The organism is Pedobacter sp. MC2016-05, assembly GCF_026239735.1.
Taxonomy (GTDB): domain Bacteria; phylum Bacteroidota; class Bacteroidia; order Sphingobacteriales; family Sphingobacteriaceae; genus Pedobacter.
In genome coordinates, this window is record NZ_JAPIVT010000010.1 from 1 (window position 1) to 115,343 (window position 115,343).

At 38.3% G+C, this 115,343-nt stretch carries 90 protein-coding genes, 2 tRNA genes and 1 pseudogene (1 of these 93 running past the window's edge); 45 read left to right on the plus strand and 48 right to left on the minus strand.

Annotated elements, in window-relative coordinates:
* Nucleotides 1-41: 41 nt before the first annotated feature.
* Complete coding sequence (locus tag OQZ33_RS13800; protein ID WP_265799607.1) at nucleotides 42-908, minus strand: aldose 1-epimerase family protein; 867 nt, start codon at nucleotides 906-908, stop codon at nucleotides 42-44.
* Nucleotides 909-1,062: 154 nt separating this feature from the next.
* On the opposite strand from OQZ33_RS13800, the gene OQZ33_RS13805 reads away from it, so the two are divergent.
* A complete protein-coding gene (locus tag OQZ33_RS13805; protein WP_056849347.1) occupies nucleotides 1,063-1,386 on the plus strand; it encodes a hypothetical protein in 324 nt (107 codons plus the stop codon).
* An 84-nt stretch (nucleotides 1,387-1,470) separates the two neighbouring features.
* Here the strand turns inward: OQZ33_RS13805 and pepT are convergent, their stop codons facing one another.
* Nucleotides 1,471-2,724 (minus strand): peptidase T, encoded by a 1,254-nt coding sequence (gene pepT / locus OQZ33_RS13810; RefSeq protein ID WP_265799608.1) that lies wholly within the window; start codon nucleotides 2,722-2,724, stop codon nucleotides 1,471-1,473.
* Between the two features lie 59 nt (nucleotides 2,725-2,783).
* On the opposite strand from pepT, the gene OQZ33_RS13815 reads away from it, so the two are divergent.
* Genes OQZ33_RS13815 through OQZ33_RS13825 form a run of 3 tightly spaced genes read left to right on the plus strand, consistent with a single transcriptional unit; the run spans nucleotide 2,784 to nucleotide 5,908 of the window.
* Nucleotides 2,784-3,533, plus strand: a complete 750-nt coding sequence (locus tag OQZ33_RS13815; protein WP_265799609.1) for an outer membrane beta-barrel protein — start codon at nucleotides 2,784-2,786, stop codon at nucleotides 3,531-3,533.
* A gap of 10 nt (nucleotides 3,534-3,543) precedes the next feature.
* Entirely contained in the window at nucleotides 3,544-5,283 is a 1,740-nt protein-coding gene (locus OQZ33_RS13820) for a M14 family metallopeptidase (protein ID WP_265799610.1), read from the plus strand.
* 4 nt (nucleotides 5,284-5,287) lie between these two features.
* Nucleotides 5,288-5,908, plus strand: a complete 621-nt coding sequence (locus tag OQZ33_RS13825) for a rhomboid family intramembrane serine protease (protein ID WP_056849351.1) — start codon at nucleotides 5,288-5,290, stop codon at nucleotides 5,906-5,908.
* Here the strand turns inward: OQZ33_RS13825 and OQZ33_RS13830 are convergent, their stop codons facing one another.
* Nucleotides 5,909-6,874 carry a hypothetical protein gene (locus OQZ33_RS13830; RefSeq protein ID WP_265799611.1) on the minus strand — a complete coding sequence of 322 codons (966 nt, stop codon included), beginning with the start codon at nucleotides 6,872-6,874 and terminating at the stop codon, nucleotides 5,909-5,911.
* Between the two features lie 361 nt (nucleotides 6,875-7,235).
* On the minus strand, nucleotides 7,236-8,372 hold the full coding sequence (locus OQZ33_RS13835) for a hypothetical protein (protein ID WP_265799612.1): 1,137 nt from the start codon (nucleotides 8,370-8,372) through the stop codon (nucleotides 7,236-7,238).
* Between the two features lie 80 nt (nucleotides 8,373-8,452).
* Between OQZ33_RS13835 and OQZ33_RS13840 the strand changes: the two genes are divergently transcribed.
* Entirely contained in the window at nucleotides 8,453-9,484 is a 1,032-nt protein-coding gene (locus OQZ33_RS13840; RefSeq protein ID WP_265799613.1) for a dipeptide epimerase, read from the plus strand.
* Here OQZ33_RS13840 and OQZ33_RS13845 read toward each other — a convergent pair.
* Nucleotides 9,462-9,659 carry a DUF6358 family protein gene (locus OQZ33_RS13845; RefSeq protein ID WP_056849219.1) on the minus strand — a complete coding sequence of 66 codons (198 nt, stop codon included), beginning with the start codon at nucleotides 9,657-9,659 and terminating at the stop codon, nucleotides 9,462-9,464. The two genes, OQZ33_RS13840 and OQZ33_RS13845, sit on opposite strands and share 23 nt — an antisense overlap.
* A 125-nt stretch (nucleotides 9,660-9,784) precedes the next feature.
* Complete coding sequence (locus OQZ33_RS13850) at nucleotides 9,785-10,102, minus strand: rhodanese-like domain-containing protein (RefSeq protein ID WP_056848082.1); 318 nt, start codon at nucleotides 10,100-10,102, stop codon at nucleotides 9,785-9,787.
* 125 nt (nucleotides 10,103-10,227) lie between these two features.
* Here OQZ33_RS13850 and OQZ33_RS13855 point away from each other — a divergent pair, with 125 nt between their 5' ends.
* The 3 genes from OQZ33_RS13855 (at nucleotide 10,228) to OQZ33_RS13865 (ending at nucleotide 14,639) form a co-directional block, all read left to right on the plus strand.
* On the plus strand, nucleotides 10,228-11,352 hold the full coding sequence (locus OQZ33_RS13855; protein WP_265799614.1) for a DUF4407 domain-containing protein: 1,125 nt from the start codon (nucleotides 10,228-10,230) through the stop codon (nucleotides 11,350-11,352).
* A gap of 136 nt (nucleotides 11,353-11,488) precedes the next feature.
* Complete coding sequence (locus tag OQZ33_RS13860) at nucleotides 11,489-13,327, plus strand: M61 family metallopeptidase (RefSeq protein WP_265799615.1); 1,839 nt, start codon at nucleotides 11,489-11,491, stop codon at nucleotides 13,325-13,327.
* 4 nt (nucleotides 13,328-13,331) lie between these two features.
* Nucleotides 13,332-14,639, plus strand: a complete 1,308-nt coding sequence (locus OQZ33_RS13865; protein ID WP_265799616.1) for a M20/M25/M40 family metallo-hydrolase — start codon at nucleotides 13,332-13,334, stop codon at nucleotides 14,637-14,639.
* Nucleotides 14,640-14,758: 119 nt separating this feature from the next.
* On the opposite strand, the gene OQZ33_RS13870 is transcribed toward OQZ33_RS13865, so the two are convergent.
* The 6 genes from OQZ33_RS13870 to OQZ33_RS13895 form a co-directional block, all read right to left on the minus strand.
* A complete protein-coding gene (locus tag OQZ33_RS13870) occupies nucleotides 14,759-15,253 on the minus strand; it encodes a GNAT family N-acetyltransferase (RefSeq protein ID WP_265799617.1) in 495 nt (164 codons plus the stop codon).
* Nucleotides 15,250-15,810, minus strand: coding sequence for a thiamine pyrophosphokinase (locus OQZ33_RS13875; protein WP_265799618.1), 561 nt, complete (start codon nucleotides 15,808-15,810; stop codon nucleotides 15,250-15,252). The genes OQZ33_RS13870 and OQZ33_RS13875 overlap by 4 nt, the downstream gene beginning before the upstream one ends.
* 80 nt (nucleotides 15,811-15,890) lie before the next feature.
* Nucleotides 15,891-17,177, minus strand: coding sequence for a hypothetical protein (locus tag OQZ33_RS13880; RefSeq protein ID WP_265799619.1), 1,287 nt, complete (start codon nucleotides 17,175-17,177; stop codon nucleotides 15,891-15,893).
* Nucleotides 17,178-17,250: 73 nt separating this feature from the next.
* Nucleotides 17,251-17,883 carry a thiamine phosphate synthase gene (locus OQZ33_RS13885; protein WP_265799620.1) on the minus strand — a complete coding sequence of 211 codons (633 nt, stop codon included), beginning with the start codon at nucleotides 17,881-17,883 and terminating at the stop codon, nucleotides 17,251-17,253.
* An 85-nt stretch (nucleotides 17,884-17,968) separates the two neighbouring features.
* Nucleotides 17,969-20,341 carry a TonB-dependent receptor gene (locus tag OQZ33_RS13890; RefSeq protein WP_265799621.1) on the minus strand — a complete coding sequence of 791 codons (2,373 nt, stop codon included), beginning with the start codon at nucleotides 20,339-20,341 and terminating at the stop codon, nucleotides 17,969-17,971.
* A 574-nt stretch (nucleotides 20,342-20,915) separates the two neighbouring features.
* Nucleotides 20,916-21,446, minus strand: a complete 531-nt coding sequence (locus tag OQZ33_RS13895; RefSeq protein WP_265799622.1) for an ATP-binding protein — start codon at nucleotides 21,444-21,446, stop codon at nucleotides 20,916-20,918.
* Nucleotides 21,447-21,913: 467 nt separating this feature from the next.
* Here OQZ33_RS13895 and OQZ33_RS13900 point away from each other — a divergent pair, with 467 nt between their 5' ends.
* Together OQZ33_RS13900 and carB are read left to right on the plus strand one after the other, a co-directional pair.
* Nucleotides 21,914-22,231 carry a carboxypeptidase regulatory-like domain-containing protein gene (locus OQZ33_RS13900; protein ID WP_265799623.1) on the plus strand — a complete coding sequence of 106 codons (318 nt, stop codon included), beginning with the start codon at nucleotides 21,914-21,916 and terminating at the stop codon, nucleotides 22,229-22,231.
* Between the two features lie 215 nt (nucleotides 22,232-22,446).
* Nucleotides 22,447-25,284 carry a carbamoyl-phosphate synthase large subunit gene (gene carB / locus OQZ33_RS13905; RefSeq protein ID WP_265799624.1) on the plus strand — a complete coding sequence of 946 codons (2,838 nt, stop codon included), beginning with the start codon at nucleotides 22,447-22,449 and terminating at the stop codon, nucleotides 25,282-25,284.
* 59 nt (nucleotides 25,285-25,343) lie between these two features.
* Here the strand turns inward: carB and OQZ33_RS13910 are convergent, their stop codons facing one another.
* On the minus strand, nucleotides 25,344-27,581 hold the full coding sequence (locus tag OQZ33_RS13910) for a S41 family peptidase (protein WP_265799625.1): 2,238 nt from the start codon (nucleotides 27,579-27,581) through the stop codon (nucleotides 25,344-25,346).
* 217 nt (nucleotides 27,582-27,798) lie between these two features.
* Between OQZ33_RS13910 and OQZ33_RS13915 the strand changes: the two genes are divergently transcribed.
* The 4 genes from OQZ33_RS13915 (at nucleotide 27,799) to OQZ33_RS13930 (ending at nucleotide 31,515) form a co-directional block, all read left to right on the plus strand.
* Nucleotides 27,799-28,356: an RNA polymerase sigma factor gene (locus tag OQZ33_RS13915; RefSeq protein ID WP_265799626.1), complete on the plus strand. Its 558-nt coding sequence runs from the start codon at nucleotides 27,799-27,801 to the stop codon at nucleotides 28,354-28,356.
* Nucleotides 28,349-28,894 (plus strand): hypothetical protein, encoded by a 546-nt coding sequence (locus OQZ33_RS13920; RefSeq protein ID WP_265799627.1) that lies wholly within the window; start codon nucleotides 28,349-28,351, stop codon nucleotides 28,892-28,894. The genes OQZ33_RS13915 and OQZ33_RS13920 overlap by 8 nt, the downstream gene beginning before the upstream one ends.
* Nucleotides 28,895-29,048: 154 nt before the next feature.
* Nucleotides 29,049-30,335, plus strand: coding sequence for a hypothetical protein (locus OQZ33_RS13925; protein WP_265799628.1), 1,287 nt, complete (start codon nucleotides 29,049-29,051; stop codon nucleotides 30,333-30,335).
* Between the two features lie 574 nt (nucleotides 30,336-30,909).
* Nucleotides 30,910-31,515 (plus strand): Pr6Pr family membrane protein, encoded by a 606-nt coding sequence (locus OQZ33_RS13930; protein WP_265799629.1) that lies wholly within the window; start codon nucleotides 30,910-30,912, stop codon nucleotides 31,513-31,515.
* Here the strand turns inward: OQZ33_RS13930 and OQZ33_RS13935 are convergent.
* On the minus strand, nucleotides 31,512-32,402 hold the full coding sequence (locus OQZ33_RS13935) for a bestrophin family protein (protein WP_265799630.1): 891 nt from the start codon (nucleotides 32,400-32,402) through the stop codon (nucleotides 31,512-31,514). The genes OQZ33_RS13930 and OQZ33_RS13935 overlap by 4 nt on opposite strands.
* 138 nt (nucleotides 32,403-32,540) lie before the next feature.
* Here OQZ33_RS13935 and OQZ33_RS13940 point away from each other — a divergent pair, with 138 nt between their 5' ends.
* Nucleotides 32,541-34,064: an MFS transporter gene (locus tag OQZ33_RS13940; protein WP_265799631.1), complete on the plus strand. Its 1,524-nt coding sequence runs from the start codon at nucleotides 32,541-32,543 to the stop codon at nucleotides 34,062-34,064.
* A 10-nt stretch (nucleotides 34,065-34,074) separates the two neighbouring features.
* Nucleotides 34,075-34,326 (plus strand): DUF6814 family protein, encoded by a 252-nt coding sequence (locus OQZ33_RS13945; RefSeq protein WP_265799632.1) that lies wholly within the window; start codon nucleotides 34,075-34,077, stop codon nucleotides 34,324-34,326.
* 114 nt (nucleotides 34,327-34,440) lie between these two features.
* Here OQZ33_RS13945 and OQZ33_RS13950 read toward each other — a convergent pair whose 3' ends face one another.
* Entirely contained in the window at nucleotides 34,441-35,625 is a 1,185-nt protein-coding gene (locus OQZ33_RS13950; protein WP_265799633.1) for a class I SAM-dependent rRNA methyltransferase, read from the minus strand.
* 139 nt (nucleotides 35,626-35,764) lie between these two features.
* Nucleotides 35,765-36,799: a LacI family DNA-binding transcriptional regulator gene (locus tag OQZ33_RS13955; RefSeq protein WP_265799634.1), complete on the minus strand. Its 1,035-nt coding sequence runs from the start codon at nucleotides 36,797-36,799 to the stop codon at nucleotides 35,765-35,767.
* 266 nt (nucleotides 36,800-37,065) lie between these two features.
* On the opposite strand from OQZ33_RS13955, the gene OQZ33_RS13960 reads away from it, so the two are divergent.
* The 5 genes from OQZ33_RS13960 (at nucleotide 37,066) to OQZ33_RS13980 (ending at nucleotide 45,470) form a co-directional block, all read left to right on the plus strand.
* Nucleotides 37,066-40,254, plus strand: coding sequence for a SusC/RagA family TonB-linked outer membrane protein (locus OQZ33_RS13960; protein ID WP_265799635.1), 3,189 nt, complete (start codon nucleotides 37,066-37,068; stop codon nucleotides 40,252-40,254).
* Between the two features lie 11 nt (nucleotides 40,255-40,265).
* Entirely contained in the window at nucleotides 40,266-42,062 is a 1,797-nt protein-coding gene (locus tag OQZ33_RS13965) for a RagB/SusD family nutrient uptake outer membrane protein (protein WP_265799636.1), read from the plus strand.
* Nucleotides 42,063-42,073: 11 nt separating this feature from the next.
* The gene (locus tag OQZ33_RS13970) at nucleotides 42,074-43,627 is read left to right on the plus strand and encodes a DUF4957 domain-containing protein (protein WP_265799637.1); all 1,554 of its coding nucleotides are present in this window, start codon (nucleotides 42,074-42,076) and stop codon (nucleotides 43,625-43,627) included.
* 77 nt (nucleotides 43,628-43,704) lie between these two features.
* Nucleotides 43,705-44,727: a pectinesterase family protein gene (locus tag OQZ33_RS13975; protein ID WP_265799638.1), complete on the plus strand. Its 1,023-nt coding sequence runs from the start codon at nucleotides 43,705-43,707 to the stop codon at nucleotides 44,725-44,727.
* On the plus strand, nucleotides 44,727-45,470 hold the full coding sequence (locus OQZ33_RS13980; protein ID WP_265799639.1) for a rhamnogalacturonan acetylesterase: 744 nt from the start codon (nucleotides 44,727-44,729) through the stop codon (nucleotides 45,468-45,470). The genes OQZ33_RS13975 and OQZ33_RS13980 overlap by 1 nt, the downstream gene beginning before the upstream one ends.
* A 215-nt stretch (nucleotides 45,471-45,685) precedes the next feature.
* Here the strand turns inward: OQZ33_RS13980 and OQZ33_RS13985 are convergent, their stop codons facing one another.
* From OQZ33_RS13985 to OQZ33_RS14035, 11 genes are all read right to left on the minus strand, one after another.
* Nucleotides 45,686-47,311 carry an NADP-dependent glyceraldehyde-3-phosphate dehydrogenase gene (locus OQZ33_RS13985; protein ID WP_265799640.1) on the minus strand — a complete coding sequence of 542 codons (1,626 nt, stop codon included), beginning with the start codon at nucleotides 47,309-47,311 and terminating at the stop codon, nucleotides 45,686-45,688.
* 117 nt (nucleotides 47,312-47,428) lie between these two features.
* A complete protein-coding gene (locus OQZ33_RS13990) occupies nucleotides 47,429-48,868 on the minus strand; it encodes an MFS transporter (RefSeq protein ID WP_265799641.1) in 1,440 nt (479 codons plus the stop codon).
* A 21-nt stretch (nucleotides 48,869-48,889) separates the two neighbouring features.
* Nucleotides 48,890-49,552 carry a bifunctional 4-hydroxy-2-oxoglutarate aldolase/2-dehydro-3-deoxy-phosphogluconate aldolase gene (locus tag OQZ33_RS13995; RefSeq protein ID WP_265799642.1) on the minus strand — a complete coding sequence of 221 codons (663 nt, stop codon included), beginning with the start codon at nucleotides 49,550-49,552 and terminating at the stop codon, nucleotides 48,890-48,892.
* Nucleotides 49,545-50,600 carry a sugar kinase gene (locus OQZ33_RS14000; protein WP_265799643.1) on the minus strand — a complete coding sequence of 352 codons (1,056 nt, stop codon included), beginning with the start codon at nucleotides 50,598-50,600 and terminating at the stop codon, nucleotides 49,545-49,547. The genes OQZ33_RS13995 and OQZ33_RS14000 overlap by 8 nt, the downstream gene beginning before the upstream one ends.
* Nucleotides 50,601-50,684: 84 nt before the next feature.
* On the minus strand, nucleotides 50,685-52,085 hold the full coding sequence (gene uxaC / locus OQZ33_RS14005) for a glucuronate isomerase (protein WP_265799644.1): 1,401 nt from the start codon (nucleotides 52,083-52,085) through the stop codon (nucleotides 50,685-50,687).
* Nucleotides 52,086-52,316: 231 nt separating this feature from the next.
* Complete coding sequence (locus tag OQZ33_RS14010; protein WP_265799645.1) at nucleotides 52,317-53,963, minus strand: UxaA family hydrolase; 1,647 nt, start codon at nucleotides 53,961-53,963, stop codon at nucleotides 52,317-52,319.
* A gap of 16 nt (nucleotides 53,964-53,979) precedes the next feature.
* A complete protein-coding gene (locus tag OQZ33_RS14015; protein WP_265799646.1) occupies nucleotides 53,980-55,476 on the minus strand; it encodes a tagaturonate reductase in 1,497 nt (498 codons plus the stop codon).
* Between the two features lie 51 nt (nucleotides 55,477-55,527).
* Entirely contained in the window at nucleotides 55,528-56,544 is a 1,017-nt protein-coding gene (pelA, locus tag OQZ33_RS14020; RefSeq protein ID WP_265799647.1) for a pectate lyase, read from the minus strand.
* A gap of 106 nt (nucleotides 56,545-56,650) precedes the next feature.
* Nucleotides 56,651-58,582, minus strand: coding sequence for a glycoside hydrolase family 88 protein (locus tag OQZ33_RS14025; RefSeq protein WP_265799648.1), 1,932 nt, complete (start codon nucleotides 58,580-58,582; stop codon nucleotides 56,651-56,653).
* A 5-nt stretch (nucleotides 58,583-58,587) separates the two neighbouring features.
* Nucleotides 58,588-60,261 carry a glycoside hydrolase family 28 protein gene (locus OQZ33_RS14030; RefSeq protein ID WP_265799649.1) on the minus strand — a complete coding sequence of 558 codons (1,674 nt, stop codon included), beginning with the start codon at nucleotides 60,259-60,261 and terminating at the stop codon, nucleotides 58,588-58,590.
* A 159-nt stretch (nucleotides 60,262-60,420) separates the two neighbouring features.
* The gene (locus OQZ33_RS14035; protein WP_265799650.1) at nucleotides 60,421-61,377 is read right to left on the minus strand and encodes a pectinesterase family protein; all 957 of its coding nucleotides are present in this window, start codon (nucleotides 61,375-61,377) and stop codon (nucleotides 60,421-60,423) included.
* A 286-nt stretch (nucleotides 61,378-61,663) separates the two neighbouring features.
* On the opposite strand from OQZ33_RS14035, the gene OQZ33_RS14040 reads away from it, so the two are divergent.
* Both OQZ33_RS14040 and OQZ33_RS14045 read left to right on the plus strand, forming a co-directional pair.
* Nucleotides 61,664-63,295, plus strand: coding sequence for a glycoside hydrolase 43 family protein (locus OQZ33_RS14040; protein ID WP_265799651.1), 1,632 nt, complete (start codon nucleotides 61,664-61,666; stop codon nucleotides 63,293-63,295).
* A 221-nt stretch (nucleotides 63,296-63,516) separates the two neighbouring features.
* Nucleotides 63,517-64,305, plus strand: a complete 789-nt coding sequence (locus OQZ33_RS14045) for a rhamnogalacturonan acetylesterase (protein WP_265799652.1) — start codon at nucleotides 63,517-63,519, stop codon at nucleotides 64,303-64,305.
* Between the two features lie 38 nt (nucleotides 64,306-64,343).
* On the opposite strand, the gene OQZ33_RS14050 is transcribed toward OQZ33_RS14045, so the two are convergent.
* From OQZ33_RS14050 to OQZ33_RS14070, 5 genes are all read right to left on the minus strand, one after another.
* Nucleotides 64,344-64,778, minus strand: a complete 435-nt coding sequence (locus OQZ33_RS14050) for a carboxymuconolactone decarboxylase family protein (protein WP_265799653.1) — start codon at nucleotides 64,776-64,778, stop codon at nucleotides 64,344-64,346.
* Between the two features lie 91 nt (nucleotides 64,779-64,869).
* Nucleotides 64,870-65,439: a Crp/Fnr family transcriptional regulator gene (locus OQZ33_RS14055; protein WP_265799654.1), complete on the minus strand. Its 570-nt coding sequence runs from the start codon at nucleotides 65,437-65,439 to the stop codon at nucleotides 64,870-64,872.
* Nucleotides 65,440-65,488: 49 nt separating this feature from the next.
* Nucleotides 65,489-66,271 (minus strand): GLPGLI family protein, encoded by a 783-nt coding sequence (locus OQZ33_RS14060; RefSeq protein WP_265799655.1) that lies wholly within the window; start codon nucleotides 66,269-66,271, stop codon nucleotides 65,489-65,491.
* Between the two features lie 5 nt (nucleotides 66,272-66,276).
* Nucleotides 66,277-69,072, minus strand: a complete 2,796-nt coding sequence (locus OQZ33_RS14065) for an outer membrane beta-barrel family protein (RefSeq protein WP_265799656.1) — start codon at nucleotides 69,070-69,072, stop codon at nucleotides 66,277-66,279.
* Nucleotides 69,073-69,568: 496 nt separating this feature from the next.
* Nucleotides 69,569-71,110: an aldehyde dehydrogenase family protein gene (locus OQZ33_RS14070; protein ID WP_265799657.1), complete on the minus strand. Its 1,542-nt coding sequence runs from the start codon at nucleotides 71,108-71,110 to the stop codon at nucleotides 69,569-69,571.
* 122 nt (nucleotides 71,111-71,232) lie between these two features.
* On the opposite strand from OQZ33_RS14070, the gene OQZ33_RS14075 reads away from it, so the two are divergent.
* Nucleotides 71,233-73,743, plus strand: a complete 2,511-nt coding sequence (locus tag OQZ33_RS14075; RefSeq protein ID WP_265799658.1) for a M1 family metallopeptidase — start codon at nucleotides 71,233-71,235, stop codon at nucleotides 73,741-73,743.
* 66 nt (nucleotides 73,744-73,809) lie between these two features.
* On the opposite strand, the gene OQZ33_RS14080 is transcribed toward OQZ33_RS14075, so the two are convergent.
* A complete protein-coding gene (locus OQZ33_RS14080; protein WP_265799659.1) occupies nucleotides 73,810-74,265 on the minus strand; it encodes a nuclear transport factor 2 family protein in 456 nt (151 codons plus the stop codon).
* A gap of 250 nt (nucleotides 74,266-74,515) precedes the next feature.
* On the opposite strand from OQZ33_RS14080, the gene OQZ33_RS14085 reads away from it, so the two are divergent.
* The 7 genes from OQZ33_RS14085 to OQZ33_RS14115 all read left to right on the plus strand — a co-directional run bounded on the left by OQZ33_RS14085 (nucleotide 74,516) and on the right by OQZ33_RS14115 (nucleotide 80,571).
* On the plus strand, nucleotides 74,516-75,919 hold the full coding sequence (locus OQZ33_RS14085) for a tetratricopeptide repeat protein (protein WP_265799660.1): 1,404 nt from the start codon (nucleotides 74,516-74,518) through the stop codon (nucleotides 75,917-75,919).
* Nucleotides 75,920-75,979: 60 nt separating this feature from the next.
* A complete protein-coding gene (locus tag OQZ33_RS14090; protein ID WP_265799661.1) occupies nucleotides 75,980-76,747 on the plus strand; it encodes a phosphosulfolactate synthase in 768 nt (255 codons plus the stop codon).
* An 84-nt stretch (nucleotides 76,748-76,831) separates the two neighbouring features.
* A complete protein-coding gene (locus tag OQZ33_RS14095; RefSeq protein WP_265799662.1) occupies nucleotides 76,832-77,575 on the plus strand; it encodes a shikimate dehydrogenase family protein in 744 nt (247 codons plus the stop codon).
* A 61-nt stretch (nucleotides 77,576-77,636) separates the two neighbouring features.
* On the plus strand, nucleotides 77,637-78,224 hold the full coding sequence (locus OQZ33_RS14100) for a gliding motility lipoprotein GldD (RefSeq protein WP_265799663.1): 588 nt from the start codon (nucleotides 77,637-77,639) through the stop codon (nucleotides 78,222-78,224).
* Nucleotides 78,225-78,252: 28 nt separating this feature from the next.
* Nucleotides 78,253-78,891, plus strand: a complete 639-nt coding sequence (locus OQZ33_RS14105; RefSeq protein ID WP_265799664.1) for an MBL fold metallo-hydrolase — start codon at nucleotides 78,253-78,255, stop codon at nucleotides 78,889-78,891.
* A 68-nt stretch (nucleotides 78,892-78,959) separates the two neighbouring features.
* Complete coding sequence (locus OQZ33_RS14110) at nucleotides 78,960-80,186, plus strand: ABC transporter permease (protein ID WP_265799665.1); 1,227 nt, start codon at nucleotides 78,960-78,962, stop codon at nucleotides 80,184-80,186.
* Between the two features lies 1 nt (nucleotide 80,187).
* Complete coding sequence (locus OQZ33_RS14115; protein WP_265799666.1) at nucleotides 80,188-80,571, plus strand: hypothetical protein; 384 nt, start codon at nucleotides 80,188-80,190, stop codon at nucleotides 80,569-80,571.
* A 549-nt stretch (nucleotides 80,572-81,120) separates the two neighbouring features.
* Here OQZ33_RS14115 and OQZ33_RS14120 read toward each other — a convergent pair.
* From OQZ33_RS14120 to OQZ33_RS14130, 3 genes are all read right to left on the minus strand, one after another.
* On the minus strand, nucleotides 81,121-82,788 hold the full coding sequence (locus OQZ33_RS14120; protein WP_265799667.1) for a sodium/sugar symporter: 1,668 nt from the start codon (nucleotides 82,786-82,788) through the stop codon (nucleotides 81,121-81,123).
* 114 nt (nucleotides 82,789-82,902) lie between these two features.
* Nucleotides 82,903-84,234 carry a xylose isomerase gene (xylA, locus tag OQZ33_RS14125; protein ID WP_265799668.1) on the minus strand — a complete coding sequence of 444 codons (1,332 nt, stop codon included), beginning with the start codon at nucleotides 84,232-84,234 and terminating at the stop codon, nucleotides 82,903-82,905.
* Between the two features lie 20 nt (nucleotides 84,235-84,254).
* Entirely contained in the window at nucleotides 84,255-85,733 is a 1,479-nt protein-coding gene (locus OQZ33_RS14130) for a xylulokinase (protein ID WP_265799669.1), read from the minus strand.
* Nucleotides 85,734-85,969: 236 nt separating this feature from the next.
* On the opposite strand from OQZ33_RS14130, the gene OQZ33_RS14135 reads away from it, so the two are divergent.
* The 5 genes from OQZ33_RS14135 (at nucleotide 85,970) to OQZ33_RS14155 (ending at nucleotide 88,507) form a co-directional block, all read left to right on the plus strand.
* Nucleotides 85,970-86,305: a tRNA-binding protein gene (locus OQZ33_RS14135; RefSeq protein WP_265799670.1), complete on the plus strand. Its 336-nt coding sequence runs from the start codon at nucleotides 85,970-85,972 to the stop codon at nucleotides 86,303-86,305.
* 161 nt (nucleotides 86,306-86,466) lie between these two features.
* On the plus strand, nucleotides 86,467-86,934 hold the full coding sequence (locus tag OQZ33_RS14140; RefSeq protein ID WP_265799671.1) for a nucleoside deaminase: 468 nt from the start codon (nucleotides 86,467-86,469) through the stop codon (nucleotides 86,932-86,934).
* A gap of 182 nt (nucleotides 86,935-87,116) precedes the next feature.
* Nucleotides 87,117-87,725: a superoxide dismutase gene (locus OQZ33_RS14145; protein ID WP_265799672.1), complete on the plus strand. Its 609-nt coding sequence runs from the start codon at nucleotides 87,117-87,119 to the stop codon at nucleotides 87,723-87,725.
* Between the two features lie 96 nt (nucleotides 87,726-87,821).
* Nucleotides 87,822-88,280, plus strand: a complete 459-nt coding sequence (locus tag OQZ33_RS14150) for a hypothetical protein (RefSeq protein ID WP_265799673.1) — start codon at nucleotides 87,822-87,824, stop codon at nucleotides 88,278-88,280.
* Between the two features lie 8 nt (nucleotides 88,281-88,288).
* Nucleotides 88,289-88,507, plus strand: coding sequence for a hypothetical protein (locus OQZ33_RS14155; RefSeq protein ID WP_265799674.1), 219 nt, complete (start codon nucleotides 88,289-88,291; stop codon nucleotides 88,505-88,507).
* Between the two features lie 15 nt (nucleotides 88,508-88,522).
* Here the strand turns inward: OQZ33_RS14155 and OQZ33_RS14160 are convergent, their stop codons facing one another.
* Nucleotides 88,523-88,768, minus strand: coding sequence for a hypothetical protein (locus tag OQZ33_RS14160; protein WP_265799675.1), 246 nt, complete (start codon nucleotides 88,766-88,768; stop codon nucleotides 88,523-88,525).
* A 503-nt stretch (nucleotides 88,769-89,271) separates the two neighbouring features.
* On the opposite strand from OQZ33_RS14160, the gene rplM reads away from it, so the two are divergent.
* From rplM to frr, 8 genes and pseudogenes are all read left to right on the plus strand, one after another.
* Nucleotides 89,272-89,715 (plus strand): 50S ribosomal protein L13, encoded by a 444-nt coding sequence (gene rplM, locus OQZ33_RS14165; RefSeq protein ID WP_010602007.1) that lies wholly within the window; start codon nucleotides 89,272-89,274, stop codon nucleotides 89,713-89,715.
* 3 nt (nucleotides 89,716-89,718) lie between these two features.
* Complete coding sequence (gene rpsI, locus OQZ33_RS14170) at nucleotides 89,719-90,105, plus strand: 30S ribosomal protein S9 (protein ID WP_055913282.1); 387 nt, start codon at nucleotides 89,719-89,721, stop codon at nucleotides 90,103-90,105.
* Nucleotides 90,106-90,123: 18 nt separating this feature from the next.
* Nucleotides 90,124-90,984, plus strand: coding sequence for a 30S ribosomal protein S2 (gene rpsB, locus OQZ33_RS14175; protein WP_056848141.1), 861 nt, complete (start codon nucleotides 90,124-90,126; stop codon nucleotides 90,982-90,984).
* Nucleotides 90,985-91,080: 96 nt separating this feature from the next.
* On the plus strand, nucleotides 91,081-91,926 hold the full coding sequence (gene tsf / locus OQZ33_RS14180; protein ID WP_265799676.1) for a translation elongation factor Ts: 846 nt from the start codon (nucleotides 91,081-91,083) through the stop codon (nucleotides 91,924-91,926).
* A 393-nt stretch (nucleotides 91,927-92,319) separates the two neighbouring features.
* Nucleotides 92,320-93,174 (plus strand): annotated as a pseudogene (locus tag OQZ33_RS24505) (IS982 family transposase).
* A 49-nt stretch (nucleotides 93,175-93,223) separates the two neighbouring features.
* Nucleotides 93,224-94,315, plus strand: coding sequence for an N-acetylglucosamine-6-phosphate deacetylase (nagA, locus tag OQZ33_RS14185; RefSeq protein WP_265799677.1), 1,092 nt, complete (start codon nucleotides 93,224-93,226; stop codon nucleotides 94,313-94,315).
* A gap of 64 nt (nucleotides 94,316-94,379) precedes the next feature.
* Complete coding sequence (gene pyrH / locus OQZ33_RS14190; RefSeq protein ID WP_265799678.1) at nucleotides 94,380-95,084, plus strand: UMP kinase; 705 nt, start codon at nucleotides 94,380-94,382, stop codon at nucleotides 95,082-95,084.
* Between the two features lie 36 nt (nucleotides 95,085-95,120).
* Complete coding sequence (gene frr / locus OQZ33_RS14195) at nucleotides 95,121-95,684, plus strand: ribosome recycling factor (protein WP_265799679.1); 564 nt, start codon at nucleotides 95,121-95,123, stop codon at nucleotides 95,682-95,684.
* A 39-nt stretch (nucleotides 95,685-95,723) separates the two neighbouring features.
* Here frr and OQZ33_RS14200 read toward each other — a convergent pair whose 3' ends face one another.
* The 3 genes from OQZ33_RS14200 to OQZ33_RS14210 form a co-directional block, all read right to left on the minus strand.
* On the minus strand, nucleotides 95,724-96,764 hold the full coding sequence (locus OQZ33_RS14200; RefSeq protein WP_265799680.1) for a LacI family DNA-binding transcriptional regulator: 1,041 nt from the start codon (nucleotides 96,762-96,764) through the stop codon (nucleotides 95,724-95,726).
* Between the two features lie 173 nt (nucleotides 96,765-96,937).
* Nucleotides 96,938-97,081: transfer RNA gene (locus OQZ33_RS14205), tRNA-Asp, on the minus strand.
* Between the two features lie 69 nt (nucleotides 97,082-97,150).
* Nucleotides 97,151-97,258, minus strand: a tRNA-Asp gene (locus OQZ33_RS14210).
* A gap of 156 nt (nucleotides 97,259-97,414) precedes the next feature.
* On the opposite strand from OQZ33_RS14210, the gene OQZ33_RS14215 reads away from it, so the two are divergent.
* Complete coding sequence (locus OQZ33_RS14215) at nucleotides 97,415-97,891, plus strand: Lrp/AsnC ligand binding domain-containing protein (protein WP_056848148.1); 477 nt, start codon at nucleotides 97,415-97,417, stop codon at nucleotides 97,889-97,891.
* 252 nt (nucleotides 97,892-98,143) lie between these two features.
* On the opposite strand, the gene feoB is transcribed toward OQZ33_RS14215, so the two are convergent.
* The 8 genes from feoB to sprA form a co-directional block, all read right to left on the minus strand.
* Nucleotides 98,144-100,252, minus strand: a complete 2,109-nt coding sequence (gene feoB, locus OQZ33_RS14220) for a ferrous iron transport protein B (RefSeq protein WP_265799681.1) — start codon at nucleotides 100,250-100,252, stop codon at nucleotides 98,144-98,146.
* A 10-nt stretch (nucleotides 100,253-100,262) separates the two neighbouring features.
* On the minus strand, nucleotides 100,263-100,478 hold the full coding sequence (locus OQZ33_RS14225; RefSeq protein WP_010600239.1) for a FeoA family protein: 216 nt from the start codon (nucleotides 100,476-100,478) through the stop codon (nucleotides 100,263-100,265).
* Nucleotides 100,479-100,651: 173 nt separating this feature from the next.
* Complete coding sequence (locus tag OQZ33_RS14230) at nucleotides 100,652-103,420, minus strand: outer membrane beta-barrel family protein (RefSeq protein ID WP_265799682.1); 2,769 nt, start codon at nucleotides 103,418-103,420, stop codon at nucleotides 100,652-100,654.
* Nucleotides 103,421-103,579: 159 nt separating this feature from the next.
* A complete protein-coding gene (locus OQZ33_RS14235) occupies nucleotides 103,580-106,396 on the minus strand; it encodes an outer membrane beta-barrel protein (RefSeq protein WP_265799683.1) in 2,817 nt (938 codons plus the stop codon).
* Between the two features lie 252 nt (nucleotides 106,397-106,648).
* A complete protein-coding gene (locus OQZ33_RS14240) occupies nucleotides 106,649-107,047 on the minus strand; it encodes a VanZ family protein (protein WP_265799684.1) in 399 nt (132 codons plus the stop codon).
* Nucleotides 107,048-107,058: 11 nt separating this feature from the next.
* Entirely contained in the window at nucleotides 107,059-107,439 is a 381-nt protein-coding gene (gene gcvH / locus OQZ33_RS14245; protein WP_265799685.1) for a glycine cleavage system protein GcvH, read from the minus strand.
* A gap of 326 nt (nucleotides 107,440-107,765) precedes the next feature.
* Nucleotides 107,766-107,996: a helix-turn-helix transcriptional regulator gene (locus OQZ33_RS14250; RefSeq protein WP_265799686.1), complete on the minus strand. Its 231-nt coding sequence runs from the start codon at nucleotides 107,994-107,996 to the stop codon at nucleotides 107,766-107,768.
* Between the two features lie 244 nt (nucleotides 107,997-108,240).
* A protein-coding gene (gene sprA / locus OQZ33_RS14255; protein ID WP_265799687.1) for a cell surface protein SprA crosses the window boundary here: on the minus strand, nucleotides 108,241-115,343 show its 3' portion. Its footprint extends 94 nt past the window's final position; the window shows 7,103 of its 7,197 coding nt (coding positions 95-7,197); the start codon falls outside the window, past its right edge; the stop codon is at nucleotides 108,241-108,243.

The window sequence follows — 115,343 nt, forward strand, 5'->3', positions numbered from 1 at the left end:
GTGTCTCCACCAACCAAATAAAAAAGATCTAATTCATCCAACTAAAAGCACTCCACCTCCCAAAAACGTGTCCAGTTTTTATGAGGTGCTAAAGAGATAATACCTTCCTTTTGTTGCAATTCCTGATTATGATTTACGCCATCGGCTACGCCGCACCAAGGCTCCAAACACACAAATGGAGCATCTGGCGCCGCCCAAATGCCGAAAAATGGAAAGCCTTCGAAATGGAAATGCAGTCCGTAATCATTTTTATTGTTCAGCAAACTAATACAGCTGCTTTGCATCGTTTTAAAAACCAATGCATCATTATAAAACAGCTCGTGTTTTAAATTTAATTTATGCCCGTTAAGTTCAATTGACTCAGTTTCATTGGCAACCAAACCATCTTCCAGTTTGCAGTAAGTTAACTTCTCATCTGTGTTAAAAGCCAAATAGTAATCTTCGTAGCTGGTGTTTGGCGTGTTAGGAACCGCAAATGCAGGGTGCGCACCAATAGAAAATAACATTTCATTGGTACCTGTATTGGTTACTTCGTAAGTTAAATTCAGCTTTCTGTCTATCAATTTATAAATCAGTTTAAGCTCAAAATAAAAAGGATAAACCGTAAGTGTTTCATCGCTTTGCGATAAGGTAAAAACAACTTCAGTATTGCTTATCTTTTCAGCGGCGAAAACATGATCGCGGGCAAAACCATGGCGTGGCAACTTGTATTCAGCGCCATCATATTTGAAATGTTCATCTTTAAGCGACCCAACAATTGGGAATAACACCGGACTATGTTTTGCCCAATATTTTGGGTCGGCGCTCCACAAATATTCTATTTTAGTTTCCTTGCTATAAAGAACTTGAAGTTCTGCACCTTTTGCTGCAATACTTATTTTTAGGTAGTTGTTTTCGAGGGTTATCATTACATTTTAAAAGTAATAAATATGTGCTGCTTTGGAAACTATTTTGTTAAATTTGATCTGAACTCTCCATGTCTGCCATTAAGCCCTTGATTATTTGGTTTTGCACTAGTTGTTTGCAATTTAATTTAGGGAGGCACTTTTAAAACAATAAAATATGCCTGTTGATCTCTCTAAACTATCGAATTCAAAAGTTAAAGCTGCAATAAATGCCTTGCAAAAAGGTGATGAGAAAACCTGGTTCTCTTTGTTTGCTGATGATGTTAAATTTTATGACGACGGCAACCAGCTTCAGTTTAATAATTTCTTTAAAAAAGCTTTAGGGCATGAACGCTTTACCAGCATTGATCAAGTGGAAAATAATGGTTTAGATGTTTATGGCAATTTCCACTCCGACCAATGGGGCGACTTTAAAACTTTCTTTAAATTCCAGATCGGCAAAGGCGGGAAGATTAACCGGTTGGATATTGGCCAAAGTTAATTTGGGAATAGTGAGTCTAAAGTCTTTAGTCCAAAGTCGGCAGCTTTAAGGCTATGACTCATGACTCCGAACTCCCAACTACCTTCACCCTTTCTCTTCCCAGATTACAGCAATATTAATAATAGTTTGTACTGCTTTCTCCATATCCTGAACGCTTACCCATTCTTGCTTGCTGTGAAAAGCATGTTCTCCTGCAAAAATATTCGGACAAGGTAAGCCCATGTATGATAAGCGTGAGCCATCGGTGCCTCCACGAATGCTTTGTTGCTTGGCTACTACACCTGCCCTTTCAATGGCTTCTATTCCATATTCCACAATTTTTGGATGCTTATCCAGCACTTGTTTCATGTTTCTGTACTGCGGCTTTATCTCCAAATTGTAAGTAGAATCTGGGTAGTTTTTTAGAGCACTTTTTATCGTTTCGCCCAAAAATACACCATGTTCCGCTAGCTTCTCATCCGTAAAATCTCTGATGATAAAATGCGCTTCAGCTTGCTCAACCTTGCCGCTGATACTCACTGGGTGAATGAATCCTTCTTTTTGATGAGTTGCTTCTGGGGTGAGCGTATCTTTTGGTAAAGAAGCAATGATATCAGCAATAATTTTGATGGCACTTTCCATTTTACCTTTGGCAAAACCGGGGTGTGTACTCAGGCCACTAACGGTTAATGTTGCGCCATCGGCAGAAAATGTTTCATCCTCAATTGATCCTAAAGTTTCGCCATCAATGGTGTAACCAAAGTCAGCACCTAATTTTTCGAGATTTGCCTTATCCACGCCTCTTCCGATTTCTTCATCAGGGGTAAAAAGAATTTTGATCTTACCGTGTTTAACATCCGGGTTGTTCATTAAAAAAGCAGCTGCTTCCATAATTTCCGCCAATCCAGCCTTGTTATCCGCACCTAATAAAGTAGTGCCACTTGCAGTAATGATATCGTTTCCAATTTGCTGTTTTAAATCGCGATGTTCTGCCAGTTTTATTACGATATTATTGTCGTCGGGCAATATCAAATCTTGTCCTTGATAATTGTCATGAATAATCGGTTTAACGTTTTCTCCGCTGCAGTCTGGCGAGGTATCCATGTGGGAACAGAAGAAAATTACCGGAAGATTTTTCTCGCTCGTAGCAGGAATAGTTCCATAAACGTAGCCATTCTCATCCATTTCAGCATCAGAAATGCCTATTTCCAAAAGTTCCTGAACCAGTACTTTTCCTAAATTCTTTTGTTTCTCTGTTGATGGACAAGTGGCAGAATTTGGTTCAGATTGTGTATCTATTTTGGCATATGTGATAAATCTATGCGCTAATGAATTGTTAAAGTTGATGTAATTGCTCATAATTCAAAGGTAAAAGTTATAGATATTGGATAAACATATTATTTTTGTAAAAAAACAATATGACTTATCGCCTCCCGAAAACAAGTGGGCTAACTGTTTTATTCTCTTTATCATTTATGTTGTCGTTTGCGCAATCAAACTACTTTAAATGGTCGTGGGGTTTAGGCGGCGGTGCCAATTACTCAAAAACCGACGTAGTGGAAGGGAATTGGGGATATACCGCAAAAGGCGAAATCAGTTATCATTTTACGCCTTTTATTACCGGTGGCTTAGAGGCACAATACGGCATGGTGCAAGGTGGTGATATTGTTACTGACCCACATAATCGACAATTTATTAACAACTACACTAGTATCACCGCAAACTTAAAACTGCATTTGGGTGAATTTATCCCTTACGAGCGTAAGCCTTTTTTAGAAGCCATTAAGGGGATATATGCTGGGATTGGTATAGGTGCGATAAATAACAACATTACTGATATTGTACGTTACAAACCTAGCTGCTCTGCTTTTGATCCTGGTTATGGCCCTTTTCCTGGTGAAGATAAGGGCGTTAATTTAATTGTTCCAATTAACTTAGGATTTAACTACTACCTCAACGATGGTTACGGTTATGTTCCCTATGTAATCAACTTCAACGCACAAAGCAATTTCACTTTTGGCGAAGGTTTAGATGGCTATAACGATCCCTCAACAAAATTTAAAAACTACGATCCTGATACATTTAACCTTTATAGTGTAGGGGGAAAATATTTCTTCGGAAATATAAAGCGTATCGTAAGTTCTTCTAAACACTATTCATTCTCTTAAATCAGTTTGCATGAGAAATTTGTTTGTCATCTGTTTTTTAATCTTATCTTTTGAAACAATGGCACAAAAAACACCTTTCGAAAACAGTGGTAAAAAAGAAACCACCACTTACGATGCAGCAATTGCTTACTACGAAAACATCGCGAAGAACTATCCTCAGGCGAAGCTTTTAACATATGGAAGCACCGATTTTGGCAAGCCACTTCATTTGCTGGTTTTATCAAAAGATAAAGTTTTTGATCCTATTGAAATAAAGAAAGGCAATAAGGCTGTTTTGCTGATCAATAATGGGATTCATCCGGGAGAACCTGAAGGTATCGATGCTTCCATGATGCTGGCAAGAGATTTGTTGAAAGAAGACAGGCTTCCAAAAGATGTGGTGATTTGCATTATCCCTATTTATAATATTGATGGAAGTTTTAACCGCAGTTCTACCTCAAGAGCAAACCAAAACGGCCCTTTGGCCTATGGCTTTCGCGGAAACAGCAAAAACTTAGATCTGAACCGCGATTTCATCAAAACCGATTCTAAAAATTCGGCAGCTTTTCAGCTAATTTTTAACACCTGGCTACCCGAAATATTTGTAGATACCCATACCAGTAACGGTGCCGATTACCAGTACGTGATGACGCTCATTCCGACGCAAAAAGACAAGTTAAACGCTCTTTTATCAGGATACTTAACTAAAACTTTGGTGCCCGATTTGTATTCGGCGATGGAGAAGAAAGGTTACCCGATGATTCCATATGTAAACTCCTTTGGTGAAGTGCCGGAAACGGGAATTGCTGGATTTATCGAATCTCCCCGCTACTCTACAGGTTATACTACCTTGCACAATACCATCGGCTTTATGCCAGAAACGCATATGCTTAAAGCGTATAACTTGCGGGTTGATGCAACCTATAAACTGCTTCAAACCTATGTTGATATCGTTCAGCGTGATGCAAAGGTTATTAAAGAAAATAAACGCAAAGCGGATGAGCTCGTAGCGAAACAAACCGAATTTCCACTGGCTTGGAAATTAAATAAATCTGTTTCTAATGATTTGCCCTTTAAAGGTTTTGAGGCCGGTAAAAAGCCGAGTGAAGTAAGTGGTTTTGATCGATTATATTATGATCGGAATAAGCCGTTTACCAAAACTATTAAAGAGTGGAATAATTATGAACCGGCTATTACGGTGCAAAAACCAGTGGCTTATATCATTCCGAAAGCATGGGATAGGGTGATCGCATTGCTTAAACTTAATAAAGTGAAGGTTGAAGAGCTCAAAACAGACACCAAAATTTCCGTAGAAAGCTATTACATCACAGATTTTAAAACGGCTACTCGTCCGTATGAAGGGCACTATTTACATTCTGCTGTAACGGTTAATCCAGTTAAAAATACTTTGCAATACTGCGCTGGCGATTTTGTGGTGTACGCCAATCAGAAAACGAACCGGTTTATTGTAGAAACCCTGGAGCCACAAGCCACCGACTCTTATTTCAGCTGGAATTTTTTCGATTCCATTTTAGATATGAAGGAACATTTTTCGGCTTATGTTTTTGAAGATACAGCTGCGGATTTGCTAAAAAACAACCCAGAGTTGAAAAATAAATTAGAGGCTAAAAAGGCATCAGATGCAGACTTTGCCAAGAACGCGGCAGCGCAACTTGATTTTGTGTATAAAAATTCTGATTATTACGAGAAAACACATAACAGATACCCGGTGGCTCGTTTGGAAACAGATGTAAAGCTCAACTTAAAATAAATAAATGGAATACCTCAGCATTGCTCCTGTAGCATCAATCATATTTGTTTTTACAATTGTTACCAGCTTGTATGCCTTTTACGATCAAAGCATATACGGTAAGTTTATGTTACATCCTTACAGTGTATCGAAAGGGAAAAATGTTTATACGCTAATAACCAGTGGGTTAATTCATGCCGATTGGATGCACTTGTTTTTTAACATGTTTACATTCTATGCTTTTGCATTTACCTTAGAGCAAATGATGGGCAGCTGGCAATTTGGCTTAATGTATTTTTTAGCCTTGATATTGAGTGATCTGCCAACTGTATTTAGACATAAAAATGATTTTCACTACAATAGTTTAGGAGCCTCTGGTGCAATTAGCGGCGTATTATTTAGTTTCATCCTTTTTAACCCTATGGCAGGAATTGGGATTTTATTTTTGCCTTTTTCTATTCCAGCAGTAATTTTCGGGGGAATTTATTTAGCCTATTGTGCTTACGCCTCAAAAAATTCGAGAGACAATATTAATCACGATGCCCACTTTTTTGGTGCACTAACCGGATTGATTTTCACCATTATTTTTGTTCCGGGCATCCTCCAAAACTTTTTCGCAATAATAGGCGCAAAGTTAGGAATGTAATTATCCTGCAGCAGGTAAACAGGGTTTTTCGAAAAAGCTCATCGGATGGTCAGGGTCTTTAATGATCTCGAACTTTACATATCCCCAGGGTTTCCAGAAATTTTCCAGCACCTGAGCATAAATTTTGTGCTGCCAAACATCAAACAAAGGCTTGGTCATATTTCCGCGAAGCGGCATGGCTTCGATGTAGGTTGTGCCCTCAACAGGCATAAATGTGTATTCTGGCAAGCGGTTAAATAAATAAGCGGAGTAGTAAAAACGAGCGGTAAGTTCTTCAAATTGCTGTGCGGTGAGTGCTTTGCCCTTCACCTCATTTATAATTTCCCGGTGATAACGCTTATTGGTTCCATTATCCTGCAGGCAAGCAATAATGCCAAAATCTTTCATCTTTAGCGAAAAGGTAAGCGTATTAATTTCATCCCTGAAACTAAATGGAGTTTGCTCATCCTCCAGCTTTACTACCGTGATCGACCATGGAGTGAAATCTTCAAACTCGATGCTGGTGTACATATTCTGCATCATAAAGTTGAGGTTGGCGAACTTCATCATCAGCGATTGAGACATGTTCAGGCCATCTGCCGTTATTTCCTTGCGCAAAGCAGAATGCATTTCGATATAGACGAAGCCATATAAAAACTTCCCAACCCAATTAAATAGCTCAAGCTCTGGCAAAGCTGAAACAGCACTATAACCTGTTTCAAAGGCTTGTTTTATTTTTTCTTCCAGTGGATTTAAAAATTGCTCATTTACTTCGCTATTAACAGGAATCACGAGGGTATTGTAAGAACGTATGCTTTCATCCAGGAACTGAATTTGCTCCTCGCCAGTTAATCCTGCCTGCTCCAACAACCATTTTGGAATCAGCGGAACCTGGATTAGGGGAGAGTTAAAAGTGTTGCCGCTCAGGAAACATTTTTTGTATAAGAAATCGAAACTTTGGAAAGGATTGTATAGGCCGGTATTCATCACTGCAATATTAGTTATTATATCGTTATTGCTTGTCAGTGATATTTTATTTTAACCCTGGGATTACAACATGATGGTTTTTAAGGCCGTTGTTCCTTGGACGGCAGCAGGGCAAGTTGTCTTCTCGAACGACATCCTTCCTGTCGGAGAAATTTCATTTCGATAACTTCTTCCAAAAAGATCTCTCTTGCACCCATGAAAAATGGGTTTCGTTCGAGATGACGGTTGCTCGACAGGTCGTCTTCTCGAACGACATCCTTCCTGTCGGAGAGATCTCATTCAGTACTTGTGTCAAAAAGATCTCTCCTCAACCCAAGAAAAATGGGTTTCGTTCGAGATTACGAATGTTCTCGTTTGCTTTTTAATAACTATTATAAAATCCGCTTAAATTATCAATTAGCTGGCTGTAAATTGGCTTTGTGAACTCCAGAAACATCGTGCTTGGCGGTGGCGGAAGAACCTCTCTTTTTCTCGTTATGGCTAGCTGATTTTTGTTCAGCGCCCTGTCGTCTCCTTTGTAACTTCCCCAACTGTCTCGCCAAACGAAAGTGCCGGGAAACTTCTGCTGACGAACAATTTTTTTGCTTTGCCAATCCATAATTGTCATGTCTAGCAATCCTGATGAAGAAATATTCTTTTCAAAAATACTCAGTGTAGCACTCACCGTTCCGTAAATAGGTTTACGTTCGCGGGTTTCGCCGATTACCACACTATCGCGTTTAAGCTTTTCTACTCTTTCTTTCACATAAGTCTGGCCGACTACGAAATCATCAAAATTTAAACTTAAAACCTGGTCGGGTATAATTTTTTGAGTAGTCGCCTGTTCTTCGCCATAAAATATCACAAACTTATTCCGCGAATAGTTGGCAATAAATTCATCAATTTGCTGCTGAAAATAATCAGCACTCAACTTATACGGCCCTCCGTTTAAAATAATAGGTTGAACAACTACACGGGTTACGGCGGCCCAATAGGCATCATCCATTTTGGTTTTTACATCCTTATAATTCGGCTGTAGATTTTGCACTTTTTCAAATTCGTAATATGCCTTTTTTGCAGCTAAGCGGTTATGCTCATTTAAATAACCGATCCCCGAGTTGTACCTCGCAACTGCAGCATTGTATTTGCTTTCTGCAACTTCACTGATATATTTTGATGGTGTTGGAACAACCGCCAAACAAGCCGGACAACTGTTAATCTCATCTGCCAGCTGATTTATTTTCTGATAACCGTACATTACAGATTCCCATCTAAACAAATCATTCGACATTTTTGCCTCGTTAATTCTGCGTAAATGATCTTGCAGGGCTAAATCATAAGCGGTTTTTAAAACCTGCATGGCCTCGCTGTTTTTGGGCGAATTTTGCAATCTGCTTACCGCCTTTTCAACTGATGCATCGTAATCGCCTTTTTGTAAGGCATTTTTTCCTGTGGTACATCCTCCTAAAATTATTAGGGATAAATAAATAAAATACCGTAATCTTGAAATGTTTTTCATGGCAGGAGTGGTTTGCGTTAATAAACAAATATACTTTTGTAAAGCGATATCCGCCCTATTTACTTATTAGACGATAGACAATGAAGATTAGTTGCAAGCAATTCGAATTAGAATTAAAATACCCGTTTTCGATCTCCAAATTTACCCGCACAAGCACACCGTTAATGCTTTTAAAAATCCAGTACCAAGATGTGGTGGGTTATGGAGAAGCTTCAATGGTGCCATACATGGGAGAAAGTTTTGAAACTGCAGCTGCTTTTTTAAAAGAGGTAGATTTGAGCAAATTCGCCTACCCTTTTAATTTCGAAGAGATTATTAGTTACCTCGATCGTATTGCTCCTGGTCAGCCGGCGATAAAAGCAGCGATAGACATTGCTTTAAATGATATCAATGGAAAAATTTTAAACAAACCTTGCTACGAAATTTACGGTGCCGACCCAGCAAAAATGCCGGTAACTTCTTACACTATCGGGATAGACACCCCAGAAGTGATCCGCGAAAAACTGAAAGATGCGGAGAATTTCAAGGTGATAAAAGTTAAACTGGGCAGAGATAACGACCGGGAGATTATTGAAACCATCCGTAGTTTGACAAATGTGCCACTATACGTGGATGCTAACCAAGGTTGGAGTGATCGCATCAAGGCCATCGATTTAATTTATTGGCTGCATAACCAGGGAGTGGTTTTAATCGAACAGCCTATGGATAAAAACGATTTGGAGGGTAATGCATGGCTAACGGAACGTAGTCCGGTTCCTTTGCTGGCCGATGAGGCTGTGCAGCGTTTAGCCGATATGGATCAGCTGAAAGGTGCTTACCATGGCATTAATGTAAAATTGATGAAAAGTTGTGGAATGTATGAAGGGCATCAAATGATTTTGAAGGCACAATCTTTCGGGATGAAAGTATTGATTGGTTGTATGAGCGAAACGAGTTGTGCAACCCTTGCTGCAGCGGCTTTGGCGCCTTTATGTAATTGGGCAGATTTAGATGGCCCCTGGTTAACTAAAAATAATCCTTTTACAAATCCGCCTTTTGAAAACGGGAAGTACAGCTTGAGAAACTTACCTGGGCTTGGACTGGAAGGTGTTACTTCTGATCTTTTTCTTTAAAGTTCTTCCGCAGATCTTTCACGAGCTGATATTTAAAATAGGCGAGGCAAGCCGCAACACCAACTAAAAAACCACCTGGCAAAGGTTTATGGTTATTGTAACACCAAACTATTCCAAAAATAGAAAGGATGATGGCCAGATTGTAGAAAATATTTAAAGCAAATTTTTTACCCATAGTGGAAATGATTGAATGAGTGAATTTTGAATGTAAGAAGTCGTCATTGCGAAGCCAGGTTTGAGCGAGCTGAAGCAATCTGATTTTAAGAGAGTTGCGTCGTACCCCGCAATGACGAATGATTCTTAGTAAACTGGCATATTCGGATCATAAGCCTCTTGCCAAGCTAAAATCCCACCTTTTAAATTGTATAGGTTTTCGTAACCATATTGCGCTTCAAGTTGCATCACTGCTGCGGCACTTCTTTTTCCGCTGCGGCACTGAATAATTACAGGCTTATCTTTTTCAACTTTATCAGCCTCAATTAAAATCCCGCCTAAAGGAATGTTCTCGCCGTTAAGGTTAGAAACTTCGTATTCGAATGTTTCGCGAACATCAATCAATTGAAAATCTTCTTTATTATCGATTTTTTCTTTTAATTCTTGTACTGATATTTCTTTCATCTTGAAAATTATTTATGCAAATATAGGAAAATCGATTTGAGTAGAATGAACAAAGTGGCGTCATATATTTTCTCAAAAATCTGTAACATATCAAACCCTTAGGCGTTTAATTATAAAGTTTACAAATGGACAAACTGAACCGTTTCTTTTGGTTTTGCTCTGGCGCTCATATTCCTACGCTGGAAAAGTATCCTACAGAACAAAATAAATATACTGGCATTGGTGCCACCATTTTCTTTACAGGTTTATTTGCCGCTTTATCTGGTGGTTATGCCATGTATTTCGTTTTTAAAGGCGATGATTTAGCGGTTGTTTTTGCCATCATTTTCGGTTTCTTGTGGGGTGCCGCCATTTTTAATATGGACCGGTATATTGTTTCGAGCATCAATAAAAGCGCAAGCACTAATAAACAGCTCCTGCAAGCAACCCCAAGGATTTTATTGGCGATAATGATTGGTATGGTTATTTCACGGCCAATTGAATTGAAGATTTTTGACAAGGAAATTAAAGAACGGCTGAAAGTAAGTTATTTAAACGGACAGCGATCAAAAATTGATACCCTAAACAAGGCCTTTGAAAAGAAATACCAGGTAGAGTTTGGAAGATTGAACCAGCAAAAAGCCACAAGAGATTCACTAGAGAAGGGAATCAAAGCGGATCGGCAGAAACTTAACTTCGAAATTTTTGGAAATAAAACCAATGAAACTTCTGGCGTTATGGGTTACGGTCCGTATGCAAAACGCAAGGAGGTGGAGATCAAACAGCGGGAAACTGAACTGGATTCGCTAAAAGCAAATATCAATAAAGCCGAAACTTTTGTTGATAAACGAAAGGAATTTGACGGTTTGTTTAATGAAAAATTATACACCAAAAAGCAGCTGGATAGTTTGGCTGATCTTGCAGGTTTTGCCGATCGAAACTGGGCTTTAGGTCAGTTGAAGTTTAACGTTGATGGTTCTAAAGATGATAACACAGCAATTGCAGTCACTTTTATTGGCCTGCTATTTATTTTTTTCGAATGTTTGCCGGTGTTTGTAAAACTAATGAGTGGCCGTGGTCCTTATGATTTTGCTACGGCCGACGGCGATGATGTATCCATTTATCAATCTAAAAAAGATAAAGATTTCCATTTCGAAGTGGCCGATAACATTCACGAAACCCGGGTAGATGCCGAATCGTCAAAACGGAAGGAAATTATTAAGGGCAAAGCCTACCGCGACCTTGAAAAATACGATTGGGATAAGGAGTAGTGAAAGTAATTGTTGAGAGGAGCAAATGGAGAACAGGAAATGAACAATGGATGTAGGAGATTTCAAGATAACCCATCAACCATTTTACATCTTGCCTGTTCTATTTTTTGTATTTTCCACCACAAAAAAACTTTTTATGAAGAAATTTTTAAGCGCCGCTTTGTTTAGTACGTTGTCGCTTTCTGCGTTTGCTCAGAATGAAATAAGTTACGTGGTTTCATTTCCAAATGCAATCCACCACGAAGCTGAAATTGCGATGAGCGTCGCCAATGTTCCCGCCGGAAATTTAACGGTTAGAATGAGCAGATCATCTCCTGGCAGATATGCCACACACGAATTTGGTAAAAACGTGTATCATTTTAAAGCTTTTGATCAGGGAGGAAAACCGCTAAAGATTAATCAAACAGCGGGTGATGTTTACGAAATTCCTTCACATGGAAAAGAAGTTAAAATTACTTACACGGTTTTTGGAAACTGGATTGATGGCACTTACTCAGGCTTTGATGAAACCCATGCCCATATGAATATCCCTGCAACTTTTGCTTTTCCTGTGGGAATGGATGCAAGACCGCGAACAGTGCAGTTTAAATACCCTGAAAAGCAAGGTTGGAAAGTGGCAACTCAGCTTAAACCATTAGAGAAAAATACTTTTTATGCCGCCAATCTTCAATATTTTATGGATAGCCCCATAGAAATTGCCAATTATAAAACGGCTAAATGGGACGTGAAAGACCATGATGGCAAAACGCAAACCATACATTTAATTGCCCACTCAAACGATACACAGGTGGCGATTGATAATTACGCTGGCATGTTGAAAAAAATGGTTGATGAACATTATGCTGTTTGGCGAGATTTTCCTACTTATGATTATGGCAACTATTACTTTCTGGAAGATGTATATCCTACCAACGCCGGCGATGGCATGGAGCATAGGAATTCTACTTCCATAGTGCAGCGTACTGAAAAAATTCAGGGATACGAATCCAGCTTATTGGGCACTTTTTCTCATGAATATTTTCACAGCTGGAATGTAGAGCGGTTGCGCCCTAAAACATTAGAACCATTTAACTTTGAGCATTCAAATATTAGTGATGAATTATGGCTTGCGGAAGGTTTTACGCAGTATTATGGTGGCTTGCTTTTAACCAGGGCAGGTTTAAAAACTGTTGATAATACTGCCCAGGCCTTTAATGGAATGGTAAATGCTGTGCTCAATTCCCCTGGAGCAAAAAACTTCTCCCCCATAGAAGCAAGCAGATATGCTGTTTTTGCCGACGCTGGTGTGGCGATTGATCAAACCAACAAGGGAAACATTTTCCTTTCCTATTATACTTATGGGGCCGCTACGGCTTTGGCGCTAGATCTTCGCTTGCGTTCGGAATTTAAACTTACCCTTGATGATTATATGCGGGCTTTATGGAAAGCTTATGGCAAACCAGAAATTCCATACACCACTCCCGATTTGGAAAAAACTCTTGCATCCCTAACCAAAAATGAAGTTTTTGCGAAGGATTTTTTTGGCAGATACATTTATGGCAAAGAGAAAAACGACTATGCAAAGTTGCTGTTAAATGCAGGATTTGTTTTACGTAAAGCAAAGCCCGGGCAGGCTTACACAGGTTTCGGCAACTTTAATCCGACAGATAGCAAAATAACGGTGATGCAAACATTGCAGGGAACACCTGCTTATCAGGCAGGTTTAGATGTGGGCGATATCATTTTGAGCATAGACGGACAAAATGTAACGGATGCATCTGTTGTTGACAATATCACAAAATCGCATAAGCCAGGAGATGTGGTAGAAATTAATTATCAGTATCGCGGCGAAAATAAAACAACGAAGTTAACATTTGCCGAAAACCCAGCTTTAGAAATCGTTTCGATAGAGAAAACTGGTGCAACATTAACTCCCCGAATGCAAAATTTCAGAGATAATTGGTTAAACTCGCAGGTGAATTCTAAACAGAAATAATAAGATGAAGAAAATATTCCTTTTTACTCTTGCTGCTATGGCAGGTCTGCAGCTTCAGGCGCAAAACATTGATAAAATAATTACCAGAGAATACACTGATCATTTAATCAAAACTTTAAGTGGTGATGAAATGCAAGGTCGCGGCACTTTTACGCCTGGAATAGATAAGGCAGCTATGTTTATCGAATCGGAATTCAAAAAAATTGGCTTACAACCTTTAGCTAGTGAAAAAGGTTTCCGTCAGACTTTTTATAAATACCAGGTAGCCAATGTGAGCAAGAGCATCAAAATAGATGGTAGCGAAATTTCCCCTGAGAATGTGATTCTGGCCGGTGCCAATGAAGAAAATATTACCCTCAATAAATCAAATGCTACAGTTGTGGTTTTGGATCCGGAAAAGCCGTTCGTAAATCAGTTTAGGACTATGTTGTCTGCTGGCAAAAATCAAATCATTTTAGTCGATGATAAGTTTGCTGAAAACTTCAAGCGCTATAAAGCTTACTTTGATAAACCGACAACTTTGGATGAAAAAGATATGGGAGCCGGCAAATCTGCTGTTCAGGTTTTTGTATTGGGCGCTAAAAAAGCCGATGAGTTTACCGTAGAGTTGAAAGGGAAGGTAAATAAAATGGCTTTGTTTAACGTAGCCGGTATGATTCCAGGTAAATCAAAAGCAAAAGAGCTCGTTGTTTTCTCTGGTCATTATGATCATTTAGGTGTGATTAAAACAGTAAACGGCGATAGTATTGCAAATGGTGCCGATGATGATGCATCAGGAACAACAGCGATGATTGCCTTGGCTAAATATTACAAAGCACAAAAAAATAATGAGCGAACATTGATTTTTGTGGCTTTTACCGCAGAAGAAATCGGAGGTTTTGGAGCCAAGTATTTTTCAAGCAAATTAAATCCCGATGAAGTTGTAGCCATGTTCAACATCGAAATGATCGGTAAAGATTCGAAATTCGGAAAAAACACCGCTTTCATTACCGGTTACGATAAATCTGATTTTGGAAAAATTCTGCAAAAAAACTTAGCAGGAACAGAATTTACTTTCCACCCTGATCCTTACACGGAACAAAATTTATTTTACAGAAGCGATAATGCAACATTAGCTGCTTTAGGTGTTCCGGCGCACACCATCAGTACCGATCAAATTGATGTAGATAAATTTTACCACACGGTTAAGGATGAATACAGCACTTTGGATGTAGAAAATATTCTTTCAACTATCAAAGCAATCGCCAAGAGTGCTACTTCCATTGTAAACGGAACGGATGCGCCAACAAGGATTCCAAAGTTGAAACAGTAGGATATAAAACCGTGCTTTCGACCGAAGTGCCAAAATCTTTGAAACAAGGAAGGCCACAGATTTGCAGATAATGATTAGAATCTGTAAAACTGTGGCTTTCTTGTTTATATCGAAAAAATCTAAAACCGATACTCCATCACATAATCATCCATGAAGTAGCCTCCTCCGATATCTAATTTTACAGATTCTTTGATGCTAAACCCTCCTTTTAAATAGAAGTCTTTTGCCTTGTTATGTTTGTTTACATTGAGTTCAAGTGTAGATCCGCCGGCATCTTTTACCTGATTAAAAACCTCGTTAATCAAGATTTTACCAACTCCCTTTCCGTGTGCCGAGGGTAGAACATACAACTTGTGTAATTTATAAATTCGTTTTTCATGATCAATAATCGAGTAGCCTGCAAAACCAAATTGATTCTCGTTATCTTCCGCAATGATAAAAATGTGGCCTTCCAATAATTGTCCGAGTAGCTCCCCTTTACTATACATTTTCTCGAGCATGTAATCGATTTGTTCTTGCCCTATAATGTCAAGATAGGTTGATGGCCAGGTTTCAGCGGCAATAGCTCTGATCACCTCAATATCTTGTTCTTTGGCTTTTCTTAGCGTAATCATATCGGCTCACTAATAAAAATGGGTTGTCCTGAAAAGGAAAACTCCACAAATCCATCATTTACTACTTCAAAAACCTCTTCTTCATTCTGCATGAGATTAGTAACCTCAAGGTATCGGTTTCCATGGATGAGAAACTGACTTCCGGCCGGTTTCCAAACAGAAAAGCCAGATTTGATAGGATAATGCTTTGCTCTTTCAGTAAAAACAACAATGTTAATCTTATCTTCAAAACCAGCAAATTTCTCCAGATCGAACTTCCTGGTAATTACATTTACGGCCGGGTATCTTTGTTCATAAAGAAAATTGATGGCTACCATCAGTGCATCAACAGGGCCTTGTACAATCCTTGTATCTTCCTGCACTTCTTGATTGCTTCCATTAACCAAAACATCTACTTTCAACCCCAACGAAACGATTTTATCGTAATTTTCGCCGTTGACCAAAAGTGTCGGGCTCCATTCTAAAAGCTGGCCTAAAAGTTCTTCATTAAAATCGCCAAGCTCATCAATATATAAGGCGGGCTCTTGTTTTTCTTTTACAATGTGATGTGAGGACATGTTGCGAAGATAAGCTAATTTCAGATTTTAGAATGACGATTTCAGATTTTTTGGGTTTGCTCAATTTCTTAAAAATTCCCTTATCGATTGTATGGAAATTCATTTATCCAATGAAATCCTCGATTAGGTAAAATGATATTTTTAGGGTTGTATTTTTTTAGCGTAACTGACAGTGAATCTTGATCTTTCAGTCCCTTAAAAATCAAAGTGCTATCATTTTTAAAAACGTAGTGAAACTTATATTGAGTAGATTCAGTGTTTTTAGAATTAATTTCTATTTGCTTTTTCTTTATATCTACAGTGCTATTGAAATACGCTTTGTTGTCATCCATTGTTTTAATACTTATGTATTCTTTCCAATCAACAACCACTTGTTTCCACCTGTTTTGATCGGCATGCTGAGGAAGAATGTCTTTACCATTTAGAATATACTTTTCTACATTATAAATGCCATATAACGGTGGCTTTGGAGCCAATGTGCCATAAGTGTATTGCTGGCTAAAGGCATTGGTAACCATTAACCCAACCGTCCACACAATAAATAAGTATTTAAAAGACCTAAAAGCAACGAGCTGCCATCTTTTTTTAAATACAGGAATTTGTAATGGTAATAATTGCTGTGGTTGGTAGGTTAAGAAAAAACGCAAGATGGTAACAATGTACGGTGCTAAAATAAATAAGCACATAACGACCAACGCTGTAGACAATATTTTAACGGGCACATCGAAAAAGTAGTTCATGGCCATTACATTAACACTCGCGGCAAGCGATAAAAATGCTCCAATAACCATTGTCCTTTTAAAAAGAAGTAGTACAGAAAGCACTTCGATGAATCCCATAAACATGTTATAGCCTTTAGAAAAACCAAGGAATGTCCAAGCTAGCCCCATTGGTGACATTTCTCCTAGTGGCGTTAATAACCGCGATAAATTTGGTTGAGGAAATTGCAGTTGAACCACCTTAATAGAACCATAATGCATTAATGTAAAGGCCAAATAAAAACGAATCAAAACAATAAGCCAGTAATATAGTTTACTGTAGTTTTTTCTTTTTCTATCTAAAATTGACCAAATTAAACTACCGAAGACTGCCAATAGAAAAATAAAAAGCAGCAAAACATAATTATATGATGTATCGCCACTTCCATTTGTAAATATAGAAAAGTCGTAATTATACCTTAAAACATTTACCGAAAACCAGGGGATAATTTGATGCAACCACAAAGTTGGAAAATGGAAAAGATGCTGTACGTACAAAAATGCACCATTATTATTTAGAAAAATAAACAAGGCAAAAAAAGCGAAAGAAAAGCGGAAGGAAATCTTTTTAGCTAGACTCCATGACGGCAAATTAGAGATTAAGTGCATGTTTTTAGATTTGGACGAACCCAAATTTAACATTTACCCCCGCTAATAAAAAGTTAGGAATGGTTAAGTTCTGTTAAATTTTTACTGCTTCATAAAAATCTTGGTAAGCCTGAATGAAATCATCTGCGGAGTAAATCGATTCAGAAACTGCTATGCCAAAAATTCCAGTTTGCATTAGCGGTTCTACATCATAAATTTTAATCCCGCCAGCGGCCAAAACAGGAATATTAATATTTAAATCTTTAAGTTGATTTATTGAATTTAAATAGCCATCAATACCTAAAATATTCAAACTATTCGTGTTGGTTGCACCTGCAGAGAATGGACCTAAGCAAACGTAATCAAATCCTTGCTCTGTCAAACGAATTACCTCTTCTACGTTATTTGCTGAGCCTCCTAAGGTAATATCGTCACCTACTAATTTTCGCAAAGCGATGGAATCAGCATTGCTATCTTCGATGTGGAAACCCTGAATATCTGCCTTTCCATTGAGGTAAATGTGATTGGTAACGATGAGTGTGGTTCCCCAATCATCGCAGATTTCTGCAATCACATTGATATCGTTTAAAAGTTCCTCCTCGTTTTTACTTAAACAGCGGTATTGAATCCACTTTGCACCGGCCTCGCAAGCCAGTTGCACTTGCTCGATGTGAGATAAATCAAGAATCTCGTGGGTAATATATTGAAGTTTCTCGATGTATTTCATGTTATATGCAAGGTGTTAAATAAGCTTTGACAACTTTCTTTCTATGGCTGTAAAAGTAAAGTTGTCAAAACTTCAAACGAATGTATTAAAACTTCACGTTTAAACTCAATAAAAAGTTGCGGGTTGCTTGTGGATAATAATAATTCGACCTGCTTAAATCGCCAGCGTATAAATAGGGATAGGTACCGCCATTACTTTCATATAAAGTGCTGAACACATTGTTGATGAGTAAGCTTAGCCCTACATTTTTTATTCCGGCCAAAGGGGTATTATACATTAAACGAACATCATTTACAAAAAAGCTGGAAAGAATGCGTGAATCGGCGGAGGTGTTGTCCAGATTTTGCTTGCCCACATATTTGCTTAAAAAAGCAATGCTTGCATTTGGTAAAACGGTATAATTAATCTCGCTTGATGCGATAATTGACGGCGAGAAAGCGATATTGGTATTGTTATAACTAAAAGTAGTTAAATCGCCGTTGGCGTCATCGTAAATAAATTCTGTAAATTCCTTAATTTTGTTTCTACTCAACGTTGCGGTTACAGCCCATGATAATTTCTTGAAAATTTGCCATTTGCCATCCACTTCAATCCCTGCCCTGTAGCTATCAGGAACATTCTGGCGGGTTTGGCCTCCAACATCATTTAGTTTTCCGGTATTGATTAGTTGATCTTTATAGAACATGGCAAAACCATTTATGCCAACACTAAAATTAGAAAATTGCGTACGGTAACCCGCTTCAATATCTGTTAGGTTTTCTGGTTTCGGGCGACTGTTGATATTAGAATCTGTAAAATCTCTCCGGTTTGGCTCCTTGTTCCCAACAGCAACTGATGCATAGGCATTGCTTTTGTCGTTAAAATTATAAGTGATTCCAGCCTTTGGATTGAAAAAATCCAAGGTTGCATTTTGCTGAGCCGGATCACCATTTGGATCTATACCAAAATAAGAATAATAGACTCTTCTATATTGCAGATCGCCAAAAAGATTAAACTTTCCAAGCTGATAATTCGCTCTGCCGAAAACATTGAAGTCTGTTTTAAAGGCGTCATTATCATTATACCGGTGGCGGATGGATTCCGTGCCGTCGTAGTTGGCAAATTGTGCCCAAATTACCTCATCGAAATGCCGGCCTTTATATTCATTGTAAGCGCCACCTAAAACAAAATTCAGGTCGTTTTTTGGTGTATAATTTAGGGAGTAGGTTACGCCATAAAAATCATTATCCAACCACAAACGGCGAACTAAATCGGATGTGTCTTGTATGACACCACCTAAAACTACAGGAGGAATTCCATAATCTTCGAGGTTCCGGTCTTCTTTATATTCTTCATAATAACCCCGTCCGTAAGTATAATGCAAGGCAGCATTGGCTACCAGCTGGCTGGTTATATTTCTGGTATAGAATAACTGATAATGATCTTGCTGATAATTATCGGTTTGATTGTCGTAGGTAAAATCGTTGTGTCTGCGGTTGGTAAGCAGCATTTCTTGGCTTATCCCATTCCAGGCCTGGTAAGTTTTTTCTGTTCCACTGAACACGTTGGCACGAAGGATATCTTTTTTGCCGTAATAAGCGCCGGAAACAAAAAATGATTTTAGGTTGGACGATGCACGATCTACATAACCGTCAGACTTTATTCGTGATAAACGGCCATCAAAAGTAAACTTGTTTGCAATTAAGCCAGAGCCTAGACTCACCGTATTTTTCCAGGTATCGTAAGAGCCGTAAGTATTGTTGAGTTCGGCATAAGCAGAATCCCGGCGTGTAGTAGTTTGAATATTTAAACTCCCGCCAAAAGCGCCCGCACCATTTGTAGAGGTACCCACACCACGCTGAATTTGGATGTTATCAACTGATGAAGCCAAATCGGGTAGATTGATAAAAAAACTTCCCTGACTTTCTGCATCGTTTAGAGGGATGCCGTTAAGCGTAACGTTGATACGTGTAGCATCACTACCCCTGATACGAAGGCCGGTATAACCTACACCAGCGCCGGCATCGGAAGTTACCACAACTGAAGGGGTCTGGTTTAATAAATAAGGTAAATCCTGGCCCAGATTATTTTTCGCCAGCTCCGCTTTGTCCAAGTTTCTAAAGGTTGTAGCCGAGTTTTTCGATGCCCTGGTGGCACTAACTACAACATCGTCTGCCAGAAAGTTTTGCTGAGCCAGCGCAAAGTTTAAGTTAGCATCTCCATTTAAATTTAACGTTTTTTCCTGCGTTCTGTAACCTACATAACTGACCACAATGGTGTAACTTCCGCCAGCTAAATTGGCTAAAGTGTAGTTCCCATTGGCATCGCTCAGTACCGCCGTTCGTTGATTTTTAATTTTAATGGTTGCGCCAGGCAAGGCGTTTTGATTGTTGTCGGTAACTTTTCCGGTAACCGAATTTTGTGCCAATGAAAATAAAGGCAGAATGGCAACAAGCGCTGCAAAAAGTAAATTTTTCAATGTTTTTGTTTTTAGTTAAACCCATCGGAAATAGGGGTACTCCCGATTTCAGTTAAACTTCCATAACTCCAATCCCTACGCCGGCATTACCCGGATCAGGTGCATTCAAGTTTAAAGTTGACAATTCAAAGTTGAAAGTTTGATGGTTGACCAAACTTTTTACTTTTTATCTTTCACTTTTTACTTAAAATGGGTATGATCTCAGCCCGTTTTTGTGTTTATAACAAACAAGGCACCCCTAATGATGGGGCAAATGTAGAAAATATATTCAAAGATTTATCTCTTTTACTTTTTTAGAAAAGCAATTTCGGTGCATTATAGGAATTTGCAGTCCCGCTTACATTACAATCTTTTTATATCAAGTTCCTAACCCTATTTAAGATTTCGCTAAAGGGTTAGCATTTTGAAAAATATAAAAAGGATTTTCCTTTTTAATCGGGTTTATTTTAACCTAGAGTTGTGCTGCTGGGTTGTCACCTAAACCCGACCCTAGCGAGATGCCCACAACTTTTTCATTGTAGCAGAAGCGGGGCGGGAACAATTTTCCCTAGAATCGCTGCCATTGCTTTCCAAATTATAAAGCTAAAAATTGATCTACTGCTGCAATAGCATGCTGTATTCGGACATCACTCAAACCACTAATCACTTTATAGTTAGCATTTAAAGCCTTTAGTTCCTTGTGCCAAACCTCCATAAAATATTCCCGTTGATTCGGAAAATCGCGCAGGGGGTCATCCTGCCAGGGTAAATCGATGTCCATTAGCAGATAAAGATCATATGGTCTTTTCGGTAAAGCATCCAGAACCAATTGTGGCGTTTCGCCAAGCATTTCATCGCTCCAGATTTTTACCGTTACAAATGTGGTGTCACAGATAATAAACTCACTTTCTGTTGTAACTAAAATCGCGTCTTCCAAAGCTACCTGACCATAATACATGTTTACCTCATCTTGTAAAGTGTAAGGCGCAGTTAAATTTTCGCAGTAGTAGCGGGCATATTCTGGTACCCAAGATACTTTATAATATTTTGCAAGCAGTTGCGACATGGTTGATTTTCCTGTGCTTTCAGGTCCTACAATGGCAATTTTTCTTATCGATCGACTCACATTAAATTTTTTTACAATCAAATCAAATGTAAAAGAAAATGGCTGAAAAGAAAAAATCCGGTTGAGGAGGGCTCCTCTAACCGGATAATAAACCAAACAAACTATTTATGAAGAAATCCTCATTGCGGTTAACTACTCCGCGGAGGAAGCTTTAGATCGTTTTCTAAAGTATATACAAAACGCATATATGTTCTGCTTATTACAACATTATTGCCAATTTTTTCAATACCAGGCTTTCATGACGAAAACATGACTTCGTGTGTGTTTAACACTATAGATATGTTACATTCTAATCACGTTTTAACGCTTTGTTAACTTCTGCAAACAGTAAAATTCTGAACGATGTACAAAAATTCAGACAAGAATAGTACAATATTGTCTACTGCGGTAATTCTGCGACAAACAATTTTTGCATGAGATATGTTTAATGAGGAATATCTGGATTCTAACTATTAAAATGTATCAAAATGAAAAAGCTAGGGGTTTTTTTAATCGCATTAATGGTATCGACTGTTTTCTTTTTTGCTTTTGCGCTCATTAAACAAGGAGGAATAGTTGGGCGGATCAATCCAACCGAGGCAGTTGCTGATATTTCACTGGTTGCCGGAACAGATACGGTTAAGGCGCAGTTTAGTCAAGGTGCTTTTACCTTTACTAATTTAAAGGAAGGCGTTTATACCGTATGGATTAAAGCCAATGCACCTTATAAAGATGCATTGATAGAAAAGGTAGCCGTAAAAGATAGTGCAACAACTGATTTGGGCGAAATTAAATTGCAGCAATAATGAAGATTTCGGAAGAATAATTTTAAAAAGAGGAGCTTGTAAACTCCTCTTTTTTATTTTAAAAAAGTGATTTAAAAACGATACGAAAAACCTATCTTTGCATCCCGACAGAACAGTTGGGATTTTCCTCTTCAAAAAGCAAAACACCTCCTTGCTTCTTCAGCCTTAACAGGTTAAAAAACTTTAGAATTTTAATTATTGTATTAAACTTTATCATGCCTAAAGACACTTCCATAAGCTCAGTATTAATTATCGGATCGGGACCAATTATTATTGGCCAGGCCTGTGAATTTGATTACTCGGGTTCTCAAGCGGCACTTTCTTTGAAAGAAGAAGGAATTACCGTTTCGATCATCAACTCAAATCCGGCAACTATCATGACGGATAAAGTTATCGGCGACCACGTTTATCTTCGCCCTTTATCTGTTGATTCAATTGAAGTTATTCTTCAAGAACACATTGATTCGCCAGATTTACCAAGAATTGATGCAGTATTGCCAACTATGGGCGGTCAAACTGCGTTGAACTTATGCGTAGAAGCTTCTGAGCGGGGTGTTTGGGAAAAATATGGCGTTAAAGTGATCGGTGTTGATGTAGCAGCCATTGAAAAAACAGAAAATCGTGAGGCCTTCCGCCAGTTAATGGTTGATATAGGTGTAGGCGTAGCGCCATCGAAAATTGCCAATTCATTTTTAGAAGGTAAAGAAGCGGCTCAAGAAATCGGTTTTCCATTGGTAATTCGCCCATCATATACTTTGGGTGGTTCTGGTGGTGGTTTTGTTCATAAAAAAGAAGAATTTGATGCCGCACTTAAACGCGGTTTAGAAGCTTCGCCAACTCACGAAGTTTTAGTAGAACAAGCCGTTTTAGGTTGGAAAGAATACGAATTAGAGTTACTAAGAGACAGCAATGATAATGTAATTATCATCTGTTCGATTGAGAACTTCGACCCAATGGGTATTCATACCGGCGATTCTATTACGGTTGCACCAGCAATGACATTATCTGATCGTTGTTACCAGGATATGCGTAACCAGGCGATTAAAATGATGCGAGCCATCGGAACTTTTGCCGGCGGTTGTAACGTTCAGTTCTCGGTTAATCCTGCAAATGATGACATTATTGCCATCGAAATTAATCCACGTGTATCCCGTTCATCAGCGCTAGCAAGTAAGGCCACTGGTTATCCAATCGCTAAAATTGCAGCAAAATTAGCCATCGGTTACAACTTGGATGAAATCGAAAATCAGATTACAAAAACAACTTCAGCCTATTTCGAACCTACTTTAGATTACGTAATTGTTAAAATTCCTCGTTGGAATTTCGACAAGTTTAAAGGCGCTAACAAAGAATTAGGTTTACAAATGAAATCTGTAGGTGAGGTAATGGCTATCGGTCGTACCTTCATCGAAGCTTTACAAAAAGCTTGTCAGAGTTTAGAAATTGGCCGTGCTGGTTTAGGTGCCGATGGTCGCCAAAACCGCAACATTAACGAAATTATGGACGGTTTGGAGCATGCTTCATGGAACCGTTTGTTCTTAATAAAAGATGCCATGACAATGGGCGTGCCTTTGGAATCTATCCGTAAGGTAACGAAAATTGATAAGTGGTTTTTAAATCAAATTCAGGAGCTTGTTGCTTTAGAAGTTGAATTGAAACGTTACTCACTAAACAATATTCCTCGAGATTTCTTCTTCACGCTTAAAACCAAAGGCTTCTCTGATATTCAGATTGCATGGTTATTGGGTAATGTTACCGAAGATGAGGTTTACGACCGCCGTAAAGCTTTGGGCATAAACAGGGTGTATAAAATGGTGGATACTTGTGCGGCAGAATTCCCGGCAAAAACACCATACTATTATTCATCTTTCGATGAAGAAAATGAGTCTATTTCATCAGATCGCAAAAAAGTAATCGTATTAGGCTCGGGTCCAAATCGTATTGGCCAGGGTATTGAGTTCGATTACTCTTGTGTACACGGTTTATTAGCAGCTAAAGAATCAGGTTTTGAAGCCATCATGGTTAACTGTAACCCTGAAACGGTTTCTACCGATTTTAACATGGCCGATAAATTATACTTCGAGCCGGTTTTCTGGGAACATGTTCGCGAGATTATCGAATTAGAAAAACCAGTGGGTGTTATCGTTCAGTTAGGTGGACAAACCGCTCTGAAAATGGCTGAAAAACTAACTGAAAAAGGTATCAAAATCATTGGAACCTCTTTTGAGAATATGGATATCGCCGAAGATCGTGGACGTTTCTCTGACTTGTTAAAAGAACTGGATATTCCTTATCCGAAATACGGTGTAGCAGAAAATGCTGAGGAGGCCATCGTTGTAGCAAACGAAGTGGGCTATCCGGTTTTGGTTCGTCCGAGTTATGTTTTAGGTGGACAAGGCATGAGCATCGTGATCAATGATGAAGACCTTGAAAAAGCAGTGGTGAAATTATTAGGCGATTTGCCGGGCAACCGTGTATTAATCGATCACTTTTTAGATAGAGCAGAAGAAGCAGAATCAGATTCAATTTCTGACGGTGATGACGTTCACATCGTAGGGATGATGGAACACATTGAGCCTGCAGGAATCCACTCCGGAGATTCATTCGCTGTTTTGCCAACTTTCAGCCTATCAGAAAAGGTAACGAAATCAATGGAAGAATACTCGGTCAAAATTGCGAAAGCTTTAGATGTTCGTGGATTGTTAAACATTCAGTTCGCCATTAAAGATGAGAAAGTTTATGTAATCGAAGCAAATCCCAGAGCTTCACGTACAGTTCCTTTCATCGCGAAAGCTTACGACGTTCCTTACATTAATATTGCAGCTAAAATTATGTTAGGTGTGGCGAAACTGAAAGATTTCACCATCGAGCGTAAACTTAAAGGTTATGCAATTAAAGAACCGGTTTTCTCTTACGAGAAATTCCCGGAGGTGACGAAAGAGTTAGGTCCGGAAATGAAATCTACCGGTGAAGCGATCCGTTTCATTAAAGATTTGGAAGATCCTTACTTCCGCAAACTTTACAAAGATAAATCGATGTATTTGAGTAAATAATAGCGAAAGGGGCTGTATCATAAATCAATGTGATCAGTCCCTTTTTGGTTTAAAAGTGTCTACCATTCTTTGCTTAACATTTCCATTGCCTTATCAAGCAATTCATCCTTACCTTGTTTAATTCCATTTATAGTAGGATAAATTACCTCATCGATTTTTACACCAACTCTTTGTGTGGGTTTTCCATCAGGATAAAAAACACCAATGCCAGAAATCATGGTTTTCAATCCGCCTGGTAAAACAATGTCACTCACATTTCCGTCGGCACCCGCAGTGGTACTGCCAATTACTTTCACGTTGGGCGAACTTTGGAAAGCCATAGTTGTATATTCTGCCTGGCTCTGAGAAATAGCGTTTACAATTACGACAACTTTCCCATTATAATTATCAGATGATTTTTTACCGTTGGGAACTGTTGCCCCAAATGCAAATGAGCCAGGATAAGCGACGCTCCCCAGGGTAAATTTTACAAAAGGTGTAGATAAACCCTTAATATAGTTGCCAAAAGTGAAAGGCATAAATTCTGAAGGATAACAACGCATATCTATAATGATTCCCTTGGTGCTGGCAAAAAGTTTCTTGATATCAGGAAGCATTGCATTTTTATATTTGCCGGGAAAAACGTATCCCGTATTTTCATTAATGAGTTTAAACGGCTCCGCTTTTTCAAAGTCAGAATCCTTACCTCCACGGCCATATATTCTCATGGGTAAATCGTAACCAAACTGCTCACCATCGCGGTTTATCTTTAAATTCACATTTGCTTTATTTGCCCTGAGGATGTAATTGTTTGGTAGATCACGCAGTTGCGTATCATAATTTGAGGCAGGCGTAAATGGAAGGAATTCGTTAATAAGTAAACCGACATCTTTCCCGTTGATTGCTGTAACTATATCTCCTATTTTTAATTTACTTTTTACATCAAGTGTATCTTTATATAAATCAGTTATCACCAGTTTATTTTCTATAAAGGTTGTTTGCAACGGTGGTGCATATTTACCTTTAAAATTAGTAATCGCTGCGCTACCACCCCATAAATTTGCATGGGTATCATTTACGCAAGCAATTAATTTCAAGGCCGCTTTTCCATAGTCGAGCTCGTTTTTTGCATTTACAAACTCGGGTAAAGAAGTTTTTAATACCTGATTCCAGTCCTGGCCGATAACGTTTTTGTAAGGGAAAAAATAGTTAATCATTGACCAGTAACGGAAAAGCGATAATAAGCGATAGCCTGCATCTGGATAAGTCATTTTTGAATAAGGCTTTTCATTTTTGAAAATCGGATTGCCTATCCCTGGAGTCATCCCGATGTAATAACTATCGCCAGTGTTTCGGTTATCTCTTATAAAGCTGAGTTTACTTAATAGCGCCGGCTCTATTAAAGACTTGTCAAATAATGATCCGTAATCGGGCTTAATCTGGTAGTGCTCTTGGGCTATTTTTTTGCAGCTTTTACAAACATCAGGTTTTGGGAGTTTAGTAAGGTAATTCTCCAGTACAACATTTAGTTCTTTATTATTCTTAGCCTGTAAAACAGAAGGCAATAATCTAAAGAGTTCTGCGTCCCAGTTATAACCTCCTTGAGCAATAGCTGGATGGTGATATTTTAAAAAGCCCCAAAACTGCCCTGCAACTAATAAATTGGTTGATAGCTGATCGCTTAAATTGATTTCTTTTATTCCCGAACTGTTTGCAAATGCGGTGTCAAGATCGGCCTTAGCTACCATTATCTTTTTAAGTGCTGCCTTGTTTATAGGCTTATTATCTATGAAAATCTCAAAATTATCAAACCAGGCTTTTCCTTCGCCAACCAGTAAACCGCCAATGTGTAAAGCCCTTACCTCTTTGCTATCATAATCAAGCTTGATGGTATATTGTTTCCAATCTTTAGTACCACTCACACCTCTGTCTTGCATATTATCAAAACCAATAGATTGAACGTTTTTATCATCAATTCTCATCCATAAGCCTGCGTATCCCTTATTTACATTTTCTGTCTTGATGTAACCTCTCAATTCTATGTTTTTACCTTCAAAATTCTGAGTAATCGGGTAGTCAATCACACCAAAATCAGCGCCAGTTCCTTTTTTTTCCAACAGGATGCTATACTTGCCATGATGCTTAGTAACGCTATCAAGTAGTGCAGGATAGGCGGTTTTTTGTGACGCAAAGAAGGAGAAAGACCATCCTTCTGGCATATGAGTGTTGTTCAGTTTCTCGAAACTGCCGTTGATTTGAAATTGTGAATGAATTTTGCAAGAGATAAGCAAGAGCGCAAATAGTAAGTAGTGTTTCATATTTAGATCCTTGTATTTTAGGATGAGTAAGTAAATATAAACGCTTGAATTTATAATTGCTAAATCATTCTTGTTATTTTTTAGTCGGTTATTATATTATAAAACCAGGGTGTCAAATGTTATCAACAGTCACCTTGTAGAGGGATGTTAATTTTTTTTATACCTTGATGCAACGTTTTAGAATCCCGCCTGTCTTATAATCAGAATATTCAAAATTTTGGAAACCGTTTACGTAGATAAAAACCTAGAGCTAGTTAAAGCATGCATGCAGGGCAGCCGGGCAGCACAGTTTGATTTATACAAACTGTATGCAAAGGCGATGTATAATGTGGCGTTACGAATTCTGAATTATGAAGAAGAGGCTGAAGATGTTTTACAAGAATCTTTTTTAGATGCATTTACCAGGATTGTAGATTTTAGACAGGAAACTACTTTCGGGCTTTGGCTCAAGCAGATTGTAATCAACAAATCGATCAATTATCTGCGCAAGCGTAAATTTGAATTTGTTGGAACGGAAGAGTTATCAGAAATACCTGATGAAATTTCTGCCGATGAATATGAAGTGAAATTGCAAGCCGACGAGGTTAGGAATGCCATTTCAGAACTTCCCGATGGCTATAGAGTGGTATTAAGTTTGTATCTATTAGAAGGTTACGACCACGAAGAAATTGCACATATTTTAAAAATAAGCGAAAACACAAGTCGCACACAATACATGAGGGCGAAGAAAAAGTTAAAAAGTATTTTAGAACAGAAAGGGATGAGAGATGAATAATAGATTAGAAACTTTTGTTAAAGAAAACCGGAAGGCTTTTGATGTAATGGAGCCTCCCGTGGGGCTTTGGGCCAAAATAGAGCTAGAGTTAGATTCAAAACAAAATCAAGTAAAACAAGATAAAAAAAAACCTGTAAAGCTGTATTTATGGATGAGTGTAGCCGCCAGTTTGGTAGTGGTTTTCGGTTTAGTGTGGTTGTACGCCGGAAGGTTGCAAAACAAAGATTTAGAAATCGCTGATGTTAACGAAGCCTACGCAAAGAAAGAGGTTCATTTTACGGGATTAATCACCGAGAAAAGAGATAGCCTGGCCATTTTCGCATCGGCAAACCCAGAGCTTTATAAAAAATTTACTGCTGATTTGGCAAAATTAGATGAAGAATATGAACGTTTAAGATTGGAGCTTCCGACATCGCCTAACCAAACTTTCGTAGTTAAAGCAATGGTTAAAAACCGCGAAATCCAGTTGCAACTTTTAAAACAACAATTGCTAATCATTAATCAGGTAGACGATTATAAAAAAGTAAACCAGATTTAGAAGAAGTAAAAAGTCAACAGTAGAAAGTGTAAAGTTTTGGAACCCGGTCTTGATACTTGATACTAACTACTTGATACTAATAAAATACGCTCACAACATTTCAAAGCAAAACCGGTCGGCGGGTGGAGCAAATAAATGTTTAACAATTAACAACATGAAAACAATTAAAATATTTTTAGCCTTAGTGGCTTTGATTGCCGGTAAAGCGAATGCGCAACAGACTGTAATGGTAACAACATCAGACAATACCTATGCAGTGAATAAAACTTCGGTATCTCTTAACAATAATGTAACTGTGAGCGCCGATGTTCAATCGGGTGCTGATGCCGAACGGTCGAAAAGTTTTTCAAAAAGCTTTAGCGTTGATAATAGCGATAAAGTAAACTTGAACAATCAATATGGCTCTGTGGTGGTAAAAACCTGGGATAGAAAAGAAGTTAAAGTAGATATAGACATTAAAGCGTTTAGCAATTCGGATAATGATGTGCAGAAATTGCTGGATGCTGTAAATATTGATGCTACTAAAAGTGGTGATGTGGTTTCGATAAGAACCAATTTGGCTGATAGAAGTGGCCGTTGGGGAAGAGGTGTAAGAAATGGGGTAACAACCTGGCGACGAGAAGTGAAAATTAATTATGTGGTATACATGCCGGCCTCAAACCCGCTATCTGTTTTGCAGCAATATGGTAATGTTGAAGTAGGGAATTTCTCCGGACCAACCTCATTAAAAGTACAATATGGAAACTTGGTTGCAGGAAATTTAAATAACAGCAACAATTACATTAATGTTCAGTACGGCAAGTGCGATATTCAGGATATGAATGCTGCTGTAGTTAAACATGAGTACAACGGCCCGGTAACTATCGGTGCTGTAGGAACTTTAGAGTTAGATGCTGAGTACGTTGGCGTAAATATCAACACCATCCGAAGATCGGCAGATATCAAAGTCCAGTATGGTAAAGGTTTAACAGTAGGTAACATTGGCGGAAACCTGCTGTTAAGTGCCGAATATGCTAAAGTAAACATCAATACTGTAAAAGGGAATACTGTAGTTAAACAGGCTTATGGCGATTTAAATATTGCTGCAGCGGGCAAAATAGCAGTTAATGCAGAATATTCAAATGTAAATCTGGGTACGCTTAATGGCGATGCCAATATTAATATGGATTACAACAGGTTAAACGTAAACGAAATTACTCCAGCCTGCAAAAGCTTCACTTTCGGGGGCGAATATGTTTCCGTAGGGCTTGGTTTCGCTGATCGATTTAATGGGAACTTCAACGTTTCAACTTCATATGCAGGCTTTAAATATGGCGCTAATGTTACCTCCAGTTTAGTGAGCAGGGATGACGAAACCAAAAAATATGCAGGCAAAATTGGTAGCGGCGGTGGAGCAAATGTTAACGTTAAAACCGAATACGGGTCAATTACTTTTAAATAGTTTTTAGAGGCCAGCTTAATTGCAATGATCGCCATTTGGGCTAAGCCGAGAAATTTTTGCACAAGAAAATAATCACCAAACAAACTAAGAGTCTTGCTGGAAATTCAGTAAGACTTTTTTGTTTAATGTTGCATTGGCGTATTTGATTTATCTTTGCTGCTCATGAAAACATATTTTTTCTGGAAATATGCTTAGAAAGGCGTTCGTTTAATAGGCATTGCACAAGATGCTCCACTTTCAGTAAAATATTTTCAAGCGAAGAACAATTATCAATACGAAATTGTAAGTTGAAGCAAGGCTGATATCGCAAAGCTTAATATTAACAACGGCTTCCCTTCAAATATTCTAGTAGATAGAAACTGTAAAATCATCGCCGCAATGGCTAACATCTCTTTTGTTGATCAAGAATTCAAAGAAAAATCAATTCTATTTGAAGAGAGGCTGGTACAAGCACTCGGTAATAATCGGTCATGACTTAAATTCGATGTTCCTTATTGCTAAGCATTAAGGGTAAATACTTACCTTGCTTAACCATCAGCACATCCCTAATATGAAGTCATCTCCTGCTATAAAAATGTACTTGACATTCGGCGCCGCCGTGGTCTGGTTTGCTTTAGTTTTGCAATTTATAGTGAGTTTAAAAGCTGCTGAGTATGATTTTCTATCAACTACTGAATTATACTTATCCTTTTTTACCATTACTACAAACATTACAGTAGCCATTTGCCTTACTACAATAATTCTGTTTAGCAAAACTAAATTAGGAGTATTCTTTTCCCAGCCATCAACACAAACAGCAATAACGGTTTACATTGTTGTAGTAGGCATAATTTACAATGTTTTGTTACGGGGTTTACTTAGCCCTGTGGGATGGGCCAGGGTTGCTGACGAATTGCTCCATGTTGTTAACCCATTAATATTTCTAGGGTTTTGGATGTTATTCGTCAACAAGCAAACGCTGCAATATAAAGCTGCTTTCGTTTGGCTGCTTTATCCATTGGCCTACATTATGTTTATTGTCATCCGTGGATATTTAATCAACCAGTACCCTTACCCGTTTATCAATGTGGTTGATTTGGGCTATCCAAAAGCTCTAGCGAACGCCTTTGGCTGCCTGTTTCTTTTTTGGATACTTTCCTTATTGCTGATTTGGGTTGGGAAGAAGCTTGCTAAACGTTAAAGTACATATTCTTCGTTGATGGGTTTTATAGGCTCAGGAATTTCATTTTCCTCCATCATTTGCAGCAGATTAATTTCAATTGTTCTGGTAATCTGATTTAATGGAATTCCTGCAGAATTATTCTCAAACGGATCAACCAGGCTCATTCCATTGATTTGGGTAGATACAAAAACAAACCCAATTAACCAGCCTAAAAATATTGACGCCGGTCCTGCATCCTGACTGATTACTAAAGTAAAAGTAACCACGAATAACCAAATAAAAACCTTTGTTAAATAGGAATAGGTAGTTGGGAAAATGGTGTTTTTTATCCTTTCGCTCATCCCCATCGAATCCGAGAAACGCACTAACATTTCGTTAATTTCAATAAATCTAAACCCATCAATATGGTTTCCTTTCGACAACCTTTGCAGGTCTCGTGATTGAATATTTAAAATAGCATTATGCGCATTGTTATGCTTTTCAATTTCCTTCAGATCTTCTTTGGGTAGGTACTTGATGTATATCTCATCAACGGTTCCTCGCAGGCTTGCCTTTAAAGCATATAAAAATGCAATATGCCTACAAATCATCCGCTTTGCGGTAGCCGGGTCTTCGTCAACATAATTAAGCAAAGCCCTTGTAAAAGACCGTGAATCATTTACCAGTGCACCCCAAATTTTGCGGGCTTCCCACCACCTGTCGTAAGCCTGGTTATTATTAAAACCGATAAAAAATGCTATCGCTGTACCCAAAACAGTTGGAATAATGGTCGGGATGACGAAATGGTGGGCAATCAGATATTCTCTAATGAAGTATGCTGCGGTGCAGGAAGCGATCATGATTAAATCAACATGCCAGGTATTTCTTAAAATTCTACTAAGTCTAATGTTTTGTATTAAAAGCATATCATGTTTAATGGAGATTGAAAATACAAAACAAATGCTGAAATGTTTGCTTGTGTAACAAATATAGTTACTAAGAGTGCAGGTTGCCGATTGTCATGCAAATGTTTATATTGGGAAACCAAATATTCCTAACATCTCATGAGCGAAACTTCACCAAAGAACAATATCTTTAAAGTAATCGGTGCCTCGTCACTCGGCACATTAATCGAATGGTATGATTTCTACATTTTCGGCAGCTTAGCTGTTATTATTGGCCATCAACTTTTTCCAGAGGATGCAGGTGCTTCAGCTTTAATTAATACATTAGCTATTTTTGCAGCAGGATTTATCGTGCGACCATTTGGTGCATTGGTTTTTGGTCGCCTGGGCGATTTAATTGGCCGAAAATATACGTTCCTGTTAACCTTAGTATTAATGGGAGGGTCTACTTTTTTTATCGGTTTAATTCCATCTTACAAAAGCATCGGCTATGCAGCGCCTATTTTAGTGCTGATTTTACGCTTAATTCAAGGCTTGGCGCTCGGTGGCGAATATGGTGGTGCTGCAACTTATGTAGCGGAGCACGCACCAAAAGATAAACGCGGATTTTTTACCAGCTGGATTCAAACTACGGCTACTTTAGGGCTGTTTTTGTCGCTCGGCGTTATTGTGATTACCAAGAACATTTTGGGTGCCGAAACTTTTGGCGACTGGGGCTGGAGAATCCCATTCCTCCTTTCTATTTTATTGGTTGTAGTGTCTATCTATATCCGGATGAAGATGCACGAATCGCCGATGTTTTCTAAGTTGAAAGCAGAAGGCAACATCTCTAAAAATCCATTGAAAGAAAGTTTCAATAACAAAGCCAATTTTAAAATGGTGCTGCTCGCCCTTTTTGGAGCAACGATGGGGCAGGGTGTAATTTGGTATACGGGTCAGTTTTATGCGCAATCGTTTTTAGAAAATACCTGTAAGCTAGATTTTAACGATTCACGCTATATTTTACTTTGGGGAATTGCTTTTGCGACACCTTTTTTTGTAATATTCGGAGCCTGGAGCGACAAAGTTGGCCGGAAGTGGATCATGTTGAGTGGAATGCTTTTGGGCATCATCTTTTATCGCCCAATCTATCAAACATTTTTAGATGATACCGATTTTAGCAAGGTAGAACAAAGCGATATTTTAACCTCAAAAGCTCTCCCTTCAAGCGCCTTGTTAATTGGCAACAGCACTGATAGCTTAAGAACTTCGGCTACTCAAATAATTCTGAAAAATGGAGCGAGCTTTAACATGGTAAAAACGGATACCGTATCGAGTCAGCGGGGCATCCTTTCGGGAGGCGAAATGTTAAAAGACAAAGTGCTGCCAATACCCGTTTTTTGGAAATTTGTAGGCCTGATTTTCTTTCAGATTTTACTGGTAACCATGGTTTATGGTCCAATTGCTGCATTTCTGGTTGAGCTTTTCCCGACAAAAATCCGCTACACTTCCATGTCGCTTCCATATCACATTGGCAATGGTGTTTTCGGGGGATTAGTACCTTTTATTGCTACCTTGATTGCCAGTTTTGCTGGGTCAACGCCATTGTCTGGTTTATGGTATCCCATCGGAATTGCCGCATTGAGCTTGATCATAGGAACCATTTATCTATCAAACAAAAAGGACGACAGTATTAACGATTAACTATTTTACAATGAATGCGTTAAAGAAATTTTTAGGTTTAGTTTGGATGATTTTAGGGCCGGTTGCGATGACTTTTTTGTTTATTCAGGCGGTAGAAAAAGTGGGCTTAACCCATACTGATATTGAACGAACAAATACCATGTTACAATGGGGGATTATTCTTTTTATCTTCTTGCCGATTAGTTTAGGGCTGATGATTTTTGGGTTTTATGCATGGAAGGGCGAATACGAACGGTTGCCGGAAAGTTCTGAGGATATTTAGCATTTTGCCACGGAAACACGGATTGCCACGGAAAAATAACATTCAAGGCTTAGGTTGACGGCTATGGTTTATAATGAGCGCAGGCGTAAAGGCTTGAGACTTATACTTGAACTTTTATAAAACCCGTAACAACAAACCCTTCAAATATTCTCCTTCAGAAAAAGATATTCTAACCGGGTGATCTTCAGGTTGACAAAACTGCTTAATGATTTGAACTTCTTTACCTGCATCAAGCGCTGCCCACGCAATAATTTGCTTGAAAGTTTCGATATCTACGGCGCCAGAACAAGAGAAAGTCGCCAGTAAACCGCCCTTCTCCAGCAAAAGCATACCTAATCTATTCAAATCTTTGTAGGCTCTTGCCGCTCTATCCAAGGCCGAACGGGATGGTGCATATTTTGGTGGATCGAGTACAATGACATCAAATAATTCGCCCGACTCTTTAAAAACTCTCAACTGTTTATTTACATCAGATTGGATGGCTGTAACTTTGGTGGGATCAAATTTGTTAAGCGCTACATTTTGTTTAAGGGTTTCTACGGCTAAGCCAGAACTGTCTACACTGGTAATACTGGCTGCCTCATTTGCTAAACTATTTAAGCTGAAACCGCCACTGTAACTAAAGCAATCCAATACCTTTTTGCCTTTGGTATAACTGGCTAATATTTTTCTGTTGTCGCGTTGATCGCAATAAAAGCCAGATTTTTGACCTTCGGCGATGTTGATATGATAAGCAATACCGTTCTCTTTAACTTCTAAAAACTCAGGTGGATTTTCACCCCAAAGCAAGCCGTTTTCAATTGGTAAACCCTCATGCGTACGGGCAGTAGCATCGCTCTTATCAAAGATCCCTTTAGGTTGAAGTTCCGCTTTTAAGATCTCAACAATATCCTTTTTAACGCTTTCAATTCCTGAACTCAAAATTTGTAGAGAGAGAAAACCAGCATATTTATCGACGATTAAGCCAGGTAAAAAATCAGCTTCGCTGAATACTAAACGGCAAGTATTGGTTTGCTCATTAAGAATAAACTGACGGGAAGCAATAGCCTGTTTCAAACGATTTTCGTACCATTTTTTGTCGATAGTTTGTGTTTCATCCCATTCTAATAAACGAACGGCAACTCTAGAATTACTGTTGAAATAGCCATAGGCAAGAAATTCATTATCAAAGGCGGAAACTTTAACCACTTCTCCATTTTCAGGCTTTCCTTTTACCTTTTCAAGTGCGCCCGAAAATACCCATGGATGTCTTTGTAGTGCAGCTTTTTCTTTCCCCTTTTTTAATACGATTTCTACCATGCTGCAAAGGTAATAATTAGTTTGGAGTTGGGACTTTAAAGTGTTGAGTGTAGAAGCTTGAGCCTGTCCTAGTTTTTAATCACGTCTGATTAATTAAACTTTATAACGCATATCGCAAGAACGCCTTACAACTAGCGGTTTACAAGAATCTGTTTCCGATGTTTTTCTGCATTCTTACCAGTTCAGTATCAAGAATTTTAGTCTCAAATTCGGTAATTTCCCTTTTAGCCTCAATCATAGAGATTAAAAGTTCAGTGGCTACTTGTCCCATTTCAAAGGCGGGCTGTTTAACAGATGTTAGGGATGGAGAAAATAATTCGACCAAATTGGAATTAGTGAAACCGGCAATGGCAATTTTATGAGCAACCTCTGGATTGGTTTTTTTTAAAGCCATGAGACAACCGGTGGTTAACCTATCGCTTGAGATAAAAATACCATCCGGTTTATAAGGCAAAAGTTCTTTTACTGCTTGCTCAAGTTCTGCAGAATGCATTCCTCCGTGCTGGCAATATTTTACCAATTCAGGCTTAAATTCAATATGATATTTGGCCAAAGCCGCCTGATAGCCTTTTAAACGCTCTTTGGTGATGGATAAATTTTCAGAATTCGTTAAATGTGCAATCGTTCTCTTCCCCGATAAAATCAGGTGTTCAGTAGCATCAAAAGAACCTTTGAAGTTGTTGGCAATCACTTTGTGCGTGTCAAAATCTTCCGGTACACGATCAAAAAAAACAATAGGCAATCCTTTTGAATATAAATTCCGGAGATAAGTGATGTCTTGCGTTTCCGACGAAAGTGCGATTAGCAAACCATCAATCGATCTTGATGCAAGATGCTCTACGTTAAGTTTTTCTTGCTTGTATGACTCATGGGTTTGAGAAATAATTACGTGGTAGCCTCGATCATATGCAATGGATTCGATGCCATTTATCACCTGTGAAAAAAAGTTGTTGGCAATCTCACTAACAATAATACCGATGGAATAACTGCGCCTTTCCTTCAAGCTCCGGGCGATTGGATTGGCCCGATAATTTACCTTTTCCGCATAAGCTAAAACAAGTTTTTTGGTTTCCTCACTAATCTCATAACGATCTCGCAAAGCTCTGGAAACCGTCGAAGTTGATAGTCCGAGCGCCTTGGCGATGTCTTTTATGGTGGAAGTTTCAAATCTCATTTTATGGTAATGCGAACAAGTTACAAAAAATATCTTTTATGGCATTCTTGACACCCATATTAATAAGCGTTAAAATGACGTTTTTGGGAACGTTTGCACACTTTTTTAGTTAAATCTGATTTCAAACCATTTTAAGTTTGTAAAATTGTTATATCATTCTAACCAAATATTAACCAACAAAAATATGCTGCAATAGAATTATATATTCTTTCTGCAATGAATTACCCAATTCTTTAGCAATCAACTATTCAATAAAATTAATAATTATGAGCAAATTTCTACTCGTTTTATCACTTCTATCTGTTTTTGTGTTTTCTGTAGCCAGCGCGCAAACCAAGCAGTTTACGGGAACGGTTAAAGACAAGACAGACGGACAACCTTTGGTGGGCGTTAGTGTAACCGTAAAAGATTCGAAAACTGGCGGCAGTACCGATGCAAATGGCGTATTTAAAGTTACTGTGCCCCAAAAGGGCGGAGTGCTTACGTTTACCTACATTGGGTATAAAACCCGGACCATCACACTTGCTGATCAAAGCAAATTGGATATCACTTTAGAAGAAGATGCCAATACACTGCAAGAAGTAACTGTTAACATTGGTTATGGTGTGGTTAGGAAGAAAGATTTAACCGGAGCAGTTTCTTCTGTTGGTGCAGATGTAATTGCAGCGGCGCCAGTTTCTTCAGCATTAGAAGCCATCCAGGGTCGGGTAGCTGGGATTAACATTGCCACTACCGAAGGTTCTCCCGATGCAGATTTAGTGGTTCGTGTTCGCGGTGGCGGGTCAATTACCGGTGATAACTCTCCACTTTATATTGTTGATGGTTTCCCGGTTGCATCGATCGCTGATATAGCCCCACAAGATATCGAAACTATTGATGTATTAAAAGACGCATCATCTACCGCAATTTATGGGTCGAGGGGTGCAAACGGTGTAATTTTGGTTACAACAAAAAACAGTAAAGATGGTAAAACATCGGTAAGTTACAACGTTTTTACGGGCGTTAAGCAGTTGGCTAATAAACTTGATGTTTTAACGCCAATTGACTATGTTACCTGGCAGTACGAAAGGGCGGCTTTAGACAAGACACCAAATGACTACACTCAATATTTTGGCAACTATCAAGACATTGATTTGTATAGAAATGTGCCTGCTAACGATTGGCAGGAAATTATTTTCGGGCGCACCGGAACTACCTTTAACCAAAACATAAACATTAGCGGTGGTGGCGAAAAAACGAAGTACAGCTTAAGCCATAGTTTTGTCAAAGACAAAGCCATTATGCAACTTTCAGACTTTGAAAGACAGAACATCAACTTCAAATTAAATCACAAATTATACAAAGGCTTAACCCTTGATTTTGGTTTGAGATACGCGGATGCAAAAACGAAAGGTGGTGGTGCAAATGAACAAAATGAGGTTTCTTCTGCCGATTCCCGATTGAAAAATGCCATGCTTTATCCATCATTTCCAGTTCCGGGATTAACCACTACTACCGAAACGGATGATGAATTTAATCTATACAATCCACTGATTTCTATTTCTGATAATGATCAGTATGTGCATCGAAAAACCTACAATATCAATGGTGCAATAAGCTATGATATCATCGAAAATTTAAGATTAAGGTCTGAAGTGGGTTATGATGGTTTCAGAAATGACATGGATCGCTTTTATGGCAACACAACCTATTACGTTAGAAATGTGCCGTCAGCGGAGAACCAGAATTTTCCGGCGATTATATTCACCAATACCAATAGAAACAGTATCAGAAACACCAATACCTTAAATTATAATTTCAGTAAAATTTTAGGTAAAGATCATAACCTGAATATGTTGCTGGGGCAGGAATTTATTAAAACAGAATTAGGTGTTTTAACCAACGTGGTACATGGATTTCCAAAATCTTTTGGTTTTCAGGAAGCACGAGTATTATCAACGCAAGGAAAAGCCAACTCAATTGACAATAACTTTTCTCCTGATGATAAATTACTTTCATTTTTTGGAAGGGCAAACTATGATTTTCAGGGTAAATACCTGTTAAGCGCCACATTTAGAGCAGATGGCTCATCTAAATTTTCTCCTGAAAATCGATGGGGATATTTTCCTTCAGTTTCTGGAGCCTGGAGAGTTTCGCAGGAAGACTTTATGAAAGGAACCAAATCATGGCTAACAGATTTGAAACTAAGAGCAAGTTACGGTACGGCTGGTAACAATAATATTCCTCCCGGGCAAATGAACCAAACTTTCCAAAACTCGGTAACCACTTGGGTAAATGGCTTTAATAACTACTGGGCAGCATCAAAAACAATGGCGAATCCAGATTTGAAGTGGGAAACTACAGTGACTAAAAATATCGGATTGGATTTTTCATTATTCAATTATCAACTTACCGGTACCATTGATGCCTATTTAAACCGTACGAAAGATTTACTGCTTCAATTTCCGGTTGCTGGTACTGGTTATGATTTTCAATATCGCAATATCGGCGAAACACAGAACAAAGGACTGGAGTTTTCATTGAACTGGAATGCCATTAAAAAAACAAATTTTGATTTGAGTTTTAGTGCCAACATCAACTTCAACAGAAACAAAATCATCTCATTAGGCGCAATTAAAAACATCAATGGTACATCCAATTGGGCATCCACAGAAATTAATGTTGATTATTTAGTGGAAGAAGGATCATCAGTTGGAAGAATTTATGGCTACCGCAATGCAGGAAGATATGAAGTTTCTGATTTTTCTGGATTCAACTCAACTACCGGTACCTGGACCTTAAAGCCAGGCGTAGTTGATGGTAAGGAATTTTTAGGAACGATCCGTCCGGGTACAATGAAGATTGAAGATCTTTCTGGTGATGGCAAAATAGATCTTTCAGACAGAACGGTTATCGGAAATGCAAACCCATTAAATACCGGAGGTTTTTCAGTTAATTCCAGAATTTATGGCTTCGATATTGGCGCTTACTTCAATTGGAGTTATGGTAATGATATTTACAATGCCAATAAAATCGAATATACATCAACCAGTAAATACAATTCTAGAAATATGATTTCGATTATGGAAAGTGGCAGCCGTTGGAACAATCTTCGTGCTGATGGAACCATCAGTAACGACCCTGCTGAACTTACAGCGATGAATGCAAATACTACTTTATGGTCGCCATATATGAAAACTTTCGTTTTAAGCGATTGGGCTGTAGAAGATGGATCTTTCTTGCGTTTATCTACATTAACATTGGGCTATACATTGCCATCAAAAATATCTGAAAAGCTGAAAATGAAAAAATTAAGGGTTTATGCTTCTGCCTATAACCTTTGGTTATTAACAAATTACACAGGTTTCGATCCAGAGGTTTCTACCCGCCGTAGAACCAACCTTACGCCGGGAGTAGATTACTCGGCTTACCCTAAAAGTCAGTCGTTTGTGTTTGGTTTAAATGTTAATTTCTAATTTTTAAGAATATGAAAAAGATTATATATATCCTGTTTGTTATTGCAGGGATAACTACTTTAAACAGTTGTAGAAAGACGCTGGAAGCACCAACTAAATCGTCTTTGGATGAATCAGTTATTTTTTCAACGCCGGGTTTAGCAGAAGGAGCAGTTGCTGGAATTATCCAGTCTTTTGGCGAAACCAATTCTTATCGCGGTCGTTTTTTAGTATTCTATGGCATTAACAACGATACTGAAGTAAATAATGCCTTAAAAGCAACGGCTGATGATAAATCGCGGCTTTCAAATTACAACACCAACGTAAATAACGGGCAGATGAATACAGATAACAATGCCTGGGCGAAGTTTTATGAAGGCATTGAGCGAGCAAACTTAGCAATTAGCGGTATCCGAACTTATGGTAACATTTCAAGCAGCCCTCAAATGGCGCAGATTCTTGGCGAAATATTAACGCTTCGTGCCGTTTTATATAATGATTTAATTAAAGGTTGGGGCGATGTTCCTGCTCGTTTCGAACCGATTACGACAGCTACAACTTATCTGGCCAGAAATGATAGAGATGTAATTTATAAACAGCTTTTAAAAGATCTGGATGAAGCAGCAGGTTATCTGCCATGGCCAAATGAAAATGCAACAACTGCTAAGGTAGAGCGTGTAAGCAAAGCTTTTGCTAAAGGATTGAGAGCCCGTTTGGCCTTGGCTGCAGGTGGTTATGCACAACGCTTGGATGGTACGGTTCGCTTGAGTGCCGATGCCGATTTATCGAAAGATAAAATGTATGCCATTGCCAAAAAAGAATGTGTGGATATTATTAATAGTGGCAAACTTCGCTTGTTGGGTTTCGAAGAAGTTTTCAGAAAACTTAATGAAGAGGCTGGTGCAGCAGGATTAGAGTCTGTTTGGGAAATTCCTTTTAGTGAAGGCAGAGGCCGTGTGATTTTTGATTTGGGAGTGAAGCATCTAAAAACAGATAAATACACCGGTCAGAATAAAGGTGGCACTAATGGACCCAATCCAATTATGCTTTACGAGTATGAAACAGGTGATGTTAGAAGAGACGTTACCGTGGTGCCTTACGAATGGGATGGCGGCACCGGCGACACAGGTGGATATCAGGTTCCGTCAAGCTTAGGCCGTTTATACTTCGGTAAGTACCGTTACGAGTGGATGAAAAGACGCGTTACCTCAACCAACGATGATGGCTTGAATTGGATGTATATGCGTTATGCAGACGTAGTTTTAATGGCCGCTGAAGCCATTAATGAGTTGGATGGACCAGCTGCCGCTGCTCCATATTTAAAAATGATCCGCGATCGTGCTTTCCCGGGCAACGCAGCAAAAGTAACTACATTTATGGCATCTGCAACGGCATCTAAGCAAACATTTTTTGATGCTATTGTAAATGAGAGAGCATTGGAATTTACAGGCGAAATGTTGAGGAAAGGCGATTTAATTCGCTGGAATTTGCTCAACACAAAAATCGCTGAAGCAAAAACGAAGTTGCAACAATTAGAAAACAGACAAGGTAAATATGCAGCACTTCCTTTAAAAATATATTACAAAACAGCTGCCAATGGCGAAAATGTCGAAATTTATGGTTTAAATTTTGGCGATACCGATGCCCAGGGTGTGGCTTTAGGTTATACTTCTAATAAAGCCTGGACGATGGTGGCTACTGGCGATGCTTCTACTTATTGGGATGCGCTAGCTGTTAAAGATCCAAACGCACAACAAGTTTGGCCGATATGGCAGGTTTTCTTAGACTCATCCAACGGATTGTTGAACAACAAAAACTTGAACTTATAATGAACAGGGTTATGAATAGAAATAAACTATATACCATCATTTGCTGTGTATTGACCTCAATTGGTTTATTGGGTTGTAAAGATAATGTAACGGAAGAAATTACAAAGCTGCAAGTAGACAGGGCATTTTCGCCAACAGGCTTAACCGCTACCATTGTTGATAAAACTGGCGTTAGATTAACCTGGAAGGCAGTTAATAATGCAAAAACTTATACAATCGAAGTTTTTGAAACTGCCGATTTCTCAGGAACGCCAACAAAAACAGTTGATAACATTACATTTCTGCAAGTTCCGTATACGCTAACAGGTTTGACTGGTGATACGCAATATTCCATCCGTGTAAAGGCGGTTGGCGAAGGGGTAACAGATTCAAAATATGTTACCGCTACAGCCAAAACTGATGCAGAGCAAATTTTTCAGGCTGTAAATACGGCTAAATTGACGGCAACATCTGCCACGCTTAACTGGCCAGCCGGACAAGCAGCTACAACAATTACCTTTACCCCAGGCAATATTACCCTTACCATTACTGCCGCCGAAGTTGCTGTTGGCGAAGCGGTGATTACAGGTTTAACAGGCGAAACGGTATACACGGCAAAACTGCTTAACGGCGCAAAAGTACGTGGCACAATTACGTTTACTACCCCACTTGATTTAGGTGGCGCTATTGCCGTAACACCTGCAGATAACTTGGCTATCTTAATTACTAACGCAAATGCTGGTGATGTTTTTGCCCTTTTTCCAGGTACATACAATATCAATGCAGATTTAGTGATTGGCAAATCTATTTCTTTAAAAGGCGCTAGACCATCTTCTAAACCAGTTATAGTAGGGGCAGCCTTTAAACTTAGAGCTAACGCGGGGCTGGCAATAAAAGATTTGTTGCTGGATGGTACAGGTTCTATAGCCGGTCAAACAATTGTTTATGATGAAGCCTCAGATAATGCCTATGGAAATCTTTCAATCCAAGATAGTGAAATTAAGAATTATGCAAAAGGCATTTTATACATTAATGTAAAAGCTCTTGCAGAAAACATTACTTTTAGAGGGAATTTGATTCATGATGTAGCCTGTGCGGGAGCTGGTTTTGTAGATTTCAGAACTGGTTTAGCCAAAAACTTTTTGTTTGAAAACAATACGGTATTTAACATCACTGAAGATGGCTCAAGAGATCTGTTTAGAATGGACGGAACGACTAATTTCCCTGGTACCACCAGCATCATCACCATCAGGACAAATACCTTTTATAAAGCGTTAAGTAAAGCCTCTGGTCGCTATTTATACATTCGTTTGCTGCTGAACCAGATAACGTTTGCAAAAAATATCATTTCAGATAGCGACAACTACTATACAAATCAGGCGTCAACAACACTAACTTCGGTAACGGAAAATAACTATTTTAATGCCCCTAACTTTACAGCAAGTACCGCTGCAAATGCTAGAAATGATACGGGAACCTTTACAACCCTAAATCCTGGATTTACCAATGCAGCTGCAGGCAACTTTACCATTAGTCAATCAGATTTGAGAGCCAACGCGGTCGGAGATCCGAGGTGGAGAAATTAATATCCCTATTTATATTCAAGGGCAGATTTTATCTGCCTTTTTTATGGATTTTAAATTCTAGCGTTTAAATTTATAGCATGAGTCAGCTTACATCGTTTAAATATTTCATTTTTCTTTTTCTGGTACTAACTTTCATTCAGGCAAATGCTCAGGACCCTAGATACCCGGCAGAAATTACGGTTGCTCAGGATGGTACTGGAAACTACAAAACCATTCAGGAAGCGGTAAATTCCATTCGTGATTTAGGGGAAAAACAAGTAGTCATCAAAATTAAAAATGGTACCTATCAGGAAAAAATCGTTATTCCTTCTTGGAAGATAAACCTGAAACTGATAGGAGAAAGTAAAGAACATACCATCATCACCAACAACGATTATTCTGGAAAACCGGTTCCTGGAGGCAAAGATGCATTTGGTTTGGAGAAGATGTCTACTTATACTTCTTACACAATTTTAGTTCAGGGGAGTGATGTTTCGTTGGAAAAATTGACCATCATAAACGCTGCCGGTCGTGTTGGGCAGGCAGTAGCATTGCATGTTGAAAGCGATCGTTTCACCGCAAAGAACTGTAATATTTCAGGCAATCAGGATACTTTATATGCAGCAACAGAAAGTAGTCGCCAGTTTTACCAGGATTGCTTTATTGAAGGAACAACCGATTTTATTTTCGGGAAATCGACTGTAGTTTTTCAGAATTGTATTATCAAAAATTTAAGCGATTCTTACATTACAGCCGCCTCAACCTCACAAAATCAACCTTTCGGTTTTGTGTTTTTGAATTGCAAAATCATTGCTGATCCTTACGTTTCCAAAGCCTATTTAGGACGTCCATGGCGGCCATACGCCAAAACAGTTTTCATCCAATGCGAATTAGGGAAGCATATTTCACCTCTCGGATGGAGTCCCTGGAAAGGTGACAAAATGTTTCCTGATAAAGAACAAACCGCACTTTACGCCGAATATCAAAGTGCAGGTTTGGGCGCTTCACCATCAACCCGACTCCCATGGACCAAACAATTATCAGATAAAGAAGCTAAAACATGCAACCTTAAAAATATTCTCAGTGGATCTGATCACTGGAACCCTTTAACGGATTTATAATGAATAAACCAAAATTTTACGCCGGCTTTGGCATGGCCCTCCTTGTGCTATTGTTTGCTTTCAAATCTCAACAGAAACAAACAGTCCTATATATTATTGGCGATTCTACTGCGGCAAATAAGGCAGCAGATAAGTTCCCTGAAACGGGTTGGGGGATGGAATTGCAGCGTTTTTTTAAGGACGAAGTGAAAGTAGATAACAGGGCTTTAAATGGCAGAAGTACTAAATCTTTCCGTGCTGAAAAGCGATGGCAACCGGTTTTGGATAATTTGAAAGTGGACGATTATGTATTTATTGAATTCGGGCACAATGATGAGAAAATCGATAAGCCAACGGTTGGTGTTTCCTTAGCAGATTTTAAAATCAACCTTATTAATTATGTTAATGAAACCAGGAGTAAAAAGGCCATTCCCGTATTGCTTACACCAATTTCGAGGAGAAGCTTTAAGGACGGTGTGCTGGTAGATTCGCATGGCGATTATCCTAAAATTACAAGATTGGTTGCAGATTCATTAAAAGTGCCGCTGATTGATATGCTGGCCAAAACAGAAAAATTATTGAATAAATTAGGTAATCAGGCATCTATAAAATTGTTTCTTCATGTTGATTCCGGACATGTAAATTATCCCAAAGGGAAAAAGGATGATACACATCTAAGTCCAGATGGCGCGAAACAAATAGCCGGCCTGGCAGTGCAGGGAATCAGAGAAAACAAACTGAGCTTGGTGAAGAAATTGAAATAAAGGGTTGCTACAGCTATTGGCTTTTGAGATTGCTTTGCTATTTCTCTAACCTAGTCGTCATGCTAAATTTATTTCAGGGTATCATTAGCATGAAAGATGCTTAATAAATTCCACCTCAGGATTCTTCAAATCAAGCTGATTATCTCTCAAAAGGCAAAAAAGCCGCAGATTCACAAAACAATCTGTGAATCTGCGGCCAACTTTTTAACTATTTACTAAAAAATATACTTCGTACTTAAGAAATTTGAATCATTCCCATTCACAATTTCATTTAATAGTTTCTTGTTGTCATCGGTAAATTTGGTGGCCACCAATGAGCGGATAGAAAAGGAACGCAAAGCATCAACGACAGAAAGTGTTCCTTCGGCACTATCTTTACGGCCTGTGAAAGGGAAGACGTCTGGTCCGCGTTGGCATTGGCAATTAATGTTTACCCGGCTTACCTGATTAACCAAAGGATCGATTAGTGATGAAATGACATTGGCATTGCTGCTAAAAATACTTACTTGTTGTCCGTGGGGCGAGCCGATTAAATATTCGATGGGTTCTTCCAAATCATCAAAAGGAACAACCGGTACAATCGGTCCAAACTGCTCTTCTCGATACAGTTTCATGTTGCTGTTTACCGGATATACAATGGCAGGATAAACAAACGTTTCGAAAATTTGACCACCATTCTTGTTTACCACTTTAGCGCCATGCGCAATGGCATCATCAATGCAATCTTTTAAATATTCAGGTTTATTTAATTCAGGTAGCGGCGTTAGATTTACGCCCTTTTCCCAAGGCATTCCGAATTTTAGCTTTTCAACTTCTGTAGAAAACCGTTTTAAGAATTCTTGTGCCAAACTTCGGTGAACGTAAACAATTTTCAATGCTGTACAGCGCTGGCCATTAAACGAAAGTGAGCCCAAAACAGTTTCAGAAACCGCCAGATCCAGATCAGCATCTTTAGTGATGATGGCTGCGTTTTTGGCATCTAAGCCTAAAATAGCTCTTAAACGGTTTACTTTTGGATGCAATTTCTTAAGCTCATTTGCCACCTTGCTTGAACCGATCAAAGTTAATACATTGATTTTCCCTGATTTCATTAAACCTGGTACAATGGTATTTCCGCGACCATAAATGGTATTTACAACTCCTTTTGGAAAGCTTGAACGGAAAGCATCTAGCAAGGGATAATGCAATAACGTTCCGTGTTTAGGTGGTTTAAATAAAAGTGTATTGCCCATAATCAGGGCCGGAATTAAAGTAGTAAAAGTTTCATTTAAGGGATAATTAAACGGACCCATACACAGCACAACGCCCAGCGGCGAACGACGTACCTGAGCAACAATTCCCTGCTCGATTTCGAAACGAGAAGATTGCCTGTCAATATCTTTCAGGGCATCGATGGTTGCGTAAATATATTCAACTGTACGATCGAATTCCTTGATTGAGTCGGCGTAAGATTTACCAATTTCCCACATAATCAGCTTAGCCACAATCTCCTTTTGCTCCAGCATTTTGTGCGTAAAGTTTTCTACGCAGGTAATGCGATCGGCTACGCTCATGGTTGGCCATTGCCCGCGACCATTATCGTAAGCCGCTACGGCTGCATCTAAAGCCTCGGTGGATTCTTTTTCGGTACATACGGGAAAACTTCCGATGCGCTTCCTTTTGTATCCTTCGGGAGTTTTGATGCAAACTGGAGAAAAAACCTCGTTAAAAGGTCCGTTCCACGGTTTCATTTCTCCATTAGATAGAAACTCTTTTTGATTGATTTCTTCTTTGAGCCTAAATTCATCTGGAATCTGGTTCTCTTCAACGAAAATACTTTCGAGGTTTAGCGTGGTGCTCAATGTTGGCTTGGTTGTTAGGGTTTATAATGGTGTTAATCTATAGTTTAAGTATAGATTAGTTTTATTTTTAAGGCTGAAGGTTTAGCGTAGTTAATTCGCAAACCTTCAGCCTGATAATTATGCTAATTCGATAACTTTATACTTCGGTACTAATGTTTTCATCACTGTCCAGCCAATTAAGTAACAAACCGCACAGATAGAGAAGATAATGAAATAACCGGCTTCTTCGCCTTTGAAACCCATAAAAACGATTTCATTTTTACCCGTATAATCAAACAGTAAACCCGATCCTTTATTGATAATGAAAGAGCCGATACCGCCTGCCATACCACCGATGCCAGTAATAGTTGCAATGGCTTTTTTAGGAAACATATCGCCCACGGTAGAAAAAATATTTGCTGACCAAGCCTGGTGTGCTGCTCCGGCAATACCGATGATGATTACTGGAATCCAATAAGTAATATGACCCAAAGGTTGTGCTGCCAAAGCTAAAAGCGGAAAAAATGCGAAAATTAGCATCGCTCTCATTCTGCCTTCGTAAGGGTTCATGCCTTTTTTATCAACGAAGTAAGTTGGTAACCAGCCGCCGATAATGGATAGCAGCGTAATCATGTAAAGCACAAATAAAGGTAAAGCACTCTGGGTAGAGTCCATTCCGTAAACCGATTTAAGATAGGCTGGTGTCCAGAATAAAAAGAACCACCATACACCGTCCGTCATAAATTTACCAAAGGCAAAAGCCCAGGTTTGTTTGTATTTGAAGCAATCGATAAACGATACTTTTTCTTTGGTTTCTTCTACATAATCGGCCAATTTTCTATCTGCGATTAAATCTTGTTGGATGTAGGCCAACTCTTCAGCGCTTACTCTTTTATGCAATTCTGGTTTGTTGTAAACGAAAACCCAAAGTCCCATCCATACAAAACCTAAAGCACCGATGATGATGAAAGACATTTCCCAGCCATAAGCCTTCGCAATAAAAGGAATGGTAATCGGAGCAGCCAAAGCACCCACAGTAGCCCCAGCATTAAAGATACTGGTTGCAAAAGCACGGTCTTTTTTAGGGAAATATTCTGCTGTGGCTTTAATCGCCGCAGGGAAATTCCCGGCTTCACCTACTGCCAAAACAAATCTTGCAAAGATGAACAAAGTAACACTTACCGAAACAACCATTCCGGTATCGTTAACTCTACCAATAATTTCTTTTGCTCCTTCGAATCCTACAAACCAATTGCCTTCGATGATTCCGGCAGTAGCGATACCGCAGTAAGCATGTAAACACGCACCAACAGACCATACACCAATTGCCCAGAGAAAGCCTTTTTTGGTGTCTAACTTATCAACCAAACGACCAGCAAAAAGCATTGAAATGGCATAAAATATAGAGAACAATGCGGTAATATTTCCATAATCATTATTATCCCAATGAAACTCTGGTTTAATAAAATCTGTCCATGTTAACGAAAGTACCTGTCTATCTAAGTAATTTATGGTGGTGGCAAGAAACAGGAGTAAACATATCGTCCATCGGTATTTGCCTATTTTTGGTTGATTCATTTGGTTAGTGGTATTTAAATTTTACTTGCTTTGCTTAATTAAGTCGAGTGCGAGTTTGGTGTTATCTGCCAGTTCTTCATAAAGGCCTTTTGCCATTACGTCTTTACTAATTAATTTGCTGCCCATGCCTACCGCACAAACGCCAGCCTTGAACCAGGTTTTTAAATTCTCAGCATCGATTTCAACGCCACCTGTAGGCATAAATAATTGCCCTGCGAATAAATCTTTTATTGATGATACGAACTCCGGTCCTAAAATGTTGGCAGGGAAAATCTTAATTAACATTGCTTTATGCTGTTGTGCAATACTAATTTCCGTCGGCGTCATACATCCAGGAATCCAAAGCATCCCGATTTTGTTCGCTATTTCAGCTACCTCAGGGTTTACGATTGGCGCCACGATAAAGTCTGTTCCGGCATCGATAAAAGCATTTGCATCAGCAGCTGTTTTGATGGTGCCAATACCCAAATAAAGATCAGGCATTTCAGCATCACGTACTTCTTTTAACTTTTTAAAATTAGGTAAAGCGGATTTACCACGATTGGTATATTCAAAAACGCGGACACCTGCATTATACAAAGTGCGTAAAATTTCTACACTTCCAGTTTCGCTATCCTGATAGAAAAGCGGAAGCATCCCTTGTTCTAAAATGGCATCTAAAATTTTGTGTTTGTTACTAATCATGGCGTATCATTATTTTTTCAATGTCTGCTACGGTACTCGTCGTGGCATCGCTTGGAATGTATAATTTATCGTAGGCTGCAGCGGTTGCAAAATTTAAAGTTTCTTCCACAGGTAACTGGTTATAAAAACCATAAATTAATCCTGCCATAAAACAATCGCCACTGCCTACTTTATCTAAAATTTCATCTGAAACATATTCTTCAGATACGGTTAGTTTGTCTTCGGTATAAATTGCGGTGTAATATTGTATTCCTTTTCCATTATCGAAACGGAAGGTGTTGGCTACAGCTCTGCAAGCTGGAAACAAACTTAATATTTCTTTAGAGGTATCCGTTGCTTGTTGCAGTAACGTTTCCTTTGCATAACCTTCTGTGGGCTTTAAATCTTCGTGAAGAGCAGTACCTAACATTTTGTTAGCCGCCCAAACGTTGCCCATGATTAAAGTGCAATATTTTGCCAGTTCAGGTAGAACATCTATCGGATCTTTACCATATTTCCAGAGTTTAGCTCTGTAATTTAAATCCAGCGAAATAATAATATTTCTTTCACTTGCTTCTTTTAAAGCCTCAAGGCAAACATCAGCTATCGATTGGTTGATAGCAGGACATATAGCGCTGAAATGGAACCAGGTAATCCCCTGAAAAACTTTATCCCAGTCAATCTGACCAACTTTCAATTCTGCATAAGAAGAATTTGCCCTATCGTAAATTACTCCGGCATTTTTTAAATCTTTCCCTTTTGGGAGATAGTATAACCCCAATCTATCGCCGCCAAAAACCATTGGCGAGGTATCAATATTTCTAACTTTTAAATACTCTTCAATCTCTCGGGTAACAGAATTATCTGGCATAGCCGATAAATAAGCAGATGGAACATTCCACAACGCCAATGCAGTGGCCGCATTTAGTTCAGCGCCACCAACGTAAAAAGGCAACCTACTTTCCTTTAACCATTGCCCATCCATATCAGGGCAAATACGCAAAAGGATTTCTCCGAAACTTAAAACTTTTTCTCCTTTTTTTACCAAGGATGATATCTGGTCACTCATTATATGTTTTATCGGTTTTGCTTTAGTTCGTGTGGCCACGAACCAGATTATTCCGGTTCATGAAAACGCCACCGAAATTTTTAATTAAAAGGTAAAGTAATTTTTTGCGTTAAAATAAGAAATATCCTGCACTATCTTGCCTACCCACTCAATATCATTTGGCAATTCTCCATTCTCCACATCTTCGCCAAACAGATTGCAAACAATTCGGCGGAAATATTCGTGGCGTGGGAAAGACAAGAAACTACGTGAATCTGTCAACATCCCCACCAAACGGCTTAGAAGCCCCATGTTTGATAGTGCATTTAATTGTTTAATCATGCCGTCTTTCTGATCTAAAAACCACCAGGCGGAACCGAACTGAACTTTGCCCGCAACAGAACCATCATTAAAGTTTCCAATCATTGTGGCGATAAGTTCATTATCTGCAGGGTTTAAGTTGTAGATGATGGTTTTCGCCAGTTTATCTTGGTTATCTAAACGGTTTAAAAATTTTGAAAGCATTCTCGCCTGGCTAAAATCACCAATTGAATCCCATCCTGTATCTGGGCCTAACTGACGTAACATTCGGGCATTGTTATTACGTAAAGCGCCTAGATGATACTGCTGCACCCATCCTTTTTCGTGATCCCATTCTGCAAAATAGATCAGCATAGCTGATTTAAATTTTAAGTTTTCCTCGTAAGAAATCTCCTGATTGCTACGGATTTTATCAAAAATTGAGCTGATTTCTTCATCCGTATAATCTTCGGCATAAATCTGCTCTAAGCCGTGATCGGAAACCGAGCAACCGTTTTCGGCAAAATAATCGTGGCGACTTTTTAAGGCGTCGATATATTCTTGAAAACTGGAGATTGATTTACTCACAACACCTTCCAATTTGTTAATATAATCGTTTAAGCCGGCAACATCATCACTGTTCATCGCCTTATCCGGACGGAAAGCCGGCAACATTTTTAAGGCTACACCCTCGGCTGCCAGTTGCTGATGAAAGTTTAAGCTATCCAGCGGATCATCAGTCGTACAAACCGCTTCTACATTCATTTTTGCCAACAAGCCGCGAACAGAATATTCTGGAGTTTGCAACTTTGCAGAACATTCATCGTAAATTTTACGAGCGGTTTTGCCAGATAAAATATCGGCGATTCCAAAATATCTTTGCAGCTCTAAATGAGTCCAATGGTATAAAGGATTACGCAAAGTGTAAGGTACCGTTTCAGCCCATTTCTCAAATTTTTCAAAGTCAGATGCGTCGCCGGTGATGTATTTTTCATCAACTCCATTGGCTCGCATCGCTCTCCATTTGTAGTGATCGCCTGCCAACCAAACCTGTGTAATATTTTCAAACTGCTTATCGTTTGCAATTTGCTCCGGAATTAAGTGATTGTGATAATCGATAATGGGTAATGATTTTGCGAAATCATGGTAAAGCTTTTCAGCTGTTTCATTTTGCAAAAGGAAATTTTCGTCTAAAAAAGGTTTCATTCTTTTGAGATTTGAGACATTAGATACGAGATTTGAGATTTTCAAAACGCCTATCTTTTATATCGTATTTTTTAATGTGGTCTGTGAGGACACAGACCACGGATTTTGTTTTTATATCCCTCGTTATCTAAATTAACAAAGCAATCTTATGAATCAGATTACTTCGTGCCTCGCAACGACGGTTTGTGAAAGTTGGACTTCGGACTAAATATTCCCGACTCAAACCCCCTACTAAAGACTAACGCCTCTTTTCCAAGGAATAAAGTCATCTTGATTTAAGAGTACAGCTTTCGGAATCACTTCGCCACTGGCGGCTTTAATGCAATATTCTAAAATGTCTTCACCCATTTGCTCAATGGTTTTCTCTCCTTCAATCACTGGGCCGCAGTTGATATCGATAATATCGCCCATGCGTTTAGTTAAAGCATTATTGGTAGAAACTTTTATGGTTGGGCAGACCGGATTACCTGTTGGTGTGCCTAAGCCCGTGGTAAATAAAATCAATGTTGCACCTGACGCCGCTTTTCCTGTTGTAGCTTCCACGTCATTTCCTGGTGTACAAACCAAATTTAAACCAGGTTTTGTAGCAGGCTCGGTATAATCCAATACATCTTCCACTGGCGATGTTCCGCCTTTTTTAGCGGCACCAGTACTTTTAATGGCATCGGTAATCAAACCATCTTTAATATTACCTGGAGAGGGGTTCATAAAAAATCCAGAGCCAACGTTTTCTGCTGCTTGATTGTAAGCCGTCATTAATTGGATAAACTTACGTGCTGCAGTTTCGTCTTTTGTCCGATCGATCAATTGTTGTTCGGCGCCACAAAGTTCTGGGAACTCGGCTAGAAGAACGGTTCCGCCTAGGCCTACCAATAAATCAGAAGTATAGCCAACTGCCGGGTTAGCGCTAATGCCACTAAAACCATCGCTACCACCACATTTCACACCCAAAACCAGTTTGCTTAATGGCGCCGGCTGACGCTCAATTTTATTAATTTCAGTTAAACCGATAAAGGTTTTTCTGATTGCTTCTTTAACTAATTGTTCTTCGCTTTGCGATTGCTGCTGTTCGAAAATGAATAATGGCTTATCAAAATTTGGTGAACGCAATTTCAAATCATCAACAAAATCTTTTACCTGCAAATTCTGGCAGCCTAAGCTTAAAACAGTAACGCCTGCAACATTTGGGTGATCAGCATAAGCGGCTAGGAGTTTGCTCAATACAGCGGCATCCTGACGTGTACCGCCACAACCACCCTGATGGTTCAAAAACTTTATCCCATCAACATTTTTAAAAATGCGGTTAGCCGCAGGATTCGCTTGTCCGATTGCGCTCGAATCTGCTCCTTCTAGGATTTCTCCGTTTTTATAAGCTTCTACTAGGTGATGAGCATAAGTTTTATACTTATCTGTTACGGTATAACCTAATTCATTATGTAAGGCTTCGCGAATTACATCAAGATTGCGGTTTTCGCAAAAAACAGTAGGAATAAATAACCAGTAGTTGGCTGTTCCTACGCGACCATCATTGCGGATATAACCATTGAAAGTTCTACCTTCAAATTTGGATACATCTGGCGCATGCCACTCATAGTGGTAGGGTCTAAACTCATAAGGATCTGAAGCATGTTTAGTATTTTCAGTATCCATTAAGCCGCCTTTAAGGATAAAATGTTGTGCTTTCCCAACCAAAACCCCATACATAATGATGTGATCTCCGGCATTCATATCCTGCATAAAAAATTTATGCTTAGCTTTAATATCGTCCTGTAAAGTATATTCTTGCCCATCGTGTATAATGGTTTCGCCTTTTACAAGATCTTGCAAGGCAACAAGTACGTTATCGTTAGGATGGATTTTTAAAATTCTAGTAACCATTTCAATTTGTTCTTTCTTAGTGCAAGTTACTCAAAGTTTCTTTTGCACCTTTATTTTGTAATAAATCTACATAAGATTTTACCGCAGCATTAAAACCGGGATAGTTGTTTAAGTTTTTATCCCAAAGCCTTCTATCGCCCAACGTACTGTCTACTACAGTTTCTGGGTTTTTCCAGTAATTGTGTAATACTTCTGCAAATTCGTCTTGAATAGGGAATGATTTTCCGTTTATTGTCGACGTATAAGTATCGCCATCTTGTGCAGCATTCATATAAATGATGTAAGCAGCAACGCCGAGTGCAGTTAATTGAGGCACTTCATTTTTCAACGCATAATATCTTCTGATTAGAGGCATATTACGCATCTGCAATTTTTGCGTGTAATTTAAGGTAATGGCATGCCATTGGTGTGCTAAAGATGGATTGCTGAAACGATCGATAACGCTTTCGGCAAAGGCTAATGCTTCTTCTTTGGTGATGTCGCCGCTTTCTACCACAGGAACAATTTCCTCTTTCATCAATTTTAAAACATGATTAGCGAATGCTTTATCTGCCATGGCTTCTTTAACGGTATGGAAACCTGCTAAAATGGCTAATCCGCAACTAATGGTATGTGTACCGTTAAGCAAGCGAAGCTTAAGTTCTTTAAATTTATCGATGGAAGGAACGATGAAAACGCCTTTGTCAGCCGAAGCAAATGATAATACCTCTTTCACTTTTTCGCTCGCCGATTCGATGGCCCAAAGTCTGAATGGTTCCGCCATAATCATTAAGCCATCAGTGTAACCCAACTCCGCTTCCAATACTTTTTGCGATGCTTCAGGCAGTCTTCCGGGAACAATTCTATCTACTAATGTTTTGCAAAAATGATTGGCAGTTCTTAACCAGTTTTCAAAATCCCAACCCAACTTGTTTTGAACGGCTAAGTCTAACACAATTTCTTTCAGCTTATCTGCGTTATCGCTGATCAATTCAGTTGGCACGATTACCATTCCACTTTCTGCCGATCCGTTGAAGGCTTTATATCTTTCATGCAAAAAGCCCAATAACTTCCCCGGAAAAGATTGTGGTGGAGTATCAGTAATATTGTCTTCGCTTTTCACAATTCCAACTTCTGTGGTATTCGAAATTACCACTTTCAATTCTGGCTGATGTGCTGTTTTTAAAATCTCTGCCCATTCTGATGTTGCAGATAAAACACGACTGATCGATGAATTTATCATGTTTTCTTCAACCTCAACGCCATCCTCAATTCCTTTAACACTTAGCGTATACAAATTATCCTGATCAGCAAAATCGTCAACTCCAGCTTTTGAAGTAGTTTTAACCACAACAATTCTTCCGTTGAAAATGCCCTGATGATTGGCTTTATCGATAAAATAATCAGGTAAACCGCGTAGCAGAACGCCCGTGCCAAATTGAATTACCTTCTCTGGTAACTCCAACATTTCAGCAGTTGGCTTGATCACCTTTTCTCCGCTGATGTTTTTTAGATTTTCTTTGTTTAAAAGCATATTTTATTGTTTAATCACCAAGCGCCAAGGCACGAAGTGTGATTTTAATTATTATTTTCCCTTAGTCGCTAACCACTTCGGGTATTCCTTTTCAATTAATTTCTGGCCCCAGTTACCGTACCAGGCGTAGCCATTTCTTCGCTCTGGAATCAACTCTTCTAACTTTAACTTGATTGAGTTATCGCGATCGCCGAAAATGGGAACATTTTTATCCAGATCATAAAACCGGGCCCAAGCCATGCTGCTATCATCCTGAACCAATGCTGCAGTTTTGCCTTTTTCTCTGTCGAAACGATAACCCGATATTTTGTAGGTATCAAACCACTTCACTGCAGCTGCAATGGATTTTTTAACTTCTGCTGATGGACTTTTAACACCCATCAAAAAGCGTATAATACCAACTGATTCGCTTGTAGCTAGTGATGCCGGTTCGAAGTTTCTGGCTTTTGCAGGCAGCATGGTATCCTTATCATATTGAGCCGCCCAAATGCTTAACTCTCCATTTTGTTTAAACTGAGTTTTTAAAATACAATCGATGCCTTTTACAATCGCCTTTTCGGCTCTGCCATCATACCTTTGATCCACTAAATCAAAATCATTTTTTTTCTCTGTTATATCCCGCAGAATGTTCAAAACATTGATCATCGCATCATCGTTAAAAGTAATTTGCGATCGATATAAAGATTGGTCGGGATAATATTGTGGCCAGCCTCCATTTGGGTATTGTGCTGCCAAAATATAATCGAGGCCTTTCTCTGCGGCCATTAAGTAGGCTTTATTCTCCGTTTTTTTGTAAGCGCCGATTAAATAAACGACTTCTCTACTTGTTGCTTTGTTATCAAAAGTAGCATGTTTATCAGTAGTCGCTTTTACTTTTGCCAACAGCTCTGGTGTTAAAGTAGCGCCATAATTAACCACACTTTTATCTTCCAGTTGCTTCGGCCAACCTCCATTACCAAGTTGGTAAACCAGCATTTTTTCTGCAGTAGAATCTGTGGGCATTTGCGCATAACAAGAAGCCAATAGAATGCTGCAAGAAATGGTGAATAATGTTTTGATTTTTATCATGTTTGTTTGGTTATGCAACCACACATTCACACAGATAAACCCAAATTGAAACCAGGGTATACTAGTCCTATTTTATCTGCGTTCATCCTGTTTATCTGTGGTTTATTTACTTCTTACCAGGCACTTGCTTGATCAGCCAGTTTACTAAATCGTTAGTAGCTTTATAGTTCTCTAAATCCTCCGGCAATTTTCTTCCATCGATGTATTCATTGTAAAACCAAGGATCGCCAACTGCGAAAATAGTTCCTTTACCATATTTTGCTGTCGCGATGAGTACATCTCCATTGTCCGTTAAAGCGGAAACTGCAGGACTCTTAGCCGCAATCGTCGAAATCTCTTTGATGTACACTTTCTTCGCTGTTTTAAAAATCGAATTTCCTGCAGGAATTTTAACTGCGCCCTGCTCAAAATTCTGTCCCTGAACTTTATTGCGACTATCCTCATTAAACTTAATTCCGAACAGCTCTGGCAACGCGTTGAATTTGGTAATTTCACAGTTACCCACATCATTTAACAACAATACTAAAACGCCGCCCGCTTTTACCCATTCTGCAACTTGTTTGGCATGCTCAGTATTCATAAAGTTTGGATTAGCAGTTTCCTTTTGCGTATCCGGATCAACAATAATATAGATGTTGCTACTTTTTAAATTTGTTGTGGTCGGGGCAGTTTTCAATGTTGCAGTTTTTACACCTGCATCATTAAATACTTTACCAAATAAAGAGAAGCCATTGTTATCATCCTCTTCCCATAAATAGTGGAACGGAATTTTATCGCCTGTTGGGCCTATCATATATTCGTTGTTGAAGAAATTATCTACCGTAACCGTTAAACCCTTTCCAGGTTTCGGCAAGGCAGCAACTTCCATCTCTGCAGCAGCACAAATGAAAGCACCCATCCCTTTCGGGTCATTTGTAATTACCTTTTCACTGATGTAATATTCAAAACTTCCGTCGCGGTAACGTGGTTTTCCGCCTAAACCAGAAACAGAAACAGTTTTAGTCAGATTAATGCGTTCCTCGCCAGCTTTCTCAACAAATTCTTTCTTTAAACCTGTGTAACCTTTGTTTGCGGCAGTCATAAACGATTGTGGCAACCATCCGTTTCGCACTCCTTTGGCTAAACCATACACAAACATACTTGAGGCTGAACTTTCCAGGTAATTACCTTTTCGCGTTGGCATATCTAAAATGTCCCACCAAACGCCCGATTTTCCATCCTGATATTTTACGGTTGCCGTTGCTGTGCGGTTTAAAATGGCTAATAACTCTTTGTATTTTGGGTGATCTTTAGGGAAATTATCTAACACATCAACCAGTGCCATAATATACCAACCCATTGCCCTGCCCCAAAAGTTTGGCGACAGACCTGTTTTTTTATCTGCCCACTTTTCTTCTCTGCTTTCATCGTAACCATGGTAAAGCAAACCTGTTTTTGCATCCCGGGCATTTTTCTCCATCCAGATAAACTGATTTGCGATATCGTCGAAATCAGCATCTTTTTTCATCAGCTTTGCGTATTCTGCGTAAAAAGGTTGAGCCATGTAAAGTCCATCCAGCCACATTTGGTTAGGATAAATCTTTTTATGCCAGAAACCGCCTTCTTTCGTTCTCGGCTGTTTTTTAACTTGGTCGTATAACTTATTAACCGCTAGCAAATACTTTTGCTGCCCAGTAACTTTGTACAACAGTAATAAAGCACGGCCATTTTTAATGTTATCGATATTAGAATCCTCTGCTTTGTAGGTAGTGATGTTTCCTTCTTTATCCAAATAGGCATCCATCGAACTTTGGATGTATTTGAAATACTTTCCATCGCCGGTATTGCGCCAAACGGCAGCAGCACCTTCCAAAACAACACCCATATCATACGACCATTTTGGCCCTTTTTTGCCTTTTAAAATGGTAGTATCCTGCCATAATTGTTCCATTGCGGTTAAGGTTAGCTGCTCAGAAAGTTTCTTTTGAGCAAATACACTTTGAGATAGAATTGAAAACCCTAAAAATGCAATGGCGATATATAAAAGTGATTTCTTCATGTTTGTTATTTTGAGATTTCCAATGCTTTTTTAGCTACTTCAGTTCCAATATTTGATTGTTTTTTGGCTTGCGAAACATTTGTTCCAGAAACTTTAACACTCTTGGTTTTTTCACCAGAAATATCGAACAGCAGGGCCGAACCCTCTTTGTATTTAAAACCATCAAAGTTGATATTGTTGCCGTTCTGAATTTTCACCACCGGATTGGTATCCTCTGTAATAACGTTTACATTTTTTAAATAAATGCCGGTACCCTCGATAATTTCCACACCTTTTTTCGCCTGGATGGTTACATTTTCCATGTAAATATCTTTAATGTTCATCTCAGGTAAACCTCGAACAAAAATGGCTTTCTCAGCGCCATTGGCCACTACATCTTTAATATAAATATTTTTAAACTGAGGAGTAGCTTCCGTTACCGGCACCACAACTGTTTTTATGGCTTCGCGTTTTTCGCCAGCCAAAACAATTGGATCAACGGCAGCATAATACATGTCGAACAAAATCGCTTCGCCAGGGATATCAATCATGTTGATGTTATTGATATAAATATTTTCTACTACACCACCTCTACCGCGGGTAGTTTTAAAGCGAATTCCGATGTCAGTACCGATAAATGAGCAATCGTAAACCCATATATTTTTAGCACCACCGCTCATTTCGCTTCCCACAACGAAACCGCCATGTGCGTGATAAACCACGTTGTTTCTAATGATTACGTTTTCAGTCGGTTTGCCACGTTTACGCCCAGCTTCATCTCTACCCGATTTAATGCAGATCCCATCATCACCAACATCAAAAGTGCTGCCTTCTATTAATACATTTTTACAAGATTCAATATCAACACCATCGCCATTTTGTGCAAACCACGGGTTTTTAACCTGCAAATTTCTTAATGTTAAGTCTTCGCAAAGCAAAGGATGTAGGTTCCACGCCGGAGAGTTTTGAAAAGTAACACCTTCTAAAAGAATTTTTTTGCAATTGGTTAGTACCAGCAAATTCGGGCGAAGAAAATCTTTTATGCTTTGCAAATCGGCAGTGTTTTGTCCTGCGGCAACTACACCTGCATTTTTGGTTTTCGATCCTTTTAATGTTTTTTCTGAAGGATACCACATTTTGCCGTCTTCGCTAACCAGGCCTCCGGAAGCCACTAATTTTTTCCACTGCGATTCGGTAAGTTTATCACGTTTAACCATGCGCCATGCGCCGCCGTTTCCATCAATAATCCCCGAGCCTGTGATGGCTATGTTTTCTAAATCGAAACCTGAAATAGGGCTTTGGTTACGCCATGCTGGCTGTCCTTCCCAGTTGCCTTCTACTAATTTATATTGATTAAAATCATCAGTAAACTGAAGCAAAGCATCGCGTTTGAGGTGTAAATTTACATTGCTTTTAAGTTCAATAGGACCGGTCAACCATAAACCACCAGGGATCAAAACCACACCGCCGCCTTTCTGACTAACCGCTGCAATAGCTTTGTTAATGCTTTCTGTGTTTAACGAAACACCATCGCCTTTGGCACCAAAACTTACAATACTAGTGGTATCAGCTTTGATATTTACCTGTTGGATAACGGGCATGCTGGGTTTCTGTTGCGCCATTGATGCGCTTACTGAAAACAAACAAATACATGCGAGGGCGATTTTAGAACGGTATAAACTACCAGAAATATGTTTCATTATTTGTGCTGTTAAATTATACTTGGTTATCGTAATAACAAGTGTACGTTGTTTGCCGCTAAAAGCGAAGAGAAATCTATGCAAACGTTGCCGGAGAATAAAGCAAGATTGAATATTTAAAGTATGATTTATGAATTGATAATCAGCTGCTTATGTTAGCTATTTCCCTTCCGGATTCCATCCTCGGAAAACGTTTTCCAAAATGTAACTTTTATACTCGGTTTCGGTGAGTTGGTGCGACCAATTTACCCGCTTTTTAGCGTTTGCCCCTTTTCCTGTACTTTTGTATTCAGCGTAGTAAGCCGTTTGCTCATTGCTTTCTTTGCCCCAATTATTCCAACCTTCGGGGCGGATAATTTCTGGAAGTTCACATCTTAAAAAAACAACTTTAGCGTAAGGCCTCCAGGGGCGACCAAGATAAAAGCTATTGGCTGCGGCATCGCCAGTAATTTTACATTTATTAAAAACATAGCCGTATTTTGTGGTATCAGCTGTAGATGCCGCGGTAATGTATCCTTGTTTTTTGCAATAAAGGGTGCAGTTTTCAAACCAGGCAGTTGCTGCACCGAAGATATAATCAACCGTACCTTCGATGTAACAATTTTTGTAGTACTGGCGGTTGTTTGCTCCATAAGTATAGAGCGTATCCTGAAATCCCAAAAACCTGCAATTCGTAAAGGTCGATTTATCTCCACCAGCCCAAACCGCTACGGCTTGTCCAACCGGACCAGATGAATTTTCAAATGTGATATTCTCCGCTGAAAATCCTTCACCGTAAATATAAAAGCTCGACGAACCTGATGTTCCTTTATCTTCGCCAAAGGCATTTTTCTTTTGAGCATAATCATCGTAGGTCAAAATGGTTTCGTTCAAGTTTTCGCCAATAAACTTTACATTTTTCTTCGAAGCTGCCAGGATTAACTTTTCTTCATAAATTCCTTTTTTGATAAAAATCACAGTAAGCTTATTTCGAAAGTCAGGAACTGCATTAATGGCTTCCTGCACGGTTTTAAAATTTCCACTCCCATCAGTCGCTACGGTGAAATCGGGCTTAACCTGGGTTGCAACTGCTGTTAAAGAAATAAGAGTGAATACAAATAAGATGAATACTTTCATAAAGATTGGTTAGATAATTATAATGGCCACTGCTGGGATAAAATTTCCAAGTTCTTTTTTAAAATAATGTGATGAACAAGTTTAAACATTAAATAGCTTTCTGAACGAACTAATCTGAACTATAAATGCCGCAAACGATGTCGGGAACGATTGCACAGTAAAGGGTTGCGATAAAGTAAAAAAAGGTTTAATCTTGTTCTTAGCGCTTGAGCAGTCGTTATTTAAAGGCAAATATTTAGTGCTTTCCAAAGACGAGATTGTTTTTCTAACCAAAATATAATTGATCATGAAATTCTTATTTACCCTTATTTTTACTTCTTACTTTTACCTGAATTGTTTCTCACAGTCTCCGAAAGCAGCTTATGTTTCTAAAGTTTGGGTTTCTGATCAGGGAAACGGGACCTATAAAAATCCGGTGATCAATGCCGATTATTCTGATCCGGATGCCATCAGGGTTGGTGATGATTTCTATATGATTGCTTCCAGCTTCGATGCCATTCCAGGGCTTCCCATCTTACATTCAAAAGATTTGGTGAACTGGAAAATTATTGGTCATGCGCTAAAACGCCAACCCCCATTTGAACATTTCGAAAAAACCCAACATGGAAATGGCGTTTGGGCACCTTCCATCCGGTACCGGAACGGAGAATTTTATATCTACTATCCTGATCCCGATTTCGGAATTTATCTAACTAAATGTAAAACGATAACGGGCGAATGGTCTGCTCCAAAATTGGTTGCCGCTGGTAAAGGATTGATCGACCCTTGTCCGTTTTGGGATGAAGATGGGAAAGCTTATTTGGCTTATGCCTATGCAGGAAGCAGAGCTGGAATTAAAAGTGTCTTAGCTGTAATGCCGCTAACTGCTGACGGGTTAAAAGCCGCCGAATCGGGAATAATTGTTTACGATGGACATGAATTGGATCCAACCATTGAAGGACCCAAGGTTTATAAGCGCAATGGATATTATTATTTATTTGCACCAGCGGGAGGAGTTTCTACAGGTTGGCAATTGATATTGAGGAGCAAAAATATTTATGGTCCTTATGAAAGGAAGGTGGCGATGGATGAGGGAAAATCTACCGTAAATGGCCCACATCAGGGTGCCTGGGTGAATACCCAAAATGGAGAAGATTGGTTTTTGCATTTTCAGGATAAGGACGCTTATGGAAGGGTAGTTCATTTGCAACCCATGAAATGGATTAACAACTGGCCTGTTATTGGTGCAGACAAAGATGGTGATGGGATTGGCGAACCTGTACTCACCTACAAAAAGCCGAACGTGGGTAAGGTTTATGCGATAGAAACACCTGCCGAAAGTGATGAATTTAATTCCTGGCAATTGGGCTTGCAATGGCAATGGCAGGCAAACCCACAACCTACCTGGCTTTTCACAGATGCTAATAAAAGTGTTCTAAAGCTTTACACGGCAAAAATTCCAGACGAAGCTAAAAACTTATGGGATGTGCCGAACTTGTTGATGCAGAAGTTTCCGGCTGATGAATTTAATGTTACCACGAAAGTAAACTTTAAGCCAAATCCGAAGTTAGAAAACGAGCAAACCGGGCTGGTTGTGATGGGCAGAAGCTATGCTAAATTGAGCATCAAAAGTAAAAAAGATGGTATTTATTTAGTTTATGGTGTTTGCCAAAGTGCCGACAAAGGAAAAACCGAGAACGAAAAGGAAATCGCAAAGCTTAAATCTGGTGTTGTTCATTTTAGAGTTAAGGTTTCAAACGGCGCCAAATGCCAGTTTAGTTATAGTGAAGATGGAAATAATTACAGTAATGTTGGCGATGAATTTCAGGCAACTGCAGGGCAATGGATTGGCGCAAAAGTAGGTTTGTTTGCCATAAGGGACACGCAGATTAATGATTCGGGCATTGCTGAATACGATTGGTTTAGAGTAGAGAAATAGCAAAGCGATCTGTGTGGGTTTAGACAACGGAATAACCATGTCGTTTTCGAGCGCAGCTGAGAAATCTTTGTATTTTCAAGAGGCAAATCGGGGGCTTGACGCAGTTTTTTTTCTCGCTAACTGAAATAGTAAGGCGATCTGTGTGGACACAGACCACGTAATAAAAGTAAATAAACGCTGCAAATAACCAAAGTTTTCATCACACACATCTTAATGAAAGCATGAAAAGATATAGATTTATAATCGCCGCAACGGCCGTTGCAATAACGTTGATATCATTTAGCCCCAAGCCAAACCCTGTAAAAGTTTATCTCATTGGCGATTCTACCGTTGCCGATTATTCTTTAGAAAATAATTATCCACAAAAGCGTTTTCCTTTGATGGGTTGGGGCCAGGTTTTTCAACAGTTTTTAAGAAAGGATAGCCTTAAAAACCTGGGCAATTTAATACGAAGCGACAGTGCACTGGTAGTGGATAAAGCTAAAGGTGGGAGAAGCACCCGAACCTTTTTTAACGAAGGGCGGTGGAAAGAAGTGACAGATAGTCTGAATAAAAATGATCTGGTTTTACTTCAGTTTGGGCATAACGATGCCGCTAAAGATAAACCAGAGCGCTATGTCGACATCCCGGGCTATAAAGGTTTTCTTCGGATGTATGTGCGGGAAACCAGAGCTAAAGGTGCGGTGCCCATTCTTATTACGCCGGTAACCAGAAATTATCCCTGGAAAGATGGAAAGTTGGGTAGCGCTCACGGCGGATATCCCCAGGCGGTTAAAGATGTTGCTGCAGAATTAAATGTAGCCATTATTGACTTAACTGCACTTTCAGCGGCGCTTTTCACCTCAAAAGGAAATGAGTTTGTAACGAAGAACTATTTCATGAATTTGGATTCAGGTAAATATGAGGCTTATCCAAAAGGACAAAAAGACAATACCCACTTTCAGTCAGAGGGTGCTAGAGAAGTAGCCAAGTTGGTTTATGAGGAGCTTAAAAAAATGAAATTGAATTAAAAAGGCACCAATATGCTTTAGTGCCTTTACTTTAGCGTTTAACTAACGATTAACTTGATGCTGATGGCAATTCTATTCCAGGCATTAATGGTTACAATGGCCATAATAATTTGAGCCAATGTTTTTTCATCAAAAATGCTTGCTGCTTTGTTGTAAGTTTCATTCGAAACGTGGTTGGTAATGAGGGTTATTTCCTCTGTTAGTGCTAAAACCGCTTCCTCTTCTTTTGTAAATAAAGCTGTTTCTCTCCAGGCATTTAAAAGGTACAGCCGCTGTTCTGTTTCGCCAATTTTGCGTGCATCAGCCGAGTGCATGTTTAAACAAAATGCACAACCATTAATTTGCGAAGCCCTCATTTTAATAAGCTCCAAAACGATAGGATCTACGGTGCTTGTTGATAAATATTTTTCTAAACCAAACATGGCTTGGTAAGCTGCTGGTTCTGCTTTTTGGATGTTAATTCTATTTTCCATTTCTTTTGTTTTTTGATTACGATGTAAAGGTCATCACTTAAAAAATCAAAAAACTTAATGTAGATTAAGAAATGAAAAGGGTGTTTTAGGCCTACCGTTTGGCTCTGATTTTACTTAAAAATTCTGGCGTAAAACCCAGGTAAGAAGCCAGCATATATTGCGGGACCCGCTGTACAAATTCAGGAAAAAGTTTGTTGAAGTTGGTATATCTTTCCTCAGCAGTTTGACTATACAAATATTTGATTCTGATTTGTGAGGCTTGATGCAGTTTCTGATAAATTAGCCGAAAGTATTTTTCCAATTTCGGGAGCTTTTCAAACTTTTCCTGATAGTGATGATGTTCGATAGCGATTACTTCCGTTTGCTCGGCCGCCTGGATGAAGAAATCTGATTGCTTTTGAAAGATAAAGCTGGTTAAATCAGAGATCCACCAATTTTCGATGGCAAATTGAGTGGTCTGTTCGGTACCTTTAATGTCGGTAAAATAGAGTCTTAAGCAACCCTTTACCACAAAATAATTCGCCCGGCAGGTTTCTCCTTCTTCGAGGAGATAAGCTTTCTTTTTAAACGAAAATGATTTGAGTAATGAAGTAAGAATATCTTCTTCTTCGCTACTCAAACCTATAAATTTATTAATATGAGTAAATAGTGCCTGGTACATGCTCGGTGTTATAACGATGCTAATTTAAGCATAATTACAACACCGATACTTATAACGAAAAGGCTTTGTAGATGGGATGAGCATACTCCCCCCAATTCTTCATTGCGCCTAGTAAAATAGTTTTCAAACCTTTATTATCTGTTGGTTTTCCTTTTACTGGTGCGGTTAAGTCTTTTTCCGGCACTGCAGTTTCGGTTACTTTTGTAGCAAACCACGTTATATTTTCATGTGGTAAAGCTAAGCCTAAAATCATCCCAGGCAAACCCGTAAATGACTCCGGGCCACCAGAAACTGCAATTTGATTGGAGTAATAAGCCACTACATAAACCGAATCCATAATCACTGCATTTGCCCTGCGACATTCGTAACCTGCAATTTCTCGTGTTTCATCTGTTATTTTCCAGTTGATTTTACGAACACTATCTTTAACTAAATAAGTATCCTCGTAAACATTCTTTTGAGTAATACTACTTTGCGTATCGAAATCAGTAGCGATGGTGTTTTTCAAATCGCCCAATACATCCGTATTTAACCAATTATTATTCATTGTTTCTTCAACCGTTGGCCATTTGTATAAGCTTTTATCCCGAGTAAAACTTAAAGTGCTTTTGGCAACTTTAAATTGCGGATTGTTTTTCTTGTACTGCTCAAACGCCTGATTCATATAGGTTTCATTGTCCTTATTGATTTTTTTCTTTATCAATGCGTACATATTCGATCTTTTTTCGAACTCAATAATGCCATTTTGAATAAAGTGGACGTTCTGTGCTTGTAAAGTTTTGCTGATGAAAATAACAGCAAATAGAATGATATATTTAAGTGTAGTTTTCATGATGATTATTTTGAAGTTTTTAATCCGCCGCCCATTTTATTAAAATCCCAAATTACAGAGAACATAAAATAGCGCATGATGGTGGTGTAGCTACTTTGTGTAATGTTTCCGTTGTAGGCTGTTCTATCGAAACCAACGTTCTGATTTAAAATATCATTCACCGACATCATTAATTTGAGGTTTTCTGATTTTAAGAACTTTTTAGTTAACGAGGCATTCCAGAGAAACCGAGAGAAAGTTTCGTTAAAGGTTTGTGTTTTTCCTCTAAACTCATATTGCGCATCGGTTGATAGTGAAAATTTGCCCGGTAATTGAACGCTACCAGATGAATAACCATTCCATCCCCAGCCATCACTGTTACCAAAATTGCCAATACTTGCTCTTGAAACATTATATGTTGGACCAACATTGATATAAAAATTATACTTCTTCTCAACGTATTTGTTTAAATCAATACCCAAATTATAGGTGTAGTTTTTGGTATTGTTTAGTTCTTTGTTGATGTAATTGTAGGATGAATTTCCATTGGTGCTTAAATTAATGCCAGCATTTAGGTCGATCCCACTAATTTTTCTACTGCTTTGTGCATATACAGAAAAACTTTTTGACATTTTATCGGTGATATTTACCGATCTATAACTGCTTCTACCTGTTAATGCATCGGTAGTTACATCGCTCACAATTGGGTTTGCTGTGAAGCTATACGACCCACTTAACCAAATTGATTGATTGGTGAGGACTTTATACGAATTGTAATTGGCATTGATGTTACTTCTAAATGATGGTCTTAAATCTGGATTACCTAACGAAATATTCAATGGATCAGTATTTACCCTAACGGGTTGAATTTGATCTAAAGATGGTTGATTTGTATTGCCGTTATAACTGATTCTGAAAGATTTTTGTTGAGAGAACCTATACTGATAAGAAGCTTGAGGCATATAATTAACAAAATTACGATCGTAGGTTTTATTGTTATATAAGTCCGTTTGTTTGAAGTTAACACCACTAAATTTTGAACCAAAATTAATTATTGTTTTGCCTTTTTTATAGTTGAAAATTGCGCCACCTTGATTAATAATCTGATCTAGTTGGTAATCATTACTAAATTCGGTATCTAAAATATCGTAATTACCACTTGCAGATTGGTTGAATGATTTACGATCTGACTTGCCATTCATTAAGCTCAAACCGTAATTTACAATCACCGTCATGGTTTTCGATAAAGGTTCGGTATAGGCTAAGTTTGATTTGAAGGCACTATTGGTAATATCGTTAACTTTATATTGATTAATTAAGCTGTCTCTTCTGCCTGTAATTTCATAGAAACTGTTTTCTGAGTTTAAATAGCCATCGCTATTGCTCTTTGTAATAGACTGGTTCAAGTTTAATGAAAGTGTACGTCCTTTTTTCTGAAACCGTTTAGTAAGCAAGCCATTGATGTTGAACATCTGCTCATCCACCTTATTCTTTAAAGTTCTTTTTGTGGTGTTAAGTAAATCATTGTTTCCATCTGTACTCGAAGTATTGTAATCGTTAAAAGTATTACTTTGTTTCAATGTGCCATCTACATTTACTTTTAATGTAAGTGTCGAATCGAGTTTTACTTCATAAGTTGCATCCAGCTTCTGTCTGAACATATCATTATCCGTGTATTGATCAGAGACGTTGTTAATTACGCCAGAACTTAAGTTGTTTTGGCTGATGGTATTTCTATCGCCTTTAACTCTAATGGATCCGATTTTATAATTGGTGTTTAGCGATTCTTTGTCTTTATTCCATTTACTGTCGAAATGTAAACCGCCGGTGCGGGCAACTGGAATTCCCTGACCGTTATATTGTCCGTCGTAGCTATCAAAATCATCCGAACCACCAGAACTGAAATACATTCCACCATCGTCTGTCATGGTCATCCCGCTGGAGCCACCATATTTATCACGATCATCCCAACCTAAACCTACAGTTCCATTGTTCCCTAAAATGCCATAAGCAGAGAATTTTTTCTTGCCCCAAAACTTGTTGAACATGAACTGGCCATTATAAAAATCGTCGGTTCCGTATCCGCCTTGCACTTTCCCGAAATAGCCATTCTTTTTATCTTCTTTCAGTTTAACATTCAGGGTTTTTGTTTTTTCGCCATCATCAATTCCGGTAAAACTTGCCTGATCACTTGCTTTATCATACAATTGAACTGATTCAACCATGTCAGCACGAAGATTTTTCGTTACTAACGTGGGGTCATCACCGAAGAACTCTTCGCCATCAACCAGTACTTTTTGAACGGTTTTACCTTGTGCCGTTATTTTTCCATCCTTATCTACCTGAATACCCGGAAACTGTTTAATCAGGTCTTCAACCTTTGAATTTGGTTCAATGTTAAAAGCTTTGGGATCAAATTCGGTGGTATCACCTTTAATTTTAATGGCATTCCTGTTTCCTTTGATAATTACATCAGCAAGAATTTTCGCCATTCCGGTTAAATTGATTTTTCCATAATCTTTAACCTGCGTAGTAGAATCGAGTGTGAAATGATCAACAAAATCCGCGTATTTTGGATAAGAAACCAAGAGAATAAATTTTCCGTTTTTAATTCCGTTGAGTTCGAATGATCCATTTTCAGCTGATCGGGTAAATTTTACAAGCGTAGAATCTTTTGAATTCAAAATGGCGATTGTTGAACCCGCTAGAAGTGTGGTAGATGCGGTGTCGATAGTTCTTCCTTTAACGGAATGTAAACCTTGTGCATTTGCGCTAAAATTGATGAGCACAAAGCCGCACAGCAATAGGAGAAGGCGTTTCATAGATTTGATTAGTTTTGTTTGCCGAATATAAAACTAATATTTTAGTTAAAATATACGCTTTAACCTTTTTTAACAATTACCTCGAAATCATTACATTACGTCTTGCTTTCCCGCAGCCAATCGTTTTTGGTTACATCATTCGATCGTCCGTCTATAAAGATTGAGTCCTAAGCTAATACGGTGTTTTTGCCAGATAGGTCAAGTTTATTGCCTGTTTATTCAAAGAGATAATGCAATTTTAGAAAGCGATTCTCAATTAAAAATGGTCGATTTTACTGCTAATAAAAGTAATATCAAATCAATACAAAAACCTGGTTCAGCAAGCCATGTGAAAAAAATTATTCTAAATGAGCCATACTAAGTTTGAAAAGGAGCTGCTAGGTTAATCTAGCAACTCTAATTTTGTCGTCATTGCGAGGTACGAAGCGATCCTAATGCATTGGTCTAAGAACGCGTTGATAGGTGTAAGGTTGCTTCACAACAACGAACCATTTATTTAGAAATCGAACTTTATGCCTTGCGCCAATGGTAAAGTATTCGAATAATTAATGGTATTGGTTTGCCTTCTCATGTAAGCCCTCCATGCATCAGAACCACTTTCTCTACCGCCACCAGTTTCCTTTTCACCACCAAATGCACCACCAATTTCGGCTCCAGAGGTACCAATATTCACATTTGCAATACCACAATCAGATCCTTTAGCGGATAAAAATTGCTCCGCTTCCCTTAAATTCAAAGTCATGATGGCAGATGATAACCCCTGTGGAACGCCATTTTGCAGCGCAATAGCTTCTTCTAAAGTTTTGTATTTGATCAAGTATAAAATTGGGGCAAAGGTTTCGTGTTGAACAATTTTAAAATCGTTTTGAACCTCGGCAATGCAAGGTTTCACATAACATCCGCTACTGTAATGTTCGCCTGTTAAAACACCACCCTCAACCACAAATTTTCCACCTTCTGCCTTACATTTTTGTATCGAATCGAGGTAGGCCTCAACGGCATCTTTATCAATCAGCGGACCGACGTGGTTGTTCTGATCCAGCGGATCGCCAATGCGCAGCTGATCGTATGCTTTGACTAGTTTTTCTTTAAAGGCATCATAAACACTTTCGTGGATAATTAATCTCCTTGTTGATGTGCAACGCTGACCTGCGGTACCCACGGCGCCAAAAACCGCACCGATTAAGCTCATGTCTAAATCGGCATGTTCGGAGATAATGATGGCATTGTTGCCACCCAGTTCCAATAAACTTTTACCTAAACGGGCTCCCACGGCTGCGCCAACCTGTTTCCCCATTCGGGTAGATCCGGTTGCCGAAATTAAAGGTACCCGACCATCGTGTGTCATGAGTTCGCCAACAGCTTTATCTCCAATAATTAAATTGCAAACTCCCTCAGCAACATCATTGGCTTTAAAAACCTTTGCAATGATATGTTGACAGGCGATAGCCGTTAAAGGCGTTTTTTCTGATGGTTTCCAGATGCAAACATTCCCACAAACCAATGCCAAAGCAGCGTTCCATGCCCAAACCGCTACCGGGAAATTAAAAGCAGAAATAATTCCTACAATTCCTAGCGGATGCCATTGCTCGTACATTCGATGGCTTGGGCGCTCACTGTGCATGGTTAAACCATAAAGCTGACGCGATAAGCCCACAGCAAAATCGCAGATATCAATCATTTCCTGTACTTCGCCAAATCCTTCCTGTAAACTTTTCCCCATTTCGTAAGAAACCAGGGTGCCTAACGCATCTTTGTTTTCTCTCAATGCATCGCCAAACTGGCGAACAATCTCTCCTCTTTTTGGAGCTGGAATGGTTTTCCAATCATTGAGAGCAATTTGAGCTTTTGCAATAATTGTTTCGTAATCTGTAGCGCTTGCAATTTTTGTTTCTGCAATAAGTTTACCATCAACCGGCGAGAAGCTTTCTAGTTTTTCAGCGTTCAATTCGCCTCCCCAATTGCTTCCGGTGCTGAAAGCAGCATTGCTTTCGGTAACACCCAGTTTGTTTAAAATGGATTGAATATCTGTATTCATATATCTAACGATTTACACAAAAAAACAAAAAATTAACATAAAGCAAGTTACATTTGGCTGTTTACTTTGTCATAATTCTTAACACATCGCTTTAAACACAACTGACTTATTAAATATAAAATATGAATAAAAAAATTTTCGTCTGTAGCGCCATACTGGTTTCGATTTTGGCAGCAAACACACTTTCAGCTCAAGAAAAAACGGCAGATCAATCGACAAATTTATCTGTTTATCGGGTAACGCCCACCAAAGTGAATGATCTGGTACATACCAAACTCGATGTATCTTTTGATTATGCAAAGCGATATCTGTACGGTAAAGAATGGATAACATTGAAGCCTCATTTCTATACAACTGATTCATTGACCTTAGATGCTCAGGGGATGGACATCAAAACGGTTTCATTGGTGGGTGCGAAGGGAAATACTCCGCTAAAATATGTTTACGAAAACAATAAACTGTTTATCACCTTAAACAAGAAATATACAAACGCCGAAAAATACACTGTTTATGTTGCTTATACGGCAAAGCCGGATGAATTAAAAGTTCAAGGCAGCGCTGCGATAACTGATGCAAAAGGACTGTATTTTATCAATCCTGATGGTGCAGATAAAACCAAACCTATCCAAATCTGGACGCAGGGTGAAACGGAATCTTCTTCAGCCTGGTTTCCAACAATTGACAAGCCAGATCAGAAAACTACGCAAGAAATTTCGATGACGGTTCAGTCTAAATATACTACGTTATCCAATGGAAAATTGATCAGCCAGAAAGCCAATACCAATGGAACCAGAACAGATACCTGGAAAATGGATTTGCCACACTCACCTTATCTGTTTATGATGGCAGTGGGCGATTTTAAAATCACTAAAGATACTTACAAAGGCAAAGAAGTAAATTATTATCTGGAGCCAAAATATGCACCATTTGCAAAGCAAATTTTTGGTAAAACGCCTACGATGATGAAATTCTATAGTGACATTTTAGGTGTAAATTATCCATGGAATAAATATGCCCAGGTGGTGGCCCGAGATTATGTATCGGGAGCAATGGAAAATACAACCGCTACGTTGCATGGCGAACATATTCAAAAAACAGATCGCGAGTTACTGGATGGAAACGAAGAAGGTACCATTGCTCACGAACTTTTTCACCAATGGTTTGGAGATTACGTGACTGCAGAATCTTGGTCTAATTTAACTATGAATGAATCTTTTGCCACTTTTGGCGAAATAATATGGCATGGATATGATGAAGGAAAAGATGCAGAAGATAAATCGCGATACGAGAAATTACAATCCTACATCAGCTCTACAAAAAATGGCGAAAGCCCGGTTCTAGCTCGTTTTTATTATAAGGATAAGGAAGACATGTTTGATAATATCAGCTATGCCAAAGGCTCTGTGATTTTGTATGCGATGAAAAACCAAATGGGTGATGCGGCTTTTTATAAAGGCTTGAACAAATATTTGACCACAAATGCGTTCAAAAATGGCGAAACACATCAGTTACGCTTGGCCATGGAAGATATAACAGGCAAAGATTGGAGCCCATATTTCAACCAATGGTATTATGCTGGCGGTCACCCGATTTTAGCGGTTGATTTTGGATATGAAAACGGAAAAGCAACGATTAAAGTAAAGCAGACACAAGATGCTGCAATACAAAATTTTACTTTACCAGTGAAAGTAAATATTTATGTAGGCGGGCAAAAAATTTCTAAGGAAATTTTGATCAACAGCCGGGAACAAACTTTCTCTTTTGAGGTAAGCGCCAAGCCGGATTTAATTGATTTCGATGCCGATAAAATTGTAGTAGGGGAAATTAACGACAACAAAGTTGCCGAGAACTATTATTTCCAATACAAAAATGCACCAACTTATGCCAATAGGATTGAAGCTTTGCAATTTATCATGCAGAGTAAAGCTAAAAGCGGACAGAAAGTTTTGCTTGATGCTTTGAAAGATAAATCTGGAGATTTAAGGGCTTTGAGTATTGAAGGGCTTAACTTAGATGATGAAGAAGTCAAAGCTGCAGCATTACCTTTATTACTGCAAATGGCAAAAAGTGATAAAAATACCGAAGCGAGAGCGGCGGCAATTAATAGTTTAGCAGAAACAGGCGATCAAACCTATAAAGCCTTATTGGTTGATGGTGTTAAAGACAGATCTTACCGCGTGATTGCAGCTTCGGTGGCGGGTTTAACCAAACTTGTGCCACAAGAAGGGTTAACAGCACTTTCATCTTTAGATCAAGATACGAAAGACCATATCGCATCATCAATAGCTTCGTTATACATCAGCGATCCAAAGGATGAGCATCAAGCATTTTACGATAACATTATGGATACTGGCGATAAGAACAAGATTTTCGGAGTCATTGGTCAGTATTTCCAGTATTTAAGGGCGAATACCAATCCAGCGGTAACCGAAAAAGGCGTGAAAAGCATAAGCAACGCTATTGACCGATTGAAGCTGCAAAATTATTTAAACAAACAACTTTCTGGCGCTTACACGGCAACAGCACAAGGCAAATCGCAACAGGCCACATCAGCTAATGGCGAGGCAAAATCAAATTTAAATAAGCAAGCTGAAATCTTTAAAAAAGCTGCAGCAGATTTAGGAAAGGAATAGTTTTAAACTGGAGCTCTGCAAAAAGCTGCAGAGCTTCTTTTATATGATCATAATTTAGGAAATCACTCAGATTTTGCAGGCATCTTTCCTCCTTGTATCAATCAGATAAACAATTTGCCAGCCTTTATCGCCTTTTACCAACTGAAAAGAATTAACTCCGCAATGGCTAAACTTTTCATCAACATAAAAACCATAATCGGTCCAAACAGAAGCTAGCGGGCCATCTATTAATATTTTGGTAAACACAATTCGCTCATCGAATTTTTCTTTGTGAGGGGAGCCAATAAACTTGATAAAGCCATCTAATTTCTCTGTGCGTACAGCAGTACTGCCATTTTTATTTACAATGGTTTGCATGATAAAATCTTTGGCAAAAGCCGATCTCGCCAGAGTGCTGTCACCATTTTTCATTCCGGTAAACAAATTATTTACAGTTTTTTTAATCGCATTTTCATCGCTTTGAGCAAATGCACCTGTACCTATAAAACTCAATAAAACCGCTAAAAAGGCGTATCTTTTCATGACTTCTCGATTACGTTACTCCCATAAATTTATATTATTTTTGTGAAAGAAGGGAAAAGGAACCGCGATGTTGATAAAAGGAATTCATTATCCACACATCTTAATCACACCTAATAAGCTTTATTTTCAGCTATTTACGCTTGTTTTAACATTTGATGTTAATAATTATTTGTTAAATCGATAATTAAAATCAGTAAAATTATAATGTGTTTTTCTGCGAATTGGCACGGTTCTTTAATAGTTATTAAATATGGAAGAAGAATTCTTTTTTGAATCCAACGAAGACGCACAACGCTCTGTAGAACGTTATGAAGAAATGCTCCGCAACCAGGATCAGTATTTCTTCGATGCCGGTGCTTTCGAATATATTGTGGACTTTTACATCGAAAAAAACGATCCGGTTAAGGCTTTGCAGGTAGTTGAGTTTGCAATTAGCCAACATCCTTATGCAACCGTTTTTTTGATTAAACAAGCACACCTATACATTATAACCAACAATAATGAACACGCATTTATCTCTTTGCAGAAAGCCGAATTATTAGAGCCATCAGAACCTGATATTTATTTGCTTCGTGGTAATATTTTTCAAAACACGGAGCGTTTTAGCGAGGCTTTGGAGAACTACGAAAAAGCATTACTCCTTGCTGAAAGTACAGATGAAATTTTGCTGCAAATTGCTTATGTACACCAGAGCATGGGCGATTATGAAAGTGCAATCACTTATATTAAGTTAAGCTTGGAGCAAAATATGGAAAACCAGGATGGCTTGTACGAGCTGGCTTTCTGTTATGATGTGCTTGATAAACAAGAAGAAAGCATTAAGTTTTATCAGCAGTACATTGATACTGATCCGTACTCTTATGCCGCCTGGTATAATTTGGGGAACAGTTTTCATAAACTAAACCTTTTTGAAAAAGCAATTGATGCTTATGATTATGCGATCTTAATTAAAGAAGATTTTAGTTCGGCTTATTTTAACAAAGGAAACGCATTAGTGCAGTTGGATAAATACGATGAGGCTATTGAAGTTTACAAGCAGACCTTTGAGTATGAGCAGCCCAACGCAGATACTTATTGTGCCATCGGAGAATGCTATGAAAAGCTTGAAAAGATGGATGAGGCCCGTTCTTATTACAAAAAATCGGTAAAAATGGATCCGAAAATGGCTGATGCTTGGTTCGGAATCGGGGTTACTTTAAACCATGAAGAGCGTTATTTCGAGTCGCTGCATTTTTATAAAAAAGCTATCGATTTGGAAGCTGAAAATGCCGATTTCTGGTTTGCAATGGCTGATGCCTATTACAAACTTGGCCAAATAGAAGAATCTATAGTAGCTTACGAAAAGGTATTGGAATACAATCCACTTGATATTGAGGCGTGGTTGGATTTTAGTACGGTGCTTTATGAGCAGGGAAAATTGTTGGAAGCATCGGAAACAATGGCCCAAGCGATAAAAAATAACCCGGAAGCTGCAGAACTCTATTACCGAATGGTGGCGTATCTTTTTGCCATGGGAAACTATGCAGATGCACTCGGTTATCTGGAAACTGCTTTAATAACCGATCCTGATAAGCATTATATTTTGTTTGAATATTTGCCACAGTTACAGGATAACAGCGCCATTATCAACGTGATAAACCGATATATCAGGTAACAGTCTTGTGAGAAAAATTTAACAAATAAATCTGAAAATTTTTTTCACTTTTGTACGCATATGAATTACCCATTATTAAACGTTCCTGAACGTCCATCTAAACCTCGCCAAAGTGGCTATACAATGGTTATGGATAAGGGATTAAGCCTTCGCCAGGTAGAAGATTTTATAGAGGTTGCCGGCGTTTATACAGACATTGTAAAACTAGGTTGGGCTACATCACACGTTACACCAAACCTTAAAGAGAAACTAGCTTTATATAAAAGTGCAGGCATTCCTACTTATTTTGGTGGAACGCTTTTCGAAGCCTTTATTATCCGTAATCAATTTGAAGATTATCAGCGCATTTTAGACCAATATGGGATGGAATATGCAGAGGTTTCTGATGGATCTATCGAAATTGAACATGATTTGAAGTGTGGGTATATCAGCGAATTGTCAAAACAGGTAACTGTAATTTCTGAGGTTGGAAGTAAAGATGCAGCAAAAATTTTCGCTCCATACAAATGGATTAAATTAATGCAGGCAGAAATTCAGGCAGGATCTTGGAAAGTAATTGCCGAGGCTCGTGAGGGTGGCAATGTTGGTATTTATCGCGGAAGTGGTGAAGTTAGGGAAGGCTTGGTTGATGAAATATTAACTCAAATTCCGGAAGAAACGATCATTTGGGAAGCGCCTCAGAAAGAACAGCAGGTTTGGTTTATCAAATTGATCGGATCGAATGTAAACTTGGGCAATATCGCCCCGGCAGAAGTTATTCCTTTGGAAACTATTCGTTTAGGCTTGCGTGGAGATACTTTTGATTACTTCCTCAACCAAACTAAATAATTTATATCGTTACTATCAATTAAAAAGCAATCTTATTGAACGATCAATAGATTGCATTTTGATTCGCATAATGCATCAATGCTTATGAAAACATACGGCTTAATTGGATTTCCATTATCCCATTCCTTTTCAAAAAAATACTTTACCGAAAAGTTTGCCAATGAAAAGATTGCCAATCATCAGTATGAACTTTTTCCCATAGAGGATATAAATTCTTTAGCTGACTTGCTCGCCGAAAATCAGTCGCTTTGCGGATTAAACGTTACTATACCTCACAAAGTTAGTGTATTGCCGTTTTTAAATGAGATTGAAGAGGCTGCAGAAAAAATAGGAGCCGTAAATTGTATATGTATCAAAAGATTTGAAGGCGAAACTTATTTAAAGGGCTTCAACACAGATGCCTATGGCTTTCAAAAATCACTGCAACCTCTTTTAAGCAACCAGCACCGTAAAGCATTAATTTTTGGAGATGGTGGTGCGGCGAAGGCAGTTAAGTATGTTTTGGAGAAATTAGGTATTGAATACAAAGTAGTGGTTCGTAAAGCTGCTAAAGGCACAATTTTATATTCAGAAATTACGGCAGAGATTTTAAAATCGCATAAATTGCTCATCAATACCACTCCACTGGGGATGTCGCCAAATACAGATAGTTTTCCTGATATCGATTATACTCAACTTGGAGTTGATCATTTGGTTTACGATTTGGTTTACAATCCTTTAGAAACTGCGTTTTTGTCAAAAGCTGCGGCGGAGGGTGCTCAAATAAAGAACGGACTGGAAATGCTTTACAAACAGGCAGAAAAAGCCTGGGCTATTTGGAATAAATAGTTTAACTTATCGCTGTTTGTGAATGTTTTTCGTTAGGGAAGCAAAATTATTTCAGAATGTTATGAAATTCAAACCCTTAATATTTATCGCTTTCTTTGTAGCTTTGGCCTGTTTTGCTTGTCAAAACAATGATTATAGTCCCAAACCAAAGGGCTACTTTCGAATCGAGTTTCCGAAGAAAGCGTATACAGAATTTCAAAAGCCGGTTCCCTATCAATTTAAATATCCTGTCTACGCAACTCTGGAGAAGGATCAAAGTAGAGATGCTAGGGAGGATTGGTACAACTTACACTTTAAGCAGTTTAACGGTTATCTGCACCTCACCTATTACGACGTTTCAGGTAAAGAGGAATATAATCATATGGTTGAAGATGCTAGGAAACTGGCTTTTAAACATACCCTTAAAGCGAGCGCCATCGATCAGCGAATTATCAATTATCCAAAACAAAAGGTTTATGGAATTTATTATGCCATTGAAGGTAATACCGCTTCATCTGTTCAGTTTTTTTTAACTGATAGCGCGAAACATTATTTCAGAGGCGCTTTATATTTTAACGAGCGACCGCAATTTGATTCAATTGCACCAGTTGTTAAATTTATTAAGACGGATATTGATATCCTGATTTCTACCTTTAGATGGAAAAATTAAAATCTTTCTTTTAAAAGAATTGCTATATATGATTACCGTAAAAACATTCACATTCAACGCTTACAGTGAAAATACCTATGTTCTTTATGATGAAACATTGGAATGTGTGATCATCGATCCTGGAATGTACGAAGGTTACGAGCAAAATGAATTAACAGCCTTCATTAAGCAAGAAAATCTTAAACCAGTTTTGTTGTTAAATACACATTGCCATCTTGATCATGTATTCGGGAACAAGTTTGTATTTGATACCTATGGATTAAAACCAAAATTTCACAAAGGTGAACTGCAGGTGTTGGAAGCGGTGCCGAGTTATGCGCCATCTATGGGTTTTGGTAAATATGAAGTTTCGCCCTTACCAGATGAGTTTTTTCCTGAAACCGGAGCAGTCACCTTTGGAGATAGCATCTTAGAATTAATCTTTGCTCCAGGGCACTCACCTGCGCATTTATGTTTTTATAGCAAGGCTGATGCGGCTTTGATAGGTGGCGATGTATTATTTTATGGAAGCATAGGAAGAACAGATTTGCCTGGTGGAGATCATCAGCAATTAATTCAAAACATTTCATCAAAACTTTTCGTTTTACCCGATGAAACTAAGGTTTACCCAGGGCATGGTCCTGCCACAACTATTGGTTTCGAAAAACAACACAATCCTTTTTTTTAAAATGCAGAATAGAATATAGTCTCCTTTACTCTATAAGCCTTCAATCTTTTAATAACTATCTTTGCCCGGTGAATACAGCGCTATATATTGCCAAACGTTACTTGTTTGCGAAAAAGTCTACCAATGCCATAAACCTGATATCGGGCATATCAATGGTTGGTGTTATGGTGGGCAGCGCCGCTTTAATTATTATCCTTTCGGTTTTTAATGGTTTAGAAACGGTAGTGCTGGGTATGTTTGATACCATTACGCCTCAAATAGCCATAACACCGGCCAAAGGGAAAACCTTTGATCCGAATACGACTTATTTTAATGCATTAAAGAAAAACAAAGATGTTTATGCTTTCTCAGAGGTGTTACAAGAAAAAGCGCTTTTAAAATATAATGATAAACAGGCTGTAGGATTGGTTAAAGGCGTAAGTGCCGATTATTTGAAAAACACGAAATTAGATAGTACCATTAAAGAAGGTAGGTTTGTTCTTCAAAATAAAAGCGGTTTCAATGGTGTAATGGGTTCTGCATTACAAAGTTATTTGACGGTAAATACTTTAGACCCCTTTACCGAATTGGAAATTTATTCGCCCAAGAAAGATATTTCGGTGAACTCTTTGAACCCAACGGATGATTTTATTGCTAAAAGTATCCGCGTAAGTGGCGTATTTGAGGTACAACAAGAGTTTGATAATGGCATTATTGTTCCCCTTGCTTTTGCTAGAGAACTACTTGATGAAAGTAAAAATGTTTCTGCTATCGAGATTGATTTCAATCCGAATGTTGATGTAGATAGTTATAAAGATCAGATTGCTGAAAAGCTCGGAACTGCTTTTGTGGTAAAAAATAGGGCAGAACAAAATAGTTCTCTGCATCATATTTTCAATTCAGAAAAAAGTATGGTGTACATTATTTTAACATTTATTTTAATAATTGCTATATTTAATATTGTTGGCTCCCTAACCATGTTGGTTATAGATAAAGTAAAAGATATTGCTATTTTAAGTAGTTTAGGCGCAAGTAAAAAACTAATAAAACGTATCTTTTTATTGGAAGGAATGATGATCACAATGTCAGGCTGTGTATTTGGTCTTTTAATTGGTATCGGCTTTTATTATGTTCAACATACATTTGGTCTAATCAAAATGGGCGAAGGAACTTTGGTCAATTCCTATCCTATCGCACTGAAATGGAAAGACTTTATTTTAGTATTTATCACAGTAGGCACTTTTTCATTTTTGGCATCTGCTTTGTCATCAAATCTTAGTGTTAAAAGGATAGATCAGATTAATCAAAATATATAGGATGAGATTATTTAAACAAGCATTTTTATTTGTTGTGCTCCTTGGCGTGGCGGTTACCGCTTGTAATAGAACGGAAAAGGCTGAGGGCGGAAAAAGTAAATTGAAGATTGTTAAAGGGCTATATAGTTTTGGGCCTGAAATGAAATCCTTTACCCTTTGTGAAGATGGGAGAGAATATTGGGTTACAGATAGCGTTAAAAATTTAGAGCTGTCTTACAGCAACTTAGGTTTCGAAAAACCTTACGAGCCTGTTTATGTGGAGCTAGAGGGATATATCGCAAAATCTGATACCTCAACAGTTTCCGCAGATTTCGATTCTACTTTGGTAGTTACCAAGGTGATTAAAATTAGTAAGGAAATTCCTGATGGCCCTTGTGGGCAATAATATTTTCCCATTTATCTTCAAAGCCTACACTTAAGCCATATTCTCTTCTGTCGGGTGCTTGTACTGATTTTGCTCCATAAGCGACGCCTGATCATAAATGTAATTGCTCTTGGAGAAAAAATAAACATACCCGCAGGGAATGATGGATAATTTTTATTCGCATTTGCGAACATGATTGTTCCCTTATTCTATTACCGCCTCAGCATGCATCACCGTTCCATCTTCTCTTGGTACAATCAACTTGATGTCTGCATCAAATACATCCTTCAAAAAAATCAATAAATTTTTCTGTTTCCTTCACCACTGGTTAAGCCATAATTGGCACATAGTAATCCGGTACTTTTATAGATATTAAAATTTATCTTGGCGTTTAGCTCGCTTTCCGTCCGCTATACCTCTGGTGAAAAGTTGGGGGATATCGCTGCAATCGTTAACGCAAAACCCAAAGCGTTGATCGTTCACAAGTCAATATAGAGTTATCAATTTCAATTAAACAAAAACGGCCTTCTGGTTTATCCAGAAGGCCGTCCTAAAAATCAATATTCACGTCTACCAGAATATAGAATAGAGCGCTACTAATATTCCGCAAACCAGTAATGATCCAACTGCAAATCCTGGATCCACCTTAAACATGCTGCTGTCTATCTCTAAACCATTTGATTTATCGCCTTTTTTGTTTTCAATCATACTAATGATAAACATCACTACAATACAGATCACAAACACAAAACCCATTCTATCGAGGAAAGGAATTTCGTAAACCCCTTCTGCATTTGCTGCAGAGAAACCAAAATCATGCAAGAATGATAAATCCATCATTCCTGGTAAAAATTTTAATAACACTGATAAACCGAAACCGCCAATAGTAGCGAACAATGCTGCGTTTGAAGTCGTTTTTTTCCAGAAGAAACCAAGAATAAACATGGCGAAAATACCGGGACTTACAAAACCTGTATATTCCTGAATAAACTCAAATCCACCTTTTTTATCAATACCCAGGAAAGGAGAAATTGCTACTGCAATAGCCATCGCAATAATCACAACCATTCTTCCTGTTCTCACCAAAGTCTTTTCAGAAGCTTCTTTTTTAATGTGTTTCTTGAAAATATCTAGAGTGTAAATGGTAGATATACTATTAATTTTACCAGCCAATGAAGCTACAATTGCTGCCGTTAATGCTGCAAATGATAATCCTTTTAAACCTGTAGGCAAAATATTCAGCAACGTCGGGTAAGCTCTATCCGGGCGAAGTTCGCCACCAGGCATCATCGAATTTACATCAATACCTGTTTTTTCCTGATACAACATATACACCGCTATACCTGGTAAAACAACGATTAAAGGCATCAGAAGCTTCAAAAACGCGGCAAACAGAATACCTGCTCTTGCTGTTTTTAAATCGGCACCTAAAGCACGTTGAGTGATATACTGATTACAACCCCAATAGTTTAAGTTTACAATCCACATACCACCTAACAATACGGTCATGCCCGGTAAAGAAGCATAATTGGCACTGTCCTTTTTGAAAATCATATGGAAGTGATCTGGTGCTTTTTCTCTCAAAAATGCTAAACCATCTAAAACGCCATCGCCACCAAAGTGATCACTAACCAGATTTAGTGCTAAATAGGTTGTAGCTAAACCACCAAAAATCAAAAATGCCACTTGAATAACATCGGTATAACCGATAACCTTCATACCACCTAAAGCGATAATAACAGCGAAGACAGCTAAACCTGTCATACAATACCAGAAACCTATACCAGATATACTACTTACGGCCAATGCGCCAAGATAAAGGATAGAAGTTAAGTTTACTACCACATATAATAACAACCAAAACACCGCCATAATCATGGCAACGGTGCCATTGTATCGCTGACTTAAGAATTGCGGCATGGTGTAAATCTTGTTTTTAAGATATACCGGGATAAAAAATGTTGCTACAATAACCAGCGTTGCAGCAGCCATCCACTCGTAGGTAGAAATGGCCAGCCCCATTTTAAATCCATCCCCACTCATGGCCACAAATTGCTCTGCACTAATGTTAGAGGCAATTAGCGACGTTCCAATGGCCCACCATGTAAGCGATCCTTCCGCAAGGAAATAATCCTTACTGCTCATTTGAGCTTGCTTTTTACGATGGTAAATCCAGAAACCATAAATTGCTACAACCGCAAAATAGGCTAGAAAAATAATGTAATCTGTTACTTTCATTTAAGATAAGTTATTTGGTTTAGAAGGCTAAATGTAATAAAATCATAAATTAAATTTCAATTTATTTGATTTAAAAATGTTATTAAGACATTTATTATTTCTATTCGCAAGATTTTATATATATCTGTTGATCAAATTTTCAAGATATTCTTGTTTGCCACTGCGTACTTCAGGCTCTCCATTTTCGGCAGCATAGTTTCTTAAATCTTCTAAACTTAACTTCCCTTGTTCAAATTCTGCACCTTTTCCACTATCGAATGAAGCATAACGATCTGTTCTTACTTTTTTATAATCTGATTTTTGAAGAATGGCATCAGCGGTAATTAAGGCTCTGGCAAAAATATCCATTCCCCCAACATGTGCATAAAATAAATCTTTTGCATCAGTAGAATTACGACGGATTTTAGCATCGAAGTTAACACCTCCGCCCTGTAAACCGCCACCTTCTAAAATAACCAGCATCGATTCGGTTAACTCATTAATGTCGTTAGGGAATTGATCCGTATCCCATCCATTTTGGTAATCGCCACGGTTGGCATCGATAGAACCCAATAAGCCATTATCTATTGCAACCTGTAACTCATGCTGAAAAGTATGCCCAGCCAAAGTAGCATGGTTGACCTCCAGGTTTAATTTAAAATCTTTTAACAAATCATATTCCTGCAAAAAGCCTTTAACGGTTGCAGCGTCATAATCATATTGGTGTTTAGACGGCTCGCATGGCTTAGGCTCGATGAAGAAAGTTCCTTTAAAACCTTGTTTGCGAGCATAATCTTTTGCGGTGTGTAAAAACTTAGCCAAATGTTCCTGCTCACGTTTCATATTAGTGTTCAGCAAGCTCATGTAGCCTTCTCTACCACCCCAAAAAACATAGTTTTCACCGCCCAAGGCAATTGTAGCATCTAAAGCTGCTTTAACTTGTGCAGCGCCGTGAGCCAAGACATGAAAATCTGGATTGGTTGAAGCGCCATTCATGTACCGTTTGTGGCTGAACAAATTTGCTGTTCCCCACAGTAATTTTACGCCGCTATCTGCTTGTTTTTGTTTTGCATATTCAACCAAAGCCTGTAGCCTACGCTCATTTTCCGCAACATTGTCACCATAATCAACCACATCCACATCGTGGAAACAATAGTAAGGCAATTGCATTTTAGTAATAAACTCAAACGCTGCATCCATTTTGTCTTTAGCTCTTTCTACAGGATCACTTTTTTCATCCCAAGGGAATACATGTGTTGCGCCACCAAATGGGTCAGCTCCATTTCCATTGAACGAATGCCAGTAGGCGCATGCAAATTTGAAGTGCTCGTTCATGGTTTTGCCAGCTACAATTTTATTTGCGTCATACCATCTAAAGGCTAATGGATTATCACTTTCTAATCCTTCGAACTGAATTTGATCGATGCCTTTGAAAAATTCTTTTGATCCTGTTACTACTTTTGTCATTGTGATCTTTTTATGTGATTCTACTTTAATGCTTTAATTAATATTTCTTTCCATTCCTGATAAATGGGCTCGTATTCTTCCGAATTTTTTGGGGTCAAGGTTTCAATCACTTCGTGGTGGGTGAAGGCTTCTTCTGCAGTTTTGAAAATCCCCGCACCGATGCCGGCTCCCAATGCCGCCCCAACACTACCATCGTTTTCGTAAAGTTCCACGGCTACTCCGGTAACATCAACAAAGGTTTGTGCAAAAACATCGCTTAAAAAAAGATTTGCCCGCCCTGCTCTGATTACTTTTGGTGTCATTCCGTTCTCTCGCATGATATCCAGACCATACCTGAAAGAAAAAGCGATACCTTCTTGAACTGCCCTAAAAATATCGGATAGATTGTGAGTATTTAAATCGATACCTAAGAGTTGGGCACCAGTATATTTGTTGTTTAACATACGTTCAGCGCCGTTTCCGAAGGGTAAAACTTTTAAACCCCTACTCCCGATTGGTGCCTGATTGGCCAGACTGTTTAATTCCTGATAAGTTGATTGTGGCGCAAAAGTATGTTTCGCCCAGCGGTACATGCTGCCTGTTCCATTAATACAAAGCAAAACGCCTGTATTTTTTTCTAACGAAGAATAGGTTACGTGGGCAAACGTATTTACACGGGATTGTTTGTCATAGGTTAAGCTATCGCTCACGCCATAAATTACACCTGATGTTCCGGCTGTTGCCGCTACTTCTCCAGGTTTTAGCACATTAAGTGATAGCGCATTGTTTGGCTGATCTCCAGCTTTATAAGCTACAGGAATTCCGGGTGTTAGTTCTAGTAACCTTGCAATGCCTTCCTTTAAAAAGCCGTGAGAAGCAAAAAGTTGATTTACCTTTGGAATGATGCTGTCCTCTAATCCATAACAATCGATCACATCTTTTGAAATCTCATGTTTCTGAAAATCCCAAAAAATCCCTTCTGATAAAGCTGATATGCTAGTGGTTATATCTCCAGTTAGTTTCATCGCAATGAAATCTCCTGGCAACATTATTTTATCAATTTTTTGATAAATACCAGGTTCGTTTTCTTTTACCCAAGCTAGTTTGGACGCGGTGAAATTTCCGGGAGAATTTAGCAAACTACTCAAAGCCTTTTCATGCCCTATTTTGTCAAAAGCCTTTTCGCCAATTTCAACCGCTCTGCTATCACACCAGATGATACTATCACGCAAAACATTTTGATCTTGATCTACCACAACTAAACCATGCATTTGGTAGGCGATGCCAATGGCTGCAATGTTCTTAGGATCAAACAACTTGGTTGCGTTTAGTTTTAAAATCGCTTGCTGCGTATTGTGCCACCAATCTAATGGAGATTGTTCAGCCCACCCGTGTTTAACGGATTTTATTTCCGTTTCTTGTTCAGGGTACTGTGCTGTTGCTACACATTTTTGACTCGCCACATCTACAACTGCAACTTTTATAGACGAAGTGCCTAAATCAATACCTAATAAATACATTTGTTCTGATTAAATTAATATCTGGTTATGCAAACGGTTGCATAAAGATAGTTCTTAAATTATAATTCGCAAATTATTTCCAAAAATCTGCACAAAACAATTTTCAAAGTACCCAGAAAAGGTTCCCCATATTTAATAACAGTTGTTACAACCTTTGAATTTGGCTCTATCTTTTTATCCGAACTAATATTTTGTAGTATTTATTAAATTAGCAGATTAAAACAAGAACGAAACATATGCAACAAATCACTTGGGAGGATTTTGAAAAGGTCGATTTGAGAGTTGGAACGGTACTGGAAGCTCTTGAGTTTCCAGAAGCACGCAGGCCAGCCTATAAATTGAGAGTAGATTTTGGAGAAATCGGCATAAAAACCAGTAGCGCACAAATTACTAAACATTATACCTTAGCTGAATTACCAGGGAGGCAAATTGTAGGAATTATAAATTTTCCAAAGAAACAGATTGGCAAGTTTATGTCTGAATTTTTAGTAACTGGTTTCGCTGATGAAAATGGTGACATTGTTTTAACATCTGTTGATAGAAAGGTCCCGAATGGCAGTAAACTGATTTAATCGTGTGATTAGTTACCTGCAGATTTAAGATCATAAACAACGCTGATTGTCGCAGATAGTTGATGCATATTGCGATTCACCTAGATTTTCGATTTTTTTCTGCCAGATCTGCGGGGGAAGTTGGCCTTATATCAACATAAAGAATAAACTATATTTGCCGTATGAGTTTTTATAATTTCGAAGAAACCAATCCAGAAGCAGAAGATATTCACTATATGAAACTGGCTTTGGAGGAAGCTAAAAAGGCGTTGGCCGAAGATGAAATTCCGATTGGAGCAATTGTAGTGAGCAAAAACCGAATCGTTGGGCGAGGTTATAATTTAACCGAAAAGTTTAATGATGTAACTGCGCATGCAGAAATGCAAGCTTTTACATCAGCGGCTCAAACCCTGGGTGGGAAATACCTTAGGGATTGTACTTTATACGTTACCATCGAGCCTTGCGTAATGTGCGCTGGCGCAAGCTATTGGACCCAAATCAGCAGAATCGTATACGGAGCTAGGGAAGAAAAGCGTGGTTTCATTTCAAAGAATGCAAATTTACTGCATCCTAAAACTGAACTTAAAGGTGGCGTTCTGGCAGATGAGGCAGCAATTTTAATGAGGGATTTCTTTGTTAAAAAACGATAGCTAAAGATTTAGGGTCTAGTAAATTTGATATTCCGGTAACTTTTGCAAAGCTTAAATCCCTCCAATTTCTTTCATCATAAATTGAAAGGAAAACGATTTGATGATATTTACATGAACAAATCTTAACCTACTAATGTTATATTTGCTACAGAAACATTTTAAAATCTTAAAACATAAATACTATGGCTTTTGAATTACCTGCGTTACCGTACGCAACCGACGCATTAGAACCGCATATTGATAAAACTACCATGGAAATTCACCATGATAAACATCATCAAGCTTATGTTACCAACTTAAATAAAGCTGTTGAAGGTAAGCCTGAGGCTAGTTTAAGTATTGAAGAAATTGTTGAAAACATTTCAAAATATCCTGCAGCAGTTAGAAACAATGGCGGGGGTCATTATAATCACTCTTTGTTTTGGAAAGTTTTAGGCCCGAATAAAGGTGGAGAGCCAACTGGCGATTTAGCTAAAGCAATCAACGATACATTTGGTTCGTTTGCTGAACTGAAAACTAAATTGCAAGACGCTGGTGCAACTCGTTTCGGTTCTGGTTGGGCTTGGTTATCAGTTGGTGCTGATAAAAAACTTCAAGTTTCCTCTACACCAAATCAAGATAACCCTTTAATGGATGTTGCTGAAGTAAAAGGTACGCCAATTTTCGGTATCGATGTTTGGGAGCACGCTTACTATTTAAAATATCAAAACAAACGCCCAGATTATTTAGCGGCTATTTGGAATGCTGTTAATTGGGATGCTGTTGCTGAACTTTATAAAAAAGCTTTATAAGTTTCCATTTATAATAAATTTTGAAAGTCTCGATGCAAATCGGGACTTTCTTGTTTTAAGATAAATAAGTAACTTTGCCACTGTAAAATATTCAAAATGAAGAAGATTATATTTTTATTTCTTTTAGTGATTGGGATGGCAGGTTTAGCAAATGCACAGCAGAATAAGATGCCAACACCAGATGAAATTGCGAAGAAAAATGTGGAGGATTTGGATAAAAGATTGAAGCTGAATGATACTCAGAAGAGTGTGATTTATCGCTTCACCTATAATCAGGCTAAAGAACAGGCAGATTTAATAAAAAGACAACAAGCTGGCAACTCCAGAGATGAGGATGTAGATAAATTCTATAAACTACAAAACGAAACCTCGAAAAATATCCGTAACGTGTTAAAAGGCGAACAACAAACCGAATACGATAAAGTTATCGAAGAGCGCCTGAGCGGCAAAGCGAATAAAGATAAAAAGAAGAAAAAGAAAAAGGGCGAAGAAGAGGTTGAAAGCGATATCAAAGGATTGCTGTCTGCACCACCGCTTGATCCACAGAAGCAATAAAGAAAGCCATGCCTGAAGTTATAGTAGGCACAATTGTACTTGGTTTATTGTTGTCGCCACAACTGCTAGCCGGTTTTTTAGCCAAACGAACTGGGAGAAATTTCTGGTTTTGGTTTTCAATATCTTTCCTCATTCCAATCATTTCCTTAATTATTCTTGTTTTTTTGGAGGATAAGAATCCGAAGAGCGCTGGCTATAAGCTGGCAGATCATGTTGGGAAAGATTAAAAGGAGTTCAAGGTTTTAGTGTTCGTTGAATTGATACTTTCGTTCGTTCGGTAATATTGGATCAAGTTGTGCTAAATTTCCTTCTACAAAATATTTCACAATTTGCCGTAGATCCTGAACTAGCACTACATCTGCATGTCGAGCTTCCCAAACTTTCTTCTCTGTTTTGCCGGTGATTAATTTAGTAAACCAACCTTTTTTCTCAAAACGATACCAAGAAAAGTTTACAAGCAGGTTTAAATTTTCCTCATGCAGTGTCATTCATCTATATACTTGGACTAAATATTAAGGTTTCGCCCATTAACCTCATCGGATATATCCAAATATCAATAATCTAATAATAGATATGCTCATTGCTGCGGTAAGAGTGATAATAATTCTTTTCCTGTTGCCAATAGAGGTTTTTGCAAATTAAAGAAGAATTTCATTTTTGTTTTCTTTGTATGTTAAGGAGTGAATAGAGCGACATCTTTTTGTTGGTTTTTGACAATTCCTATCTCTGATCGGCAAGGCGTTTGTAAGAGTTAGTACTTTTACCAATAAAAGATTTAGCGCAATGCCCGGCCGAATCCAGCTGATTAATATTGGTTCTGCTTTCAAATTCATCTTCTAATAAGATTGCTACATCGCTACGCGCTTCGCAATGACGATAAGTCATTAAACTTTTTATCATCAACTATTTGATAATAAAAGTTTTCTATCTATCTTTGCAGTCCCAAATTTAATGGGAATAATAAATTGTTTAATAAATTAAATACAAGCAAGTGAATACGTTAAGTTACAAAACTGTCTCTGCCAATGCGAAAACTGTTAACAAACAGTGGATTGTTGTTGATGCACAAGGCGAGATTTTGGGGCGCTTGTCATCGAAGATCGCTATGATCATCCGTGGTAAAAACAAGCCTGAGTACACCCCACACGTAGACTGCGGAGATAATGTTATTGTTATCAATGCAGACAAGGTTAAATTGACAGGAAACAAATTCAGCGAAAAGCAATATGTTTCTTATACTGGTTATCCAGGTGGTCAGCGTTTTATTTCTCCTAAGGAGTTAATGGCGAAACACCCTCAACGTGTAATCGAGAAAGCGGTACGTGGTATGTTACCGAAAACTAAATTGGGTAAAAAACTTTACACCAATCTTTTTGTGTATGCTGGTGAAACTCACCCTCATGCAGCTCAATCTCCAAAAACCATTAAACTTTAAGAAATGTCAGTTACTAACACTTCAGGAAGAAGAAAAACAGCTGTTGCACGTATCTACTTAAAAGATGGTGCTGGAGCAATTACCGTTAACGGTAAAGATCACAAAGTTTATTTCCCAACTTTACCTTTGCAATATATCGTAAACCAAAGTTTAGAAGTTTCTGAACTTACAGGTCGTTATGATATCACTGTAAACGTACAAGGCGGTGGAGTAAAAGGACAAGCAGAAGCTGTTCGTTTAGCTATTGCTAAAGCGATTGTTGAACTAGATGCGGAGAAAAAACCTGCATTACGTGCTAAAGGCCTAATGACGCGTGATATGCGTATGGTTGAGCGTAAAAAACCAGGACGTGCTAAAGCTCGTAAGAAATTCCAATTCAGTAAACGTTAATCACAGGAGGCAAGAACAATGGCAAGAACAACTTATCAAGACTTATTGGATGCAGGTGTACACTTTGGTCACCTTACCCGTAAATGGAATCCGAAAATGGCTCCTTACATTTTCATGGAGCGTAATGGAATTCACATTATAGATTTAAATAAAACTTTAACTAAAACTGAAGAAGCTGCGGCTGCGATTAAACAAATCGTAAAATCAGGACGTAAAGTATTATTTGTTTCAACAAAAAAACAAGCAAAAGGAATCGTAGCTGAGCAAGCTAAAAAAGTGAACATGCCTTTCGTAACCGAGCGTTGGTTAGGTGGTATGTTAACTAACTTCGCTACCGTTCGTAAGTCAATTAAAAAGATGGTTACCATCGATAAAATGACTAAAGACGGTACTTATTCGATTCTTTCTAAAAAAGAGCGTTTGATGATTCAACGTGAGCGTATTAAATTAGAATCACTTTTAGGTGGTATTGCTGATTTAAACCGTTTACCTGCAGCTTTATTCTTAATTGATGTTAAGAAAGAACACATTGCGGTAACTGAAGCATTAAAATTAAACATCCCAACTTTTGCGATGGTTGATACAAACTCTGATCCTTCTAACATCGATTTCCCAATTCCAGCGAATGATGATGCTACGAAATCAATCTCTTTAATCACTGATGTAATTATCAAAGCTATTGAAGAAGGTTTAGATGAGCGCAAACGCGAAAAAGATGATGAAGCTGAGAAAGAAGCAGTAGCAGCGAAAGTTGCAGCTGATGCTCCCGAAGCCAAAGAACCTAGAGCAGCTGGTGAAAAAAGACCAACTACTAAAAAGGTAACGGCTGAAGCAGAAACTGAAGCGCCTTCATCAGAAGAAACTAAAACAGAAGAATAATTAAGTTATAAGTTATAGGTTATAAGTTGTAGGTAAAGCCCGCAACCTGTAACCTGTAACTTTTAACATTTTAAGGAACTTATAAAATTTTTAAACATGTCTACAGTACAAATTACTGCCGCTGATGTAAATAAACTACGCCAACAAACTGGCGCTGGTATGATGGATTGCAAAAAAGCTTTAGTAGAAGCTAATGGCGATTTCGAAGCAGCTGTTGATTTATTGCGTAAAAAAGGTCAAAAAGTATCTGCCGCTCGTTCTGGTAATGCTACATCTGAAGGTCTGGTATCAATCGCTGTTTCAGCAGATGGTACAAATGGTAAATTAGTTGCTTTAGCTTGTGAAACTGAACCAGTTTCTAAAGTTGAAGATTTCCGTAATCTTGCTCAGGCTGTTTTAGCTGCAGCGGTTGCTAACAATCCTGCTACTGCAGAAGAGTTAGAGGCAATTAAATTAGAAGATGGACGTACAGTTGCCGAAACTATTACTGAATTAACTGGTAAAATTGGCGAGAAAATCGTTATCCAAGAGTATGCAAACGTAACTGGCGAGAAAATTGTTTCTTATATTCACTCTAACGGTAAAATGGGTGTTTTGGTAGTATTCCAAGGTGCTAATGGTGTTGATATTACTGACGCTGGTAAAGATGTTGCAATGCAGATTGCTGCAATGAACCCAGTTGCTGTTGATAAAGACGGTGTAGATCCTGCTACTATCGAACGTGAAATTGAAATAGCTAAAGACGTTATTCGTCAAGAAGGTAAACCAGAAGAAATGGTTGAGAAAATCGCTGCCGGTAAATTGAACAAATTCTACAAAGATAGTACTTTATTAAACCAAGAGTTTGTTAAAGACGGTTCAATGGATGTTCGTAAATTCTTAGACAATACGGCTAAAGGATTAACGGTAACCGCTTTCAAACGCGTTCAGTTAGGTGCATAAGCATTTGTAAACAATATTAAGAAGTCCCGATGAAAATCGGGATTTTTTTTGACCATTTTTTTCGAAAATAACAACTTGATGCTCTTGTGTAGCTTTAGTCTTGTCATTGTTTCAATCTTTTTGATTTGTTTTTACTTTATAATATTGTCAATACCTTCGCCGTTGTAGGCAGGAACCGCACATGAATCTAGTGGGACCACGAAACAAAAAGTATCTCCACGCTATCGCATTTATAAGCAAAGGTGAGTACTCAAAAGGCGAAATTAGGTTTCAACTTAGTAACTTGAGTTCGATAATTAATTGATATAAAAGATGTTAAAGCGATATTTCGTATATTTAAGTATACTTAACGAAATAAAGCATTACATAAAATAACGTTACCGATTTTTCTGCATTGTTCATGAGTTTTGCCAGAACTTTGAAAAAACGACTAAAACATCATTTTAGGCAAGCTTTCATGAGGCCCGTCACGATATCTGATAGCGAGATCGTCAGCATTCTTCTTTTATTTCAGATTAGCGACTTTAAATGCTTCCAGCATTATTATATTTTCTACGTCCAGAAGCATAGGTAGGATGGTTTCTCAAAAAAAGTGTCTTATAACCGCTTTGTTGAACGTAACCAAAGTGTAATCATGCCTTTGAGAATCTTCTTAAAAACCTGTTGTTCTGGGTTATTGTACAGGAATTTCTTTCGTGGATTCTACACTGATAAGAGTTTGTAAGAAACAACGTATAAAAGCAAATTAGGTTTTCAAAGGCATCGCTGAAGTTGGAAAATCAACCATGGGATGGTTCTATGGGTTTAAACTCCAGCTACTTATAAATGATAGAGGAGAAATTCTTAACTTTCTTATCAGTCAAGGAAATATAGATGATAGAGAGCCTTTAAAGAGAGAAGGGGTTCTCAAAAAAATATTTGGAAAGCTAATTGGATACAAGGGATATATCTCTAAAAATTTGTTCGAGACCCTCTTTACTGATGGCCTTCAATTGGTGAAAGGGATCCGCAAAAAATTGGAAAATAGCCTGATAAGTATAAAGACAAGATCATGCTACGAAAAAGATAAGTAATCCAAACGGTTAACGATGAAGTTAAAAATATTGTCAAATTGACCACTCTAGAGATCGTTCTTTCATTAATTTTATCATAAATATGATAGCAGGATTGGCTGCATATAGCATCTTCCAAAAGAAGCCTTGTATCAAATATGAAACTGTAAAAACTAATCAGTTGTATGCTTTTTAATAATAATCGAACTCAGGTTAGTAACTTAGGCCAGTAAAAAGCAAATCTTATGTTCCATATACCAAATGCTAAATTTTTCGATGATGGTGTTCTGCAAGAAAGGAAAAGCATTAAAATCGATCAAGGTAAAATCATTTCAATTGAAGCATCGGAAGAAGATTCCGAGACAGAATTTCTTGTTCCCGGCTTAATCGACCTTCAAATCTATGGCGCCGGAGGGAAACTGTTTTCAGCAGAGCCCACAGTAGAAGCACTTCGGGTAATGGAGGACGATTTGCTCAAAAAAGGCACCACAGGTTTCTTGGCTTGTATGGCTACCAATACCCCAGAGGTATTTCATGCATGTATCGCGACAGCAAAAGAATATCGTTCATCAGCCAGAAATCTTTTAGGCTTACATTTAGAAGGTCCATTTTTAAATCCAAAGCGTTTGGGCGCACATGTTCCTGAGTTTGTACGGAGAGCTACCTTAGACGAGATTAAAGAATTATTGGATTTTGGAGATGGTGTAATTAAGATGATGACTATCGCGCCAGAATGCAATGACGAAAAGGTAATTAGTTATTTGATTGATAATGGTGTAGTAGTTTCCCTAGGCCATAGCAACGCTACTTTTGAACAAGCTAACGCCGCGTACAATATGGGCATGCACACTACTACGCACTTATTCAATGCAATGAGCCTTATCCATCATCGTGAACCTGGCATACCAACGGCCTTGTTCAACCACAATAGGGCTATGTCTAGCATTATTGTGGATGGGCAGCATGTAGATTTCGAGATTGTAAAATTTGCCAAGACGCTACTTAAAGAAAGATTGTTCTTAATTACTGATGCGGTAACAGAATGTAACACAGGGCCGTATCAGCATATTAAAAGAGGTGAAAAATATGTTATGCCAGATGGAACACTTTCGGGATCATCACTAACCATGTTGCAAGCGTTGAAAAATTGTGTTGAATACTGTGATATTGCCTTAAGCGAGGCGATAAATATGGCTACAGTTTATCCGGCAAAGTTGATTGGAATTGAAAACCTGACTGGCAAAATAGTGAGTGGTGGGGATGCAAATCTGGTTATTATTGACAATGATTTGAATCTGAAGCAAGTATTTTTCCATGGAGAAGAAGTTTCAATCTAAATAATTACATCAATTGTTAGAAACAATAGCTCGGTATTAAAAAATTGTTGATATTTTTGAAGTCATGAAATACAAACGCATCCTACTAAAGCTTAGCGGTGAATCACTAATGGGCGAAAAACAATACGGTATTGATAATGAACGTGTTAAGCAATATGCTGAAGATATTAAAGCAGTACACGACAAAGGTCTGGAAATTGCAATCGTTATTGGTGGAGGTAATATTTTTAGAGGATTAAGTGCCGAAAAAAGTGGGATGGACAGAGCTCAGGCGGATTATATGGGCATGCTAGCTACTGTAATTAACTCTATGGCATTACAAGATGCGTTGGAAAAAGTTGGTATAAAAACCCGCTTACTTACGGCCATTAAAATGGAACAAATTTGTGAGCCGTTTATCCGCCGTAGAGCGGTGCGCCACTTAGAGAAAGGCCGAGTTGTTATTTTTGGGGCTGGAACAGGAAATCCTTACTTCACTACCGATTCTGCCGCCGCGTTAAGGGCCATTGAAATTAAAGCAGATGCAGTATTGAAGGGAACACGTGTTGATGGTATTTATACTGCAGATCCTGAAAAGGATCCGTTAGCGACTAAATACGATGAAATATCATTTAAAGAAGTATATGCAAAAGGTTTAAACGTAATGGATATGACTGCTTTTACTTTATGTGAAGAAAACCAGGTTCCTATTATTGTGTTTGATATGAATAAACATGGTAATTTCATGAAAATTGCTAATGGCGAACCAATTGGTACTTTGGTGAAATAAAGCTTAAATTATTATTTTTGTAGAAATACACATATTATGAACGAACTCATACAATTGCAATTAATGGATGCCCAATCTTCTATGGATAAGGCTATCGATCATTGCGAATCAGAATTAACTAAAATTAGAGCTGGTAAGGCTTCTGCAGGAATGCTTGATGGTATTTTTGTAGATTACTATGGTGCTTCTACCGCCTTGTCTCAAGTATCTAGCATCAACACGCCAGATGCCAGAACGATTGTAATTCAGCCTTGGGAAAAATCGTTATTGGTGCCAATAGAAAAAGCTATTCAGGTAGCAAACATTGGTATCAACCCTCAAAATGATGGTATTGTAATTCGTTTAGTTGTACCACCATTAACTGAAGAACGCAGAAAAGACTTGGTTAAAAAAGTAAAGGAAGAGGCAGAACGTGGACGCATTACCGTTCGTAACATCCGCAAAGATGCCAATACCAAAATACAAAAGCTAAAAGGAGAAGGTGTATCTGACGATGAAATAAAGACAGGTGAGGGCGAAGTACAAAAATTAACTGATGCTTATATCGTTAAAGTTGATAAGCATGCAGAAGCAAAGGAAAAAGATGTAATGACCGTTTAGGTCATCAATCAAAAAAATAAAAAGGGAATAAGGTATAACTTATTCCCTTTTTTTATGCTGCTTTTTTGGAAGGGTAGATTCTCGTTCGATTAATTTGGTGGATAACACAACTTGCTTGAAAGTTGATTCCTGTTCTTTCGACTCTAGTTTTAAAAGCATTATCTTCATCAGGTTTTCAGCAATTTCCCGTACCGGCTGCGCAATTGCAGTTATAGATGGCGTATAAAATTCGAGTAGCTCAAAATCATCAAAAGATAGCAAAGCAGGTTTTGATGAAGGTGATATTCCCATTTGTTTCAGCGTTCGCAAACCATCGAGGCAAATGTAATTGGCAGAGAAAATTACCGCATCAAGTTGCTTTTCCGAAGAAAAAAATGTTGTCATTTGTTCTATCGAAGTTAAATCAGAACGGTCATATTTGACCTTTTTAATAGTAGTAGGAAGTTGGTGATCTTTCATGGCTTTTTCATAACCCGCTAACCGATCAACCATTTGTTGTAAATCTGTTTCGAGTGTTACAAACCCTATATTCTGATAGCCGTTATTGATTAGGTAGTGTGTGGCGTTAAAGGTTGCCCCCGCATTATCTATCACCACGTAATCGGTTTGAAGTTCAGGTACATATCGATCAAAAAGTACTACCGGTGTATTGGTTTCAATTAGTTTTTTAGTTTCCGCTTCAAATCCTTCTGGCAAAGCCATAATGTATCCATCCACGTGCCGGTCACGAAATATCTGGAGTAATTCGATAGCCTTTTCATGACTATTGTGGGTACTGCTGAAAAGAATTTTGTATCCATTTTCTGAGGCTTTCTGATCTAAATGATGCGCTATACGGGAAAAAAAAGGTTCAGAAATATCGTCTACAAGAAAGCCAATTACATTTGTTTTTCCAGTACGCAGGCTCTTTGCTAGGGTATTGGGCTGGTAACCCCATTTTTCAACCAAATCAAGTACCTTTTTGGTAACTGCCTTGCTTATATTTTTTTCTTGAGCTTTGCCATTTATCACGAAAGAAACGGTAGTGATAGATATATTTAATTCGTTTGCTATATCTTTTATTTGGATTTTATTTTTCATTAATGTGGTATAACACTTACAATAGATCGAAATATAGGAAATATTTGAATATTAACTCCATATTAATATTGGCACCGAATAAGGATAAAGGCGACTTCGACCTAAACAGTCTAAAAAAAAGAGCAACCTATCCAGGATTGCTCGATTAACTAACTTATTATTCATAAAAAATGCTGTTGGGGAAGGAGTCGAACCTTCAAGGGGTAGTTAGCTACAGTTCAAAAAATTAATTGTGGTCAACCCAATAAACTGCGTTTATCCCATTATTCCCCACCACCGAGACAAGGAGGCGTGTCTGCCAATTTCACCACCCAACATTTTAGTCATTAGTCTAAAGTCGAAGTAAGGAGTCTAAAGACTACTGACTAGGGACTTGGACTAAGTCGCTGTAGGGGAAGGAATCGAACCTTCAAGGAGTGGTTAGCCATTGCTGGTTTTCCATGATCTCCGCCACCGAGACAAGGAGGTGTGTCTGCCTGTTTCACCACCCTACATTATGTTCAGCAATTGTGAAAGAACGTTCCCTTTTTGTTAATTGCTTGATACAAATGTAAAAGAACTCTAAATGCCTTGCAAATATTTTAAACATTTAATTTTATTTTTATAATATTGATAAATTTTTATAAATTCGCTTATCATAATTCAAAAATATGCTTAAAAAAGACAATTCCAATTTAGAAATTGACAACCTTGATATTGATATATTAAAACAGTTAATGCAAGATGCGACGAAACCTTATACGGAAATTGCGAAGGATTTAATCGTATCTGGCGGTACAATACATGTTAGAATGAAAAAATTACAGGAGATGGGCATTATAAAAGGCTCTCACCTGATTATAGATCCACAGAAGGCAGGCTACGACATTTGTGCTTTTTTAGGAATTTACCTGGAGAAGGGAATACAATACAAAGATGCTGTTGCTCAATTAAGTAAAATTAAGGAGGTGGTAGAGTTACATTATACGACTGGATCTTATAGTATGTTCGCAAAAATTATTTGTAGGGATACAAACCATTTGCGCCATGTGCTTAATGAAGAAATTCAGGCTGTTAATGGAATTCAACGGACAGAAACCCTAATTTCTTTGGAAGAAAGCATTAAAAGACAGATTGAGCTAGGATAAAGGTTTTAAGTTATAGGGGTTGTAGGTTTTAAATGACCGAGGATAAGCAAACCAAAAGTAACGATTTGCTGATTGTAAGCCACTTAGACCTGATGCAGTGAACACTAATCTTGAATTTCTTCTGCAGAAGTAAAACGTAAAACGGGAACAAATTATAGTATATGCAGAAATTTGCTCTTCTAATCTTAATAATCATATTTATAATGCGGCCTTCGATTTCGGTCAGGTTGGAGACCCGAGAAAAAAAATAAGCTACTTTAACAGCTGATAAGCAATTAATGCAGCGAAATAGGCCATGACTGTCATATAAACCAGCTGAATGATAGGCCATTTCCAACCCTTGGTTTCGCGGTAAACAATTGCCACGGTACTCATGCATTGCATTGCGAAAGCGTAAAATAACATCAACGACACGCCAGTTGCAAACGTGTAAACCGGCAAGTTGGTTCGTGTGTTTTTTGATGTAGCCATTCGCTCGCGGATAGTAGAGGTATCTTCATCCCCACCGTCAACGCTATAAATGGTAGCCATCGTACCTACAAAAGCTTCGCGGGCGGCAAAAGATGTAATTAGGCCAATACCAATTTTCCAATCGTAACCGAGTGGACGAATGGCAGGTTCAATCCAATGCCCAAGAATGCCCACATAAGAATTTTCGAGCTTTTCTGTTGCGATCAATGTTTCAATATGGGTTGTGTTGTTAGTCGTATCTGCAAGTGCTGCTTCGTATTTTTTATCAATATTTTCAAAACGATCTCCGGGGCCAAATGTCGCCATTACCCAAAGGATAATAGAAATTGCAATAATCACTTTCCCGGCTTCTATTACAAAGGTTTTCGACTTCTCATACATGGTATAGAAAACGTTTTTCCACCTTGGCATTCGGTAAATGGGCAGTTCCATGATGAAGTAGGACCGCTCTTTCGTTTTAATGATAATTTTCATTACCCAGGCAACCAATACCGCTGCAATGATACCTACCAAATACATGATCATTAGCGCTAAACCCTGCATGTTGAAGATGCCTAACACGTTCTCTGAGGGGATAATTAATGAGATAATTAGAATGTACACTGGTAACCTTGCCGAGCAACTTACCAATGGCGTAACCATAATGGTAATCATTCTGTCTTTCCAGTTTTCGATATTTCGGGCGGCCATAATGGAAGGCACAGCGCAGGCCAAGCCACCTATCATTGGAACTACAGATTTACCATTTAAACCCACTTTGCTCATGATTTTATCCATCATGAAAGTAACACGAGCCATGTAGCCTGTATCTTCTAAAATGGAAATAAAGGCAAATAGAATAGCAATTTGAGGTATGAATACGAATATTCCACCTAAACCAGCAATAATTCCATCGAGCACTAAATCGGTAAGCATGCCTGCTGGTAGATATTTGTGACCAAGTTCAGTAATGAAACCAAAACCGCTTTCAATCCAATCCATCGGGTAGGCCGACCATGCAAATATGGCGTTAAAAATTACAAAGAGGATCAGTAGAAAAATAGCAAAACCCCAAACTTTGTGTGTTAAAATTGCATCGAGTTTATCGCTAAAAGAGAATTTTTGCGCCCTGCCGCTATCCGTTACTACATCTGATAGAATTTTACTTAAATGTTGGTAGCGAACAACCGTTTCTGCTGCCTGGATTTTCGACGATTCGAAATGGTGCGATTGTTCTATATGTTCAATTTCTTCTTGTTCTTGAGGGCTGAAGAAAGTTAAATATTCGTGTTGATGCAACACCTGTAAGGCATAGTAATCGTTATCAGAATTCAATTTGGATTTTATGGCATCAATTGCGGCAGGCGCTAAACTATTCACATCAACATCCTGAAATTGTGTGGCAATTTTAGTGGTATTGGCGATGGCTTGTTTCAAACGGTCGATACCAATATTATTCCTTGCAGAAATGGATACTACCTGGATGCCTAATTTTTCTGAAAGTTTATTTAGATCAATACTGATGCCTTGTTTTTCGGCAAGATCAATCATGTTCAACGCCAGGACTATTGGAATACCCAAATCGGCCACCTGCGAGTACAACAGCATGTTGCGTTTTAGGTTTGAGGAGTCAGCGATAAGCACAATAACGTCCGGATGACTATTGTTTTCTCTGTCGGCCAGTACCTGAAAAACGATGCTTTCATCGCTGCTTTTCGGATATAAGCTATAGGTTCCAGGCAAATCGATAATTTCGGCCTGTTTGCCATCAAGCATTTTCATAAATCCTGTTTTTTTATCAACAGTAATGCCTGGGAAGTTTCCGATTTTTTGATTTAACCCCGTTAAACGGTTAAAGAGTGTAGATTTACCTGTATTGGGATTACCAACTAATGCAACTTTAATATCCAAACCAGCTTATTTATTGAATGATAATAACATCAGCTTCGCTTTTGCGCAAACATAACTGATATCCAGCAACTCGAATAGCCATCGGATCGCCGAGCGGAGCAAAACGTTCTACTTCTACCACCTCGCCAGGCAAGCAACCCATTTCCATTAATTTAACAGATAAATCAAGATCTGTAAATGAAATGATGGTGCCCTTTTCGCCTACTTTTAGATTGGAAAGTTTCATTTTATGATCTTTGTTTACTCGTATTTCGTACCTTCTGAGTTCTTGATCTCTATCATCCCTTTACTCTTAGGTTATTCATGTGCTGAATGAGGCGAAGTTACCCTTTCTTTAGATTTATTCCAAATAACGATGGTTAACATTGCTGTTAAAAATCTTGTTTTACTAAATAATGATTAATTACGTTGTCGGCCGCCGCCAAAACCTCCTTCACCTCCACGTCGTCGGCCTTCGCCACCCTCATTTCCTCTGATTCGATTTTTGCCGCCCATCCTGTTAAGCGAATAAGTAAATGAAAACATGAAATAACGTTTAAGCACATTAAAGCTTACATCTTGTATGGTGTTGTTGTTTGCCGTTCTGCTTATCCCCTGATTTTCATTTAACAGATCGTTTACAGCTGCTTTGAAAGTACCACGGTTTTTAAAAAACTGTTTGCTAATGTAAGAATTTACCAAAGTGAAATGAGTGTCAAAGGCTTCTCCGCGACCGGTATTCTGATTATAATCGGCATCTACAGACCAGCGAATATCGCCAGGGAAAAGATAACTTACACTTACATTTGGACTGAAGGTGTAGAAACGGGTATTGGAATTTGGTTGAACAGAATAAGTAGCACGGTTAATTGAACCATTAACGCCAGCCGTTAAATCAAGCTTATCCAAATTAGAAACCAGGCGGTACCCGTTGGTAATAGACCAGCTGTTTGTGATATTTCTTAATGAATTGGTGAAGTTTACATCGCGATCGTAGTTGCCTGAAACGTTAATGTGGAAGTTAAGTTTATTCTCGCTCATTAAAGGGAGGCTTAATGATGAAGACACGCTACCTGCATAAACTCCGTTTACGTTTACTGGCGTGATGGCCAGCTTGCCTTGATCTGGTCCACTTTGAATTAAACTGCTGCTGTTGGCTATTTTATTTGAAGTTTGGGTAAGGTTGATATTTACAAAAAGCGACCTGTTTTTGCCCACGGTGAAAGTGTTGTAGGCAATTCTCAATGTATTATCAAATTCAGGCCTTAAATCGGGGTTGCCGACCGGAATATTTTGAGTGTTGGTATTGTTAGGAATGGGTTGCAGTTGCTGTATAGTAGGCTGATTGGTTCTGCCACGATAATTGAAAACCAACCTTTTGCTGTTGCTAAAGTTATACCTAAACATAGCCGATGGCGTGTAATTAAATACATTCTGCTTTAGGATAAATCCACGGGTAATGTTGTTGTTCGTTCGATCGGTATTTTGAACTGCCATACCGGCATTCCAATTGTATTTTTTTGCTGATTTATTGATACTAAAGCCCGCCGTGTTGGTTAAAATGGTATTTTCGTAAGAATTACTAAAAGTTTGATCGAGCAGATCGTATTGCAGGGTTGCGGGATTGAAATTGTATGTAAACCGATCTGATGTGTTGTGGTTATATCCGTTTTGATAATTCAGCTCGAAACTTAATGTATTGCTCAGTGGTTCGGTGTATACCAAACGTGTATTTTGGTTGATGGATTCACTTTCCTGATCGTTTAACTGGTTGGTGCGTTTTTGAGTGGCTACCGTCCCTTCAATTCTCGTCTCAGGATTATCATTGTAGTTTTCACTGTCGTTGTTGTTAATGTTGGTATTTAAATTCAATGATAATGTTCTGCCGCGACGCATAAATTTTTTTCTTAGCAAAATGTTATTACTAATGGAAGGAGATGTACCGTGATTGATTAATGTTTGCGAGCCATTAATGCGGTAAGTATTGTAATCCCGGGTATATTCACTAAAATTTAAGGATTCGTTATTAGTATAACTGATGTTAGGCTGGATCCTTAATGAAGTAAGTGAGTCGATTTTGGTATCAACCATGAAACCCAAACGGTGGTTCAATCGCTCTGAATTATTTGTTTGATTGTTATTAAATATTGTGGTCACATCACCCAGAAAATTTTGGGTAACACTGTTCCTCAGTATTAGATTTTCAGATTTATTAACGAAGTAGTTAACGCTTACTTCTGTTTGATCGGAATAAGTATCGTTATAATTAAAACCTGCAGCTTTTGTATCGGTTATGCCACCTCTGCCTCCATTATTCCCACCATTTCCACCGCCTAAGCCGCCACCGAAGTTTTGTTTATTTACGTTATTGAATTGAGCAATTACGCTTAGCTTTCTATCCTGATCAAAATGGTTGATATTCGCATTGATATCATATCGATCGTCTGAGCCATAACCAGCTGTGGTATTCCCGAAGTAACCGTTTTTCTTGTCTTTTCGAGTGGTGATGTTAATGATTTTGGTTCGAGTTCCATCATCAATTCCAGTAAATTGAGCCTGATCAGAAAGTTCATCGATAATCTGAATTTTATCAATCATATCGGCGGGTAAGTTTTTGGTGGCCAATAGCGGATCATTGCCAAAAAATTCTTTTCCATCTACCCGTACTTTAGTAATGGTTTCACCTTGAGCTTTTACAGTTCCTGCCTTGTCTACTTCTACACCTGGAAGCTTTTTTAGTAAATCTTCTACCACTGCATTTTCTACCACTTTAAACGAGCTGGCATTAAATTCCAGCGTATCCTTTTTTACAACAATCGGTGGAACCTCCGCTTTAATCTCAACGGTTTGAAGATCAATCGCCCCGCCTTCTAAAATAATATCTCCAACATCAAAATTCGGTTTGTCAGCTGTAATCGCGAAATCTTTTGTCGTGTTTTTCAAGCCCAGAAAGGCTGCATATATCCGGTAGTTGCCGGGTTTAAGACCCTTCAAAATAAATTTTCCATCTTCACTAGTACTCACCGCACCAACCATGCTCGAGTCTGACAGATTTTTAACGGCTAAAGAAGCATAATCGATTGGTTTTTTATCTTTTGATTGAAGTACACGGCCACTTACAGAACCATTGTTTTGGGCAAAGGCATAGCATGAAAATAAAATACAAATTAGGGTAAAGAGTTGTTTCATTCGGTTAGTTTCCTGGTTTAAAAATAGAGACTAACAACTATATTAAAGGTTTATTTGGTGTAAGTAACAATTGAAATACATAACTGTTGATTTAACAGTTATAAATTGTAACTAAAAAAGTCTCGGCTAATAAACCGAGACTTTAATAATTTCTTGACCTTACATTCTCATTCGCTGACCGCCGCCACCACCTTGGTTTGGCATCTGCATATCGCCACTCATATTTCTTCCGCCGATGCGGGTTAATGAGTAAGTGAACGAAAACATAAAGTATCTTTTTAAAACATTGTAATTTAAATCGGTGATGGTATTGTTGGTAGCTGTTCTGCTAATCCCTTGATTCTGGTTAAAAGCATCATTTACCGCAACTTTAAATGTTCCTCTATTTTTAAAGAACTGACGGCTGATGTAAGAGTTTACCAGCGTAAACTCGGTATTGTATCCTTCACCACGGCCAGTGTTTTTAATATAATCCAAATCAATAGCTAAACGGATATTTCCAGGGAACATATAACTAATATCAAAACTTGGATTTAGCGTATAAAAGTTCGTAGTTTGAGCAGGATTAGCGGAATAGGTGGCCCTGTTGTATGTTCCGGAGATACCTCCGGTTAAATCAAATTTATCAAAATTGGTTACCAAACTGTAGCGATTTGTTAATGCGTAAGTATTGGTGATATTTCTTACTAAATCTGCAGGGTTGTTATTGGCTGTAGTGAAGTTTACGTTTCGGTTGTAATTTGCATTCAACGATGCATTTAAATTTAATTTACGTTCAGGGAGAAGCGGTAAACCTACATTTATGCTTCCACTACCCGAATAAACACCATCAACATTTACATAGGTAGTTCTGATTTTACCAAAATCCACATCACTTTGGTCTGTAACCAATTGACTACTGTTTCCGATGGCGTTGAATGTTTGGCTTAAATTGATGAAAGCGAAAAACATCCTGCTCTTTGCAAAGTCGAAATTATTGTAATTAATGGTTAAATTATTGTTGAAAGCTGGTCTCAATAAAGGGTTACCCACAAACACACTTTGTGTATTGGTATTATCAGGGATTGGCTGAATTTGATTGATACTTGGCTGTTGTGTATTCCCTCTGTATCGAATATTTAATCTTCTGGCATTACTAAAGTTGTACCTGAAGTTAGCTGAAGGCGTTAAATTAATAAAATTTTGACTTCTAACTATACCAGTAGTAACATTCGTGTTTAATCGGTTGGTTTGTTGTGCAGCAATACCAATATTCCAGTTGTACTTTTTCTCGTTTGTGGTGTAACTTACGCCTGCTGCATTTGTTAAAGTCTGGTTTTCGTAAATGTTGGTATAATCTAAATTAACTAAATCATACTGTCCGCTTGCCGAGTTAAAATCCAGAACTTGTCTGCCTTGATTATCATGAGCATAGCCATTTTGGTAATTTAGCTCCAGGCTTGTTGTTTTAGAAAGCGGCTCGGTGTAAACTACTCTTGCCGTGTTATTAATCGAATTACTATTTACTTTATTCAACTGATCAATAAGTGACGGAGTAGTAACATTATTCACCGTGTTACTTTCAGATATATAATTGTAAGTATCTGCATCATTGTTATTAATGCTGGTATTTACGTTTAATGATATCGTTCTGCCACGTCTTTTGAATTTCTTACGAATCAATAAATTATTAGCAATGTTTGGCGTGGTTGAACTGCTAATATAACGCTGATCTCCAGTGGTTGAAGTAGCGATTAAATTTCTGTTGTAATTACTTAAGTTCGTTGCATCAGATTCTGTGAAAGAAACATTTGGCTGAATCTTAATTGTTGTTGATGAATCCAGCTTGGTATCAATCATGAAATTAAACCGGTGATTGATTCGATCTGTATTGTTATCTGCGGTATTGTTAACAGTAGTAATCGAATTACCAAGTAAGTTTTGGGTAAAACTGGTTTGCTGGTTGGATACATCCGATCGGTTAAAAAAGTAACTTCCTTGAATCTGGGATCCGTCTTTATAGGTATCGGCAAAGTTTAAACCGCCAGCATTGGTATTGGTAATACCTCCGCTACCGGCACCACTACCGCCACCACCAAAGTTGCCACGGCCACCGCCGCCAAAACCATTTCCAACACCGTTACCCTGGCCAAAGCTTTGTTTGTTTACATTGTTAAATTGCCCAATTACGCTGAATTGTTGGTCGTTATCGAATTTGTTTACGTTAATATTCGCATCATATCTTTCATTGGTTCCATAGCCGATGCTGCTATTACCAAAATAGCCTTTTTTCATTCCGGCCTTAGTCGTGATGTTCAAGATCTTGCTTCGGGTGCCATCATCAACGCCCGAAAATTGCGACTGTTCAGACATTTCATCAATCACTTGAATTTTATCGACCATATCCGCAGGAAGGTTTTTTGTAGCCAAAAGTGGGTCGCTTCCGAAAAACTCTTTACCATCTACCTTAACCTTGGTAACCGTTTCACCTTGTGCTTTAATACTTCCATCTTTTGCCACTTCCACACCAGGGAGTTTCTTTAGCACATCTTCCACTACAGCATTCTCTCTAACTTTAATTGATTTGGCATCAAATTCTAATGTATCGGTTTTAACAACCACAGGAATATTTGCTGTTACATTTACATCCTTTAAGTCAAGTCCATCATCAGTCATGGCAATTTCGCCCGCATTAACAGTGGTTTTGGCTACTTCAATATCTTTGGTGGCGGTTTTTAAACCTAAAAAGGCTGCATAAATGCGGTATTTTCCTGGTGCGATGGCTTTAAAGCTAAACGTTCCATCGGGATCGCTTTGGCCAGAAGCCACAACTGCCGAATCTTTTAAACTTCTTATCGCGATGGTTGCGTAATCAACTGGTTTTTTATCTTTAGAACTGATTACTTTGCCAGTAATAGCGCCGGTATTTTGAGCTTGAGCGAGGTAGCCGCAAAAAATAAGAACAATAAAAATTGCTCTTTGAACGTTCTTTTTCATTAGAAAAAATTAGATATTAATACAAAACTAAGCTATCAGACTAAGCGAAGTTTAAAAGGTTTGGTTAAGATGTGTTAAATGCTTGGTAACATTTTAAATACAGCATATGGAATGTAGCTGTAAGAGGTAATGGAGCGATAGGTCTATCTAATTTGAGAAGGATAAGTTTTATGATAAACTTTTGGACAGTTACAATCTTTTTTGAAAACATTGCAGCCACTTAAGCTTAAGCATGCACCAACGATGATTAAACTAAGTATTTTTTTCATCAAGATTTAATTTGTGAAGTAATATGTAACTAAATACGGCCATCAAAGCACCCAACATATCACAGCCAAAATCCCACCATTCTGCCGAGCGATACGTAAAGACTTTCCACTGTAAGATTTCGATGGTACCGCCGATAATGGCATTAATTAAAATGATTTTAAAAACAGTTAACGTTCTAAAACCATAATTATTTTGATATTTTATTTTGCCATAAAATAATAATACAGAAAGTACAAAGAAGAAGCCCAAGTGTGCCATTTTATCAAAACCCTTGAAGAAAAATCCATCTCCTTCTGAATCGGGTAATTTGATATTACAAAGCACCAAGACAACAATTGTCCAGAAGATGGCCCATTTTTGTCGTTTCAGTGCTTCGTACAAAATATGATAAATTAAGCGCCTACTAAAGCTTGGTAAGCTACTGCAGTTAATAATTCTTCCACTTCAGCTAAATCAGATAATGAAACTTTAACCATCCAACCCTTACCATAAGGGTCGCTATTTACCAACTCGGGATTATCATTTAATTCTGAATTGATTTCTAAAACAGTACCTGTTACTGGCATGTATAAATCTGAAACTGTTTTTACCGCTTCAACCGTACCGAAAACTTCTTCTTTAGTTACTTCAGAGCCTACGCTGTTGATGTCAACATAAACGATATCGCCCAATTCGCGTTGTGCAAAATCAGTAATGCCGATAAAAGCTTCGTTGCCTTCAACCTTAACCCACTCGTGGTCTTTAGTGTATTTTAATTCTGATGGAAAATTCATTTCTTATAAATTAGTTTTGCCAAAGTTAGCTAATATGTTGGAATGTTGAAATGTTATTGTAGGAAAGAATTTTACGAGGTTATCAGATGGCATCGGGTAAGGTTTAACTTATATGTTGCTCGGGAAAGATATGCCCTGTAAATGGATAAAAAATAAAATGTTCATAGCCAAAAAAGGCTATTTAGCTATTAAACAAAACTCGATAAGTTTGTAATGTTAATTTATTCGGGACGATAGATTAAATAGTAACGCTTTGCTATACTTATAGCAGAGCGTTTTTTCTAACCAAATATTTTAAGCCTTTTCAAAAAGTGGAGATGCTTTTATTATACTTTAAGCAAACCGTATTTGTAAGCAAACGACACTAAAGAAGCACTGTTTTTTGTTTTGGTTTTAACCATCAGGTTTTTTCTTATAGAGTCAATTTTATTCTCATTTAAGTTGAGTTTTTGGCTAATTTCACTATATGTCAAACCTTCTGCTATCAATTCAAGTGCTTTAATTTCCTGTTCATCCAGTCCCATAATTTTAGGGATAGCTATATTATTATTTTCCATTTGAATGAAATGAACAAGAATTTAGCCAGATTGTTTTGCTTCGACTGATTACAACTACAAATTCTAAGACTTATGAGTGCTATGTAAAACGAATTAATCAACTGATATAAAATATAGAAAGGCTCTAAAAACCAATGATAGGGATAAGTTATTGATGTTTATTCCCTTATATCGAAGGTTTGTTTCAAAAAATTAGTACTAATTATTCCTGAAATATCATCGTCTATAACCAGAAAAATCTTTGCTAATTTAATGTAAATCTCAAACTGAAACCAAAATTGCTAAAGGCAGTATTAAATGTTTGCGAAGTATAAGGTTTTGTAATGTTTGAATCGTAAAATAATTTGATGTTGAATTTTTGATTCAATACATAATCAACACTTGGCCTCAAAGTAATATTCTTTGCTCCAGATGAAATTTCAGCATCAGTTACATCGGCACGATAAATGACGGTTTTATTATCACGGATGGCTACATCCAATTTAAAATCCATATTGTTATCCATTTTTAGGCTTTTAAACCATCCAAATGGGAAACGGAATTTATTGGTCCGGTAACCCAAACCTAAAACCATATTGTTTTCAGAAAGCTGAGCTAACTGACTATTAGCCAAACTTAAGCCTAACAACCTCGATCTGTTCAATTCAAAAGTTGCGGTCAGGTTGTTTTTAAATCGGGTATCTACACCAATCAATGGAGAAAAATATTCAGAAATGGTTACCTGAGCAAACTGATATTCTGGCAAGAAATTATTATTCGCATCTCTATTTACAGAGAAACCATTGTTTTCCTGATACCTTAATAATGAATTGAAACCATTGATATTATAGGCTGAACGATAACCATGACGAATATCAACAGAAGAAAATTTATCGGCAATAAAAGGAATCCTGGTTAACCCATTATAGGTTAGTGTCCAGTTTGGCAGCGGAATACGAGGGAAAGCATTGAGCTTCATTTTACTGGGATCTTTTCCTGTATAAGCCGCCATAAAAGCCGAAATAATTACATCCTGACTTTCCTTGCTATAGCCATCTGCAAAACCAGCAGTTTGTGCGCCAGAATTTGGATTTTGTGCTCCCAGTCTTCTGGAAACAATAATCCTGTTTGCCATAAACTCATTAAACAAAGTAGAGATGATGCTCGAATTTTTCTCTTTAAAAGCTGTTCCCAATGCGATGTATGAAATACTATAATCGCCGGTAGTGATTGCACTCAAATTTTCAAATGAACCTACGGCGGCTTCGTACCTAAAGTTGGTAGAAAAATTTCGGGTCTGCGCCTTGTTTGCTCTTAATGTAATTCGCAAATCTTTGAAGGGCTCTATCTGGCCAGTAAACTGCAAATCCTCTCTTAATGTATTTACATATAATTGCGTTTGCAAAGTATCGGTAGTTAACCAGCCGTTGTTTAAGGCCATATCACGAATATCACGTTGACTACCAAAAGCAAATCCTAAACCAGGAGCACCTGTTGCATTATCAATTCCAAAATACTTTGTAGTTGGTAAATAACCTGGCAAAAATATCCCTTTGGTTTGAACGTAATTGGCATTTAAATTTTTAACGCTGGTTAATAAATTTATGAAGAAGTTTTTAACTTTTGATCCATCTTGATTGCTACCTGCATTTCTGATGAAACCAAACTTGTTGTAGAGCGTAACTAAATTTAGGCTTGGGTTAACCTGAAGATTTCTGCTGTTTTGGATGGTGTTTCCTAAGTTGATGTTTGGATCCAAAAGGGTAGATAATGGTTCGGTTTGCCAGTTAAAGTTGGTTCCGTAACGCGTTTTAACCGTTACCCAATTCATGCCAGGAATTTTATCAATTGGCAGGTTGTACGTTACGTTTAGGTTATGGTTATAATCTGTTGTACGACCTAATCTCTTTAGGTTTTGCCAAACCGTATCGCGTTTTAAACCTTCTAATCTTCCATCTGGTTCATCAATTATGGAGTAGTTGGTGGCATTGAAATCAAGCTGTAATGAGCGGGTTAAATTCCAGGCGATGCCATAAATTCTGCTCATTCTGAAATTTTTGTTGAATGTAGTTCCAAATCCATTCTGATAAACCGGGATGGAATTGTTAGGGTCGTTATTCCTTAACGTATTTTCTGAATATAACCGATCAACATCTATTCTAAAATTAATGGCGCTAGGGAAAATGCTGAAATTAAAATCGCGAACCAATGCCAACATATTAGATTTAATAATTTTTTCGAAAGGGGCATAGGTTTTCGCTTCTTTAGCATAGCTATATTGGAACGAGCCTCTGTAAGTATTCTGAATACTGCTTTGATTGATGAAATCGCGGTGGTTATATTCGGTAAAAGCATAGCTCAAAGCAAAGTTTTCGATATCCCAAAGGCGAATAGGTTTGCTATTGTTTATGCGCTCCTTGCGTACGTTGGTAAAGTTAATTCCCCTACGAATGGTATAATCCTGCGAGAAGTTTAAGATAGAATCTTTTTGCGCTTTTGTAGATTGATCAAGTGCATTTTTTAATTCGATGTCTGGTGTACGCGGATTAAACTGCGGCGTAGAAACCTGTTTCGAATAGTTTACAAACATCGGAATTTTGACCCCTGATTTTTGCGGCAAAAATTTACCTAATTCAACCGCAGATGATACATCCAACAGCACATTGTCTGCCCGGTTACGTTCGCTCACTTTCGAATCAATGGTTCCGAAACCAATGGTCGATTTACTTCCAGAGATATTAACATCGGCAAAATCTGCGAGTTTTAGGTTTAACCTTGCCGTTGCTGCCCAACCACCGCGTTCATCAAATTCCGTTAAACGCATCTCATTAAACCAAATCAAAGCATTTTTATCCAAACCGTCATCAGCTTCTGCATTGGCTAAACCACGTAACGGATTTTTAACACCCAGCATGTAAACCCTTACTTTACTCATGTCTGGCTGGCCTTTAACTACAATGGTTCTGTCGCCATCAGTGTAAGTGAAGGGAACGTTAATTGGCCACGGTTGTCCGCTGCTTTGTTTTGCCACGTTACGGGCAAGTTTGGCATTTTGGAATAAGGTTAAATCAATATCCATCCGGTTGGCTTCGGGCCATATCGCATCTGGATCACTTGTGCCTGGCTGCGTAACTTTCAACGGCATTACATATTCGTAGTAGTTATCCTGATTGTCTGTACCGATTCTTAAAAACGCCGCAACATCTCTATCATTTAAGATTTGATTGTTTACCGCCTCAGCATGGACAAATATTTCTAAACGCTTATACGATCTGAAGTCGCTGTAAGCGGTTTTAAATGCCGAGCGACCGTAACCATCGCGCAGGTTTTTTACCGCTACTGAAAGCGATTGTTCATTTAAACGGGTATCTCCCCTATAGTTGGAGTAATCACGCTCACGCAAAATGCCCGGAGGCGTAACATAAGGGATTGGAGAACGTTTACCATTTTCTTCAATGTTTACGGTAGAAACCTCAATGATAGAGTTATCTGGGGTTAAAGCAGGTAACGATGGATCAACAATCACTTCATCGGCTTCGTTTTTGGCATTGAATTCCCTCCATTCACCACGGATTAACTGCAATTTGGCGAAACGTAAAATGGTAGTATCAGCAAAGTTTGTCATAAACATTCTGAAAAAACGAATGGATTTGAAATCCTGAATGTTACCCACTTTCTTCTGATATTGGGAAATTGGCACACGGAACTGATACCAGGTTGCGGCCTGCGTATTTCCGTTTGCCAGCTTAACCTGCGAGGTAACTTTATCCGTAACAAAATTCTGGCCTACCACTAAATCGTTCTGGCGCATAGAAACTTTGTATTGAAAGTACTCATCGCTCTGCGTCATGTTGTTGTCGCGATTGATATCTTCACCATCAGGCAATGCTGTTGATGCAGAATTTTCGATGCCTAATTCTTCCTGAGATTGTTGTGAAGTTTTTGAGTTTCCTTCCGGACCATTATATTTCTCGTAACGCTTTAAAATGCCAGCATTAATGGCGTCTAATTGCGGACCTCTGAAATAGGTGTAATTATCTGATGATGGATCGGCATCGATAGCTGCTGCGGCGGTACCACTTAATTGTGCTTTGATTTGATTGATGGCTGTGGCAAACTTTGTTTTTTCATTCGCGTCTGATAAACCATCTAAACCTACATCTTGTGCCCTCCTGGCATCCGGATCGTTATCGAAAGCCTGGATTACCGGTTGTAACTTCGGTACTCGTCCCCATGCAGTCACATCGTATTTAGATGGGTCTTCGCCAGCTGGTAGTCCATTTTCCAATGATTTCCGTCCGTCTTTCAAAATATCTTCGGAAATATTACCAAGATTGAAGAAAAGATCGCCACCGGCGGTATTTGATTTGTTATAAATGAATGGATCAAGCACCCAAAATTCGATGTAACCTACGTTTAAGGCTTCAAAATCATTGGTCTCGATTTTACGTTGGAAACCACCCCATTTTGTTTTTGGAGCAATAAACCTTCCGTCGGGCTGAAAACCAGTAGTAACATAGTTATAAGGACCACGAACGGTTGGATAATAAGCCACATCCAAAGTAGTAATGTTCAATGCCTGCCCAGTTGCGGTTTCTTTGAATGGGAAAACTTCCTGCTCGATTACTTCCCTTACGTAGTGGTTAGAAAGTTCGTTTCTGTTATTCCGAATGTTTGCTGGAGTAGTAGATGCTGCGGAATTATAAAACGTAGGATCGATATTATAAAAAGCGATTCTCGCTCTGTTGTATCCATATTCTAAATTATCAACCAGTTGCGATTCAGAGAAATCTTGTGGCGTTCCTGAAAGCTGCCAGGAGATGGCGCTTTTCAAATCTATAATTGATCGTGATGCTTCGAAATCGTCCAGGTAACTTACTCCATTTCTACTACCAGCAAAGTTTAAAGCTCTTGGGTGGCCAGGAATAAGTTGAGCATACTCCCCATAAAAATTAACACTTGATGGTGCTTTAGTAGATAAAAACGGCAGCTTGTCTACTAATTTTGTTAAAAATCTTGATGGCGAACTGTAATTAATATCTGCTCCCCAAATGGTGTTGGAAATAGGTTCTTCACCTAAATTTACCTTTTGCGTAAGCGGCTTTTCGGTCAGGTTCATGATCGTACCGCCCAAATTAAGCTTGTTATTTACACGATAATCTAAACGCGTTCCAAAAAGCGACCGTTGTTGAAGTCCAAATAATTCATTGTTTTCGGTTGTAATTCTTATTGGCTGACCAGAAGTAAGCAAAGCCTGATTAATTATACTTACTCTTCCACCCTGATAGTCAACAGTAAAATCAACTCCTTCAGTTAAAGGCATTGTACCAGCGAAAACCTTTACCGAACCTTCAGGAACATTGATTGCATTTAGGCTGAACTCCGATGAAATTTCTGATTGATAATTACCTTTTAAAACGTAGCGATTTTGATTTTGAAAAAGCTGCTTGGCTATGGTTTGCGTCGAGTCGTAAAGTGCGGTAAACGTATATTTATCAATTAACGCTTGCTCGCTTGGCAAAAAATTCGAAGCTAAATCCTTTCCAAAAGGCTCTATTAGCGGAAAAATAATTCTACCATTTGCCGGATCGATGGTGATATAACCGGTATTGGTGTTGTTGGCTAAAGCAACTAAACCTGTGCTCGAAAGGTTTGATCCAAAGGGACTGTTTAGGTTTTGGCTGCTGGATGAAAAGTACGAACCAAATGCATTATTGGCGGCCACAAAATCAAAAATTCCATCAGGTTTTCGTTCGTTCTGTTGATTTAATCTATCGAATTCAGTTAAGGCAATCCACTGTTTGTTGGCTGTATTTTGCCCTTCAGTCATGATTGGTTTTTCTACACCAGTTTCATTGTCAACCCTAAAAATGTCTAGTTTAAAATTTACCGGACTAATCTGATATCCGCCAATGGAATAGATGTTTTTCATCATCAAATCCCAGGTTGGCAAATTGATTTTGTTGATATCGTTCTTTAGCAATTTTGCGTAAAGCAGCTTAGGATTCACTGCATCGAAACTAACATCGGTAGAAAATTCACCCACCTGATATTCTACGCCATTGTAGGTATAACGGTAGGCGACTGCCAAAACTTCATCTCCGTTTAAGGGATTATTTAGCGAGATGTAACCCAATTGAGGCTGGAAAGTAAACTCCCGTTCAGTTAATTTTCTGGCGTAAGTAAGTTTAGCAAAGTTATCGGTAATGCCGGTAGATTGAAAGAATGAAATAACTGCATTGGAATTGGTAAATCTGGCCGCCCCACCCTGAAATGTATTTAATTGCGCAACTAAGGTATTTGATTGCTGTGGGAAACCTGTAGCGGTAGACCCGGCAGGTAAAGCAGAAGTTCCACCGGTAAGCAAAGTATTGTTATAAGGTTGGTTTTCGCCCAAATCCAATAAACCTAAAACATCTCTCGAATCGGTTGTTGTTCCAGCTTTATTGGTAATCCAAACCTCTATTTTAGTAATTTGAATAGGAGAGGTAATAATAGGTGCATTTGCTAAATGCTTATTGTAGTTATTGCGAAAATACTGCGCTAAAAAGAAGTGTTTATTCGCTTCATAACTATCTGCACTTACCCTAAATTCATTTTGTTGCGCACCATTTGTAATACGAAGCTCTCTCGATTCTGATTTTTGTTGTGTATAAACACTTGTTACGCTTAGTTTACCAAATTGTAGTTGCGTTTTTAGACCAAAAAGTGCCTGCGTACCTGTAATTAATGAGGTGTTTAATGGCAAACTCACATTACCAGCTTCAATTTTTTTGATGATATCATCGGCACCGCCCGTATAATCCAGTTTAATCTGGTTTTCGAAATCGAATTGGGCTTCAGTATTGTAATTGCTTCTTATTTTAAGTTTAGTACCAATATTTCCAACCAAATCCATTTGAATTCTTTGATTAAAATCAAAATTGGTTTGTACCCGCTGACGTTCGTTAAAAAGCGGATTTTCGTTTTTATTTATCCGACCGAGGAAAGTTAATTCTGCTTCACCACGGGGTTGAATATCAATTGTGGTCCCACCAAAAAGTTTTTCAAAGGCTTTACTATTCACCTGAATTTTCGGAATAATTCCTGTATTACGGTAATCGCTAACCTCTGCGTTGGAAATACTTCTCCAGTTATCCCTTTTAATTTCGCTATTTATTAAACGTGAGTATTCATCAATCGTTAAGTATTGCGTTTGAGTAACGTATTTGTCGCCAATTAACTCTTTAACAATGTATCTTTTGTTTTTTGCATCGTATTCTACAAGCCTTTTAACATTATTGGGTAATGGATAAAAAGGATTAGTTGATGAACCTAAGCCAAGGAGTTGTTTTTCGCGTAAACCGAAATTGTTTCTAACCGTAGCTG

Bases quoted from the DNA above. Each gene is read 5' to 3' on its own strand.
- OQZ33_RS14025 (WP_265799648.1), bottom strand. From the start codon at position 58,582: ATGAAGAAATCACTTTTATATATCGCCATTGCATTTTTAGGGTTTTCA.
- OQZ33_RS14150 (WP_265799673.1), top strand. From the start codon at position 87,822: ATGAAGAAGATTATATTTTTATTTCTTTTAGTGATTGGGATGGCAGGT.
- OQZ33_RS13805 (WP_056849347.1), top strand. From the start codon at position 1,063: ATGCCTGTTGATCTCTCTAAACTATCGAATTCAAAAGTTAAAGCTGCA.
- OQZ33_RS13855 (WP_265799614.1), top strand. From the start codon at position 10,228: ATGGACAAACTGAACCGTTTCTTTTGGTTTTGCTCTGGCGCTCATATT.
- OQZ33_RS14225 (WP_010600239.1), bottom strand. From the start codon at position 100,478: ATGAAACTTTCCAATCTAAAAGTAGGCGAAAAGGGCACCATCATTTCA.
- OQZ33_RS13920 (WP_265799627.1), top strand. From the start codon at position 28,349: ATGAATAATAGATTAGAAACTTTTGTTAAAGAAAACCGGAAGGCTTTT.
- OQZ33_RS13880 (WP_265799619.1), bottom strand. From the start codon at position 17,177: ATGCACTTAATCTCTAATTTGCCGTCATGGAGTCTAGCTAAAAAGATT.
- OQZ33_RS14200 (WP_265799680.1), bottom strand. From the start codon at position 96,764: ATGAAAAATAAAATCCAAATAAAAGATATAGCAAACGAATTAAATATA.
- rpsB (WP_056848141.1), top strand. From the start codon at position 90,124: ATGGCAAGAACAACTTATCAAGACTTATTGGATGCAGGTGTACACTTT.
- OQZ33_RS13800 (WP_265799607.1), bottom strand. From the start codon at position 908: ATGATAACCCTCGAAAACAACTACCTAAAAATAAGTATTGCAGCAAAA.
- xylA (WP_265799668.1), bottom strand. From the start codon at position 84,234: ATGACAAAAGTAGTAACAGGATCAAAAGAATTTTTCAAAGGCATCGAT.
- OQZ33_RS13950 (WP_265799633.1), bottom strand. From the start codon at position 35,625: ATGGTAGAAATCGTATTAAAAAAGGGGAAAGAAAAAGCTGCACTACAA.
- OQZ33_RS14235 (WP_265799683.1), bottom strand. From the start codon at position 106,396: ATGAAAAAGAACGTTCAAAGAGCAATTTTTATTGTTCTTATTTTTTGC.
- OQZ33_RS14080 (WP_265799659.1), bottom strand. From the start codon at position 74,265: ATGAAAAGATACGCCTTTTTAGCGGTTTTATTGAGTTTTATAGGTACA.
- OQZ33_RS13975 (WP_265799638.1), top strand. From the start codon at position 43,705: ATGAGTCAGCTTACATCGTTTAAATATTTCATTTTTCTTTTTCTGGTA.
- OQZ33_RS14140 (WP_265799671.1), top strand. From the start codon at position 86,467: ATGAGTTTTTATAATTTCGAAGAAACCAATCCAGAAGCAGAAGATATT.
- OQZ33_RS14160 (WP_265799675.1), bottom strand. From the start codon at position 88,768: ATGACACTGCATGAGGAAAATTTAAACCTGCTTGTAAACTTTTCTTGG.
- frr (WP_265799679.1), top strand. From the start codon at position 95,121: ATGAACGAACTCATACAATTGCAATTAATGGATGCCCAATCTTCTATG.
- OQZ33_RS13860 (WP_265799615.1), top strand. From the start codon at position 11,489: ATGAAGAAATTTTTAAGCGCCGCTTTGTTTAGTACGTTGTCGCTTTCT.
- OQZ33_RS14065 (WP_265799656.1), bottom strand. From the start codon at position 69,072: ATGAAACGCCTTCTCCTATTGCTGTGCGGCTTTGTGCTCATCAATTTT.
- rpsI (WP_055913282.1), top strand. From the start codon at position 89,719: ATGTCAGTTACTAACACTTCAGGAAGAAGAAAAACAGCTGTTGCACGT.
- OQZ33_RS14085 (WP_265799660.1), top strand. From the start codon at position 74,516: ATGGAAGAAGAATTCTTTTTTGAATCCAACGAAGACGCACAACGCTCT.
- uxaC (WP_265799644.1), bottom strand. From the start codon at position 52,085: ATGAAACCTTTTTTAGACGAAAATTTCCTTTTGCAAAATGAAACAGCT.
- OQZ33_RS13980 (WP_265799639.1), top strand. From the start codon at position 44,727: ATGAATAAACCAAAATTTTACGCCGGCTTTGGCATGGCCCTCCTTGTG.
- OQZ33_RS13835 (WP_265799612.1), bottom strand. From the start codon at position 8,372: ATGAAAAACATTTCAAGATTACGGTATTTTATTTATTTATCCCTAATA.
- OQZ33_RS13960 (WP_265799635.1), top strand. From the start codon at position 37,066: ATGAGCAAATTTCTACTCGTTTTATCACTTCTATCTGTTTTTGTGTTT.
- OQZ33_RS14135 (WP_265799670.1), top strand. From the start codon at position 85,970: ATGCAACAAATCACTTGGGAGGATTTTGAAAAGGTCGATTTGAGAGTT.
- OQZ33_RS13865 (WP_265799616.1), top strand. From the start codon at position 13,332: ATGAAGAAAATATTCCTTTTTACTCTTGCTGCTATGGCAGGTCTGCAG.
- OQZ33_RS14000 (WP_265799643.1), bottom strand. From the start codon at position 50,600: ATGAGTGACCAGATATCATCCTTGGTAAAAAAAGGAGAAAAAGTTTTA.
- OQZ33_RS13965 (WP_265799636.1), top strand. From the start codon at position 40,266: ATGAAAAAGATTATATATATCCTGTTTGTTATTGCAGGGATAACTACT.
- gcvH (WP_265799685.1), bottom strand. From the start codon at position 107,439: ATGAATTTTCCATCAGAATTAAAATACACTAAAGACCACGAGTGGGTT.
- carB (WP_265799624.1), top strand. From the start codon at position 22,447: ATGCCTAAAGACACTTCCATAAGCTCAGTATTAATTATCGGATCGGGA.
- OQZ33_RS13930 (WP_265799629.1), top strand. From the start codon at position 30,910: ATGTACTTGACATTCGGCGCCGCCGTGGTCTGGTTTGCTTTAGTTTTG.
- OQZ33_RS14090 (WP_265799661.1), top strand. From the start codon at position 75,980: ATGAATTACCCATTATTAAACGTTCCTGAACGTCCATCTAAACCTCGC.
- OQZ33_RS14070 (WP_265799657.1), bottom strand. From the start codon at position 71,110: ATGAATACAGATATTCAATCCATTTTAAACAAACTGGGTGTTACCGAA.
- OQZ33_RS13850 (WP_056848082.1), bottom strand. From the start codon at position 10,102: ATGAAAGAAATATCAGTACAAGAATTAAAAGAAAAAATCGATAATAAA.
- tsf (WP_265799676.1), top strand. From the start codon at position 91,081: ATGTCTACAGTACAAATTACTGCCGCTGATGTAAATAAACTACGCCAA.
- OQZ33_RS14045 (WP_265799652.1), top strand. From the start codon at position 63,517: ATGAAAAGATATAGATTTATAATCGCCGCAACGGCCGTTGCAATAACG.
- OQZ33_RS13870 (WP_265799617.1), bottom strand. From the start codon at position 15,253: ATGATTACGCTAAGAAAAGCCAAAGAACAAGATATTGAGGTGATCAGA.
- OQZ33_RS13995 (WP_265799642.1), bottom strand. From the start codon at position 49,552: ATGATTAGTAACAAACACAAAATTTTAGATGCCATTTTAGAACAAGGG.
- OQZ33_RS13970 (WP_265799637.1), top strand. From the start codon at position 42,074: ATGAATAGAAATAAACTATATACCATCATTTGCTGTGTATTGACCTCA.
- OQZ33_RS13875 (WP_265799618.1), bottom strand. From the start codon at position 15,810: ATGTCCTCACATCACATTGTAAAAGAAAAACAAGAGCCCGCCTTATAT.
- OQZ33_RS14105 (WP_265799664.1), top strand. From the start codon at position 78,253: ATGATTACCGTAAAAACATTCACATTCAACGCTTACAGTGAAAATACC.
- OQZ33_RS14250 (WP_265799686.1), bottom strand. From the start codon at position 107,996: ATGGAAAATAATAATATAGCTATCCCTAAAATTATGGGACTGGATGAA.
- OQZ33_RS13990 (WP_265799641.1), bottom strand. From the start codon at position 48,868: ATGAATCAACCAAAAATAGGCAAATACCGATGGACGATATGTTTACTC.
- OQZ33_RS14050 (WP_265799653.1), bottom strand. From the start codon at position 64,778: ATGGAAAATAGAATTAACATCCAAAAAGCAGAACCAGCAGCTTACCAA.
- OQZ33_RS14040 (WP_265799651.1), top strand. From the start codon at position 61,664: ATGAAATTCTTATTTACCCTTATTTTTACTTCTTACTTTTACCTGAAT.
- OQZ33_RS13940 (WP_265799631.1), top strand. From the start codon at position 32,541: ATGAGCGAAACTTCACCAAAGAACAATATCTTTAAAGTAATCGGTGCC.
- OQZ33_RS14010 (WP_265799645.1), bottom strand. From the start codon at position 53,963: ATGGTTACTAGAATTTTAAAAATCCATCCTAACGATAACGTACTTGTT.
- OQZ33_RS14100 (WP_265799663.1), top strand. From the start codon at position 77,637: ATGAAATTCAAACCCTTAATATTTATCGCTTTCTTTGTAGCTTTGGCC.
- OQZ33_RS14155 (WP_265799674.1), top strand. From the start codon at position 88,289: ATGCCTGAAGTTATAGTAGGCACAATTGTACTTGGTTTATTGTTGTCG.
- OQZ33_RS14120 (WP_265799667.1), bottom strand. From the start codon at position 82,788: ATGAAAGTAACAGATTACATTATTTTTCTAGCCTATTTTGCGGTTGTA.
- pyrH (WP_265799678.1), top strand. From the start codon at position 94,380: ATGAAATACAAACGCATCCTACTAAAGCTTAGCGGTGAATCACTAATG.
- nagA (WP_265799677.1), top strand. From the start codon at position 93,224: ATGTTCCATATACCAAATGCTAAATTTTTCGATGATGGTGTTCTGCAA.
- OQZ33_RS13830 (WP_265799611.1), bottom strand. From the start codon at position 6,874: ATGAATACCGGCCTATACAATCCTTTCCAAAGTTTCGATTTCTTATAC.
- OQZ33_RS14130 (WP_265799669.1), bottom strand. From the start codon at position 85,733: ATGTATTTATTAGGTATTGATTTAGGCACTTCGTCTATAAAAGTTGCA.
- OQZ33_RS13900 (WP_265799623.1), top strand. From the start codon at position 21,914: ATGAAAAAGCTAGGGGTTTTTTTAATCGCATTAATGGTATCGACTGTT.
- OQZ33_RS14060 (WP_265799655.1), bottom strand. From the start codon at position 66,271: ATGAAAACTACACTTAAATATATCATTCTATTTGCTGTTATTTTCATC.
- OQZ33_RS14030 (WP_265799649.1), bottom strand. From the start codon at position 60,261: ATGAAACATATTTCTGGTAGTTTATACCGTTCTAAAATCGCCCTCGCA.
- OQZ33_RS13815 (WP_265799609.1), top strand. From the start codon at position 2,784: ATGACTTATCGCCTCCCGAAAACAAGTGGGCTAACTGTTTTATTCTCT.
- OQZ33_RS14055 (WP_265799654.1), bottom strand. From the start codon at position 65,439: ATGTACCAGGCACTATTTACTCATATTAATAAATTTATAGGTTTGAGT.
- OQZ33_RS14145 (WP_265799672.1), top strand. From the start codon at position 87,117: ATGGCTTTTGAATTACCTGCGTTACCGTACGCAACCGACGCATTAGAA.
- OQZ33_RS14035 (WP_265799650.1), bottom strand. From the start codon at position 61,377: ATGAAAGTATTCATCTTATTTGTATTCACTCTTATTTCTTTAACAGCA.
- OQZ33_RS14015 (WP_265799646.1), bottom strand. From the start codon at position 55,476: ATGCTTTTAAACAAAGAAAATCTAAAAAACATCAGCGGAGAAAAGGTG.
- OQZ33_RS13820 (WP_265799610.1), top strand. From the start codon at position 3,544: ATGAGAAATTTGTTTGTCATCTGTTTTTTAATCTTATCTTTTGAAACA.
- pepT (WP_265799608.1), bottom strand. From the start codon at position 2,724: ATGAGCAATTACATCAACTTTAACAATTCATTAGCGCATAGATTTATC.
- OQZ33_RS13945 (WP_265799632.1), top strand. From the start codon at position 34,075: ATGAATGCGTTAAAGAAATTTTTAGGTTTAGTTTGGATGATTTTAGGG.
- OQZ33_RS13925 (WP_265799628.1), top strand. From the start codon at position 29,049: ATGAAAACAATTAAAATATTTTTAGCCTTAGTGGCTTTGATTGCCGGT.
- OQZ33_RS14115 (WP_265799666.1), top strand. From the start codon at position 80,188: ATGAGATTATTTAAACAAGCATTTTTATTTGTTGTGCTCCTTGGCGTG.
- OQZ33_RS13845 (WP_056849219.1), bottom strand. From the start codon at position 9,659: ATGGGTAAAAAATTTGCTTTAAATATTTTCTACAATCTGGCCATCATC.
- OQZ33_RS13885 (WP_265799620.1), bottom strand. From the start codon at position 17,883: ATGAAATACATCGAGAAACTTCAATATATTACCCACGAGATTCTTGAT.
- pelA (WP_265799647.1), bottom strand. From the start codon at position 56,544: ATGATAAAAATCAAAACATTATTCACCATTTCTTGCAGCATTCTATTG.
- OQZ33_RS14075 (WP_265799658.1), top strand. From the start codon at position 71,233: ATGAATAAAAAAATTTTCGTCTGTAGCGCCATACTGGTTTCGATTTTG.
- OQZ33_RS13935 (WP_265799630.1), bottom strand. From the start codon at position 32,402: ATGCTTTTAATACAAAACATTAGACTTAGTAGAATTTTAAGAAATACC.
- OQZ33_RS13910 (WP_265799625.1), bottom strand. From the start codon at position 27,581: ATGAAACACTACTTACTATTTGCGCTCTTGCTTATCTCTTGCAAAATT.
- OQZ33_RS13955 (WP_265799634.1), bottom strand. From the start codon at position 36,799: ATGAGATTTGAAACTTCCACCATAAAAGACATCGCCAAGGCGCTCGGA.
- OQZ33_RS14095 (WP_265799662.1), top strand. From the start codon at position 76,832: ATGAAAACATACGGCTTAATTGGATTTCCATTATCCCATTCCTTTTCA.
- OQZ33_RS14230 (WP_265799682.1), bottom strand. From the start codon at position 103,420: ATGAAACAACTCTTTACCCTAATTTGTATTTTATTTTCATGCTATGCC.
- OQZ33_RS13840 (WP_265799613.1), top strand. From the start codon at position 8,453: ATGAAGATTAGTTGCAAGCAATTCGAATTAGAATTAAAATACCCGTTT.
- OQZ33_RS13825 (WP_056849351.1), top strand. From the start codon at position 5,288: ATGGAATACCTCAGCATTGCTCCTGTAGCATCAATCATATTTGTTTTT.
- OQZ33_RS14215 (WP_056848148.1), top strand. From the start codon at position 97,415: ATGCTTAAAAAAGACAATTCCAATTTAGAAATTGACAACCTTGATATT.